Below are 115,343 nucleotides of genomic sequence, written 5' to 3' on the forward strand. Positions count from 1 at the left end.
AGCATCTACTATCACTTCCCCAGCAAGGCTGAGCTCGCAGCGGCAGTCGCGAGACGCTATTGGGAGGAATCAGCGGCCGCCCTGGAAGCGCTCTCAGCCGAGTCTATTGATCCGCTCGTCAGCCTGCGGCGGTATCCCGAGACGTTTCGCAAGTCGCTCGAGAGTGAGAACCGCATGTGCCTCAGCAGCTTCATGGCCGCTGAGTTTGACGATCTACCGGACGTGGTGAAGAAAGAGGTCCAGGCTTTTGCGGATGTGAACGTCGCGTGGCTCAAAGACGTTCTGGCCGCAGTGAAGGTGGTGCCTGCCAAGCAGAGGCATGGACGGGCCTGCGCGATCTACGCAGCGGTCGCCGGTGCGCAGCTTATGGCACGCGGTCGAGCAGACATTGCGCTGTTTGACGCATTGATCGACAGTTACCGGGAGGTGGGACTGTTGCCTCGCTGAATTCTGCCGAGCACCTTGACGGCGGGACGACACGCCAGGGGCGGCCGGCTGTAAGCTGTTTGCACCTTTTTCAGTCGACAGTGGCAACTGCTTCGAAGCCGCCCCTGTGCCCGGCGCAATGTTGCGCAACTGGCAACTTCCGCGGATTTGTACCAAAAACAGGGCGGCTCTTCGTCGGATTTATGTTGTGCATGACTGTGCGCCCGAGGCAATGCTCGGGCCCGGTGGTGGGGCGCTGCCTGGCGAACCGGCGGCCGGCGCGCATTTTTAGAGCGTAGTTTCCAGCTGAGCTAACCACCCGGGCTACTCCCATTGATTCAACTCGCAATCGCCAAGTCGCCGGCCAACGTTAGCCAATATCGATCGTGCGGCTCGTGGATCGCTGCGGCTCCTGTTTCGGCACCGTCAACGTCAGGACGCCCTTGTCAAACTTTGCGAGAGCGTGGTCGGGATCGGCATTTTCCGGCATCGGGATTGTGCGCGTGAAGGCTCCATATGCACGCTCAAGCCGGTAACAGCCGTCCTCCTCACTGTGCACATCCTGCTTCTTTTCGCCACGCAATACCAACGCTCCGTCCTCGACGCTAACGGTCAAGTCCTCCCGCTCCATGCCTGGCAGTTCGACGGTCACGCGCAGTATCTTTCCCTCGTCGACCACGTCGATGCGCGGCTGGAAACGCGATGAACTGAAGTCGCCAAACCATCGTTCGAGCGCGCCGCGCGCCGCGCGCCGCGAACGGATCATGAAAGAAATCCTCCATCGCACGCCACGAATCACGGGGGAAAAGTCGCGAAATGTCGGGCCACGGAACACGTGACGGTTCGCTGTCGGGCGGGCTTTGCGCACTGTCCGCCTCGGGCTTGCGTCCTGAACCGCGGAGAAATTTGAAAGGGTTCCACTTTTTCAGGTCGGTGTTCATCGTATGCTCCTCGATGGTCTGACAGGAGAACCGGATGTGCATCATTGCGTTCAACTGACGGGGTGCGGCGGGACGTCGCGCTGCGTCTGCCGCCCGGGTGTGACGCGGCAGATGCCAGTCGGCAAGCAGACGGGCATCGCGCCCGCTCGTGACCAAGCCGATATATCCACCATCAGCGAGGGCCGGGCCGCTTGCGAACTGACGCACCGGCACGGCCCATATGCTGATCGTTTATCCGCATCACCCCTCCTCCATGACGTTCTGTATCCACACCTCCACGAACGGGCGATGGCGACCTCGCGGCCGCCACCGGTTTTTCTCCTGTCGTCGTTGCGGCTCTGCCGGGCTCAGTTCGTCTGCACCTCGATCCGGCGTGGGCGTGCTTCGTCTCGACGCGGAATCGTCAGTTTCAGCACGCCGTCCTGCAGGTTTGCATCGATCTTCGATGTGTCGAAGTCCGGGCTCAGCGAGAACGCGCGCGCGAAATGCGGTTCCCGGATCTCGGCGTGCTGCAACCGCAGACCGGCGGGCGTCGGCACAACTGCTTCGGCCTCGATATAAAGATTGCCGTCGTGCACCTTCACGTCGAGTTTGTCCTTTGTGACGCCTGGCAGGTCCGCCCACAGCGTGATGCCCTGGCTGTCCTCGAACACGTCGACTGCCGGTGCGAGCGTCATCCGCCGTGCCGGCTGGTCACCCTCGCGTCGTGCTACCGCTTTCTGGTCGCGCTCAGCGACCTGTGTCCTCTCGTTCATGGCATGCTCCTTGAATGGCTGGCATTACTGGACGGTAATGGCTCGCGGCTTCGACGCTTCACGCTTGCCCACGCTGATCGACAGGCAACCGTTGGTGTAGCGCGCCTGCACCTTGTCGGGGTCCGCATTCTGTGGCAGCTCGATCACGCGCCGGAAACTGCCGCTGAACCGCTCCTGTGCATAGGTGCGGGTGTCGTCCCGGGTTTTGTCATCGCTGCCGGTCTGGGCGGGCTTGCGCTCACCGCTGATTGTCAGCAGGCCCTTGTCGATCGACACGTCGAGTTCGGCCAGCTTCAGACCGGGCGCGAACGCGACGATTTCGATTGAGTCGTCGGTCGTACCGATGTTCACCTGCGGAAAGGCCCCGAAGCGGCCCGAGCGGATGCTGGACGGAAAACCGCCGAACAGGCTGTCCATCTGCCGCTGCAGACGGTCAAACTCACTGAACAGGTCGGTTCCGGAAAAGAGATCACTCATCGTATCCTCCTTCGATGCAGCGAGGAGGCGAACGGGCCTACGCGCTCCAGTTCGCCTGCCAGGCCGCTGGCAAACAAATCGAAACACGCAGCGCACCGGATATGACCGGCGCATCTGCCTGAGCGAAATCAAAGATAGAACCTACGGTGAAAATTTCAAGGGGCGGTGGTGAAATTCCGGTCTTGAAAATCGCCTGCCAAATCCTATTATCGCGGTGCGTTGCAACGGAACCGGAGGACACCATGGAATTCGATTCGGACTGGCTCACGCTTGGCAGACACCGCGTCCGGCTGCGCTCGACCAGAGGCTTTCCGACGGAATTGATGCGTAGCGTGGCGGAGGTCGTGCAACTCGCGATCGACAACAACATGAGCGCCCGCGCGCGGCTGGTCGAGATCGTCTTCCAGCACGAACAAACCTACGATATCGCTGTCGGCACGACACTTACCGAAGACCGCGTTTGTGCGCCGCAACTGGAAGCGGCGATTGCGGTGGTGCTCGGCCTGGTGCCGGATCAGGTGAACATCATCGTGAAGACAGTAAGTCAGGAGGAAGTCGACCTGCACTTCGGCGTGTATGAGCGCATGCTGGCCGAGAAACTGGGCGTGGTGCCGCCAATCCAGTGATCTTCGGGCGATTGCACTTTGCCGCAGGAGCGGCCTCCACGAAACAGGTCAGAGGCTACACCCTGAATCATCAGGAAACAGGAGACCAAAATGAAGATCCTGTTCATGACGAGCGTAGCGCTTACCACGCCAAAGCCCGCAAAGCGACGCATAAGAACGGGAAGGCTGGCTGACGGGTGTGCTGTGAACCGCCTCCGACCCAAAGCAGCCAGCCTGTGGCAAACCAGGCGGTTCACAAGCCGGATGGGAGCGGCATCATGAAAGAACGCTCGCAGGCAGTACCCGCGTCGGCCGCCCTGGCCGCCGGTTTAGTGGCTACGGTGGTGGCCGCCGAGCCGCCCCTGAAAACACTGCTGTCACAACAGGACATTTGGATCACTGGCACGATCCAGCGGGGCAACGGACAGTACGCGCCGGGCGACTATACGTCGCTCCGGCTGGACCGTGCATCAACCTCGCCCTGCAACGACGAGGCCGTGACCGATATCGTGCTCTGGAAGGCCGGCGTACCGGATCCTTTGCTTCTGCTGTCTTATTTGGGGCAGCGGGTCGCGGTCAGGGGACGCGTCATCTGTCCGGATTCCGGTATCCGGTTTACGCCGACGCCGGACTTCGTGTTTCCGACGGCAGTCGCGGGACCTCCCGGACCATAACAAGGTCCGGGACGCGACACCCGTTTTCCTCCGTGCAGCCGGCGACGACCTGACGTAATGCCGGCGGTCTTGCTGTCTGGGCGAGCCCGTCTTGATTCCGAATGGCTGCTTTGCAGAAAGCTCGGCGGCCGCTCCGGGTCGAAATGCGTCTGCCGAGCGAGCAAGGCGTGCGCGGCAAACTTTGGCGACGCCAGGAAGAAACGCTGACATCAATGGGCAAATGCGGACACCCTGATTACCCTGCCAGCTTTCCCCAGCATCGTGAGGTTATTTAGTCGCGCCGAGAATCGTCGGCTCATTGCAACGCCTACCGATTCGCTCGACCATCGACCTCATTTTGGGGAGCGCACGCGAGCACGCGACCACCATGAGAGGTCGTGCCTCCCTCACGAATGAACGCGAATCCCATAATGCATAACCTCTCATCGGTTAGTCAGACGAATGTAGCGCGTGGCATTTTCGGATGCCAAAGCGCCGGGGCCATGGCATGGCAGCAGCACGCTGGATAAAAATTATGCGGAAGGCGCGACCGTGAGGTTATTTGGTCGCGCTTGCATGGTGCAACAGGCGAAATCAACCCTTTCGAGGGTCCGGGCAGCCGACGTCGCCCGTACGCTGAACGCATGGCACTGCGGGCGTGACGCCAGCCTCGTCACGCCGCTCGACGAATCGGGCCGCCGTGGCCTGTCCGTCAGTGTCCAGAAGGACCACATCCACGCCCCTATGGGCCAGATGCACGGACAGATTCGTGGCAATTGTCGATTTGCCCACCCCACCTTTTTCTGCCGCGATCAGCAGGATCATTGCCCCTCCCCCTTGCATGAGTTGAGTGACTCACCTCACCTTTGCGCGATATCGCTCCGGGATGAATCACGCGTCTCTGAGTTGAGTTACGTTGAGCAAATCCTATGTTCCGGCGCGTAGCGCCGTACATGGCGCATAAGGTGGGGTTTTGATTCCAGTCCGAGCGCGCCAATTAGCGCAGAACTGTTAGCCCAACTTTTTCGCTAGATCTGTGGCGCGCGGGTGGTAGTACCGCTTCAGCATTTGGACGGTCTTGTGCCCCGTGACGGACGACAACTCCAAGATATTGTCGAGCCGCTCCGAGATGCGGGACGTCGCCTCGTGGCGGAGATCGTGTCGGGGCAGATTCTTGAGGATTTCGACTGCACGGGTCGAAAGCGGCACATCTCGCGTTTCGCCATTTTTGGTGTCGTGAAGACGTACGAAACGCTCGTTAAGAAAGACGTCAGTCCAGCAAAGCGAGAGCGAGGCATCTTGGCGTGGGTAAATCGCTCATGCACGAGTGGATAAACGGGGCAGCGAGTATCAGCCTTCATCGCCTAGCGTTGATTGCATATTGCTGCAATTGTGCAATCGCGGACGTCCTTCTGGGCAACAAGGTCATGCTGTCGTTACGGGCACGCCCGTCTGATGAGCCGGCCCATTTGTTGAATCGTCGAAGTTGCGTCGGCCGAAAATCCGACGTGGAGATGAAGGAGGCGATGCGGCGCGCTCTGCGCAGCGGGCAAGCGCTTACCGGGTATCAGATGGCGGATGAGCTGCTCACCTCGCCGAAGTACCTGCGTGTGAATTTCCCGGAGGAGTACGCCGCAGTTGTTGCGGCCGGTCGGGAGGAGAGGAAGAGCGCGGTCCTTGAGCGGACGCGTCGGTTCACCGAGGAGTATTGTCGCGCTCACAGTGCGGTTGCCGGCACCGGCGAATACCCGAGCAGGCGGCGAGTCATGGCGAATATGCGAAGACGCTTATGCAAGCGCGGGTCGTGGTGGGATTATCACGCGGCACAGCGGGAAGCCCACGCTCGGCACGGCACCGCGGTCCGGAGAAAACACGGACGAAGCAGGACGAGTTCATCCGCGGCTGAAGGAGTTACGGGAATTCGTCCAGATTTGGACTTTTTGTAACATCTGGCGACCTACAGGTGTCGTAAACGACATCTGTAGGGTAACGGCACAGGTTTCATCCACCTAGCATCATTTCGAATCTTGGCGCGCCCGGCTGGGATCGAACCAGCAACCCCTGCCTTCGGAGGGCAGTACTCTATCCATTGAGCTACGGGCGCATTTCACAAAAGCGCCGCAAAATCAACGGAAGCGGCACCAAAGCGAGACCGAGAGCATACCCGGTTTCGGGTGACCCGTCCACCGCGCCGCCCGCGAAAGCCCGTCCGGCGGCCTTCGACACATCACGACGACATTCCGGCGCGGCGCGAACGATTCGCGTAAACGCCTACTGAAGAGTGTCCTCCCTGCTCGCCGCCGCTGAAACGTTACGTCTATAATCGTCCTCGTAAATGCGACACGCATGCTCGTGTCCGTCAGCCCACGTTACGGGCATCGACTGTAGTAGATGTACTTAGGCCCCTTCACTGGGGCAATTTTATGTAGTTGAGAGCGTGGCCTTTCGAGGCTGCGCCCCATAAATTGTGAAGCGTGACGCCGGTGCGGTTTGACCGGTCCCAACGCATTGTATTGGCCTGACTACCATCAGGTCCCGCCCAGTCAGCGGCTTCATCTCCGCCGACAGGGTGGGGTGTCGTATGCAATTCCTGCGCCTCAACGGCTACGGATTCGCAAAGCTGATACGAGCGAAAGCTCGGCGTGTCATTGTTCGGCCCCGTCGGAAGTACGACGGGATAGTAGAACCTGCTGTACGACCAGCAGTAGCCTAGGAAGACATGCGTCACTGGTAACGGTGGGGTGTGAAGCTCTTCCGACAATGTAGCCCCCGGAAGTTCGGGCAGATCGGCGTCGTGAGACGTCGATCTGGAGACTCCTAGCAGCGAGGGGGTCGAGGAGCTAGGCTGGCTGATAAGGTTAATGTAAGTGAACTGCTGATAAACCTCGTAACGATTGTGGTGCCCAAGCTGCTGATAGGCATCGACCAAAAGGTGCGCGGTCGGTTAACCCGTTTTACGTTCGGGTTACGTCGTCATCGGACCGCCGGGGGAAAGGCAGAACCTAAGTCAGTCGTGTGACATGCCGGGAACGTGGTAAGCCCGTATGGTTGCCAGTGCTGGATGACTGGCAGGCGGACCGCAAGGGACGCTGTTGATTGTGCGGGTATGGGAGGACGGAAAAAGCGAACGCCGGGCTGTAATGGACCGGACAGGGGTTGAGACATTACCTCACGCGAAAGCGGGCAGACTTCCGTCTGGTCTACCGTCGCAAGATGGCTGACTAGCCCTTTAGCTGGAAAGTGATTACTGATGGCTTCTTAGCCCTCAGCGTATGTTTTAACGCCCCGGTGGGAGCAGATCGCTCCCGCAAGGGGCGATGTGGTCTCCGCTCGGGATTCACTTTTTCGAGTAGGAGAGCAGCATGAAAGTATCTGGTCGAAAGACTGGATCTGCGCTTTCCCACGCACCAGACAACTGGTACGCCGTCGATTGGCGTCGGGTTGAACGGAACGTGAGAGGGATGCAGATTCGAATTGCGAAGGCGACGCGGGAAGGCAACTGGCGCAGGGTGAAAGCCCTACAAAGGATGTTGACCCACACGTTGTCCGCAAAGCTGTATGCGGTACGACGTGTTACACAAAACCAGGGTGCGCGAACGGCTGGAGTCGATCGCGAACTATGGGATTCGCCTGAACGCCGATGGGAAGCCATCGGCAGGTTGAAGCGGCGCGGATACAAGCCTCTGCCCTTACGAAGAGTCTTTATCCCCAAGGCCAATGGAAAGGAGCGCCCTCTGGGCATCCCGACCATGCGGGACAGGGCGATGCAAGCCCTGTATCTGCTGGCTCTGGAGCCAGTGGCGGAGTCGACGAGCGACCCGAACTCGTATGGGTTCAGGCTAAACCGTTCGACGGCAGATGCCATGTCTCAGATATTTGTTCTCCTGTCCCGTCGCATTTCTGCTCGATGGGTCCTCGAGGCAGATATCAAAGGATGCTTTGACCATATCAACCATGACTGGCTGGAGATGCACGTCCCTATGGACAAGCGGATCCTTCGGAAATGGCTGAAGGCTGGCCTGATCTACAAAGGACAGCTTCAGGCGACTGAGGCCGGTACGCCTCAGGGAGGAATCATCTCCCCCACGCTGGCGAATGTGACGCTGAACGGTCTGGAACGTGATCTGGATGCGCACCTAGGTGCGAAATTCGGGATCGTGAGGGCGAAAAAGCTGAAGGTTAATGTAGTGCGGTACGCGGATGATTTCGTGATTACCAGTGACTCGAGAGAGGTGCTGGAGCAGGAGGTCAGGCCTTGGTTAGAAGCATTCCTAGCGGTTAGAGGTCTGCAACTCTCAGAGCAGAAAACCCGTATCACCCATATTGACCACGGCTTCGATTTCCTAGGGTGGAACTTCCGGAAGTACTCGGGAAAACTACTCATCAAACCGAGCAGAAAGAACGCACAATCGTTCTTCCGCAAGGTGGCGGAAACGATCAGCGGCAACAAGACGGTGAAGCAGGAAAATTTGATTCGCCTGTTGAACCCGATGCTACGAGGCTGGGCGCAATATCACAGCCCTGTAGTTGCCAAGTTGGCGTACAGCCGCATGGGGCATCTCGTCTTTCAGAGACTCATGTGGTGGTCGAAGCGGCGACATCCGCAAAAGAGCGCGGACTGGATACGGCAGAAGTATTTCCATCCGGTTGGTGATCGGAGTTGGGTGTTTGCTGCGCCTGTAGTTTCGAAAGACGGTAGCAAGCGGTTGCTTGAGCTGTACGAGGTCGGTAGTACCGTCATCAAGCGACACAAGAAGATCAAAGGGGATTTCCATCCATTTGATCCAACGTGGGAGCAGTATGGTGAACAGTTGCGACAGGAACGCATGTGGGAATCGATGCGGTACCGAAAGCAATGGGCCACACTGTACATGTCACAAAGCGGGCTCTGCGCGCATTGTGGCTGCGCCCTGACGGACGAAACTGGTTGGCATGACCACCATCTGGAATATCGGATGCATGGCGGCTCAGACAGTTTGTCCAACAGAGTGTTGCTACACCCCCACTGCCACCAGCAGGTGCACGCTGGTAAAGTTGTTGTAACGAAGCCGGCCCTGTCCTAGGAGGGGCTTTGCATGTAGGCTTGAGCCGTATGCTGGGAAACTCGCACGTACGGTTCTTAGGGGGCCCCTCTTCCGGAAGGAAGAGGGGCTACCCTACTAAAAGAACAGGTCGTTGCCGTCACGCTGTACCGCTCACAATATCCCCGGAGACGAGACAAGCATGAGCGAAGCACCCCACGGAAATCCGATCAAAACACCTGCACAGCTCTTCGCTGCGGTCGTCGCCGGGTTTGCAGTCCCGATCGTCATCATCGTTATGCTGGCGTATTACGTCGACAACGCCACACGCGTCGGCGCCGGCACCGACAGCCTCACCGATGCCGCCGTCGACCAGCGGATCACGCCGCTGGCCCAGGTCGACATCCGCGATGCCAACGCGCCGCGCGTCTACAAAACCGGCGAAGAAGTCTACAAGGCTGTTTGCTCCACCTGTCACGCCGCCGGCACCGCAGGCGCGCCAAAATTCACCAACGCTGGCGACTGGGCTCCGCGCATCGCGCAGGGCTTCGACACGTTGTGGCACACCGCGCTGACCGGCAAGGGCGCGATGCCCGCGCGCGGCGGCACAAGCCCCGACGACTACAGCGATTACGAAATCGGCCGCGCCGTCGCCTACATGGCGAACAACGCGGGCGCGAATTTCGCCGATCCGCCAGCGCCTGCCGCAGGTGCGGCAGCCGGCGCGTCGGGTGCAGCGGCGGCTTCGGGCGCGGCAGCGGCCGGTGCCTCCGATGCCGGCGCCGCGCAGGCAGCCGCGGCGATGGCAGCAATGGCGAGCATCCCGCAGGCCGCGCCCGCTTCCGGCGCGGCGCAAAGCGCGGACGCATCGCAGGCCGGCAAGGCGCTGTACACGCAGGTGTGTCAGGCCTGTCACGCAGCTGGCGTGCTCAACGCGCCGAAATACGGCGACAAGGAGGCGTGGGCGCCGCGTCTGAAGGAGCCGATGGACACCGTCTATAACTACGCGCTGCACGGTAAGGGCGCGATGCCGCCGAAGGGTGGCTCCTCAACCGCATCCGACGCGGACGTGAAAGCCGCCGTCGACTACATGGTCAGCGCGGTGAAGTAACCTCCGGCCCCATCCAGCTAAAACCCGTCAAGCAAAAAAATCCCGGCGCACGCCTTAAGCGTCGCAGGGATTTTTTACGTCTGCCTTCACCGCGTCACTCACAACCCGCGCAGTCGAAGATCAAGGCTTCTGCAGCAGCGCCTTCAAACTCGCGAGCCGGTCTTTCGGCGACATTGGCGCTTCTTCGGGCGTCGGTGGCGGGCCTTCGTCAAGCGCCATCTCCGGAATGAACCGTGACGGCTCGCACACCACCGTTTCGCGCGCGCGCTTGCGTTTCTTGCACCAGTTCAGATGCAGGCTGCGCTGCGCCCGCGTGATCGCGACGTACATCAGCCGGCGCTCTTCCTCGATGCGGCCTTCGTCGACCGGACCGTCGTCCGAGCCGCCGCGGTGCGGCATGATGCCTTCCTCGACGCCCACCAGAAACACGTGCGGATATTCGAGCCCCTTCGACGCATGCACGGTCGATAGCCGCACTGCATCCGGATCTTCGTCCTTGCCTTCGAGCATCGACATCAGCGCGACCGTCTGGATCAGACCGAGCAGGTTCTTGCCGGTATCGGCCAGGCCGTCGGCGTTGTCGAAACCGGTCGCCTCGCTGCCGGCCGCAGGCTCAGGCTTCGTACCCTTGCGCTTCAGCCATTCGAGAAACTCCAGCACGTTCTGCCACTTCGACTGCGCCTGACGCTCGTCGAACGCGTCATAGAGATACGCCTCGTAGTGGATCGCGTCCATCAGGTCGTCGAGCACGGTGGTCGCGGCGTCGCTGTCGGCGCGATCGGTGAGGCGCTGCATGAAATCGCAAAAGGTGCGCAGCGGCTCGACCTGACGCGCCGACAGCCGCGCCTCGATGCCGCCCATATACACCGCCTCGAACAGCGACACCTTCGCCTGTCCCGCGAACGAGCCGAGCGCCTCCAGCGTCGTATTGCCGACGCCCCGACGCGGCGTCGTGATCGCGCGGATGAACGCGGGATCGTCGTCGGCGTTGGCGATCAGGCGCAGGTACGCGCAGATGTCCTTGATCTCAGCCTTGTCGAAGAACGACTGGCCGCCCGACAGCACATACGGAATCCGCTCGCGACGCAGCACCTGTTCGAAGATGCGCGCCTGAAAATTTCCGCGATACAGAATCGCATAGTCGCGAAACTGCGCGCGCCGCTCGAACTTGTGCGCCGACAGGCGGAACACGACCGATTCGGCCTCGTGCTCTTCGTCATTGCACGGCGTGACGGTGATCGTGTCGCCCATGCCGTGCTCGGACCACAGCTTCTTCTCGAAGAGCTTCGGATTGTTCGCGATCACGTTGTTCGCGGCGGTCAGGATGCGCACCGTCGAACGATAGTTCTGCTCGAGCTTGATCACGTGCAGCTTCGGGAAATCCTTGCCGAGCTGCGCGAGATTTTCGAGCGTAGCGCCGCGCCAGCCGTAGATCGCCTGGTCGTCGTCGCCCACCGCGGTGAACGCCGCGCGCGGGCCGGCCAGCTGCTTCAGCAGTTCGTACTGGCAGGCATTCGTGTCCTGATACTCATCGATCAGCAGATAGCGCAGCTTGTTCTGCCAGCGGTCGCGCACCGGTTCGTTCCGCGCGAAAAGCTCGGCGGGAAGACGGATCAGGTCGTCGAAATCGACGGCCTGATACGCGTGCAGCGTCGCGACGTAATTGCGGTAGACGATCGCTGCCTGATGTTCGTCTTCGTTCGAAGCGAGCGTCATGGCCTCGTCTGGCATGATCAGGCCGTTCTTCCACAGCGAAATGATCGACTGGATCTTGCGGATAAAACCTTTGTCCGTCGAGCCGACCTGCTCCTGGATCATGCCGAAGCAGTCGTCGGAATCCATGATCGAAAACTGCGGCTTCAGTCCGACGTGCTCCGCTTCCTGCCGCAGAATCTGCACGCCGAGCGAGTGGAACGTGCACACCGTCAGCTGGTTGACGGGCACCTTGCGGCCTTCCTTGCCGGGCGTCGTCAGCGTCTTGCCTTCGAGCAGCTTGCCGACGCGCTCGCGCATTTCCGCTGCAGCCTTGTTCGTGAACGTGACGGCGGCGATATGGCGCGGCTCGAAACCCTTGGCTTCGATCAGATGCGCGATTTTCTGCGTGATGACGCGCGTCTTTCCGCTGCCGGCGCCGGCGAGCACGAGACACGGACCATCGAGATAGCGCACCGCTTCGTTCTGGGCGGAGTTCAGGCCTGCGGACATCGTTGACTGGAAGGTAGTGCGGTTGAGGGCGCGTCTGGAAAGACCCGCCCGGAGGCATGCGGCATGGCGGTCCGCCGGCGCGTGCAACCTGCTGGTATGGCACGCTTTTCGGGCTCGGGCCGCCAGCACGAGACCCGCGATGTTAACACGGATGAAAGCGTCGATGACGCAGCGCAGAAGACCGCCATCCGTGGGGCCGTGTCACAATTGCAGCGTTGCGCGCCGCCCCCGCCGCGCGCCGCTTTTTGCAGGAAGCTCGCATGTCTTCATCGCTGAAAACAGGGTTGATGGGCTACGGTTTTGCCGGCGCCACCTTCCACGCGCCCGTGATCGACAACTGCGGCCGCGCGAGCGTCGCCGCAATCGCGACCGGCCAGCCGGCCAAGGCCCTCGCCGACTATCCGCACGCCTCGATCGTCCCGGATCTCGACGCGCTGCTCGCGCTGGCTGAAATCGAGTGCGTTGTCGTCGCGACGCCGAACGACACGCACTTCGATCTCGCGAAACGCGTGCTCGAAGCGGGCAAGCACGTGGTCGTCGACAAACCGGTCACGCTGACCGCGGCCGAAGCCCGTACGCTCGCCGATCTCGCGCGTCAGAAGAAGCTCGTGTTCGCGCCCTTTCACAACCGTCGCTGGGATGGCGATTTCCTGACGGTGAAGGATCTGGTCGCAAGCGGCGAACTGGGCCGCATCACGCATTACGAATCGCACTTCGACCGCTTCCGGCCGCACGTCAAGCAGCGCTGGCGTGAAGAAGCGGCGCGCGGCGGCGGTCTGCTGTTCGATCTCGGGCCGCATCTGATCGACCAGGCGCTGGTGCTCTTCGGTCTGCCCGATACCGTGATGGCCACGGTCGGGATTCATCGCGACGAAGGCACCGCACCAGACTACGTGCATCTGCAACTCGGCTATCCGGACAAGGAAGTCGTGCTGCATGCCACTGCACTCGCGGCCATCGCGCCGCCGCGCTTCACGATTCACGGTACCCGCGGCAGCTATGTGAAATTCGGTCTCGACACCCAGGAAGACCAGCTGAAAGCCGGCTTGAATCCGGGCGACGTCGAATTCGGCGGCGGCAATGAACCGGGCCTGCTGCGCGAACTGGATGGCGAGCTGGAAGTGGAGCGCCCACTGCCGACGCGCGACGGCGAATACGCCAATTTCTACCGCTCGTTGACGGCGGCGATCCACGACGGCGCGGCGTTCCCGGTCTGTCCGGAAGAAGCCGTCGACGTCATGACGGTCATCGAACTGGCGAACCAGAGCGCACAGGAAGGCCGGCGGCTGCCGTTCAAGCGCATCGGCGGAGGCGCTGCCTGACAACGTCGAAAGGGAACAAACCGTTACAAACAAGCGGGGCCGGGTCGTGATCATCCCGCTTCCATATAGATGAAGAAAGCGCGGCGAGCACTCGTCGCGCTTTTTTACGTCTTCCGCTGCACGTATTTTTGACGCGGGCCCCCACGCGCACAGCCCGGCGCGGGCCACCCGTCTCAATTTGACAAGGTTCGGGGGCTCGCGTACATTCGCCGCACGCGTCGGGAGAGCGTGCTGGCCGCCGAACATCGCAGGCCGCGCCGCCGAAGGGGCACACCCGCAAACTCTCAGGCAAAAGGACCGACTGCGTCGAAAAACCGGTTTGCAGACTCATCGCAATCCCCGTTTTTCGCACTCTGGAGAGCGGCAGTAGCTGTCGTTTCGATCTCATCGAGCGACCGGCAGGCTGCCCACCGAAGGGGCGCGCGTTCACCGTGACAGATTCACTGGCCACGGTAGCGCAATCTCTCAGGTATCGAGGACAGAGGGGTCATGTATCGAAGCACTCGCTGGCACACGCCGCGAGTTTCGTCGCATGGCCTTTTCTGATTCGCGAGACGCCTGAGGCCCCATGACCGAACTCAAACACACCCCGCTCCACGCGACGCATCGCGCGCTCAACGCCCGCATGGTCGACTTTGGCGGCTGGGATATGCCTGTCAACTACGGCTCGCAGATCGACGAGCATCACGCCGTGCGCACCGACGCCGGCATGTTCGACGTGTCGCACATGTGCGTCGTCGATTTCACGGGCGCCAAAGTCCGCGACTTCTTCGGATTCGCGCTCGCGAACAACGTCGCCAAACTGCAGACGCCCGGCCGCGCGCTCTACTCCTGCCTGCTGAACCCGGAAGGCGGCGTGATCGACGACCTGATTGTGTACTACTTCAGCGAAGACCATTTCCGCGTCGTCGTGAACGCCGGTACCGCCGACAAGGACATCGCCTGGTTCAACAGGCTCAACGCCGAACACGGCTTCGGGTTGAAAATCGAGGCACGTCGCGATTACGCGATCGTCGCCGTACAAGGCCCGAACGCACGCGAAAAAGTCTGGCAAACCGTGCCGGCCACCCGCGCCGCCACCGAATCCCTGAAACCGTTCAATGCCGCGCGCGTCGCGGATACGCCGTTTGGCGAGCTGACCGTCGCGCGCACCGGCTATACCGGCGAAGACGGCTTCGAAATCATCGTCCCGGCCACCCACGTCGACGCGCTGTGGAAGGCGTTGCAGGAACAGGGCGTGCGTCCGTGCGGTCTGGGCGCGCGCGACACGCTGCGCCTCGAAGCGGGCATGAACCTCTATGGTCAGGATATGGACGACGCCGTCTCGCCGCTCGACGCCGGCCTCGCGTGGACGGTCGACCTCGTGAATGCGCGCGATTTCGTCGGACGCGCGAAACTGGAGGCGGACGGCTCGCGCTCGGCGTTCGTCGGCCTGATCCTGCAGAAGGAGAACGGCAAGGCGGGCGGCGTGCTGCGCGCGCATCAGAAGGTGGTCACGCCCCACGGCGACGGCGAAATCACGAGCGGCACGTTTTCGCCGACGATGCAGGAATCGATCGCCTTCGCGCGCGTGCCAAGGGGCGTGCAGCCCGGCGATGTCGTCCATGTGCAGATCCGCGACAAAGCTTTACCCGCAAGCGTGGTAAAACTGCCGTTCGTGCGCAATGGCAAGGTGCTCGCCGTCTGAGCCACGCCGGCGCACGCGTCCATCCTTCAAAGCCCAATCAATACGCAACAGGAGCATCCGATGAGCATCCCGGCCGATCTGAAATACACCGAATCGCACGAATGGGTCCGCACCGAAGCCGACGGCACGCTGACGGTCGGCATCACCGACCACGCGCAGGAAGCGCTCGGCGACATCGTCTTTCTCGAACTGCCGGAAGCCGGCCGCGCTGTGACGGCCGGTGACGCCGTCGCGGTGATCGAATCCGTGAAGGCGGCTTCAGACATCTACGCGCCGGTCTCGGGCGAGATCGTCGAATCGAACACCGCGCTGGCCGACACGCCGGATTCCGTCAACGGCGCGCCGTACGACAGCTGGCTCTTCAAGATCAAGCCGGCGGCCGGCGCCGCGACCGATCGTCTGATCGACGCCGGTTCGTACTCGAAGTCCATCGGCGAGTAATTTCTCAACACGTCAGGTGCGGCGCCCGGTTTTGAAACGCCGGATGGCCGCACCACCAGGAACACCTCATGAAGCTCGAACACCCGGATCGTCTGATGAACCGCACTCCTCTCTCGCTCGCGGCGCTCGAAGTGCACGACGCCTTCGCCGAACGGCACATCGGCCCGGATTCCGCCGATCAGCACGCGATGCTCGAAGCCCTCGGCTTCGCGTCCCGCGCTGCGCTGATGGACGCCGTGATTCCGAAGACGATCCGCCGCAGCGAAGCACTGCCGCTCGGCCCCTTCGCCCAGCCGAAGAGCGAAGCCGAAGCGCTGGCCGCGCTGCGCGAACTCGCGGACAAGAACCAGGTGTTCCGCTCGTACATCGGACAGGGTTACTACAACGCGCACACGCCGGCGGTGATCCTGCGTAATGTGCTCGAAAATCCGGCGTGGTACACGGCGTACACGCCGTATCAGCCGGAAATCTCGCAAGGCCGTCTCGAAGCGCTGCTGAACTTCCAGCAGATGATCATCGACCTGACGGGCCTGTCGATCTCGAACGCATCGCTGCTCGACGAAGCCACCGCCGCCGCCGAAGCGATGACGCTGCTGCAACGCATCGGCAAGCCGAAGTCGAACGTGTTCTACATCGCCGACGACGTGCTGCCGCAAACCATCGAAGTCGTGCAGACGCGCGCAAAGCCGGTCGGCATCGAAGTGAAGGTCGGCCCGGCTGCGGATGCCGCGAACGCGAACGCGTTCGGCGTGCTGCTGCAATATCCGGGCGTGAACGGCGACGTGCGCGATTACCACGCGCTGGCTGATGCAATCCACGCTGCAGGTGGTCATGTGGTCGTCGCCGCCGATCTGCTCGCGCTGACCGTGCTGACGCCGCCGGGCGAATGGGGCGCGGACGTGGCCGTCGGCAACACGCAGCGGTTTGGCGTGCCGGTCGGTTTCGGCGGCCCGCACGCGGCGTATCTCGCCGTGCGCGATGAATTCAAGCGCCAGATGCCGGGGCGGCTGGTCGGCGTGACCGTCGATGCGCAGGGCAATCCGGCGCTGCGTCTCGCGCTGCAAACGCGCGAACAGCACATCCGCCGCGAAAAGGCGACGTCGAATGTGTGTACCGCGCAGGCGCTGCTCGCGATCATGGCGAGCATGTACGCGGTCTATCACGGCCCGCACGGCCTGAAGACGATCGCGTTGCGCGTGAACCGCATCGCTGCATTGCTCGCACAAGGCGCGAAGCAACTCGGCTACAAGCTCGTCAACGAAACCTTCTTCGACACGCTCACGTTCGAAACCGGCGCGCGTACGCAGGCGCTGCACGACGCGGCGACGGCGAAGGGCATCAATCTGCGGCGCGTGAGCGATACACGCGTCGGCATTTCGATCGACGAAACCACGAAACGCAGCGATCTCGCCGATCTGCTGGCGGCGTTCGCACAGGCTGCGTTTGTCAACGACATACCGCAGGTCGACGCGCTGGATGCGGCGTTGAGCGCAGCGGATTCGTTCCCGGCCTCGCTGGAACGCACGAGCGCGTACCTCACGCACCACGTGTTCAACCGTCACCATTCGGAGACGGAAATGCTGCGCTATCTGCGCAGCCTGTCGGACAAGGATCTCGCACTCGACCGCTCGATGATCCCGCTCGGCTCGTGCACGATGAAGCTGAACGCGACGTCGGAAATGCTGCCGGTCACGTGGCCCGAATTCGGGCAGATCCATCCGTTCGCGCCGGCCGAGCAAACCGTCGGCTACCGCGAAATGATCGATCAGCTCGAACAGATGCTGGTCGCGGCGACGGGTTACGCGGCTGTTTCGCTGCAGCCGAACGCGGGCTCGCAGGGCGAATACGCCGGCTTGCTGATCATCCACGCGTACCACGCGTCGCGCGGCGAAGGTCATCGCAACGTCTGTCTGATTCCCGCTTCGGCGCACGGCACAAACCCCGCTTCGGCGCAGATGGCCGGCATGCAGGTCGTCGTGGTCGCGTGCGACGCGCAGGGTAACGTCGATATCGAAGACCTGAAGGTGAAAGCCGCGCAGCACGCTGACAAGCTGGCCGCGATCATGATCACGTACCCGTCGACTCACGGCGTGTTCGAAGCGAACGTGCGCGAAATCTGCGAGATCGTGCATGCGCGCGGCGGCCAGGTTTATGTCGATGGCGCGAACATGAACGCGATGGTCGGCCTCACGGCGCCAGGCCAGTTCGGCGGCGACGTCTCGCACCTGAACCTGCACAAGACGTTCTGCATTCCGCACGGCGGCGGCGGACCGGGCGTCGGTCCGGTCGCAGTCGGCGCGCATCTGGCGAAATTCCTGCCGAACCAGACGTCGTCGGGCTACGAGCGCGACGCGAACGGCATCGGTGCTGTCTCGGCTGCGCCGTACGGCTCGGCCTCGATCCTGCCGATCTCGTGGATGTACATCGCGATGATGGGCGCGAAAAACCTCACCGCCGCCACCGAAGCAGCAATCCTCAACGCGAACTACGTCGCGAACAAGCTCGCGCCGCACTACCCGGTGCTGTACTCGGGCCCGGGCGGACTGGTTGCGCACGAATGCATTCTCGATCTGCGTCCGATCAAGGAAGCGAGCGGTATCTCCGTGGATGACGTCGCGAAGCGTTTGATGGACTACGGCTTCCATGCGCCGACGATGAGCTTCCCGGTGCCGGGCACGCTGATGGTCGAGCCGACCGAATCGGAATCGAAGGAAGAACTCGATCGTTTCATCGAGGCGATGATCGCGATCCGCGACGAAATCCGCGCCGTCGAGGAAGGCCGCGCCGACCGCGAAGACAATCCGCTGAAGCATGCGCCGCACACCGCGCAGGTTGTCGTCGCGGATGACTGGAAGCACGAGTATGCGCGTGAGACCGCGGCGTACCCGCTTAAGTCGTTGATCGCGAAGAAGTACTGGCCGCCGGTCGGCCGCGCGGACAACGTCTATGGCGACCGCAACCTGTTCTGCTCGTGCGTGCCGATGGTGGATTACGAGTAACGCCGGCCGCGTCACGCCGGACCGCGTGCTGCCGTATCACGGCGCGCGGTCCTGTCGTTCGCGCCCGGGAACGGCTAACATCACACACCGAATCAGCCAGACTAAGGAGTTTCGCATGGCGCGAAAGGTGCGATTGATGCAACGCCGGATAAAACCAAAGAAGGCACTGTCACGGCAGTTCACAGGCACGCCGCTGGCTGCACTGTTGCTCACCTGGGGCGCGCTAGCACTGCCATCACAGCAAGCCCACGCAGCGATGAACTTCTGCGCCGCGCCCGGGCTGCAAACCAGTGAACGCACGAATGCCGATCCCGGCGTGAAGGCCCTGGTCAGCAACGTGCAGGCGCATCTGAACGAAACGCCGCACGCGCTCGCCAGACTGCATACCGAAGGCACGCTCCCGCATGAAGGCATCTACGACCAGAGCGTGGAAGCCGAAAAGGATCTCGACCTCCTGCGCGACGCCGCGCTCGCCTGGCGCGCCACCAGCGACGACCGCTACCTGAAACTCGTCGACCGCCTGCTGTATGCGTGGGTCACGACCTACCAGCCGAGCTTCAATCCGATCGACGAAACGCACTTCGAAGGCCTGATCCTCGCCTATGACATGACCGCCAGCGCGCTGCCCGTGAAAACGCGCAACGCCGCCATGGCATTCCTGACGAAGTTCGCAAACGGCTACATCGGGCAGATCGACGCACAACCGCGTCCGCTCACAGGCTCTTTCAAGAACAACTGGCAGAGTCATCGGGTCAAACTGGTATCGATGGCCGCGTTCACGCTCGATAACCGGAAGATGATCAACGCGGCGCAGCGCCTGTACGTCGAGCACATCGGCGACAACATCGCGCCGGATGGCACAACCGTTGATTTTGCGGAACGTGATGCACTGCACTATGTGACGTACGACCTGCAGCCGCTCGTCACGGCCGCGCTCGCCGCGCGCCGCCACAACCGTAACTGGTTGCCGGAGAAAGCGGCGAACGGCGCGTCGCTGGCTGCCGCGCTCGACTGGCTCACGCCGTACGCGACCGGCGCGAAGACACACGAAGAATTCGTGCATTCGGACGTGCCGTTCGATGTAAAACGTCGCGAAGCTGGCTTGCCCGGCTACTCGGGTCAATGGGATCCGAAGAACGCGACGGAGCTGTTCCACCTCGCCGCGCGACTCGATGGCCGCTTCACGCCTGTCGCGCTGCAACTGGCACCGTCGCCGCCCGCGTGGCTCGCCGTGTGCCTGCCGCTCGCGGCGCGCTAAACCGATATCTACTTGCAGGAGCAGTAATGGCAGTCAGTGTGTTCGACCTCTTCAAGATCGGCATCGGTCCTTCCAGTTCACATACGGTCGGGCCGATGCGCGCGGCGCTGATGTTTGCCCAGGGTCTCGAGCGCGACGGGCTGCTCGACGCCACGGCGTCCGTTAAAGTCGATCTGTACGGCTCGCTCGGCGCAACCGGCAAAGGCCACGGCACCGACCGCGGCGTGATGCTCGGCCTGCTCGGCGACGCGCCCGACACCGTCAATCCCGACACCATCGTCGAACGTCTCGAAGCAATCCGACAATCGCGCACGCTTTCGCTGCTCGGCAAGCGCGACATTCCGTTCGTTCTGAAAGATCACATCTCGTTCTACCGGCAGGCGCTCGCCGAGCACCCGAACGGCATGAAACTCTTCGCGTTCGACGCAGAAGGCGCGACGCTGCGCGAAGCGACGTATCTGTCGGTCGGCGGCGGGTTTGTCGTGACCGCTGGCGCGCCGAATACGAAGGTGCTGAGCGCAGTCCAGCAGCTGCCGCATCCGTTTCGCACCGGCGACGAATTGCTCGCGATGTGTGCGTCGACAGGAAAATCAGTCGCGCAGTTGATGTGGGAAAACGAGCGCGTGTGGCACACCGAAGAAGAAACACGCACCGGCCTGCTGAAAATCTGGACCGTGATGCAATCGTGCGTCGCGCGTGGTTGCGGCATCGGCAACCCCGATGCGGACGGCACGCTGCCGGGTCCGTTCAAGGTGAAACGCCGCGCGCCGCAGCTGTATCGCGCGCTGTCGGGCAATCCGGAAATGGCGCTGCGCGATCCTTTGTCGATGATCGACTGGATCAATCTGTACGCGATCGCCGTCAACGAGGAAAACGCCGCGGGCGGGCGCGTCGTCACCGCGCCGACCAATGGCGCGGCGGGCATTATCCCGGCCGTGCTGCATTACTACACGCGTTTCATGCCAGGCTCGAACGAACAGGGCGTGATCGACTTCCTGATGACGGCCGCCGCTATCGGCATTCTGTACAAACTGAACGCGTCGCTGTCCGGCGCCGAAGTGGGCTGTCAGGGCGAAGTGGGCGTCGCCTGCTCGATGGCGGCCGGCGCGCTCGCGGCCGTGATGGGCGGCACGCCGCTTCAGGTCGAGAACGCCGCTGAGATCGGCATGGAACACAACCTCGGCCTCACCTGCGATCCGGTTGGCGGGATGGTGCAGATTCCGTGCATCGAACGCAATGCGATGGCGTCGGTGAAGGCGGTCAATGCCGCGCGCATGGCGTTGCGCGGCGACGGCAGCCACTATGTTTCCCTCGACTCCGTCATCAAGACGATGCGCGAGACCGGCGCCGATATGAAGACCAAATACAAGGAAACGTCGCGCGGCGGCCTGGCGGTGAATATCGTCGAGTGCTGACCTGACGTACGTCGTTCCACTAAAGGCGGCGCGCGTATCGTCCTGATGCAGCGCGCAGGCCGTGACACTGATCGGGCTACCGGCTCATGCCGCCGGAAGCTGCTGGCCCGGTCGAACTGAATGGAGGTTTTCTCGCAATGTCGTTGCCAATCGTTTCCGCTTCTACTGATTCCGCTGGTTCCGCCACCACCACCGGCGCGCGTCTTGTTGTCGATGCCTTGCTGACGCATGGCGTCGAGCGCGTGTTCTGCGTACCGGGCGAGAGCTTTCTCGCCGTGCTCGATTCGCTGCACGACGAAACGGACAGTATCCAGACAATCGTCTGCCGCCACGAAGCGGCCGCCGCGAACATGGCCGAAGCCGTCGGCAAGCTGACCGGACGGCCTGGCATCGCACTCGTCACGCGTGGTCCGGGCGCGACGCACGCGTCGATCGGCGTCCACACGGCGTTCCAGGATTCGACGCCGATGATCCTGCTGATCGGCCAGTGCGCGCGCGAGCATCTCGACCGTGAGGCTTTCCAGGAGATCGACTACCGGCGCATGTTCGGCCAGATGACCAAATGGGTCGCGCAGATCGACGACGCGCGCCGCATTCCCGAATATCTGAGCCACGCGTTTCATATCGCGACGTCGGGACGTCCGGGGCCGGTCGTGCTGTCGCTGCCGGAAGACGTGCTGAGCGACGCGTGCCCAGTCGTACCGGGCGCGCCGAAGTATCACCGCGTGGCGGCGTCGCCATCGAAGGCGCAGATCGAGCAGTTGCGCACCTTGCTCGAAGGCGCAAGGCGGCCGATGGTGATCGCAGGCGGCAGCGGCTGGACGCCGGACGCATGTGCGGATTTCCGCCGCTTCATCGAGAACTGGCAGTTGCCGGTCGGCCTCGCGTTCCGCTATCAGGACACACTGGATAACGAACACCCGAACTACGCCGGCGACGTCGGCCTCGGCGTCAATCCGGCGCTGGCCGCACGCATCGGCGATGCGGATTTGCTGCTCGCGATCGGTCCGCGCCTCGGCGAAGCGACGACGAACGGCTACACGCTGCTCGACATTCCGAAGACGAGGCAGACGCTTGTCCACATCCACCAGGGTGCCGAAGAACTTGGCCGCGTGTACGCCGCTGATCTGCCGATCGTGTCGGGCATGCCGGAACTCGCCACGTTGCTCGCCCAACTGAAACCGACGGCGACGCCAGCGTGGGCCGGCTCAGCCGAAGCAGCGCACCAGGCATATCTCGACTGGCGCAAGCCGCGCGCGATTCCTGGCGACGTGCAGATGGGCGAAGTCATCCAGCAACTTCGCGCACATCTGCCCGAGGACGCGATTCTCACGAACGGCGCGGGCAACTACGCGACCTGGCTGCATCGGCATTTCTCGTACCGGCATTTCCGCTCGCAGCTCGCACCGACGAACGGCGCGATGGGCTATGGCGTGCCGGCGGCCATCGCGGCGAAATCGATGTATCCGGACCGCGCGGTCGTCGCGCTCGCTGGCGACGGCTGCTTCATGATGGCCGCGCCGGAACTCGCGACGGCGATGCAGTACGACCTGCATGTGATTTTCATCGTCGTGAATAACAGCCACTTCGGCACGATCCGTATGCATCAGGAAAAGAACTATCCGAACCGCGTGCACGGCACCGGTCTGACGAATCCGGATTTCGTGGCGTTCGCGCGGTCGTTTGGCGCGCATGGTGAACTCGTCGAGCGGACGGAAGATTTTCTGCCCGCGCTCGGACGTGCGCAGGCGGCGAAGCGCGCTGCACTGATCGAGATTCGTCTGCCGCAGGAAGCAAGCACGCCGGGTGCAACGCTCGAGCAGATCCGCGAGCAGGGGCGGAAACTGCGCGGCGAAGCCTAGCCTGCGCGGCTGCATGAATTTGTACCGCGCCGCATCGCGTTATACCAAGCGATGCGGCCGGTGCCCGCCGCACGACACACCGCAAGATCTGCTTTCGAATTCCATTCCTCACATTACAATTTAATTGCAAATGGTTCTCATCCACAGTAGAGTGATGACCTCGTTAATCACGAAGTGTGGAGTTAGGGATGCTTAAGATCGTTGCGTTGATGTGTACCCTTGGTTTTTCCGGCGCCGTGCTGGCGGACGCAAAATGCGCCGCCCATCCGAAGGAAGAGTGGATCAAGGAGTCTGACGCCCGCGCGAAACTCGAGGCGGACGGCTACAAGATCAAGAAGTTCAAGGTCGACGGCAACTGCTATGAGATTTACGGCCACAACAAGGAAGGCAAGAAGGTCGAGATCTACTACGACACCAAAACGCTCGACGTCGTGAAGTCCGAGATCGACTGACGTCTCGCCTGTGGAACCTGTTTGGCGAGACCGGCAACGATGTGCATCGCGTGGCAGGTTACGTCGCGGTCGGGCTTGTTGCGTCGCGCATCGTGTGGGGCGTGATCGGCACGCCAAACGCCCGGTTTTCAACATGGTGGCCCGGGCGCGCGGAACTTGTCGCCTATCTGCGCGCGCTGCCTGCGGGCAAGCCCATTCATCCTGTATCGCACAATCCGCTCGGCGCACTGATGATCGTCGCGCTGTGGTCGCTCGTGCTCGCGCTGGGTCTGACTGGATGGATGATGCGGCTCGACGCCTTCTGGGGCGAAGACTGGCTCGAAAGTACTCACAGCGCGCTCGCCACGGCGCTCGAAGTCTGCGTGTGCGTGCACGTCGCTGCCGCTGTCGCGATGTGCCTCTATCTTCGTGAGAACCTGATCGGCGCGATGGTGACGGGCATCAAACGCCCGTGGCGTCGCGACCGGTGACCGCACGCCAGATCATCGAGCGCGTGAATGAAAAAGCCCCGCAATCGCGGGGCTCTTCCCTTACTACAACAAGCGTTGAGCTTACTTCCCGCCCACGCTTTGCAGCGTCGTCCACTTGCCGTCGACAACCTTGTACAGCGTGATGCCGCCGTTCTTCAGGTCACCCTTGCTGTCGTATGCGAGGTCTTTCGACGTCACAGCCGGCATCGACGTCTGCGCGAGCAGCGGCAGGTACTTTGCCGGATCCGTCGAGTTTGCCTTCTTCATTGCGTTGAACAGTGCCATCGCGCCGTCGTAAGCGTACGGCGAGTACGTCTGCACGTCCTCGTTGAAGCGCTTCTTGTACTTCGCGGTGTAGTCCTTGCCGCCCGGCATTTCTTCCAGCGGCAAGCCAGCCAGCGATGCCACCGTGCCGTTCGCCGAGTCACCCGCGATCTTCAGGAACGTGTCCGTCTTGACCATCTCGCCAGCCATCAGCGGCGACTTCATGCCAAGCGTCTTCATCTGCTTGACCATCGGGCCAGCTTGCGAATCCGCGCCGCCGTAGTAGATCAGATCCGGATTCGCGGCCTTCAGCTTCGTCAGAATTGCCTTGAAGTCGACAGCCTTGTCGTTCGTGAATTCACGCGTGACGATCGTTGCGCCCGATGCCTTCGCGGCCTTCTCGAACTGGTCAGCCAGACCCTGGCCGTATGCGGTGCGGTCGTCGACGATCGCGATCTTCTTCACGCCGAGCGACTTCACTGCGAACGTGCCGGCCACCGAACCTTGCTGCGTGTCGGAGGTCATCATGCGGAACGTCGTCTTGAAGCCTTGTTGCGTGTACTCAGGCGCGGTCGCCATTGCGATTTCCGGGATGCCTGCGTTCGCGTAGATGCGCGAGGCCGGAATCGTCGTGCCCGAGTTGAAGTGGCCGAGCATGCCCTTGATGCCGTCGTCGACGAGCTTCTGTGCAACCGTCGTGCCGGTGCGCGGGTCAGCCTGGTCGTCCGCCGAGTCGAGGACGAAATGAACCGGCTTGCCACCGATCACCGGCTTCGTCGCGTTCATATCTTCGACAGCCAGCGTGATGCCGTTCTGGAAGTCCTTACCGTAGTGGGCCTGAGCGCCCGTCATCGGACCGGCGAAGCCGATCTTCACATCTTCTGCCGTTTGTGCCTGTGCGGTCCCCGCCAGCGACATGACCGCGACGAGCGTCGCGCCTGCCAGCCCTTTCATCGTGTGCTGCATAGCTTCTCCTTGGTACCAGGTGTGAGTGGAGCGGCATCGGGGTCGCCGTGCCGCTTCCATTTTTTTGAATTGATCGTCGAGGTTCGCTCAGCCAATCGTCATCAAATTCGCATTGCCGCCTGCTGCTGCCGTATTTACGCTGACCGAACGTTCCGTCAACAGACGTTCAAGTGCGTAATCCTCATCGCCGCTTTCCAGCGCGCGTGCCGCCACGCCCTGCACCGATACGATCGGCCCCGGTCGTTTCGCGACTTCCTTCACCAGCGCGAGCAGTTCGTCGCTGTCGCCTTCGAAAAGCACTGCATCGAAAGTGGCCTCGGCGTTCTTCTTCACGCTCGCGTATTGCTTCAATCCTGCGGGCAACGCAGCAACCAGCTGCTCGCCTGCCGCGCCTTCGAAGAGCGCGCGGTTACCCGTCGCCAGCACCGCCGCGAACTGCGCGCGGGCGCCGCTTTGCGTCGACGGCACGCACAGCACCGTGCCGCGTGCACCGAGCGTGTACGTATTGCGCTCGCCGGTCGGTCCGGGCAGCACGGCTGTCGCGCCGGCCAGCACGTGTGACAGATAACCGTCGCAGCGCGCCGCGAGCGTAGCCTGACCTTCACCGATCAGCCAGTCGCGCAGTGCCGTCAACGCGGCAGCCGGATTGTCGCCGATTCCATCCACGTTTTGGGATGACTGCGGCGCATCCACCACAAGCGCCGCCGCCAGCGACTTCGGCAATCCCGCCGGACGCTTCGCCAGCAGGCGCTGCAGGTACAGCGCGCCGCCCGCCTTCGGACCCGTGCCCGACAGACCTTCACCACCGAACGGCTGCACACCTACCACCGCGCCGATCACGTTGCGGTTCACATAAATATTGCCGACATGCGCGCGGCCGATCACATGCGCGATCGTCTCGTCGATCCGCGTATGGACGCCGAGCGTGAGCCCGTAGCCCGTCGTGCGGATCTGATCGAGCAGTTTGTCCAGCGCGCTGCGGCGATAACGCACCACGTGCAGCACCGGGCCGAACACTTCGCGCTTCAGTTCGTCGATGCTGTCGAGTTCGATCAGCGTCGGCGGCACGAAGGTGCCCGCTGCGCAGCCTTCCGGCATCGGCAGCTGGACGACCTTGCGGCCCTTCTCGCGCATCGCGGCGATGTGCGCATCGATGCCGCGCTTCGCTTCGATGTCGATCACCGGGCCGACGTCGATCGACAGACGATCCGGATTGCCCATCGCGAGTTCGCCCATCGCGCCCGTCAACATTTCGAGCGTGCGATCAGCGACGTCGTCCTGCAGACAGAGAACGCGCAGCGCCGAACACCGTTGACCGGCCGAATCGAAAGACGACTGCAGCACATCGGCGACGACCTGCTCGGCAAGCGCCGACGAATCGACGATCATCGCGTTCTGGCCGCCGGTTTCGGCGATTAGCGGAATCGGCTTGCCGTCGGCGTCGAGGCGCGACGACAGCGTCTTGTTGATCAGACGCGCGACTTCGGTCGAGCCCGTGAACATGACTGCGCGCGTGCGGGCGTCTGCAACCAGCGCCGCGCCGACCGTTTCGCCATCGCCCGGCAGCAGTTGCACCGCGCCCGCCGGCACGCCGGCTTCGCGCAGGATGCGCACGGCTTGCGCGGCGATCAGCGGCGTCTGTTCGGCCGGCTTCGCGAGCACCGTGTTGCCGGCAGCCAGCGCCGCCGCAACCTGACCCATGAAAATCGCCAGCGGGAAATTCCACGGGCTGATACACACCACCGGACCGAGCGGGCGATGCGTGTCGTTCGAGAACTCGGTGCGGATCTGCGTCGAGTAATAGCGCAGGAAGTCGATCGCTTCGCGGATTTCCGCGACGGCGTTCGGCAGCGACTTGCCCGCTTCACGCACAACGAGACCCATCAACGTATGCATCTGCGCTTCGAGCAGATCGGCGGCGCGCGCGAGGCAATCGGCGCGCGCTTCGACGGGCGTCGCCTGCCAGATCGGCGCGGCGGCCACCGCGTGCGTGAGCGCGGCGCTCACGTGCTCCGAACTCGCTTCGACCACCGTGCCGACGAGGTCGCGCTGGTCAGCCGGATTGCGCACGTCGCGTGCGGCGCCATCGGTGATGTCGTTGTCGGCGAGCATCGGCGCGGCGCGCCACGGATGATGCGCACTCGCCAGCAACGCCGACGACAGCGACGCCAGACGATGTTCGTTCGACAGATCGAGGCCCATCGAATTGAGACGCTCGGCGCCGAACAGCTGACGCGGCAGCGGGATCTTCGCGTGCGGCGCGCCGAGCGGCGTGATCTTCGAGGCCTCATCGACCGGATCGGCGACGAGGTCCGCGATCGCGACGGTTTCATCGGCGATGCGGTTCACGAACGACGTATTCGCGCCGTTCTCCAGCAGACGGCGCACGAGATACGCGAGCAGCGTTTCGTGCGTACCGACCGGTGCGTACACGCGGCACGGACGGTTCAGCTTGTCGCGGCCGGTGACTTCTTCGTACAGCGGTTCGCCCATGCCATGCAGACACTGGAACTCATACTGACCCGGATAGTAGTTCTGACCGGCCAGGTGATAGATCGCCGACAGCGTGTGCGCGTTGTGCGTCGCGAACTGCGGATAGACGGCATCCGGCGCGCCAAGCAGCTTCTTCGCGCAGGCGAGATACGAGACGTCGGTGTAGATCTTGCGCGTGTACACCGGATAGCCTTCGAGGCCGTCCACCTGCGCACGCTTGATTTCGGTATCCCAGTACGCGCCCTTCACGAGGCGAACCATGATGCGGTGACGGCTGCGACGCGCCAGATCGACGACGTAGTCGATCACGAACGGGCAGCGCTTCTGGTACGCCTGAATTACAAAGCCGATGCCGTTCCAGCCGGCCAGCTCCGGATCGAAGCACAGCGCTTCGAGCAGATCGAGCGAGATTTCGAGGCGGTCGGCTTCTTCGGCGTCGATGTTCAGGCCGATGTCGTAGCGGCGCGCGAGGATCGCGAGCGAACGCACACGCGGCAGCAATTCGTTCATCGCGCGTTCCTGCTGCGAGCGCGAGTAGCGCGCGTGCAGCGCCGACAGCTTGATCGAAATGCCCGGGCCTTCGTAGATGCCACGGCCGCCCGCAGCCTTGCCGATCGCGTGGATCGCCTGCTCATAGGATGCGTAGTAGCGCTGCGCGTCGGCTTCGGTCGTCGCGGCTTCGCCGAGCATGTCGTACGAATAGCGGAAGCCGCGTGCTTCGAACTTGCGACTGTTGGCCAGCGCTTCGGAGATGTTCTCGCCGGTGACGAACTGCTCGCCCATCAGGCGCATCGCCATATCGACGCCCTTCCGGATCAGCGGCTCGCCGCCCTTGCCGATCAGACGCGTCAACGCCGACGACAAACCGGTTTCGCTATTGGTCGTCACGAGCTTGCCCGTGATCATCAAGCCCCAGGTTGCGGCATTCACGAACAGCGACGGCGCCTGCCCGACGTGCGATTTCCAGTCGCCCTTGCTGATCTTGTCGCGAATCAGCGCGTCGCGCGTGGCGCGATCGGGAATGCGTAGCAGCGCTTCGGCGAGGCACATCAGCGCGACGCCTTCCTGGCTCGACAGCGAGAATTCGTGGATCAGCCCTTCGACGCCGCCGCCACGGCTCTTGGAGCGCAGCGTTTCGACGAGCTTGCCGGCCATCGCCTGCACGTCGGCGGCGAGGTTTGCGGGCAGACGCGCCTGGCCCAGCAGGAACGGCACGCACTCCGGCTCCGGCCGACGATACGCCGCCGTGATCGCCGCACGCAGCACCGATTGCGGCTGCACGCTTTGCGCGAATTCGAGGAACGGATGCGAGGCGCCTTCTTCGTCCGATTCGACAGACGCGCCTTCGGCCAGATCGGCAGCGCCGTTCAGGCCCGACAGCTCGGCGGGCAACTGACCGTGCTCGATCTTCTCCAGATACGCGAAGATCGCCTGCTTGATCAGCCAGTGTGGCGTGCGCTCAAGGCGCGTGGCGGCATCTTTCAGCCGGGAACGGAGGAGATCGTCAACTTTGACGCCAAGGGTAGTGCTCGCCATGTTTCCTTCGAATGCCGATTGACTATCGGCGAAAGACTAGAAAGTTGGCGAATCGTACGCCTCCAATTAAAAAGGTGCAACCTTCTTCAGGCAAAGGTTGCACCCTCCGCAAACCCTTACAGAACGGGGGTTTTCGGCGGATCGAGGCGCGCCGGGTGCGTCCGGTTGCGATCGGTGTTTTCCCTGGCGCGATTCTTTTCGTCGATACCCTTATCGAATCGCGCGCCGCGCCGATATACAGATACACGCCGCAAAAAACAGGCGTAACGCTTACGGGGAAGGTGGCTGAAATGGAAAAGTGGATGGTGGTGGCCGGAATCTGGACGATGTGCGCGCTGTGTGCGGTGTTTTTTATCCGCGGCGCGTCATGCCCGGCGGCAAAACGGATGGAAGCGGCGCGTGTGAACGCGCGTAACGATCGGTCGGCCAAAAGCACGTCGTGAACGACATGCACGCCGGTGACGCGGGTTAGCGCCGGGTCATTGCGTCGGGGTGAAGTGGCTGCAGGAGTCGCCCGGCGAGACAAGCTGGTCGTGCAGACGACACAGCCGGCTCGCCGCGACGCTCGCGCCGAAACCCGAACTGAATACAGTGAGGCCTGGAATGCTCTGCTCGAGTGAATGCCGGTCGTCGGCACGGTGCCGGCATCCGGCGCAACACCGGCTCGCGTCGAGAAGCGCGGCGGTGTCTTCCGCGCCGCGCCCGACCGTCGAGGTGCCCTTCGAGTTCACGATCACTGCCCCAGGCTATTCCAGTACGATGCGAACACGTGCGCGGACAGCACGTAGCCGATGGCGATATTGACCGCAACGCCCGCCGTGAACGCGAGGAACGGTTTCATGCCGGTCGCGGTAAGCGAGCGCAGACGCGTCGTCAATCCGATGCTGAAGAAGCAGAAGATGAACGCCCACGTGCGCAGCGCGGTAATTGGCGCGACGAATTCCGGCGTGACGACCTTCCGGTAGTCCGCGAGCGAATAGTGGCTGGCGATCCACGTCACCAGCGCCGACGCAATCACAAAGCCGATCACGAACTTCGGAAAGCGCGCCCAGATTTCACCCGCGTCGGCCTTCGCCTTCACGCCGCTGTCTTCGGTTTCCCAGCGGGTTGTCGCGACGATCGCGAGCGCGAACGCCCAGATGCCGATCCAGATATCCCGGCCGACCACCTTCATCAGCGTGAATGCCTGCAGCGACGCTTCCGGCGCGCCGGCAATCGCGCCGCCCGCGCTCTTCGCCAGGTCGCCGTAAGCCTGCGCGGCCGCGATGCCCGCTGCGTCGGCGAATTCCGATGTGCCGATCCACGCGCCCGCGATGCCCGTCGAAAGCCCAAGTGAGCGCGACGCGAACGGCAGCACGAAGATCATCGCGATGGCCCACAGGATCACGAGCGTGATCGCCACCGAGGCATGCTCGCGCTTCGCGCGCACCGCGCCGGCGATCGCAATCGCCGCCGACACGCCGCACACCGCGCCGCCGACGCCAAGCACGGCGGCGAAACGCTTGTCGAGACCGAACGCCTTCGCCGCGAAGAAGATCACGAAGAACGTGACCAGCGAGACGATCGTCGCCTGGCCGACCGCAACCGGGCCGGCCCAGACGAGCAACGTGAACGGCAGCGTCGCGCCGAGCAGCACGATGCCGACCTTGATATAAAACTCGACGCGCAACCCGGCCGAGAACCATTCCGGCAGCCGGAACACGTTCGAGACAAGCAGACCGAGCGCGAGTGCAACCAGTGGCGGTTCGAGGTTGTACTTCGACGCGTTGATCCACGCGCCCAGCTCGAAGATCAGCACCGAGACGACGAACAGGATGAGAAACGACGGCAGGAAGTGCGCGACCTTCTGCTTCAACGCGGCGAGGCTGACGCTGAACAGCACGGCGAACACGGCGAACAGCGCGACGTAGTTCGGCAGATGCTTGACGAGATCCGCGCCGGCTGCGCTGACGCTCGACCATTTGGCCGGCGCGACGGCCAGCCACTTGATGCTGCCGCCGGACGCGAACAGCACCCACGCGATCACGATGACAAACAGGCCGATCCAGACGGCCCACCAGTCTTCGGTGGAAAAGAGACCGCCGCCACCGCGTGCGGTACGTTCGGAACGGTTCGCTGGTGCGGGCTGGGTGCCCGCCGGCAGGCTGTGGTTGGTATCGCTCATCGCAAAGCCCCGGAAGTTGAGGTGCTTCGGCGCGAAGGTTGGTCGGATTGATTATTGTGAATATTGCGCCGATCCGGCGAAATATAGTCGAGCAACCTCGAAAGCCGAAACGACCTTTCGCTCTATGGATATAACCGGAAGGGATTTGCCGCACGCCGTTGCGGTTCGCGGCTCGCGGCGCGGCGTCAGATGTCGAGCGGGTCGACTTCGAGGCTCCAGCGCAGCACGCCTTTCAGCGTGCGCAACATAGGTTGCCACGCGTGCAGCGTCGCCTGCAGCGCGCCGCGCGACGCGCTTTCGATCAGCAACTGCGCGCGATGCACGTGCATCACCTTGACGACGGTGAGCGGCACGGCGTCGTAGACGGTGACGCGCTCAGCCGCCGGAATCTGCGACAGCTGCGCTGCGGCTTGTTGCAGGAACGCCATCGCCGCTTCGAGCGTACGGCCTTCGGCGCGCAGCAACGCCTGATAGACGAATGGCGGCAGATGCGCATCGCGCCGCTCGCCAAGCTGCGACTTGGCGAAGCCGACGTAATCGTGGCGCGCCAGCGCGTGATACAGCGCGTGACGCGGGTAGCGCGTCTGCACCAACACTTCGCCCGGTAGACCCGCGCGCCCGGCACGCCCGCTGACCTGCATCAGCTGCGCGAAAAGCCGCTCGCTTGCGCGAAAATCGTGGGAAAAGAGCGCGGTATCCGCGTTGATCACCCCGACCAGCGACACACGCTGAAAATCGTGCCCCTTCGCGATCATCTGCGTGCCAACGAGGATATCGACTTCGCCCGCATGAACATCCGAGAACAGCGCCTGCGCGCTGCCCTTGCGGCGCGTGCTGTCGGCGTCGATGCGCAGCACGCGTGCGCCCGGCACCGCTTCAGCCAGCGTTTCTTCGACGCGCTGCGTGCCGCGTCCGAGCGGCGCGATATCAACGTTGCCGCAATCCGGACACGAACGCGGAATGCGCGATTCCCAGCCGCAGTGGTGGCAGCGCATCGCGCGCTCCGGCTTGTGCAGCACGACATACGCGCTGCAACGCGGACAGCCGGCGACCCAACCGCAGGCATCGCACGAAAGGACCGGTGCGTAGCCACGCCGGTTGAGAAACACGAGGCTCTGCTCGCCGCGTTCCAGACGCATCTTCAGCGCGGCGATCAGCGGGCCCGACAAGCCGTCGATCGACGCACGGCCACGGCGGTGTTCTTCTTCGAGATCGATCAGTTTGACCGTCGGCAGCACGGCGTCGGCAACCGCCCGGCGCGACAGCGTGAGCCGCGCGTAACGCCCCTGATCGGCCTGCCACCAGCTTTCGAGCGAAGGCGTCGCCGAACCGAGCACGACCGGAATGCCAAGCTGCTTCGCACGATAAATCGCGAGATCGCGCGCCGAATAGCGCAGCCCTTCCTGCTGCTTGTACGCAGGATCGTGCTCTTCATCGACGACGATCATCGCCAGCTTCGGCAGCGAAGCCAGCACGGCGAGCCGCGTGCCGAGCACGATGCGCGCGCGGCCGGCGTGAGCCGCGAACCAGTGTCGCGCGCGTTCGCCTTCGGCGAGGCCGCTGTGTAATGTGACGATCGCGCCGGCGTCGAGCGCCGCGAAGCGCGCGCGGAACGCCGCTTCGAACTGCGGCGTGAGATTGATTTCGGGGACGAGGACCAGCGCCTGCGCTTCCGGATCAGCCGCCAGGAGTTCAGCGAGCGCGCGTAGGTAAACTTCGGTCTTGCCGCTGCCGGTCACGCCGTGCAGCAGGAACGGCGCGAAGCCGTCGGCGTCACGGATGGATTCGACGGCGGCGGTCTGTTCGTCGGTGAGCTTCGGCAAGGCGGTCGCGGTTGCGTGGCGCGGCGTCGCCGCGCGCACGTCGGCGGCTTCGATCACCTCCAGCGCAACCCAGCCTTCCGCCTGCCACGCATCGAGCGTCGCGATTGCCTTCGGGTGCAGCGCGCGCGCATCGGCGGCGAGGAGCGAACCGGCTTCCACGAGCGCATCGGCGAGACGCCGCAGCGCGATTGCGCGCACCGGCAGCGCGTCAGGCAGTGCTTCGCGGCCGGTCGGCAACAGACGATAGCGCTCCTCCGGCGCGAGCAGCCGCGCCCAGCGCGACGCATCGCGAAGCGCCTGCGGCAGACCGGGCAGCGCCACTTCGCCGATTCCACGCTGGTAGTAGTCGGCGGCGAACGCCGCCAGCCTGAGCCACGCTTCGGATAGCGGCGGGCACGCCGTACAGATCGCGTTGACCGTGCGCAACCGGTCGGCGGGCACGTCGCTGCGATCGCTGACTTCGCACACCAGCCCGACCGTAACGCGTTTGCCGAACGGTACGCTCACGAGCGTGCCGGGCACCGGCGACGGCTCGACGTCGCACCGGTAGTCGAAGAGCGTCGGGAGCGGGTGATCAAGCGCGACGCGGACAAAAACTGCGCTCACGCCGCATCCGCCGCGTAAAACGGGCCAAATCGCGAACCCCTGTGAGTCGCCATCGACGCGCCGAAGTTAAAGTAAAACCTCACTTTCGACGCCAAGCTTTGGATTCTGCTGAAGAATTGCAATCCGTCCGCATGCCCTGTGGATAACTTTGTTGAGAACTCTGCTTTGCCGGCACGAAAATGGCGTCGCGCCGTCGTTCTGTGGGCTGCCGCACATATCTCGAATAACCGCTGAAAGCCTTGCCAGTCAAGGCACAGACCAGATGCGCACACAACTTGCAAGCACCAATCAGCGATGCAACCCTCTACCGCGCCGCAGCGAGGCAAATGTGCATAAGTCAAGTCTTGACAACTGCAGGAAGGCCGCGCGGCGGCCCCGCCCACCGCGTCCTACCCTTAGAGCGAGAGCCCACTTCATCGCACTGCAACAAAAAATTCACGCTGGCAACGTCACGCTGACACACTGCCCGCGCGAATAGCACGGCTGTGCCGATGCACTTCGTCGACCAGTTCAGCGACGTTCTCCGGCGGCGTGAACTGCGAGATACCGTGACCCAGATTGAAGACGTGGCCGGGATGATTGCCGAAGCTGTCGAGCACGGCGCGCGCTTCCATCCGGATCGCCGACGGCGACGCGAACAGCACCGACGGATCGATATTGCCCTGCAACGCCACCTTGTCGCCGACGCGCTCACGCGCCTTCGCCAGATTCACCGTCCAGTCGAGGCCGACTGCGTCGACGCCCGTCGCGGCAATTTCTTCGAGCCACAGCCCGCCGCCTTTCGTGAACGTGATGACCGGCACTTTCACCCCGTCGTGCTCGCGCTTGAGCTGCGCGACCACCTGCTGGATGTAGTGCAGCGAGAAACGCTGATAGATACCGTCGGCGAGCGCACCGCCCCATGTGTCGAAAATCATCACGGCCTGCGCGCCCGCTTCGATCTGCGCGTTCAGATACGCGGCGACCGCTTTCGCGTTCACATCGAGGATGCGGTGCATCAGATCAGGACGGGCGTACAGCATCGACTTCACCGTGCGGAAGTCGGCCGAACCGCCGCCTTCGACCATGTAGCACGCGAGCGTCCACGGGCTGCCCGAAAAGCCGATCAGCGGCACGCGCTGACGGCCCTGGGCATCGATCAGCGAGCGTCGGATCTGGCTCACGGCGTCCGTCACGTAGCGCAGCGTGGCGTCGATATCCGGCACCGCGAGACGCGCGATGTCATCTTCCGTGCGCACCGGGCGCGCGAACTTCGGACCCTCGCCGGTCTGGAACTCGAGGCCGAGACCCATGGCGTCGGGAATCGTCAGGATGTCGGAGAAGAGGATCGCGGCGTCGAGCGGATAACGGTCGAGCGGCTGCAACGTGACTTCCGTGGCGTAGTCGGGGTTCTTCGCGAGACCGAGGAAGCTGCCCGCACGGCCGCGCGTCGCGTTGTATTCCGGCAGATAGCGACCCGCCTGACGCATCAGCCAGATCGGCGTGTATTCGGTCGGCTGGCGCAGGAGCGCGCGCAGGAAAGTGTCGTTCAGAAGAGTATTGACCACGTTGCGGGCGACTGGAGGCAAAGGGGCATTTTACCGGACGATGCCCCCGGCATCGCGCTGGATGCTGTGAATAAACATGGCTGTCTGTTGCGCTCGCCCAGCGACGCGCGCAGGAATGCGCCGCGGTTCCGCTGCGCGGCTGCGATCTTATCAAGCCGGGTTTGCCGGGCTATCATCAGCGACCTTGCACGCTTTTACCTTCCAATAACAGACAAACGAAGGAGACTCGATGAAGAAAACCGCCCTCGCATGGTTTGGCACGCTGCTTTGCGCCGGCGCGATGAGCGCTGTGAGCGTTGCGACCACCGCATCCGCCCAGACAAACAGCGCTGCGCCCAGCGCCGCAGCCAGTGCACCCGCTTCACGCCTCGACGAAATCGTCGCGCGCGGCACGCTGCGTGCCTGCACGACCGGCGACTACAAACCCTATTCGTTCTACAAGCCGGACGGCCAGTTCGAAGGCATCGACATCGATATGGCCGAGTCGCTCTCGCGTTCGCTCGGCGTAAAGGCGGAATTCGTGAAGACGTCGTGGTCGAACCTGATGAACGACTTCGTCGCGAAATGCGATGTCGCGATCGGCGGCGTGTCGACGACACTCGACCGGCAAAAGCGCGCGTTTTTCACCGAGGCCTACATGATCGACGGCAAGACGCCGATCGTTCGCTGCGATGACGTCAACAAGTATCAGACCGTCGCGCAGATCGACCAGCCGTCGACACGCGTGATCGTCAATCCGGGCGGCACCAATGAGCGGTTCGCGAAGCAGTTCTTTCCGCATGCGAACGTGACCGTCTATCCGGACAACGTGACTGTGTTCAAACAGATTCTGGCCGGCAAGGCGGACGTGATGGTCACCGACGCATCCGAAACCTTGCTGCAGCAAAAGCTGAATCCAGGCCTGTGCTCGGTGCATCCGGACAAACCGTTCCAGTATGGTGAAAAAGCGTGGATGGTGCCGCGCGGCGACGTCGTATTCCAGCAGTACGTCGACCAGTGGCTGCATCTTTCGCGCGCGTCCGGTGAATACCAGGCCATTCAGGACAAGTGGTTGAAGTAGGTTTGTCGCGGCGGCATGTCGGTGGATCGCGCGTGAAGCTTTGCGCGATTCACCGTCGCCCGCCCGGAGGCATCGACGGCATCGGCGGGGCGGGCGAATCCGTGCGATGCGTCGCGCCGAGGATGCGACTGTGCGCGACTTTCAGGCATAGATCCATCGCGACGTCGAGCCCGGCCGCCTCCGCATGTTCGGCGGCGGCATAGTTGATCACGCCCATCTGCATCCACAGTGAACGGGTGTTGATCCGCACAGCCTCATCCGCGATGGGCAATACCTCTTCGGAGCGACGAAACACATTCACCATATCGATTGACACGCCTTCGGCCGCAAGCGAAGCCGCCGCATCGGTCAGCGTCGCGAAGCACCGCTCGCCGAGCACGCCTGCCGTATCGTTCGACCAGGCCGGGTTGACCGGCACGATCCTGTAACCGTGCGACTTCATATAGGCCGAGACGACATAGCTCGGCCGGTGCGCCCGATTCGACAGCCCGACGACGGCAATCACACGATCACGCTCGAGCATGCGCTGCAATCTGGCGTATTCGTTCATCTGAGTGTTCCGGTGATGAGGCGGCAACAGTAACCCCTGACGAATGGCCCGCTGCCGGGACGTTAAGTGATCGCGCGCGATTTCGGATGCCGGGAAATCCCCGGCTCCCAATGCGCGATAAAAAGGCGCAGTATGGGCAACAGATAGCGTCGCTGAAATTATCCGGGAACCAGGATTTACTACCGGTAAAAACGACGTTTAAAACCATCCCGATCGGCAAAAAGACCCGCAAAGCCTTATCTGGCGGGCGTTACAACCTGAAACACTTTGTTACCGCGCTAGCAGGCTTATTCGCCCACAATGCCCTTCAACGGTTTCAACACGGATGTGGCTGAGTGCGTAGTGTGAGCGGATACGATGCACTGTGCCGGTCGGCTTTGCCGAAGCCCTGACAAGGGGCATCCCTGCTGGGACCGTGGTCGGCGCTGAGTGCGCCGTCCCAGTAGGTTCCTTCATTGGTCTCCTCGCGCTAACCCCGTAGCGTGTGGTTTTTAGCGGGCTCCAGGCCCGCTTTTTTTTCGTCTGGCCAAACGTTTGCCTCCGCTGTAGCGCGGGTATCTGCAGACGTTTGTGCTATCAAAGAGCGGCTTCAGAAAAAGCGTCGCGCGCGATTCTGCGCGACGCTTTTTTTGCGTTCAGATCACGCGGTTTTCTGCTCCGTGATCTTCAGTTCGTTGATCATCTGTTCGCGCATCACGAACTTCTGGACCTTGCCGGTCACCGTCATCGGAAGTTCGTCGACGAAGCGGATGTGCTTCGGCACCTTGTAGTGCGCGATCTGTCCGCTGCAAAACGCCTGTATGTCTTCCGCCGTTGCCTGCTCGCCCTGACGCAGTACGATCCACGCGCAAACTTCCTCGCCGTACTTTGCATCGGGCACGCCGAACACCTGCACGCTCTGGATCTTCGGATGACGGAACAGGAATTCCTCGATTTCACGCGGATAGATGTTCTCGCCGCCGCGAATCAGCATGTCCTTCAGGCGGCCAACGATGTTGCAGTAGCCTTCGGCGTCGAGCGTCGCGAGATCGCCCGTGTGCATCCAGCCGTCGACAATGCTTTCGTGCGTTCTGGCTTCGTCGCCCCAGTAGCCTTGCATGACCGAGTAGCCCTTTGTGCACAACTCACCCGTTTCGCCGACTGGGACAACGTTGCCGAGCGCATCGACCAGCTTCACCTCGAGATGCGGCTGGATCCGGCCGACGGTTGTCGTGCGCTTGTCGAGCGGATCAGTCGTGGAACTCTGAAATGAGACGGGACTCGTTTCCGTCATGCCGTAGGCGATCGTGATTTCGGCGAGATGCATTTTCGATACGACCTTCTTCATCGTCTCGATCGGACACGGCGAGCCGGCCATGATGCCCGTGCGCAGACGGCTCAGATCGAAGCTCGCAAAATCCGGATGATCGAGTTCTGCGATGAACATCGTCGGCACGCCGTGGAGCGCCGTGCATTGCTCTTCGGCGACGGCGGCGAGCGTAGCGGCCGGATCGAATGCTTCGCCGGGGAATACCATGTTCGCGCCGACCGACACGCACGCGAGCACAGCCAGCACCATGCCGAAGCAGTGATACAGCGGCACCGGGATGCACAGGCCGTCCTGCTCGGTGAGCCGCATCGCCATGGCGATATAGCGCGCGTTGTTGACCACATTGCGGTGCGTGAGCGTCGCGCCCTTCGGGTTGCCGGTCGTGCCGCTCGTGAACTGGATGTTGATCGGCTCGTGCGCCGATAGCGTGGCGCCAATCGAGTCGAGTTTCGCTGTGTCGAGCGTCACACGGCCCTGCTCGATGACGTCGGAGAACGTCAGCATGCCGGGCGTTTCCGTGTCGCACATGCGGATCACAAAGCGCAGATCCGGCAGGCGCGCGGCGCGCAGTTCACCGGGCGCGCACGTGGCGAGTTCCGGTGCCAGCTCCTGCAGCATCTCCAGATACATCGACGTTTTGAAGCTGTGCGCCGAGATGATCGCCTTGCAACCGACCTTGTTCAGCGCGTACTCCAGCTCAGCCAGCCGATAGGCCGGATTGATATTGACGAGTACTGCGCCGATGCGGGCTGTCGCGAACTGCGTCAGCAGCCATTCGACACGATTCGGTGACCAGATCCCAACGCGGTCGCCCTTTCCGATTCCAAGCGCAAGAAGGCCGGCGGCGAGCACATCGACTTCGTCAGAGAACTCTTTCCACGTCCAGCGGATGCCCTGCTCGCGAAACACGACGGCGGAACGATCAGGGAAGCGCTGCGCAGTGTCCAGCAGAAACTGGCCGACGGTTGCCTCGCTCAGCGGTATCTCTGTCGAGCCGCGAACGTACGAGAGGCCGTCCTTCGGCTCGATGAGGCCGCCCTCGCCTCCGGTCTGGCTTGTCATGGTGTCTGTCTCCTGGGCGAAGCGTCGTCGCCCGATTGAAATATATTTGAAACCGATTGTGCCACCGGCGTGTGACCGCGCGGCATCAAGTGTTACCCGCAGCTTCGGCTTTGGCCTTTACTTTGGCGTCCCACCCGTGATTCTGCTGACCTTTCCGTAAACGTCAAGTGAAGGACAAAAAAAAGCAGCCGCGAAGGGCTGCTTTTTCTTTTCTACTCTGCCGCGTTCTGCCGCGTCGCGATCAGTGCTGACCGCGCAGCTTGCGCAGACGCTGGATCGCAGCGAGTTGAGCCGTCGCGTACGCGAGTTCCGCTTGCGCGGTGGCGTACTCGAGGTTCGAACCCGTGTTTTGCAGCGCCTCTTCAGCACGCTTGCGCGCTTCTTCGGCCTTGGCTTCGTCGAGATCCTTGCCGCGGATCGCCGTGTCGGCCAGAACCGTCACCGCGCCCGGCTGGACTTCGAGGATGCCGCCGGCGACGAACACAAACTCTTCTTCGCCGTTTTCCACTTCGATGCGCACCGCACCCGGACGAATCCGCGTGATGAGCGGCGTGTGGCCCGGCAGAATGCCCAGTTCACCCGCTTCGCCCGGCAGCGCGACGAATTTCGCCTGACCCGAGAAGATCTGCTCTTCCGCGCTGACGACGTCTACTTTGATAGTTGCCATGGTGTCGATTCCTGGTTGAGCGTGATGCGTTCGGCGCGGCTTTTACCCTGATGCCCGCAAAACCCGCGCCTCGTTGCCTGCACTCAAGCCTTACTGGATCTTCTTGGCCTTTTCGAAGGCTTCGTCGATCGTGCCGACCATGTAGAACGCCTGCTCCGGCAGATGATCGCACTCACCTTCGACGATCATCTTGAAGCCGCGGATCGTTTCCTTCAACGGCACGTACTTGCCCGGCGAACCCGTGAACACTTCCGCGACGTGGAACGGCTGCGACAGGAAACGCTGGATCTTACGAGCGCGCGCGACCGACAGCTTGTCTTCCGGCGACAGTTCGTCCATACCCAGAATCGCGATAATGTCGCGCAGCTCCTTGTAGCGCTGCAGCGTTTGCTGCACGCCGCGCGTGATCGAGTAGTGCTCTTCGCCGATCACGTTCGGGTCGATCTGACGCGAGGTCGAATCGAGCGGGTCCACTGCCGGGTAGATACCCAGCGAAGCGATGTCACGCGACAACACAACCGTTGCGTCCAGGTGGCCGAAGGTCGTAGCCGGCGACGGGTCGGTCAAGTCATCCGCAGGGACGTACACGGCCTGCACCGACGTGATCGAGCCAGTCTTGGTCGACGTAATACGCTCTTGCAGCTTGCCCATTTCTTCAGCGAGCGTAGGCTGATAGCCCACTGCCGACGGCATACGGCCAAGCAGTGCCGACACTTCCGTGCCAGCCAGCGTGAAACGGTAGATGTTGTCGACGAAGAACAGCACGTCGAGGCCTTCGTCACGGAAGTGCTCGGCCATCGTCAGCCCGGTCAGCGCGACGCGCAGACGGTTGCCCGGCGGCTCGTTCATCTGGCCGTACACCAGCGCGACCTTGTCGAGAACGTTCGAGTCCTTCATTTCGTGATAGAAGTCGTTCCCTTCGCGGGTACGCTCGCCAACACCCGCGAACACGGAATAACCGCCGTGTTCCTTCGCGATGTTGTTGATCAGTTCCATCATGTTCACGGTCTTGCCCACACCGGCGCCACCGAACAGGCCAACCTTACCGCCCTTTGCGAACGGGCAGATCAGATCGATAACCTTGATGCCGGTTTCGAGCAGTTCCGTCGACGGCGACAGTTCGTCGAACGCCGGCGCCTTCTGGTGAATACCGCGCGTCACGTCCGAGCTGATCGGACCGGCTTCGTCGATCGGACGGCCGAGCACGTCCATGATCCGGCCGAGGGTCGGCTTGCCGACCGGCACGCTGATCGGCTTGCCGGTGTTCTTCACCACCGTACCGCGGCGCAGGCCGTCCGATGCACCCAGACAGATGGTACGAACGACGCCGTCGCCCAGCTGTTGCTGGACTTCGAGGGTCAGTTCCGAACCTTCGAGAATGAGCGCGTCGTAAATCTTCGGCATATCCGTACGCGGGAATTCCACGTCGATCACGGCGCCGATGCACTGTACGATCTTGCCTTCTACCAAAGCAGTAGTACTCATCGCTTTTCCTTTAGATACTCAATTCTTCACTCGCGCAAAGGCGCAGTGGTGGGATTCGCCCGGCGACCGTTTTACGGTCAGACCGCTGCGGCGCCACCGACGATTTCCGACAGTTCTTTCGTGATCGCGGCCTGCCGGCTCTTGTTGTACACAAGCTGCAGTTCGTTGATGACCGTCTTCGCGTTGTCCGAAGCGGCCTTCATCGCGACCATCCGTGCCGACTGCTCCGATGCCATGTTTTCCGCGACGGCCTGGTAGACCAGCGCTTCGACATAACGCACCAGCAGTTCGTCCACCACTGCCTGCGCGTCCGGCTCGTAGATGTAGTCCCACGCAGTCTTCGGCGTGGCGCTTTCACCGCCCTCGTCCTTGCGCTCGAAGTCTTCTGCCGACAGCGGCAGCAGTTGCTCGATCACCGGCTCCTGCTTCATCGTGTTGATGAAGCGCGTGTACGCGAGGTACACCGCCGAAATCTTGCCTTCCGAGTACAGATCGAGCTGCACCTTCACCGCGCCGATCAGCTTTTCGAGGTGCGGCGTGTCGCCCAGATGGACAACATTCGACACCACGTTTGCACGCAGACGGTTCAGGAAACCAAGACCCTTGGTACCAATCGCCGTCGCTTCGATCGACTTGCCGGCGGCTTCGAGCTCCTTGAACTTCTGGAGCGAAGCGCGCAGCACGTTCGTGTTCATACCACCGCACAAGCCCTTATCGGTCGTGACAAGGATGATGCCTGCCGTCTTCGCGCCGTCGTTCGACACCATGAACGGGTGACGATACTCGGGGTTCGCACGGCTCATGTGCGCAGCGATGTCGCGGACCTTGTCGGCGTATGGGCGAGCAGCGCGCATGCGCTCTTGAGCGCGGCGCATCTTCGATGCGGCCACCATCTCCATCGCTTTCGTGATCTTGCGCGTGTTTTGCACGCTCTTGATCTTGCCGCGAATTTCCTTCATTCCAGCCATTGCTTGCTCCTTGTCGGCCCGAGTTAGCGCTTTAGCGCTTACTCGGGTCCCATGCAAAGCGATCGAAGCAGCGCGGGTTCAGTTGCCTGCGGCCCGCGCCGCTTCAAAGGTCCGTTTATGCCTTGCGGGTCACTCGCGGATCAGTAAGCGCCGGACTTCTTGAAGTCCTTGAGGGCCGTATGCAGCAGGCCTTCGTCGTCCTTCGAGAGTTCCTTGGTGTCTTCGACGCGCTTGATCAGGTCAGCGTGCTTCGTCTTCAGGTATTCACGCAGGCCCTTTTCGAACGGCAGCACTTGCGCGACTTCCAGATCGTCAAGGTAGCCGTTGTTCGCAGCGAACAGCGCGATTGCCAGTTCCCAGACCTGCAGCGGCTGATACTGCGGCTGCTTCAGCAGTTCCGTCACGCGGCGGCCGCGTTCCAGCTGCTTGCGGGTGGCTTCGTCGAGGTCCGATGCAAACTGCGCGAATGCTGCGAGTTCACGGTACTGTGCCAGGTCGGTACGGATACCGCCCGACAGCTTCTTCACAACCTTCGTCTGAGCCGCACCACCGACGCGCGACACCGACACGCCGGCGTTAATTGCCGGGCGGATACCTGCGTTGAAGAGGTCGGTTTCCAGGAAGATCTGGCCGTCGGTAATCGAGATCACGTTCGTCGGAACGAATGCGGTCACGTCGCCTGCCTGCGTTTCAATGACCGGCAGTGCCGTCAGCGAACCGCTCTTGCCCTTCACTTCACCGTTCGTGAACTTCTCGACGTAGTCTTCCGACACGCGAGCAGCGCGCTCCAGCAGACGCGAGTGCAGATAGAACACGTCACCCGGATAAGCTTCACGGCCCGGCGGGCGGCGCAGCAGCAGCGAGATCTGGCGGTATGCCCAGGCCTGCTTGGTCAAATCGTCATAAACGATCAGTGCATCTTGACCGCGATCGCGGAAGTATTCGCCCATCGTGCAGCCGGCGTACGGTGCGAGGTATTGCATCGCAGCCGATTCCGAAGCCGAAGCCGCGACGACGATCGTGTATTCCATCGCGCCGGTTTCTTCGAGCTTGCGCACGACGTTCATGATCGACGAAGCCTTCTGGCCGATCGCAACGTAGATACAGAAGAGGTTCTTGCCCTTCTGGTTGATGATCGCGTCGACAGCAACTGCGGTCTTGCCGCACTGACGGTCGCCGATGATCAGCTCACGCTGGCCACGGCCAACCGGCACCATCGCGTCGATCGACTTCAGACCGGTCTGGACCGGTTCCGAAACCGACTTACGCCAGATCACGCCCGGAGCAATCTTTTCGATTGCGTCGGTCTTCTTTGCGTTGATCGGACCCTTGCCGTCGATCGGGTTGCCGAGCGCATCGACCACGCGACCGAGCAGTTCCGGACCCACCGGCACTTCGAGAATGCGGCCCGTCGTCTTGACGACGTCGCCTTCCGAAATGTGTTCGTATTCACCCAGAATCACGGCGCCGACCGAGTCACGCTCGAGGTTCAGCGCGAGACCGAAGGTGTTGCCCGGGAATTCGAGCATTTCGCCCTGCATCACTTCCGACAGGCCGTGGATACGCACGATACCGTCGGTCACGGAGATCACGGTGCCCTGGTTGCGAACGTCTGCGCTCGCTTCAAGGCCCTGGATCCGGCTCTTGATCAGCTCGCTGATCTCAGAGGGATTGAGTTGCATTATTCGCTCCTGATAGTCAATTCTGTTGCGTGCCAGCCGCTTAAGCGCTCAAAGGCGCAATCAGGCGGTCAGAGCCGTCTGCATGCTGGCGAGCCGCGCGCGGACCGAGGTATCGAGCACTTCGTCGCCGACCGTCACACGTACGCCGCCGATCAGCGACGGGTCGATTTCAACCGTCGGCTTTAGCTTTCGCTTGAACTTGCGTTCGAGACTTGCGACGAGGTCGTTCAACTGTGCGCCTTCGAGCGGAAATGCGCTGACAATCAGCACATCGGCCGCCCCTTCGTGGGCGTTTTTCAGCGCTTCGAACTGCGTGGCGATTTCCGGCAACAGCGTCAGACGATGATTGTCGACCAGCATCTGCACCAGATTCTTCGCCTGCGCGTTGTCCTTCAGCGGCGACTTCACCGCGGACAGCAGCAGTTCGCTGACCTGTGCGCGGCTTACTTTCGGGCTCGTAGCGACCGACAGCACTTCGGGCAGACGCGCAACCTGTGCCAGCTCCTGCACGAGATTGGACCACGCGGCCGTGTCACCAGCTTCGGCCACGCCAAACAGCGCTTCTGCGTACGGACGGGCGATGGTTGCAAGTTCGGCCATGATCAGAGCTCGGCTTTCAGTTGATTCAGCAGGTCAGCGTGAGCTGCCTGGTCGACTTCGCGCTTCAGGATCTGCTCGGCGCCCTTCACAGCCAGTGCGGCGACTTCGCCACGCAGCGTTTCACGGGCCTTCACGACTTGCTGCTCGGCATCAGCCCTGGCCTGCGCAACGATGCGGGCGGCTTCTGCCTGGGCCTGTGCCTTGATTTCGTCTGCGACTGATACTGCGCGCTTTTCGGCGTCAGCGATACGTTGCTGACCATCGTTGCGTGCCTGTGCCAGTTCCTGATCGACGCGCTTGTGAGCGGCTTCGAGTTCCGCCTTGCCCTTTTCAGCGGCAGACAGACCTTCGGCGATCTTCTTCGAGCGCTCGTCGAGGGCGTTGACCAACGGCGGCCACACGAACTTCATCGTGAACCACGCGAGGATCAGGAACACGACCATTTGCGCAAACAGGGTTGCGTTGAGATTCACGGTGTTTCCTTAAACGTTGCTATGTCGGAAATTGAAACGGTAAGGCGCTCATCGATTCTGTCGTCGATCAGCGCCCAGGTAACCCGTTCCGCCCTGCGCCCTTATCCGTTATAGATCAGGCGCAAACTTCCGAGGAACCTCAGCCTGCCAGCTTCGACAGCAGCGGGTTCGCGAACGCAAACAGCATTGCCACACCAACGCCAATCAGGAACGCCGCATCGATCAGACCAGCCAGCAGGAACATCTTGGTTTGCAGCGGGTTCATCAGTTCCGGCTGGCGCGCACATGCTTCGATGTACTTGCCGCCCATCAGGCCGATACCGATACAGGCGCCGATTGCACCCAGGCCGATGATGATGCCGATACCGATGGCGGTCAGACCCTGGATGTTGGCGATGAAAGCTTGCATGATCACTCCTTTGTGAAAAGTCTTTTTGGAACTGGGATTTAATGAAACAAAACTAAAGCAATTCTTTTAATCGACGCACCACGTTAGTGGGTGTCGTGAGCCTGGCCGATGTACACCAGCGTCAGCATCATGAAAATGAACGCTTGCAGCAGAACGATCAGAATGTGGAAGATCGCCCACACCGTACCTGCGATCACGTGGCCGATGAAGCCGAGTACCGAGGCGTCCGCGCCGAAACCCCACATGCTGCCGAGCAGGGCAATCAGCAGGAACAGCAGTTCGCCGGCGTACATGTTGCCGAACAGCCGCATGCCGAGCGAAACCGTTTTCGCGACGAACTCGATGATGTTCAGTGCCAGGTTGGGAATCCACAGCAGCGGATGCGCACCGAACGGCGCGGACAGCAGTTCGTGCACGAAGCCGCCGGCGCCCTTGATCTTGAAGTTGTAGTAAATCATCAGCGCGAACACGCCGAGCGCGATGCCGAGCGTGCCGTTCAGGTCGGCGGTCGGCACGATGCGGTGGTGCGGGATGACTTCCGACAGGCCCAGCCAGCCGATCACGCGGCCCGGCAGGTCAACGGGGATAAAGTCGAGCGAGTTCATCAGCGCGACCCAGACGAACACGGTCAGCGCGAGCGGTGCGATGAAGGTACGCGAGCCGTGGATCATCGACTTCGATTGATCTTCGACCATTTCGACCAGCATTTCGATTGCGCACTGGAAACGGCCGGGAACACCGGGCGTCGCCTTGCGGGCGGCGAAATGCAGGATCAGGATCGTGGCCAGACCGCAGACGATCGACCAGAACAGGGTGTCCAGATTCCAGACGTGAATGTCGAAAATCGACGTCTGGTGTGCGGTTGAAAGATTCTGCAAGTGGTGCGCGATGTACTCGGACGGATCCAGAGCGCGCGTGCCTTCGCTAGCTGCCATATCGTTAATGCCACCCAAATTGTCGAAAATCTTTCCAGGCTGTTCCCGCCGCAATGCGCTATTGCGGGAACACGCCGGCGCGGATCCGTGTCGAACCCGCCTGTCTGTTGCTGACGCCGCGCGCCAGCCTTGTGTTCATTGCCTCACCGCCAGGCGAGTGCGATCCAGTACGTCTTGAGGGCGATGAGGTAGGTCACGAGCAGCGGAACCCAGCGTACGTCGTGATACCAGAACGCGATGGCTACAAACATCGCAATTGTCGCCCCCATCTTGAGCGCTTCGCCGATCATCCAGCTCATCGCGGTTTCGGCGCCGCTCAATGTTCTCAGACGTGCCGCGAACATCGCGCTCGGCACCCAGCAGATCGCTCCCCCCAGGAACGCGGACAGCGCAGCATCACCCGGCGGCTTGTAAAACAGCCACCACAGTAGCGTTGCTCCCAGGGACAAAACCATTTGCGCTGCCACGACCCGGAAGGGCGTAACGCGCGATGGACGACTCACATTCGGACCAAACAGCTTTTCAGCTTCAGTCCGCGTAAGCGGAACGACATTGTTATCTTGCTGCTCGACATCCCACGCTTCGTTTTGCGTTGCGTGCTGCCCCGTGGACTCACCGGAAACAGACTGCGCTACGCGGTGTTCGTCGTGCCCTTCGTGGGGCGCCTGATCCGACGATTGAGCCGCCATTGCAGTGTTCCGTAAAGTCTTGTTCAGCCCGCGAGCTTACGCACCGCTTACGGGGTTGCCTGGCAAATAAATCCGGGCGATTGTAAGCGATAGTTGCAGGCAATTCAAGACTTTACGTCGACCAATAACCTGCATGAAACGCGCCTTCATCATGCGGGAAACGGTTGTCTACAGCGGGAGACGCGGCAACTGTAAGGCGGTCGGGCCATGCCCGGATCATACCGGTCCAGAGCACCCAGATGCAGCCTTTTATGCCACCGTTCGCTGCTGTAGCACCCGTGTCATAAATGCAACAGAAGGGTGGCTCCAATCACTCCACCGATGATCCAGAAGGGTATCGAGAAAAGGTGAAATTGCAGCCACATGCCGCGCTCGTTTGAAAGGCGCACGGCAATCAGGTTAGCCAGCGATCCGATCGCGATGCCAAAGCCGCCGACGCTGACGCCGAACGCCAGCGCGCGCCAGTCTTTCGTGAATTCGGCGAGCATGATCGCAGCTGGAACGTTACTGATACCCTGCGACAGGATCGCGCCGGCCGCGTAGGCGCGCAATGGCGAGCCGATCCCGAGGCGGCCGGTGATCTCATGTACCCACGGCAGCGCCGCGACGCTTCGCAGCACGATGAACATGAACACGAAGATCAGCAGCAGCAGCCAGTCGATCTTCAGCACGATCTGACGACGCCACAGCAGGAAGCCCAGTCCGACGCCCGCGAGGCCGATCGCGGCGCGATGCGCATCTGCCAGCAGCACAAACGCGACGAAGAGCACCGCCGCGACGCCGACGAGTGGCCGGTCGACGGCATGTGGCTCCACGTCCTTCGAGAGATCGAGCGGTTTGCGCCGAAAAAAGATGGCAGTCACCAGATACAGCACGACCATCAGTGCAGCACAGAGCGGCGCCAGCGCCCATACGAAGCCGCCGAACGAAACGCCGCTCGTCTGCCAGAGAAACAGGTTCTGCGGATTGCCGAGCGGCGTCAGGATTGAACCCGCGTTGACCGCGAGTGCGATGAAAATCACAAGGCGCTTGAGCGGCAATGGCGTCAGTTTGTGCAGCGATAACGCGAGCGGCACGACGACAAATAGCGCGACGTCATTGGTGAGCAGCGTCGAGAGCGCCGCAGCGAGACCGACCATCAGATACGCGAGACCACGCTCCGAATGAATGCGATGCACGACACGGTGCGCCATCCACATCAGGAATCCTGATAATTCGACGGCCTTCGTCAGAATCAGAAGTCCGGCGAGCGTCAGCACGGTTTGCCAGTCGATCAGCGAAAGCAGCGACGCCCATGGCCGTGGATGCAGGTACTGCAAGGCGACCAGCGCGACAACAAGAACCGACAGCACCGGCTCTTTCGTCGCGAACGCGAATATTTCACGGACGATGCTTCGGCTTCGGGACGCCTCCGGCGCGCGTTCCTCTGCAGCGGGCACGATCGCTGGCGCCTAGTCAGCGGTCGCGTTGCCGCGCAGTCGCACGAGAATGCCTTCCAGCGCGTCGAGGTCGCCGAAGTCGACGAGCACCTGCCCTCGCCCACGCCGGCCCAACTTGATCTTTACCGTCGCGGCGAGCAGATCGGAAAGCTCCTCCTCGAGGCGTCGTGTATCGCGTCCGCCGTCCTGGCTCGCACGCGCCTTCACCGTTGGCGCTGCCCTGGTGGTCGCCGTCACGAGCTTTTCGGTCTCGCGAACCGACATGCGCTTGTTGACCACCTGATTTGCCAGCGTGATCTGCGTCGCAGCGTCGACGGCGAGCAGCGCGCGCGCGTGACCCATGTCGAGATCGCCTGCGAGCAGCATTGTCTGAACGGGCGCCGCCAGATTCAGCAGACGCAGAAGATTCGACACCGCACTACGCGAGCGACCGACCGACTCAGCGGCCTGCTCATGTGTGAAGTTGAACTCATCGAGCAGGCGCTGGATGCCCTGCGCTTCTTCGAGCGGATTCAGGTCTTCACGCTGGATGTTTTCGATCAGCGCCATGGCGGCGGCGGCCTGATCGGGCACGTCCTTCACGAGCACCGGCACGTCGTCGAGCCCGGCGAGGCGCGCCGCGCGGAAACGCCGCTCGCCCGCGATAATCTCGTACATGTCCGCCGATACCGGTCGCACGAGAATCGGCTGCATCATGCCCTGTGCGCGAATGCTGGCGGCCAGTTCCTGCAGCGCGCCCTCATCCATCCGCGTGCGCGGCTGGTACTTGCCAGCCTGCAACTTCTCGAGCGGCAACACGTGGGGCGCGCCATTGATCTTCACCGCCTCGGTGATATCGGCGCTGCCGCCGAGAAGCGCCTCGAGTCCACGGCCCAATCCTTTCTTTCTTGCTACTGCGTTCATCGTGCTTCCTCGATCCGCCTTGAGTGCTGTCTTGAGTGCCGCCTTGCTGGCCACCTTGTTCCCCACGCCGGGCTCCTTCTGCGCGCGTCAGAGCGCGCGCACCCGCTCAATCATTTCCGCCCCAAACTGAACGTAAGCCTGCGCGCCGCGCGACGCCCGGTCGAAGACCACGCCCGGCAGACCGTAGCTCGGCGCCTCGGCCAGACGCACATTGCGCGGGATCACCACGTCGAACACCTTGTCGCCAAAATGCTCTTTCAGCTGATCGGAGACCTGCTGCTGCAGCGTGATGCGCGGATCGAACATGACGCGCAGCAAGCCGATCACCTTCAGGTCGCGGTTCAGGTTCGCGTGCACCTGCTTGATCGTGTTGACGAGGTCAGAGAGGCCTTCCAGCGCGAAGTATTCGCACTGCATCGGGATCACCACGCCGTGGGCAGCGCACAGGCCGTTGAGCGTCAGCAGCGAGAGCGCCGGCGGGCAGTCGATCAGCACGAAGTCGTAGTCTTCCGCGACCAGCACGAGGGCATCCTTCAACTGGCGCTCGCGATTATTGACGCTGACCAGTTCGACTTCGGCGCCGGCCAGTTCGCGATTGGCGGGCAATACGTCATACGAAACGCCTTCCGGCTTTACACGGGCGTCCGCGACGGTCACGCCGTCGACCAGCACCTCGTAGACCGTATTTTCACAGGCCGCCTTGTTGATGCCGCTGCCCATCGTGGCATTTCCCTGCGGATCGAGATCGATGAGCAGGACTCGCTGTCCCTGCGATGCGAGGCTCGCGGCGAGATTGACTGCTGTCGTCGTCTTCCCGACGCCGCCCTTCTGGTTCGCAACGCAGAAGATTTTTGCCATCGTTGGTGTGTCCCTTTTTGCTGCTTTTGAATGACTGGAATGACTGGCGTTGGGCGGATCAGGCGTCGAGCGTGACTTCGATCAGATGCCGCTCTGCGTCGAGCGATGGCACCTTGAGCCGAATGATCTGCTTCGCACGCGCACCCTCCGGCAGACGTTCAATCTCGCTTTCCGGACGAATACCCTTCATCGCCCAGATCGCACCTCGCTCCGCGACGAGATGACGGGCCAGTGTAACGAAATCCGAGAGCTCTGCGAACGCGCGCGAGACGATAACGTCGAATTTAGCCGGCACCTCGACCCCGGGTCGCAGTGTTTCGACGCGGCCGGTCACCACCGACAGGTTGGCTAGACCCAGTTCAGCCTTGGCCTGCGCCTGAAATGCGGTTTTCTTGTGGACGATGTCGTTGAGCGTTACCGTCCAGTCGGGCAAGACAATGGCCAGCACGATACCCGGCAGGCCGCCGCCCGAACCGACATCCAGCGCCGACGACGCACCTCGCGGAGCGAGATGCGGCACGATCGAAAGCGAATCGAGGATGTGCTGGATCAGCATTTGCTTGGGATCGCGGATCGCGGTCAGGTTGTACACCGCGTTCCATTTACCAAGCAGCGCGACATAGTCGAGCAATTTGTTGTGCTGTGACTCGGTCAGGTCGAGACCAAGTTCGCCCGCGCCCTGACGCAGCAGCGCCGACAATGATTCCCGACCGTCTGCTGCTGCGAAACCCCGCTGCCCTGCCGTCATTGCGCCACCGGGGTACTGTCGGCGCCACCATCGACGGCCGCGGCCGTACGCCGTCCCAAGCCACGTTTCAGATGCACCATGAGCAGCGAGATCGCGGCGGGCGTAATACCGGAAATCCGCGATGCCTGCCCGATGGTTTCCGGGCGGAACTGCGTCAGTTTCTGCCGGGCCTCGAACGACAGGCCGCGAACTTCCGCGTAGTCCAGCGCTTCAGGAAGGCGCGTGCTTTCATGCGCTTCGTTGCGCTCGATTTCACCAGCCTGACGCTCGATATAGCCCTGATACTTCACGCCAATTTCGATCTGCTCCTTGATCTGTGCGAGCAGGACTTCGTCGTCGGCCAAGGTCTCGCTGGGGCCGCAGGTTCCTTCGAGCAAACCGCAAACACCGTCATAGCTGACACCCGGACGACGCAGCAGGTCCGCCAGACTGTATTCGTGTTCGATCGGCTTGCCGAGCAACGCGATCGCCGCATCAGCTGATAACGTCTTAGGATTCACCCAGGTCGTGCGCAGGCGTTCTGTTTCACGTGAAACAGCGTCGCGCTTGCGGCTGAACGTGTCCCAACGCGTGTCGTCCACGACACCAAGTTCGCGGCCGATTTCGGTCAGGCGCATATCTGCATTGTCTTCACGCAGACTGAGGCGATATTCCGCACGGCTCGTGAACATACGATACGGCTCAGAAACGCCGCGCGTAACCAGATCGTCGACCAGCACGCCAAGGTACGCCTGATCCCGGCGGGGGCACCATGCTTCCCTGCCCTGCACCTGCAAGCCGGCGTTGATACCGGCCAGCAGTCCCTGTGCGGCCGCTTCTTCATAGCCGGTGGTGCCGTTAATCTGGCCAGCAAAGAACAAGCCGTCGATCACCTTGGTTTCCAGCGACGCCTTCAGACCGCGTGGATCGAAATAGTCGTACTCGATCGCATAGCCCGGACGCAGGATGTGTGCATGCTCCAGTCCGCGCATAGAGCGGACCAGGTCCAGCTGCACGTCAAACGGAAGACTGGTCGAGATGCCGTTCGGATAAAACTCGTTGGTCGTCAGCCCCTCCGGTTCGAGGAAGATCTGATGCGATTCCTTCGACGCGAATCGATGAATCTTGTCCTCAATCGATGGGCAATAGCGCGGACCCACACCTTCGATCACGCCCGTGTACATCGGTGACCGGTCGAGACCGCTCCGGATGATGTTGTGTGTACGTTCGTTGGTATGCGTGACCCAGCACGGGACCTGACGTGGATGCTGTTCGACGCGTCCGAGAAACGAGAAAACAGGCACCGGATCCAGATCGCCCGGCTGCTCTTCGAGCACGGAAAAATCGATCGTCCGGCCGTCGATACGCGGTGGCGTACCCGTTTTGAGGCGCCCTTGAGGCAGCTTCAACTCTTTGAGCCGTGCCGACAGCGACACCGCAGCGGGATCACCTGCCCGGCCGCCAGTGTAATTATTCAGTCCAACGTGAATCTTGCCGTCGAGGAACGTCCCGGCCGTGAGCACAACGGCGCGTGAACGGAACCGGATCCCAACCTGCGTAACCGCACCGACGACGCGATTGCCCTCGACCATCAGATCGTCGACCGCCTGCTGGAACAGCCACAAATTCGGCTGATTCTCCAGGCGATGCCGGATGGCCTGCTTGTACAACAGGCGATCTGCCTGAGCGCGCGTCGCCCGGACAGCGGGACCTTTGGACGAATTCAGGATACGAAACTGAATCCCGCCTTCGTCCGTGGCTGCGGCCATTGCGCCACCAAGCGCGTCGACTTCCTTGACCAGGTGGCCTTTGCCAATGCCGCCAATCGACGGATTGCAGCTCATCTGGCCGAGAGTTTCGATATTGTGCGTCAGCAATAGCGTTTTCGCGCCCATGCGCGCGGACGCCAAGGCGGCTTCCGTGCCGGCATGACCGCCACCGACGACAATTACGTCAAATTCTGAGGGAAAAAGCATCGCGGATCTCACGCCGAACACGCCGCGTGAGCCTTTAAAAGGAAAATGTATGGGCGAATTATAACGGGTTCGCTTTTGGCCCGAATTTCGTCCATTCGGCTAACGATAAAAAAGGCGGTGTGTTTCACGTGAAACACACCGCCTTTCGCAACCGCAACTTCGAGCAAGAAACGACTAGGCCACCTTTTTTGTCAGCCCAAGATAGGTTTCGATAACCCGCGGGTTCTGCGCCAGATCGGATGCCGCACCTTCAAGCGCAAGCTCGCCCGTTTCCAGCACGTATCCATAGTCCGAAATCTGCAGTGCAGCGCGGGCATTCTGCTCGATCAGCAGCGTAGCGACACCCGTTTGCCGCAGCGCACTAATGATATGAAAAATCTCTTTCACGATCAGCGGCGCGAGTCCAAGGCTTGGCTCGTCCAGCATTAGCAGGTCAGGCTTACCCATCAACGCCCGACCGACCGCCAGCATCTGCCGCTCGCCACCTGACAACGTACCTGCCGCCTGCTTGCGCCGCTCCTTCAACCGCGGAAACAACGCGAATACGTGTTCAAGCTGATCAAGATAGGTACGCTCCCCGTTCCGTTTACGTCGGTACGCACCCAGCACAAGATTGTCCTCGACGGCCATCGTCGAAAACAGTTCGCGCTTTTCCGGGACGAGGCACATACCTCGCGCCACACGCTTTTCAACCGGCACGGCGCTGACATCTTCGCCCTGAAAGGAGATCGCGCCCTTCGCATGTCCGCTCACGGGCAACGCGCCCATGATCGCGTTCAGCAGTGTCGACTTGCCGGCGCCATTCGGCCCGATGACCGATACGATCTGGCCGGGCCGCACCTTGATCGCCGCTCCATGCAGCGCCTCGACCTTCCCGTAGCGGACGGACAGACCCGTGACTTCAAGAATCGGCACACCGGAATCAGTTTGCATCGTCATCATTCCACCCCGCCCAGATAAGCTTCCAGCACAGCAGGGTCTTTCTGCACATCCTGCGGCAGGCCCTCCGCGATCCGCGTGCCGAACTCCATCACCACGAGCCGATCGGTCAGGTTCATCACAAAATCCATGTCGTGTTCGACAAGCAGCACGCTCATACCCTCTTCCTTGAGCTTCCTCAGCAACACGGCCAGTTGCTGCTTTTCCTGATAGCGAAGGCCAGCGGCCGGTTCGTCGAGCAGCAGCAGCGTCGGATCGCAGCACAGCGCACGTGCGATTTCCAGAATCCGTTGCTGGCCGAGCGCCAGACTGCCCGCCTCGTCATACATATGCCGCTCGAGGCCGACCCGGCGAATCTGCCGCGCGGCTTCCGCCATCAGACGACCCTCTTCCGCTCCATTAAGCTTCGCGACGCTGCGCCAGACGCCCGCGTGGCCGCGCAGATGCGCACCGATCGCAACGTTCTCCAGCACCGTCATGCGGGGCAGTAGCTTGACGTGCTGGAACGTCCGACCGATCCCGCGCTTGACGATTTCACGTGAAGTCAGCGAATCGATCCGCTCACCGCGGAAGGAAATCTCGCCGCTAGTGGCCTGCAGTACACCGGTCACCAGATTGAACGTCGTCGACTTGCCCGCACCGTTCGGACCGATCAGCCCGATGATCTGTCCAGCCTTCACTTCGAAGCTGACGTCGTTCACCGCCACCAGTCCGCCAAACTGCTTGCGCGCCTTACCAACCGACAGCAGCGTCTCGCCCGCAGTCGGCTTGCTGCGCTGCGGCAAAGGTTCGGCATTGTCTGGAACGTGCGCACGCGGGCCACGCGGAAACAGGCGCGCGACGAACGGCCAGACGCCTTGCCGCGCGTATTGCAGCAGCAGCACCATCAAGATGCCGAAGACGATCACTTCGAAATTGCCGTTCTCGCCGAGCAGTTTGGGCAGCAGCGTCTGGAGGTAATCCTGCAGCAGCGTCAGGATCGCCGCACCGAGTACAGCGCCCCACACGTGTGATACGCCGCCCACCACCGCCATGAACAGAAACTCGATGCCGTGATTCAGGCCGAACGGCGTCGGATTCACCGCCCGCTGCAAGTGCGCGTAAAGGAAGCCCGACACCGACGCCAGCACAGCTGCGTAAACGAAGATCACCACGCGCATCCAGGCCGTGTTGACACCCATCGCTTCCGCCATCGATCCACCGCCTCGCAACGCGCGGATCGCGCGCCCAGGCCGGCTATTAAGCAGATTCTGAACAGAAACCACTGCACCCAGCACGACGACCCAGATGAGGTAGTAAATGTGTCTCCCCGATTCCAGATTGATGCCGAACACGTTGAGTACCGGGATACCGTTGATGCCGTCGTACTTGCCGAGCATCTCCAGATTGCCGAACAGAAAGAACAGCGCGAGCCCCCACGCGATCGTCCCGAGCGGCAGGAAGTGGCCCGACAGACGCATCGTCACCGCGCCGAGCACGAGCGCAATCAGCCCGGTCAGCACGACGCCCACGATCAGCGCCAGCCACGGCGACACGCCGAATTGCGTCGTCAGATAGGCGGTTGAATACGCGCCCACGCCGACGAACGCGGCCTGCCCGAAGCTCGTCATCCCGCCGATGCCCGTCAGCAGCACGAGGCCGATCGCGACGATCGAATACAGTCCGATGTAGTTGAGCAGCGTGACCCAGTACTCAGGCACGCGGACCGGCTGCGGCAGCACCGGCAGCGCAAACATCACCACGAGGAACAACCAGAAGAACCTGTTTTGCATGATCCGTTTCATCGTGTCACTCCTCGTCCTCTTCGGCATGCGGGCTCACAAGACTTCGCCATAGCAGCACCGGGATGATCAGCGTGAACACGATCACTTCCTTATAGGCACTCGCCCAGAACGACGAGTACGACTCCAGCAGGCCCACCAGGATCGATCCGGCGGCCGCCAGCGGGTAGCTGACGAGACCGCCGATGATCGCCCCGACAAACCCCTTCAGACCGATCAGGAAGCCCGAGTCGTAGTAGATGGTCGTCAACGGTGCGACGAGGATTCCGCACAGCGCGCCAAGGCCCGCCGCAAGCGTGAACGCGAGCCGGCCCGCCTGCGTCGTGCCGATGCCGACAAGGCGTGCGCCGACGCGGTTCACCGATGTCGCACGCAACGCCTTGCCCGAGATCGAGCGATCGAAGTACAGGTACAGCGCGGCGATCAGCACGATGGCTGTGCCGACCACCCACAGGCTCTGCCCCGAGATCGTCATGCTGCCGATGTTGAACGTGGCGTCGGAGAACGCCGTCGTGCGCGAGCCTTCCGCGCCGAACATCACGAGCCCGAGGCCGACCATCGCGAAGTGCACCGCGACCGCAACGATCAGCAGCAACAACGTGGTCGCTTCGGCGATCGGTTCATACGCGAGCCGGTACACGAACGGGCCCATCGGAATCACGATCAGCAGCGTTAGCGCGATCTGCACGATCATCGGCAGCGGCTGCATGAAGAGGCCACGCGTGAGCGCGTAGACGGCAATCGGGAACAGCAGGTACCTGCTCGCCAGGCTCACCAGTGTGCGTGCCGCATTCCGCCGCCGTTCCGGATGCCGCGCAAGCCCGGCTGTCTCGACGACGAAGCACGCGGCACCCATCGCGATCAGCAGCCAGCAGGTGGCGGGAAACTTCTGCGTCTGTATTGCGGCGAGCGTCAGCGCGCCATATGAGACGAACTCGCCCTGCGGGATAAAAATCACCCGCGTGACCGAGAACACCAGTACCAGCGCAAGCGCGAGCAACGCGTAGATTGCGCCCGTGGTGACCCCGTCCTGCGCGAGGATCGCCGCTATAGAAAGATCCATACTTCCTCTGGAACGTCGAAATCGAAATCGAAACTGGCGCCGAAGCGGGAAACAACCGGCCGCCTTGTCTTCGGGATGGAGTTCTTCACCCCTGCCCTGAAACGCGACCGCCGCGCCCGGATCAGGCGCGGCGGTCGTCGCCATTTTCTTCGAACAGAATGTCGGTGCGGCGTCATGGCCACACCGGAGGCGAGAAGCGCGTACTTTTTTAGTCGTTCTGGAGTTGCCACTTGCCGTCGACGATCTTGACCATCACGCGCGCGCGATTGTCGAAGCCGTTGTGATCGGTCGTCGTGATGTTCATGATGCCGTGCGCGACCGGCAGATTCTTGAGGTTTTCCAGCGATGCACGTAGCGCTTCCCGGAACGCCTCAGTGCCCGGCTGGGCTTTCTTCAGCGCTTCAGGAATCGCACGCTGCAGCATCTGGCCGGCGTCCCACGCGTGACCGCCGAACGTCGACAGCGTGCCCGCGCCATAAGCATTCTCATACGCAATCTTGTAGGCTTTCGAGGACTTCTTTACCGGGTTCGAATCCGGCAGCTGGTCGGTCACGAGGATCGGACCGGCGGGCAGCAACTCGCCTTCGCAATCCTTGCCGCACACGCGCAGGAAGTCGTTATTCGCGACGCCGTGCGTCTGGTAGATCTTGCCCTTGTAGCCGCGCTCTTTCAGCGCCTTCGCCGGCAAAGCGGCCGGTGTGCCCGAGCCGGCGATCAGGATCGCGTCCGGGTTCGAGCCCACCAGCTTCAGCACCTGGCCGGTCACGGACGCGTCCGTGCGGTTATAGCGCTCGTTCGATACCAGCTTCAGGTGGTGCGCGGTCGCGGCCGCGTTGAACACGGTGTACCAGTTCTCACCGTACGCATCCGCGAAGCCGATGAAGCCCACGGTCTTCACGCCATGCTTCTGCATGTATGCGGCGATCGCGTCGGCCATCAGGCTGTCGTTCTGCGGTGTCTTGAAGGCCCACGTGCGCTTCGCATCCATCGGCGCGATGATCGCGGCGGACGCGGCCATCGAGATCATCGGCGTCTTGCCTTGTGACACCGCGTCGAGCATCGCCAGCGAATTCGGCGTCACGGTCGAGCCAATGATTGCGTCAACGTGATCTTCGTCGATCAGCTTGCGCGTGTTTTGCACGGCACGGCTTGTATCGGATGCGTCGTCGAGCACGATGTACTCCACGCTCTTGCCACCGATCTCCTTCGGCAACAGCGCGATCGTATTCTTCTCAGGAATCCCGAGCGATGCAGCGGGCCCTGTCGCCGATAACGTCACGCCGATCTTCACCTGCGCAGTCGCGGCGCTCGCGCCGCATACGAGCGCTGCCGCGAGGCCTGCACGTACCCATTTGCCTGTTGTTTTCATTGCTGTCTCCAAACGCTGTGCGTTGCGTGTTGTTTGATCCGGCTTCTGTACCGGGTTTCTGAATCTAGTTTTCGGCTTCGAGCGTGCCTAGCATGGTTTTCCCTGTTCGCCGTGCAAAACCGCTCGCTATGCGTGACTGCGTTACGGCTCACATCTCGCGCGCATCGCTGCTTCAGCGCACGCGCAAGAAAAAAGGCACGTCTGACTGCACGTGCCTTTTTCCCAGGTTCAATTCGTTATCTCGCCTTCGCTCAGTCTGTCGCCAGCTTCCACTTGCCGCCGACAATCTCGACCATCACACGCGCCCGCTGATCGAGACCCGAGTGATCGTTCGCGCTCATGTTGAAGATGCCATGTGAAGCCGGCATGTCCTTCGTGCTTTCGATCGCCGCGCGCAACGCGTCGCGGAATGCCGGCGTGCCTGGCTGGCCCTTCTTCAGCGCAACCGGAATCGCACGTTGCAGCAACAGACCGGCGTCCCACGCGTGACCGCCGAAGGTCGACACCGAACCCGCACCGTACGCGCCTTCATACGCATGCTTGTAGGTCAGCGCGGATTTCTTCACCGGGTTCGAATCGGGCAGCTGATCCGCAACCAGCAACGGACCCGCCGGCAGATACGTGCCGTCGCAATCCTTGCCGCACACGCGCAGGAAGTCGTTATTCGCGACACCGTGTGTCTGGTAGTACTTGCCCTTGTAGCCGCGTTCCTTTAGCGTCTTTTGCGGCAAAGCGGCCGGCGTACCTGCGCCGGCGATCAGCACGGCATCCGGGTTCTGCGACATCATCTTCAGCACCTGGCCCGTCACCGAAGCGTCATTACGCGCGAAGCGTTCGTTCGCGACAACCTTGATCTTCGCGAGATCCGCGGCCTTGCCGAACTCGCGGAACCAGTTCTCGCCATAAGCGTCCGAGAAGCCGATGAAGGCGACCGTCTTCACACCGTGGTTCGACATGTGTTGCGCGATGGCCGTGGCCATCAAGATGTCGTTTTGCGGCGTCTTGTAGACCCATGCGCGCTTCGCGTCCATCGGTTCGACGATCGTGGCCGCGGCGGCCAACGAGATGATGGGCGTGGTGGTTTCAGCGGCCACGTCGATCATCGCGAGCGAGTTCGGCACGACGGTCGAGCCGATGATCGCGTCGACGTGGTCTTCGCTGGTGAGCTTGCGGGCGTTCTTGACGGCCTGCGTGGAATCCGTCGCGTCGTCGAGCACGATGTACTCGATCTTCTGGCCTGCGACTTCCTTTGGAAGCAGCGCGATCGTGTTCTTTTCCGGAATGCCCAGCGAAGCCGCCGGGCCCGTGGCCGAAACCGTCACGCCGATTTTCACCTGTGCCGATGCGGCACCGCTCCATGCCGCCATTACGCCTGCCGCGACGCATGCCGCGCTGATCCATCGCATTGCCAACTTCATTCCGCTCCTCTGCCCCGTGAATATCCGCGCGCAGTGGCGCCGATTAAAAATTCGTGGATTTTTAACGCCGACCGTATGGTCGGCGAATGGCGAGTTTAGCGGACGCGCGCGCCCTGCGGCAAGCGTTTTGCAAGCCTCAGTGCATTGATAATCCAGCGAAAAATGCGAAGGGAAAATCGGAGAGGAAATGTAGAAAGAGGCGCGCGAAGAATCAGTGCGAGATGAAACGGAAACAGCGTGGACCGATTAATGAAAGGACAAATAAAAAGCGCCGCTGGATATCAATCCAGCAGCGCTTTCGTGTGGGCACTTTGTGCCTCATGTCTCCTCGTTCTCCACCTGCAAATTTCGTGTCACCGGTGCTTCAGAACTGCGTGAAGATTAAACAACCCCCATTCACCAGACAACTAGCATTTACCCTAGTGGTGCAGTGCAGCACTAAATTGGGGCACATTTCGTGGACTTCGATCGGTGTCTTCGACGCATCACACGCCACCGTCAGGCCGCTCATCAGATTGGATGCCGAACTATCTTCATATGCCAAAGACTCACGCGCGCAACGGTCGAACCCGCGCCACGATCTCACCGACAATCCCGCGCCTGAACGCCAGCACACAGGCAATGAAGATCAACCCCGTGACGATGGTCGCCGATTCACCGAACGAGCGAAACCAGTCGATGCCAGTCGTGTTTGCGAGTGCCGTGCCGATGTCGCCCAGCCGGTCTTCGAGCGCGACGATCACCGTCGCGCCGAGTAGCGGCCCGAAGAGCGTGCCCATGCCGCCGACAAGCGTCATCAGGATCACGAGTCCGGACATCGTCCAGTACGCGTCGCCGAGGGTCTCGAATCCGAGCACGAGCACCTTCAGCGAACCGGCCAGCCCTGCCAGTCCCGCCGACAGCACAAACGCCAGCAGCTTGAAGCGATCCGTGTCATAGCCGAGCGAAACCGCGCGCGGCTCGTTCTCCTTGATCGCGATCAGCACCTGGCCGAACGGCGAATGCACAATCCGCACGATCAGCAAAAACGCCAGCACCATCACCGCGAGCACGACGTAGTACAGCGTCAGGTCAGACGACAGGCTCAGGATGCCAGACAGCTTGCCGCGCGGCACGCCTTGCAGCCCATCCTCGCCATGCGTGAACGGCGCCTGCAGGAACACGAAGTAGACCATCTGCGCGAGCGCGAGCGTCACCATCGCGAAGTAGATGCCCTGCCGCCGGATCGCAAAGAGCCCGACGATCAGACCGAGTACCGTCGCCACCGCGGTGCCTGCGATCACGCCCAGCTCCGGCGAAAACCCGAGCGACTGGATCGCGTAGCCTGTCGTGTAACCTGCCGAAGCGAGGAACATCGCGTGACCGAACGACAGCAATCCCGTATAGCCGATCAACAGGTTGAACGCGGCCGCAAAGAGCGCGAAGCACAGCACCTTCATCACGAACAGCGGATAGGCGCCGATGAACGGCGCGGCGATCAGCGCGATCAACAGCAGCCCGTAAAGCGCTTTTCTTTGCATCATTTTTCCTTGCCGAAAAGACCCGCCGGGCGCACCAGCAGCACGAGCGCCATGATCACGAAGACGACGGTCGCCGACGCTTCCGGGTAGAACACACGCGTGAGCCCTTCGATGACGCCGAGCATCAGGCCCGTGAGGATCGAACCCATGATCGACCCCATGCCGCCGATCACGACGACGGCGAACACCGTGATGATCATCGGTTGCCCCATCAGCGGCGAGACCTGGATGACCGGCGCGGCCAGCACGCCCGCGAATGCTGCGAGCGCGACGCCGAAACCGTACGTCAGCGTGATCATCAGCGGCACGTTGACGCCGAATGCTTCGACGAGCTTCGGGTTCTCGGTGCCCGCACGCAGATACGCGCCGAGACGCGTCTTCTCGATGACGAACCACGTCGCGAAGCAGACGACGAGCGAGGCCAGCACCACCCACGCGCGATAGTTCGGCAGGAACATGAAGCCGAGATTGGTCGCACCCGACAACGCGGACGGCACGTCGTACGGCTGCCCGGACGAACCGTAGACCGAGCGGAACACCCCTTCGACGACGAGCGTCAGGCCGAACGTCAGCAGCAGGCCATAGAGATGATCGAGACGGTACAGCCAGTGCAGCATCGTGCGCTCGATGACGATGCCAAAGAGCCCGACCACCAGCGGTGCGAGCACGAGCATCGCCCAGTAAGGGAGATTGAAATACGCGAGGCCCATCCACGTGAGCATCGCGCCGAGCATGAACAAGGCTCCATGCGCGAAGTTGATCACGTTGAGCAGGCCGAAGATCACGGCGAGACCCAGGCTCAGAATTGCATAGAACGAGCCGTTTACGAGCCCGAGCAGCAACTGGCTCAGCATCGCCGGTAGCGGAATGCCAAAGATATCCATTAAACCCGTCGTCCAGATGAGATCGATAGGCGCGCGAACCGCTCGGCACGCGCGGGCCGTCGGGCGTCCGCACGCGCCCGTGCATCTGCGCGGGTCACGTGCGACGGTGCCGCCTGCCGCGCCCCCGACCAGGCGGGCGTCAGCCGACGCTTACTTCCACAACGCGCAGCGCGATTCTGCCTTCGTGCCGAATGCCTGGTCGCCCGGGATCGTGGCGGTAATCTTGTAGTAGTCCCACGGCTCTTTCGATTCGGCCGGCTTCTTCACTTCCATCAGGTACATGTCGTGAATCATGCTGCCGTCCTGACGGATGTAGCCCTTCGCGTAGAAGTCGTCGATCTTGATCTTGTGAAGCTGCTCCATCACCTTGTCGCTATCGGTCGTACCGGCTGCCTGCACGGACTTCAGATACGTCGTGACGGCCGAGTAATCGGCGGCCTGCAGGCTGGTCGGCATCTTCTTCATCTTGCCGAAGTAGCGCTGCGCCCACTGACGCGTCTTCTCGTCCTTGTTCCAGTACCAGCTGTCCGTCGCCACCAGGCCTTGCGTGGTTTCGAGCCCAAGGCTGTGGATGTCGGTCAGGAAGATCAGCAGCGCGGCGATCTTCATCGTCTTCGTGACGCCGAATTCCTTCGCGGCCTTGATCGCGTTGATCGTATCGCCGCCCGCGTTCGCGAGACCGAGCACCTGCGCCTTCGAGCCCTGCGCCTGCAACAGGAACGACGAAAAGTCCGACGCCGACAGCGGATGACGCACTTCGCCGAGCACCTGGCCGCCGCTCGCCTTCACGACGTCCGACGTGTTCTTTTCGAGCGCCTTGCCGAACGCGTAGTCAGCCGTCAGGAAGTACCACGTCTTGCCGCCCTGTTTTGTCACCGCCGAGCCGGTGCCCTTCGCGAGCGCCATCGTGTCGTACGCGTAGTGAACCGTGTACGGCGTGCATTGCTCGTTCGTCAGGTTGTCCGCGCCTGCGCCGATGTTGATGTACGGAATCTTCTTTTCGCCGGCGACCTGGTTGGTCGAGAGCGCCGTCCCCGAATTCGTGCCGCCGATGATCGCGTTGACACCGTCACGGTCGATCCATTCCCGCGCGCGCGAGGCGGCGATGTCGGCCTTGTTCTGGTGGTCGGCATAGACGAGTTCAATCGGCTTGCCGTTGACCTTGCCGCCGAAGTCAGCAATCGCCATGCGGATCGCTTCGAGGCCGCCCGGGCCGTCGATGTCCGCATACAGGCCGGACAGGTCGCTGATGTAGCCGATTTTCACGGTGTCGCCTGCTGCGGCGTGTGCCGTACCCATCGTCAGCGCGGCGCTTGCGGCGGTTGCGAAACAGAATGCGCTCAACCGCGCGACAGTCTTCAATTTCATGCGTGTCTCCTTGTTTCCAAACTTGTGGTTATTCAGAGGCAATCGGGCGTTCAGACTACATCGACGCTTACACCCCGAGCAGATCGTGTAGAACCGGCATCTTGCTTTCGAGCTCCCCTGCGCCGAAATGCTCGACGATACGTCCGTGTTCCATCACGTAAAAACGGTCAGCGAGTGGCGCCGCAAACCGGAAATTCTGTTCGACCATCACAATTGTGTAGCCACGCGACTTCAGCGTCATGATCATGCGCGCGAGCGCCTGCACGATGACCGGCGCGAGCCCTTCCGAGATTTCGTCGAGAAACAACAGGTTCGCGCCAGTACGCAGGATGCGCGCAACAGCCAGCATCTGCTGCTCCCCACCCGACAGACGCGTGCCCTGACTCATGCGACGCTCCTTCAGATTCGGGAACATCGAATAGATCTCGTCGATCGACATCGCGCGCGACGCGTCGCCGACCGGCGGCGGCAGCAGCAGGTTCTCTTCACACGACAGACTGGAAAAGATACCGCGCTCTTCCGGGCAATAGCCGATGCCGCAATGGGCAATCCTGTGCGTCGGCATCGAGATGGTTTCGCGGCCAGCGACCTTGATCGAGCCCGTGCGGCGGCCGGTGAGTCCCATGATCGCGCGCAGCGTCGTCGTACGGCCGGCGCCATTGCGGCCGAGTAGCGTAACGACTTCGCCCTGATTCACCGTGAGATCGACGCCGTGCAGAATGTGGGATTCGCCGTACCATGCCTGCAGGCCGGCGATCGCCAGCGCGGGCACAGCGCCGGCCGCGCCGCTCACTTCGGCGCTTTCGCGTTCCGCAATTGTGTTCATGCGTGCGCTCCCGCAAGGGCCGCGTCCGCGCTGCCCATGTAGGCCTGCATGACAAGCGGGTTCTTCGACACGTCCGCGTAGCTGCCCTCGGCGAGCACCTCGCCGCGTTGCAGAACCGTGATCGTGTCGGAGATACCGGCGATGACGTTCATATTGTGCTCGACCATCAGGATCGTGCGCCCCGCCGACACCTTCTTGATCAGTGCCGTCACACGGTCGACGTCCTCATGGCCCATGCCTTGCGTCGGTTCGTCGAGCAGCATCAGTTCGGGTTCCATCGAAAGTGTCGTCGCGATTTCGAGCGCGCGCTTGCGGCCGTACGAGAGCTCGACGGTGAGCACATCAGCGAAATCCGTGAGACCGACCTGCGTAAGCAGATCCATCGCGCGGTCGTTCAGCTGACGCAGCGTGCGTTCGCTCTTCCAGAAATGAAAGGACGTGCCCAGCGAGCGCTGCAGGCCGACGCGCACGTTCTGCAATGCTGTCAGATGTGGAAATACCGCGGAAATCTGGAACGACCGGATGATGCCGCGTCGCGCGATCTGTGCCGGACGGTCGCGCGTGATATCGACGCCGTTGAATACGATCTGGCCCGCAGTCGGTTCGAGGAATTTGGTCAGCAGGTTGAAGCAGGTCGTTTTGCCGGCGCCGTTCGGGCCGATCAGCGCATGGATCGAACCACGGCGCACGCGCAGGTTCACACCGCTTACAGCGGTGAAGCCCTTGAATTCCCTGGTCAATCCGCGCGTTTCAAGAATCGTGTCGCCGAGAATCATGTTCCCTTCCATACGGAGTAAGGCGAACTGCTACGATCTTCCGCGCCTTCAAGCCGCGCGACGTTTTATAACGACACCCCCGTGTCGCCTGTTTTGCGTGGTGCACCAATACGGACGGTAATCCCTGCCGCACCACGCAGCACGGATGCCATTGTCTCGCCAATGATGCAGCGCATTCATTGGGATTTGCACTTAGTGTTTTATGCGCACCCCTCATGCGATTGCACGCAAGGCTTGCATGTCATGCAATAGACACAGTCTGCGGATGGTGTGTCTCCGTTTCGAGACCTGCGAGACGCGCGCGACGATCGGCGCGGATCATGTCGCTCGCGCGCTCGGCGATCATCAGCGTCGGCGAGTTCGTGTTGCCCGAGGTAATGGTCGGCATGACCGACGCATCGACGACGCGCAGGCCATCGACGCCGATCACGCGCAGCCGGTTATCGACGACGGCGGCGGGATCGTCGGCGGTGCCCATCCGGCAGGTCCCGACCGGATGGAAGATGGTTGTGCCGACATTGCCGGCGGCCTGCTGCAATTCTTCTTCGGTCTGGAACTGGATGCCCGGCAGGATTTCTTCGGGGCGATAGCGCGCGAGCGCAGGTGCGGCTGCGATACGGCGCGTGAGACGCATCGCGTTGGCGGCGACGCGGCGGTCGTAATCGGTGGAGAGATAGTTTGGCGCGATGAGCGGCGGCGCATGCGGATCATTGGATTCGATGTGGATGCTGCCACGCGACGTCGGCCGCAACTGACACACAGAAGCGGTAAACGCGTTGAACCGGTGCAGCGGCTCGCCGAAGCGATCGAGCGACAGCGGCTGCACGTGATACTCGAGATCGGGCCGCGTAATCGAGGGATCGTCGGAATTCGACTTTGCGAACGCACCGAGTTGCGACGGCGACATCGACATCGGGCCGCTTTGCAGCAGCAGATATTGCAGGCCGATCATCAGCTTGCCCCACCAGTGCGCGGACGCCGTGTTGAGCGTGCGCACGCCGCTGACCTTATAAGCCATGCGCAACTGCAAGTGATCCTGCAGGTTTTCACCGACGCCGCGCAGGTCGTGCACAACATCGATGCCGAGGTTTTGCAGACGCGCGCCGTTACCGATGCCGGAGAGTTCGAGCAATTGCGGCGAATTGACCGCGCCCGAACAGAGCACGACTTCGCAGCGTGCCTTTGCGATGAAGTCGGTGTCGCCGCCACGATATTCGACGCCGGTGCAGCGACGGCCTTCGAAGACGAGGCGTTGTGTGAGCGCACCGGTGATGATGGTGAGATTCGGGCGTTGCATTGCCGGGCGCAGGAAGGCTTTCGATGCGTTCCAGCGGATGCCGCGTTTCTGGTTGACGTCGAAGTAGCCGACGCCGGTGTTGTCACCGCGGTTGAAATCATCGGTAGCGGGGATGCCGGTTTGCTGCGCGGCCTGCGCGAAGGTTTCGAGCACTTTCCATTTTAGCCGCTGCTTTTCGACGCGCCACGGGCCGCCTGCGCCGTGTGATTCACTGGCGCCGCCGTGATAGTCCTCGCTGCGTTTGAAGACTGGCAATACGTTTTGCCATGCCCACGATGGGTCGTTCGTGACGCGTGCCCAGTCGTCATAGTCTTCGCGCTGGCCGCGCATGTAGATCATGCCGTTGATCGACGAGCTGCCTCCTAGCACGCGTCCGCGTGGGTAAGAGAGGGTGCGGCCGTTCAGGCCGGTTTCTGGTTGCGTTTTGTAGAGCCAGTCAGTGCGCGGGTTGCCAATGCAGTAGAGGTAGCCTACCGGCACGTGGATCCAGTGGTAGTCGTCCTTGCCGCCTGCCTCTAACAGTAGGACTTTTACTTCTGGGTCTTCGCTCAGGCGGTTCGCCAGAACGCAGCCCGCTGTGCCCGCGCCGATTACGATGTAGTCGAATTCGCCTTCGAGTGTGCGGGGGGTTGTTGATTCATGGTTCATGATGGTCACCCAGTGGCTCCTTGGCCGTGTCGCCGTTCACGACATAACGGTTGGGTTTTTGCTTTTTTGCTTTTTGCTTTTTTCCCTTGTCTTGCTTTGGTGTGTTTGCTTTTGCCTTCGGACTGTTTCGTTGGCCTTTCCTTGTATTCATGTCGGTCTATTGGCCTCGCCCCTGTGCGGGGCGGCACCTACTTTTCTTTGTCCTTGCCAAAGAAAAGTAGGCAAAAGAAAGGCGCCGAAAACTCGTCCGTTCCGGGGTGTGTCGCTACCGGGGAATGGCACCCCATGAAGTGTCGCCCCCACATTTCATGTGGCCTTGGTCCGCACACGAGACCATCCCCCGCACAGCACCGCCAGTGACAAAGCAATCATTCACCCGCCTCCGCGCTACGCGCGTCGCCGACCTGCATAACCTTCAAGCACGTCCGTCCTAGCCTCAACCGTTTCGTCTTCACCCCCGTCAAGCCTCCGCACTCTTACCACCTTGGACCGCCCGAGACCTTGAGACTTTGAGGTCCTGGGTCTTGGATCTTGAGCTTTTGAGCTTTTGAGCTTTTGAGCTTTTGAGCTTTTGAGCTTTTGAGCTTTTGAGCTTTTGAGCTTTTGGGGCCTTCCGTCTTTCCGCAGTTCAGTGCATGTTCCTTTTTCGACGACCGGTCCAGCGACGCTTGCGTCATGACGTCGAGGTACCGGCATCCGTATCATCCGCGCCGCGACGCACGTAGTGCGGAGTGGGATGGATGACTGCCTTGTCACATGTGTGACTCACGCGCTGGATCAGATCGTGCGCGGACCACGGTCGCGCGAAGTGCGGGGGAGACACCTCATGGGGTGCCATTCCCCGCGTGCGACGCAACCCGGAACGGACGACATTTCGGCGCCTTTCTTTTGCCTACTTTTCTTTGGCAAGGACAAAGAAAAGTAGGTGCCGCCCCGCACAGGGGCGACGCCAATAGACCAACACCAAAGCAAGGAAAGGCCAACAACAACAAACCCTTACTTAGCCACCGGCATCGTAAACTCAGCGCCCTTGGCAATACTGTCCGGCCACCGCTGCATGATGCTCTTGTATCGCGTATAGAACCTCACACCTTCTTCACCATAGGCATGGTGATCGCCGAACAACGACCGCTTCCACCCACCAAAAGAATGCCAGGCCATCGGCACAGGAATGGGCACATTAATCCCGACCATCCCGATCTGGATCTGCCGCGAAAAAGCACGGGCCACACCGCCGTCAGAGGTAAACAACGACACCCCATTAGCAAACTCATTCGAGTTGATCAACTCAACTGCAGAAGCAAAATCCGGCACCCGCACCACACACAACACCGGACCAAAAATCTCTTCCTTATAAATCGTCATGTCGGTCTTCACATCATCGAACAAGGTCCCGCCAAGGAAGAACCCCTGCTCGTGACCCTCGACCTGATGTCCACGTCCATCGACGACCAGCTTCGCGCCAGCAGCAACACCCGCATCAATATATCCCGCCACCTTCGCGCGATGCGCGCCCGTCACGAGCGGCCCCATCTCGGCCTCTGAATCCATCCCGTTGCGAATCTTCAGCGTCTCCACCCGTGGCGTAAGACGCTCGATCAACTCGTCAGCGATGTGACCCACTGCAACCGCCACCGAAATCGCCATGCAACGCTCGCCCGCCGATCCGTACGCGGCGCCGATCAATGCATCGACGGCCTGATCAAGATCCGCATCGGGCATCACGACCAGATGATTCTTCGCACCGCCCAGCGCCTGCACCCGCTTGCCGCGCTTCGTGCCTTCCGTATAGATGTATTCGGCAATCGGCGTCGAACCCACAAACGAAAGCGCGCTCACGTCCGGATGTTGAAGCAGCGCGTCGACAGCCACCTTGTCGCCATGTACGACGTTGAACACGCCATCCGGCAAGCCCGCTTCCTTCATCAGTTCGGCCAGCCGGATCGACGCCGACGGATCGCGCTCCGATGGCTTCAGCACAAACGTATTCCCGCACGCGATCGCAACCGGGAACATCCAGCACGGCACCATCATCGGAAAATTGAACGGCGTCACGCCCGCAACCACACCCAGCGATTGACGCAGGTTCCAGTTGTCGATACCGCCGCCGATCTGGTCAGTGAAATCGGTCTTCAGCAGATTCGGAATACCACACGCGAATTCAACGATCTCGATGCCGCGCATCACCTCGCCCTTCGCGTCCGAAAATACCTTGCCGTGTTCACGCGTGATGAGTTCAGCCAGCTCATCGTGGTGACGGTCGAGCAGTTCCTTGAACTTGAACAGAACACGCGCACGCTTGATCGGCGCCGTCTCGCTCCACGCCGGATACGCCGCCTTCGCCGCAGCCACAGCCGCATCGACTTCCGCGACGCTCGCGAGCGGCACGCGCGCGCTCACCGTGCCCAGTGCCGGGTTGAATACGTCGGCGAAGCGGTCGCTTTTGCCTTCAGTGGCGCGGCCGTTGATAACGTGCGTCAGCGCGCGCACGCGTGCGCCTTGATCTGTCTCGCTCATGTCATTCCTCTTCGGTGAATATCGGTACTCGCGGTTTGCATACGCGGCTGATCGAAGCGTAAACGTCCTTCGTCTCGAAAATCCAATGAGTAATGCTCAATTGCGGTATAAGGCGCGCTAATATCAGGATATGGACCTGACTCTGCTCCGGGCATTCGTCACCGTCGCGCGCGAGGGCAATCTCACGCGCGCGGCCGTGCAGCTGCACCTGACCCAACCCGCCGTCAGCCTGCAGATCAAGCATCTGCAGGAGACGCTCGGCGTGTCGCTTTTCACGCGGACGTCGCACGGACTCACGCTCACCCGCGATGGTCAGGCGTTGCTGCCGCACGCCGAACGGGCGCTCACCGCCGCCAGCGACGTGCAGCGCGCAGCCGCCACGCTGCGCCACGAAGTGCGCGGCCGGCTGCGTATCGGGACGATCCTCGATCCGCAGTTCCTGCGGCTTGGCGGCTTTCTGAAACAGCTCGTGGAAACCTGGCCGCAAATCGAAACCGCGCTGCGGCACGGCATGTCGGGCTGGGTGCGCGACCAGATCCTCGCGCGCGAACTGGACGTCGGTTACTACATCGGCCAGCCGTCGGAAGACGATAGCCGCAGCGAAGCGGCGTTTCACGTTGTCACGCTCACGCACTTCCAGTACCGCGTGCTTGCGCCGCCGGGCTGGAAAGACCGCGTCAAGGGCGCGCGCGACTGGCGTGCTCTCGCCGCGCTGCCGTGGATCTGGACGCCGCCCGCGTCCGCGCACAACCGGCTGCTGTCGCATCTGTTCGACGAGGCTGGCGTGAAACCGGTCAAGGTGGCCGAGGTCGACCAGGAGCCGTCGATGCTCGACCTCGTCAAATCGGGCGTTGGCCTGTCGCTCGCCCGCGACGCCACCGCCATCGCCGAAGCGCACGCCCACGCGCTGACGATCGTCGACGGCATCACGGTGCCCACCGAGCTCACGTTCATCAGCCTCGCCAGCCGCAAGGACGAACCGGCCATCGCCGCCGCCATGAAACTGATCGAGCAGCAATGGACGATATGAGCGCAGCTCATGACAGCCGTCGCTGCGAACGTTGACGTAACGACACCGTCACGTGCTTTTTGCTAGATTCGAGTCTTGCGCACCGCGCAACGCCCGCCTTCTGACTTTCCGCTGGTCCATCTCGACGCGCTTCGATGCACGACCTGAAGCCGTCGCCCGCCCTATCTTTCGACAGGAGTCTCACATGGCACGCAACATCGAGATCAAAGCCCGCGCCCGGCAATTCGACGAACTGCGCGAACGCGCCGCGCAGCTTTCGCCGGACGCGCCGCTGATCTTCCGCCAGCAGGACTTCTTCTACGACGTGCCGCGCGGCCGTCTGAAACTGCGTCAGTTCGACGATGGCACGCCCGCCGAACTGATCTTCTATCAACGCGACGACCGCGACGGCCCGAAGGCGTCGTACTACACACGCAGCCCGGTCACGAACGCCGAAGCGATGCACTCGCTGCTGGCCACGGCCCTGACCACGCGTGGTATCGTCACGAAGGAACGCCACGTGTATCTGATCGGGCGCACGCGGATTCATCTGGATCGCGTCGACGGTCTGGGCGACTTCATCGAACTCGAAGTTGTGCTCGCGCAGGATGACGATGAGGAGGGCGGCGAAGCCGAGGCGCACGCGATGTTCGCGAAGCTCGGGGTGCCGGAATCGGATCTGGTGGCGGTCGCCTACGTGGATCTGCTCAACCCGGAGAGCGAACCGCTGAAGGTGGGCTGAGCTGGCCTGCGCAGCAGCGAAACGCCCGCGCTCAGGCGGCGGGCGCGCCCGGCGACAGATGGCCGAGCGGTAATGGCCCGTTGCGCTTGAAGGTCGTGAGTACGATGTTGGAGCGCACGCTGTCGACGCCGGGCACACGCATCAGCTTCTTCATCACGAACGACGAAAGCGCGTTCAGATCGGGCGCCACGATCCGCAGCAGATAATCCGCATCACCGACGACGGCGTGGCACTCCAGCACCTCCGGCAGCACGTCGAGCTGCTGCTGGAACTGTTCGATGATCGAATCGCCGTGGTGCTTCAGTTTCAGGCTGGTAAAGGCGGTGACGCCGAGCCCGAGCTTCTCGGGCCGCAACACGACGCGATAGCCGTCGATCACACCCGTCGATTCGAGCCGCTGCAACCGCCGGCCGATCTGCGACGGCGACAGCGGAATCTGCTCGCCAAGCTGCTGGTGCGTGGCGCGCCCGAAGCGCTGCAGCACTTCTAGAAGCGCCAGATCGAAGTGATCCAGTTCGAGCATGATCATTCTCCGCATTGAATTGCTGTTTGATGCACGATTATTGCATATCTACGACCGGTAACGCCATCATTGCGCCCTTTCCGCGTGTTCGCCGCTCTACACTTGCAGACATCCTCACTCTGCAGCAACGCGCATCTTCATGTCGACGGCCAGCACCGCAAAACTCAAGGAACAGTTCGACGCCGGTCTTGAAACCCGCGCCGATTTCACCATCGATCAGCCGATGCATCGCTACGGCGCCGTCGATCACGCGGTGTGGAAGCAGCTTTATAAACGTCAGACAGCGCTGCTTAAGGGCCGCGTCTGCGATGAATTCCTGGCAGGCGTGGCGCAGCTGAACCTGCCGGCGGAACGGGTGCCGTCGTTTGATGCCATCAACGCGCAACTGACGCCCGCCACCGGCTGGCAGATCGTCGCCGTGCCGGGTCTCGTGCCAGATCGCGTTTTCTTCGAGCATCTGGCGAACCGGCGGTTTCCGGTCACCTGGTGGATGCGTCGACCCGACCAGCTCGACTATCTGCAGGAACCGGACTGCTTTCACGACCTGTTCGGCCACGTGCCGCTGCTGATCAATCCTGTCTTCGCCGACTACATGCACGCCTACGGCCGCGCGGCGCTCGCCGCCAGCGACGCCGGCGCGCTGCCGCTACTCGCGCGTCTCTACTGGTACACGGTCGAATTCGGCCTGATCCGCGATGCGGCGAGCCCCAACGGCGTGAAAATCTACGGCGCGGGCATCGTGTCGAGCAAGGGCGAGACGCTATACAGCCAGCTAAGCGACGCGCCGAACCGCATCGGCTTCGATCTGGAACGCGTGATGCAGACGCGCTACCGGATCGACACGTTCCAGAAAACGTACTTTGTCATTGATGACTTCGCCCAGCTGTTCGACGTCGCGCGTACCGACTTTGCGCCGCTGCTCGCGAAACTCGTCGATCAACCCGCGCTCGCTGCCGGCGGGATATGCGACGTGCGAGACGCCGGCCGCATCATCACGCGCGGCACGCAGGAAGGCTGGGAGGCCGAAGGCGACGTCTGACCGGTGCTGCCGCACGGCAGCCGGCGCCGCGATCAGCAGCGCATCCGCATCCGTGAAAAAATAGTCCGATACACGCGTGCCGTGCCGCAGCGGGGACGCGCGTACAACCCGGCTAACGAGGTATTCCGATGATCCAGAAACTGACTTCCGAAGCACGCGCAACGCAGCTCAGCCATCTGGACGGCTGGCAGGTCGCGAGCGGTCGCGACGCGATCCAGCGTCAGTTCCAGTTCGCCGACTTCAACGAGGCGTTCGGCTTCATGACTCGCGTCGCGATCAAGGCGCAGGAGATGGACCACCATCCCGAGTGGTTCAACGTCTACAACAAGGTGGACATCACGCTGTCGACGCACGAGGTGAACGGCGTCACGGAGCGCGACATCGCCATGGCCCGTTTCATCGACGGAATCGCGAAACCGGCACAGCACGAATGATGCAGGGAAAATGGCAACGAGACAGGGAAAACCCGCCCGAACACGTCTGATGAAAGGGTTTTGCAGGTATTCAGGCTACCAAACCTTCACTTCTACAGGCCGTTCTTAAGGCGCACGTAAGAATCCCACGCTTCGCGGGCAATCGCGTCCAATCGTTCCGGTTCGAGCCAGGTCGCTCGCTGTACAATCATCTGCGCATACGGCCTGGAGAGCGCGCTTGCCTCCTTGCACAGGCTGAGTTCGTCGCCGCTCGAAGGTGAGCGGCTGCGCCAGAAGTTGATCGCAGCTTCGAGTTCGTTGATCGTAATGACGGACATGACTTTCGTGATCATTCGATGGCCGCATCGCACGGCAACGCCGCACAAGCTGTGCAGCAGGCGCTCCGGCGAACGCATGCACGAAACGCCTAAACCCATTGTACTTGAGCGAAATCCATGCGACTCCTTCTGATCGAAGATGACCGCCCCATCGCACGCGGCATCCAAAGTAGCCTCGAACAAGCCGGCTTCACGGTCGACATGGTCCACGACGGTATCTTCGCCGAACAGGCTCTCACGCAAAACCGTCACGAACTCGTGATCCTCGATCTGGGCCTGCCCGGCATCGACGGCATGACGCTGCTCTCGCGCTTCCGCCAGAGCAACCGCCACACGCCGGTGATCGTGCTGACCGCGCGCGACGAGTTGAACGACCGCGTTCAGGGCCTCAATTCCGGCGCCGACGACTACATGCTGAAGCCATTCGAACCCGCCGAACTCGAAGCGCGTATCCGCGCGGTGATGCGCCGCAGCGGCCCGCACGGCGACATGCCGCGTCCGGAAGTTTCGCTGGGCGGCGTGCGTCTGTCGGGCGTCGACCGCCGCATCTTCAACGACGACAAGCCGCTCGAACTGTCGCCGCGCGAATTCGCGGTGCTCGAAATGCTGCTGCTGCGCCATGGCCGCGTGGTGAGCAAGGCGCAACTGCAGGATCACCTGACGCACTTCGGCGGCGATCTCGGCGATACGGCGATCGAAGTCTATGTGCACCGGGTGCGCAAAAAGCTCGAAGCCTGCCGCGTGGAAATCGTCACGGTGCGTGGCTTTGGGTATCTGCTGCAGGAAATCCGTCAGGCCGCGTAACCGCGTGTTTCACCCGGTGGCCTGATACGGCCGGGCCTTCGCCGTCGGGCACCTTTTTGTCGAGATGCCCATCGGCGCCCGGCTTTTTTCGCGGACGAGGAGTAATCTGATCCGCGTTGATCCTTTTTGCGCGTTCGACCATGCCCCATCCGGTCGCGAACAGCCTGCGGCGCTCGCTGCTGCGCCGCCTCGCTGCTCCCCTTTCGCTGCTCGCGCTGATGAGCGGCCTCATCGCTTACTGGCTTGCATGGCAGTACACGCAGCACGTCGTCGACCGTTCCCTCGCTGACCTCGCCACCGCCATCTCGCGGCAGGTGCAGATCGCCGGACCCGACGCGCCCATTACCGTGCCGCCGCTCGCGCAGGCGATGTTCTCCGATCCGGTCGAACAGCTCGTCTACCGCATCAGCAACGGCGAAACCGAAATTGCCGGCGATCCCAAGCTGCCGCTGCAAGGTACCAGTGTGCGACGCATGCACTACGCGTATGTGTTCGAGACGCAGCACGAAGGCACGAGCGTGCGCGTCGCGCAGGTCCGCGTGAACCAGCCACAGGGCAATCCGATCGTCGTCGAGGTCGGCCAGCCGGTCCATCATCGCTTCCGCATTGCCGCCGAGTTTCTCGTCGCGATCATGATGCCCCTGCTGTTGCTGCTGCTTGCCGGCTGGGTGATCGTGTGGCGCGTCGTGAACCAGCAGCTCAATCCGCTCACCGATCTCGCCGATTCGCTGAACCGGCAGACGCACACGTCACTTGAACCGGTCGACGAAACGTTTGTGCCGATCGAAATCCGGCCGCTCACGAGCGCACTGAATGGTCTTCTCGACCGCCTGAAAACCGCGCTCGATGGGCAGCGCAAATTCATCGCCGACGCCGCGCATCAGCTTCGCACGCCGCTAACCGCAGTGAAACTGCACGCCGAGCAGGCCGCCATTGCGCGTGAACCGAAGCAGGTGCTGGTCGCCGTGCGCGAACTGCGCGCGGCCGCAGATCGTGCAGTGCGCCTGTCGAACCAGTTGTTGTCGCTCGCGCGTGCGGAGCCAGGCGAACAGGCCGCGCGTTTCATGAACGTCGATATGGCCGCGCTCGCGTTCGAAACCGGTGCGGAATGGGTACCGCGAGCGCTTGCGGTCCACGTCGATCTGGGCTTCCAGCGCCTGGACGACCCGGCTAACGACCGTCCGCTGATCGCGCGCGGCAATCCGGTGCTGCTGCACGAAGTGTTCGCCAACCTGCTCGACAATGCGCTCAAATATGTGCCGCCCACGCGCTACGACGGCGGCCGCATCACGGTCAGCGTGTCACAGGTTATCGACGACGGCCGCGCGATGGCGGAAATCATCGTCGAAGATAACGGCGCGGGCGTGCCGCCCAGGCAGCAGGCGGAACTGTTCAAACGGTTTTTCCGCGGCGATGGACAAAGCGACACGGGCGTCGACGGGGGCGCCGGTCTGGGTCTCGCGATTGTTCACGACATCATGGTGCTGCACGGCGGCGACGTGCACTACGAAGATGCTGCCGACGGTGGCGCGCGTTTCATCGTGCGCATTCCAGTCGTCGCGGGCAGCGTGCAAGATGCACCCGGCCGCGCGACAAAAAAATCGGCGCACCAGGCGCCGATCGATATGTGATGTCTGGCGGGCGCGCGTCACGCGCGGCCCGTCGCTCACTTTTTCTTCTTCGCTTTCCTCTCAGGCTTGTCCGGAACGGCCAGCATCGTGCCGCGGCATTTGCGTGCGCCGCAGCGGCATTCGTATTCCTTCTTCAGCTTCTTCGTCTGACGCGCGTCGATCACGAGGCCGTAGTCGTAGAACAGTTCTTCGCCAGCTTCGATGTCACGCAGCGCGTGGACGTACACGTGGCCGTCGATTTCTTCAGCTTCGCAGTTCGGCGCGCATGAGTGGTTGATCCAGCGCGCGCTGTTGCCATCGACCTTGCCGTCGATCACGTGGCCGCTATCGAGCGCGAAATAGAACGTGTGATTCGGTTCGTCCGGATTGTGCGGGTGACGACGCAGTGCTTCCTTCCACGTGATCCGCTCACCCTTGTATTCGATCAGTCGTTCGCCGGCAGCAATCGCTTCCACGGCAAATACGCCTTTGCCGTGCACACCCGAGCGGCGCACAGCGATCCTGCGTGAACTCATTGAATGAATCCTTGTGAAGAACTGGAGGTGAACATGCGGTTGCTCCCGTGGGTCATGCCAGGAACCTGCCGGTTTTTCTGACGCGGATAGCAAACGCGGCGCCATACCGGCGCCGCGTAGTCCTGCGACGCCCATGCGCCACAACCGGCATCGTACACGTTAGAGACGACTTCGTTCAACCGTCAAAAACCATCCGATGTTCTTCTTCTTCGTTGTGATCAGCGCTGCCCGAGCGTTGTCTCTCCAAATAGCGCCTTCTCGTCGCGCGGTTGCGAGCGCCAGTATTGCGGCGGCGCCTCGACGGTCGCACCGAGCTGCGCGGCCGCGTGCCACGGCCAGCGCGGATCGTAGAGCATCGCGCGGGCCATCGCGATGAGATCGGCATCGCCCGCTTCGATCAGTCCGTTGGCATGCTGCGGATCGGTAATCAGACCGACCGCGATCGTCGTGAGGCCCGTCGCCTCCTTCACGGCCTGTGCAAACGGCACCTGATAACCGGGCTCGAGCGGAATCTTCTGCAACGGCGACACACCGCCCGACGATACGTCAATCCAGTCGCAGCCGCGCTTCTTCAGTTCATGCGCGAAGGCGATGGTGTCTTCAAGCAGGATGCCGCCATCGACCCAATCGGTCGCCGACACGCGCACACCGACTGGTTTGTCGGCGGGAAATGCAGCGCGCACGATATCGATGATTTCCAGCGGAAAACGCCAGCGGTTTTCGCGCGAGCCGCCGTAGTCGTCGGTGCGTTGATTCGCGATCGGCGACAAAAACTGATGCAACAGATAGCCGTGCGCCGCGTGGATTTCGAGCGCATCGATGCCGAGCCGCGCCGCGCGACGCGCCGATGCAGCAAACGCTTCGCGGATCCGGTTGAGTCCTGCATTGTCGAGCGCCAGCGGCGGCTCTTCGCCGGCCTTGTGCGGCAACGCCGACGGTGCGTGAGGTAACCAGCCACCTTCAGACACCGGAATCAGCTGGCCACCCTCCCATGGCACATGACTCGACGCCTTGCGGCCGGCATGCGAAAGCTGCATCGCGACGGGCACATGTGAATGCTTGCGGATCGCTGCGAGCACCGGCTTGAGCGCGGCTTCGGTGACGTCGTCCCACAAACCGAGATCACCGGGCGTGATGCGCCCATCCGGTTCGACAGCGGTCGCTTCGATGCAAAGCAGACCTGCGCCGGAAAGCGCGAGGTGGCCCAGATGGATCATGTGCCATTCGTTGGCCTCGCCGCGCCAGGCGGAATACTGGCACATCGGGGACACGACGATACGGTTACGGAGCGTCACGCTACGCAGCGTGAGCGGAGAAAATAGCGCGCTCATAGGTTCTCGCGAGGGAGGACAAAGAGCGATCGAGCATAGCACCGCGTTTCTTCTGCTGCTGGCAGGCGGCCGCCCAGAAAGCCGACTGAAACCTGAACGCCGGGTAAGACTTCAGGTGTCCTGCTTCTGGCTTACCGGCGTATCGAGACGGCTCGACCAGGATTCGACCTTGCCGCTCGCGAGCCGCTTCGATGCGGTCGCGCGCCACGAAGGCGTCAGGGTGTCGAGATTCGCCATGCCCTCGAGCGCGCCCCGATCGTCACGATCGACGTACAGCACGCGCAACAGACGCTCGACGGTCCAGCCCGGATGCGGCCGCGCCAGCCGTTCGATCGTATCGCCTGCGCCGATCTCGCCGGCTTCGAGCACGCGGTAATACCAGCCCGTGCGACGCGTATCCTGCACACGACGCGACATGTCATCGCGCCCAAAACGCAGGTTCAGTTTCCAGCAGGGTTGTCGCGGCTGCGAGACCTGCACGAGTGCGCCACCCATCCGGTACACGTCACCGACGCACACCGTCGCTTCAGTCATGCCCAGTGTGCTGATGTTTTCACCGAACGCGCCACGAGTGTCGAGCCGTGTCAGGCCATCGCGCGCCACCGACCATTCATCGCGCCAGACGGCATAGTGATCGAACGCGTAGTGAAGGAGCGCCTTTTCCGGGCCGCCGTGATGTTTGCGCTCGGCCTGCTCGTCACCGTCGAGGCCCGTTTCGCCGAGCCACACGCGACGGTCGACCTGTACCTTGCCGATCGCGCTCTGCTTGCCGTTGTCACCGAGCGGCGCAACGACGCCCGTCAGCACGGCATCGACACGAAACACCGTATCGCTCATGGTCTGGCCTCGACCTGATCCAGCCATTCGCCGAACATTTTGCGCGACGCCTCTTCGAGACGCGGACCCAGGCGGGCCGTATCCGCTCGCAACTGCAATACGTCGACGCCAACCGTTCCGCCGATTTCCGACGCGTTACCGATCAGCCACGGCTCGAAGCGGTCGGCACGAATTTCCGGATGACATTGCAGACCGAGCACATGCCTGCCCCACGCAAATGCCTGATTTTCACAAATCGGCGTGGAGGCAAGACGCGTCGCGCCTTCGGGAAGATCGAAGGTATCGCCGTGCCAGTGCAGCATCGACGTGTGTGCGCCGTCCAGATGACGAACGGGCGATGCATGACCCGCCCCGGTAAGCGTCAGCGGACTCCAGCCAATCTCTGGCTGCGGGCCTGCGTAGACCCGCGCACCCAGCACCCGCGCGATCAGTTGCGCGCCGAGGCAGATGCCGAGCGTCGGCAAACCGGCGGCAATGCGCCGTTCGATCATCGACACGAGCGGCACCAGTGTCGGATACCGTGCGTCGTCGCACGCGTTGATCGGACCGCCAAGGATGACCATTAGCGAAGGTGCAACCGGGTCGGGCGCCTCGATGCGTCCAACGCCAACGTCGAGATAACGCACCGGACGCCCGCGCTCGCCGAGCACAAGCTCGAAGCTGCCCAGATCTTCGAAGTGCACATGGCGGATGGCCAGAACTTCGTGATTCATCGGCAGGTCCTGTTCTCGAGGTTGACTCGAAGTTGACTTTAAGAGCGCCGGGGCATGCCTTGACGTACCCGCTGCAGCACAGACCGGATCGCCCGGTAAGAAGCAGAAGCTTCCGGACGGACGATCCCTGCCCTGCGGCCCGGCGAACTGACGCTTACTGCGCGAAGATCTTCCAGATCTTCTTCTGCGTCGCGACGTCGGCGGTTTCGTGCACTGCGCAATCCAGACGCACGTCCGTGTCCGCCATCTTCAACTCGAGCAGCATGCAGTAGTGCGGCGTCTTCTTCGGATTCCTGCTCGGTTCGAAGTGCGTGCACGACAGGCACATGCGGTGCGGAGGAATGGTTTCCTGCGCTTCCAGCTGATGGATTGTCTTCAGCAGCGTGCGATAGAACACGGCCTGCTCGTCTACCTTCAGCGTACCAACGGCCTTCGCCAGAAAATCCGGCCATTGCGCTGCGCGCTTCGCCGCAGTACGGCCGCGCGCAGTGAGACGCACGGCCAGTGCGCGACCGTCGTCCAGCGCGCGACGTTTTTCGACAAGACCCTTGCCTTCGAGCGTGCTGACTGCGTCGCTCGTTGTGGCTGCGGTCAAAGCCGTTTCACGTGCAATTTCGCCGAGACGCATCGGACCCTTGCGTTGCATCAGCAAAACGAGAATTTCACCCTGGGTCGGGGTGAGACCCGCACCTTCCGCCCATTCCCATGCCTGGCTCCGCATGGCCGTGCTCAGTCGCAGCAGGGTGTGGGTCACCCGCCCGGTTGCCTGCTCTCCGTAGACGCCTTCGCTCATAATCTTTCGTTCGTTGTTGACAGCAAGCTGCCACGTGGTCGGCCGTCGGCGATATACACGCCGGCAGCCTGTGTGGGGACCGTCCCGTCCGGGAAAGGCGGGGCCGATTCTAACTATCTCAAAAATATTCTGCATTGCGAGCCTGTTCCGGCGCGTCGTGCAGCGATGCTCTCTTTTATCCACTGGGCATCGTCGACCATGGTTTCTTTCGGAAACAATGCCTGACGCGGCCACGCCACAGCGTTAAAACCGACATTCTATGCGAGTGCGGCCAATCGTACAGCTAAGTTATCCAGCGCGCGTTGTGGATAACCCCGGGATATCCCATGAAATGGATGTGCACCGATTCTTGATAACCCGCGCATCGGCATCCTGGTGACATGAAGTTATCCGCCGTTCCGGGCGAAGACACCGGTAAGATCCGCATGGTTGTCGTTTACGCAATACATTGACTTTGCAGGGAAATCCTTCGTTGTCCACAGATGAAGCCCATGCTTGTTAACTATTACTACGTATGTATACGTAAACATTGGACAAACTAGAGGAAGCCCGAGCTGGAAATCAAAAGGCGAAAAAAACCCGCTAAAAGCGGGTTCTGTCGGATAACAACGACAACCTGACGGCGGGAATCACGCCCGCCATTGCAGGCATTGCTGCCGCACGGCTTCATGCAGCGACTTTTCTTCGGCGAATACGCCACGCAGCCACGTGGCATCGTTGACCTGACTGCGCGCGATCGCGCCGACTTCTTCCAGCGCCTTGCCCGATCCCAGCGCGTCGGCATGCGGCGCGATACGGTCGAGCGTGGCGAGGATATCTTCGGAAATCGTACGCCGCTCGCCTGTCTGCGGATCGATACAGGTGCCCGCAAGGCCGAAGCGGCATGCTTCGAAGCGGTTGAACGTGTAGACGAGGTAATCGTCTTCCTTCGGCATCAGCGGTTTGTCGAGCAGCAGATGGCGTGCGAGCGTCTGGATGTAGCAGGCGATCGCCGCGGCGCGGTCGACGGACATCGGCGTATCCATCACCCGCACTTCGATCGTGCCGAAACCGGGCTTCGGACGGATGTCCCAGTAAAAATCCTTCATGCTGTTCACGACGCCCGTGTGAACCATCTTCGAAAAATACTCTTCGAAGCTGTCCCACGTGAGCACGAACGGCGCGCGACCCGACAAAGGGAACGCGAAAACCGAGTTCAGTCGCGCCGAATGAAACCCGGTATCGACGCCCTGCACAAAGGGCGACGAAGCAGACAACGCGATGAAATGCGGAATGAAACGCGACATGGAATGCAGCAGGAACAGCGCGCTATCCGGATCCGGGCAACCGATGTGCACGTGCTGGCCGAACACGGTGAACTGCTTGGCAAGATAGCCGTAGAGCTCGGAGATGTACTGGAAGCGCGGCGTATCGACGATCTGCCGGTCGCTCCACTGCTGGAACGGGTGCGTGCCGCCACCACAGAGCCCGACGTTCAGACGGTCGGCCGCGGTGACCAGCGTGTCGCGGATCGTGCGCAGATCGGCCAGTGCCTGCTCGTGCGTCGTGCAGATGCCTGTTTGCAGCTCGATCATGCTTTCGGTGATTTCCGGCGTGATGTTGCCAGGAATCGGTTCGTCCTTGATGAGGCGCAGAAGATCGGTGCCGGCTTTGGTCAGATCATAGTCATGGGTGTTGACGATCTGCATTTCGAGCTCGATCCCGAAAGTGAACGGTTTCGAGTCGACAAAGGGTTCGAGTGACATGACGTCCCTTAGGTTTGCTGGTTGGGCCGGCCTTTCGCGTGCGCGCTGGCCGGCCGCAATCGTTGTGAAATGAGGGCTGTTCCGCGCGAACGCCTACTCGCGACGTTCTCCCACCAGTGCAAGGCTGCGATAAACGAGCCACGGCCCGACGAGCTGCAGCACGACAATGGAGCACATCACCACTGCACGCAGCAGCGGATCGAAATTCGGATACAGGTCATACGTATCGTCGACGAGCAGGTACGCAAGCGCGGACATCGGTGAAAGCGACAATCCGAGTGCCATGCCCTGCTTCCAGTTCAGTCCGCTCGGCTTCGCGAACGCGAGCACGCCGACGAGCTTGCCGATCAGACGCGCAACGATCAGACCCAGTGCGGCGACGCCGCCGAGCGCGATGTCTTTCCATTCGAACGACGTCAGCGTCAGCACGAACAGAATCACGGTCAACAGCCAGCCCGCGGTGCCGAAATGCTGCGGCCACAACTGCGGCCGCGCTTCCAGATTTTTCACGATGATGCCGGCGGCAAGCAGGCTCAGGATCGTCGACAGCCTGAACAGATGCGCGAGCGCGATCGCCAGCAGCACAAGACCGAACAGCGCGACAAACGAATGCTCGTCCTGCATGTTCATGCGTCGATAAAAGAAATTGCACGCACGCGCGAGCGCAAATGCCAGCACGAACGATCCGATCAGCAGATAAAGCGGCTGCAGGATCGTAGCGAACACGTTGCCGTACACCTCCTGATGCAGCCAGCTCGATGCGAGCTTTTCGATCACCACCGCGTACATGCTGTTGAGCGCGGTCAATGTCATCAGACGCTGCGTAACCTGTCCTTCTGCACGCAGTTCGGTCTTGAGCTGGATCACCATCGCGGGCGATGTGGCCATTGCGATCGCGGCGAGCACCATCGCGACCATCGTCGGCACCTTCAGGAACAGCAGGACGGCAAGAACGAGTACGAACGTGAGCGTCGCTTCGGCGATGCTCGACAGGATCAGCCATGGGTTACGACGGATCCAGCGCAGGTCGAGACGGCTGCCCAGTTCGAACAGCAACAGGCCAAGTGCGACGTCCAGCAGCGGACGCGCGGCGCCAGAACTGCTGGCGTCGATCACGCCGAAACCGGCCGAACCAGCGATCAGACCAATCACCGCATAGCCGGAAATACGCGGCAGACGCCATGCGCGATAGCAGAGTTCTCCGCAGAGACCCGCCGCAAGCAGCGCGAGGCCGGCCCAGAAGATCGCGTCGGGCGTGAGCGGCCAGGCCGGGAAAAATGAAAACGCCGACTTCATCGTGGTGGCTTCTCCTTTTGCAGCAACGGCCATGCGGCGCGAACCGGCGGACGGGCCGGTGACGGAGTGAACGCGGCTCGCGTTCGTCGTCGCTATCGCGCTGCGCCGACGGGCGTTGCAGATTGTCGATCGGGTGAAAACTGAGACGGTTGCGCGAAAACCGATTGACTGCGGACGGCGAAGTCTGCACGTGCCCGCGTGTATCAGCGTGTGCCCTGCGGCAGCTTGGCAGACACATGTGTACGAACGCCGTCGACCTGTGAATCAGATTGTTGTTGACCGGCAACCGTTCCGTTGGTGCGCACGTTGAATGGAGCGAAGCGTGCGCGCGAAGAACGGCGATTGTGCCACAGGTTTTTCAACGTGGACCGAAAAGGCCCTAACGTGAGGGTAAAGCGGTAAAAACGGACGTTATCTTCAGCGAAACAGGAAAAAACGACCGTTTTATGGGGTGCATTGGGGTAGCGCCGCCGGGCTTTTTTCGGATTGAACCGGGTTTTGGAGGGGCCGGTGCGAACGGTGGTTTTTGCGGGTCGAGGGGTTTGGCCCTTCGGGTTTGATCTGAAGCGACCGCCCAGACCCCTTTGTTTATATGTTTACCTGTATGTATACGTAGTAACAGTTAACAAGGGCATCGCTTTTCTGTGGATAACCTTCGTTTACCGAATCAAATCATCGCATTGGGGAGCGCATAACAGCACGCACAGCATGTGCGGCTCTCGCGGGCTTCCAGGAACAACTTTTCCGGAAAAGACGCGACGCAAAAGTTGTCCCGTTTACGTCCACATCGGTTCCACATGAGTTGAACCGGTTTTTCTCACGGTTATCCACAGGCACGGGTGGATAACTTTTCGGTCTCTATTGAACCGTGCCTTGACGCAACGCACGCAGGAGGAAGCGTGCGGGATCGATTGTTTCGGCAAGATCGCGTTCGATCGGCCAGGGCTCACCTTCGATCTGCGAGGCGATGAGTTCCGCACCGAGCGCGGCCCATACCAGCCCGCGTGAACCGTAAGCGAATGCGCCATGCATACCTGTTGTGCGCGGCAGATCGAGCGGCCATGCGCCGCGAAGACGCCCGGCTTCACGCGCAGCTTCGGCTTCATCGGCGAGTGTGCCGATCATCGGCATCCGGTCATGGGCGACGCATCGGAATGCGACGCGGCCTTCCAGCGTCGCTGTCGTTAGAGGATCGATTGTGTTACGCAGCGCCGGCAGCATTTGTGCAATGCGCGCCAGATTTTCGACATGGTCGTCTGCGCGCAAGCTGGGATCGAGATCATCGATGTTGTATGTCGCGCCCGTCAGCGTGAGGTCATTGGCGAACGGAACCACGTAGCCTTCGCCGATTACCGGCACCTGCAGACCGGAGACCGCGCCCGAGGGCAGCACGGTCAGCTGACCGCGCACGCTGCGCGTCGCTGCGTAGCGCAGGCCAGCAATGCGCGCGGCATCGTGCGCGCTCGCGACGATGACAACAGGTGCGCGGCCAACCACTTGCCCGCTCACGTCGAACACATTCCACTGGTCGCCTGCGCGTTCGATGCGCGCGACGTTCACGCCGAAGCGTCGATCGAGCAGCGTACCCGCGGCCGCGCATTGCGCGGCGCAAAGTGTGGCCGGGTCGATCCAGCCGCCACGCGGAAAAAACCATCCGCCGTTCGCGACATCGACATTCGCGATACGTCGCGCTTCATCGCGCGACATCGGTATGACGTAATCCGATGGCCACGCAAACGATGCCAGCGATTCAGTCATCTCCCGCGCTTCTTCTTCGTTCGCGGCAAGCTGAAGCAGACCCGACGGACCACGCGTGATTGAATGTCCGGCGTCTTCGAGCGCAGCCCATCGCTGCAACGCGTAGAGAAAACCTGCACGCGTGATGCGTGACGCGACGCTGTCATCGCGAGAGAGCATCGGATGAAATACCCCTGCTGGATTGCCGGACGCTTCGCGCGCGATCGCGTCGTGTCGTTCAAGCGATGTGACGTGCCAGCCGCGCGCGGTGAGCCGTTCGATCACGGCACAGCCGGCCAGCCCGGCGCCGATCACAATGGCGTGTCGCTCATCGACGGCAAGCGGCAACGGCGGTTCGTGCCGGCGCACGCGCCAGCGTGGCGCAAAACGCCCGACCAGCATCGCGCGCTTCCAGCCAAAACCCTCGACCTTGCGATACTCGAAACCGGCCTGCAACAGCGCGCGTTTCACGTCGCCGGAGCTCGTGTAGGTGGCGAACGTTGCGTCATCGCCCGCCAGGCGCGCGAGTTGTTTGAAAAGTTGCGGCGTCCACAGGTCAGGATTTTTCGCGGGCGCAAAGCCGTCGAGATAGAACGCGTCAGCACGTAACCAGAGCGACGGAAGCGTATCGGTCGCGTCGCCGAAGACGAGCGTGAGTATCACGCGGCCGCCTTCGAATTCGAGCCGGTGTGTGCCTGGAACCAGGGTTGGCCACGCATCGGCAAGCGTCTGCGCGAGCGACGAGATCGATGCGTCCGCAACGGTCGCGTCGTATGCGCGACGCAGATCGTCCTGTGTAAACGGGTGTTTTTCCGTCGAGACGAAATGCAGTCGTTCGCAGCGAGTGGGGTCGGCGCGCCATGCGGCCCATGTCATCAGGAAGTTGATGCCCATGCCGAAGCCGGTTTCCGTCACCGTGAAAATGCGCCGATCCTGCCAGCGGGCGGGCAGATTGTTGCCCTGCAAAAACACGTACTCAGCCTGCGCAAGACCGCCGACTGCGCTGTGATAGATGTCGTCGTACTGGCGTGAGAAGGGTGCGCCGTTGTCGCGAAAAGCGAGAGTGGCAGGGATCAGCGGCTCGTTCATGAGTAGAAAGAGGACGTCGTTAATGACGTAAAAAGCGCGCTGTGAAGCGAAGTGTAAAGCGCTGGAAAGCCCTTGTTACAAGGGTTACACGGCGATACACGTGCGCCTGAACGTTGGCAAAAACCAACGCCAGCGTGGCATCGAGCGCCATGACGCGTGTTGTTTGATGCGTTCCTGATCGAAATCGGCCCAATCCGAACTGGATCAGACAAAGAACCGTGTAAATCTTCGAAACCCTTGTCCTGATTGGGTTTGCGCTGCGCTATCATAGCAGGCGCCGCACAGGGAAGCGGCAGCACGGCCGTCGCATACAACGCTTTGCGACGCGTTTGTCCGGAGTGCTCCGGCATCGTCGCTGCTCGACGGCGCGGCACGCGCACGTATAATCGGCGCGTTCGCGCTGTTCGTGTCAACCTAAACCAGAAAGGAACCTTAATGAACAAACAGGAACTGATCGACGCCGTCGCAGGGCAGACGGGCGCCAGCAAAGCTCAAACCGGCGAAACGCTGGACACGCTGCTTGAGGTGATCAAGAAAGCCGTGTCGAAGGGTGACGCTGTCCAGTTGATCGGCTTTGGCAGCTTTGGTTCGGGCAAGCGCGCAGCGCGTACAGGCCGCAACCCGAAGACCGGCGAAACCATCAAGATTCCGGCCGCCAAGACCGTCAAGTTTACGGCTGGTAAAGCGTTCAAGGACGCAGTCAACAAGCGCTAAGCGTTTAAGAGCCTTGTGTTGACGCCCGCCATTGGCGGGTTTTTTTTCGTCTGCGTTCCCTGTGGTTCCCGGTCATTCCTGGTGATGGTGATGTCCGTGACCATGATGGCGGTGCCTATGATCGTGGTCATCGTCATCGTGTTCATGATCGTCGTGTTCATCCTCATCGAAGTCCCACGCGGGGAACGGATCGTTGAATGCTTTCCACGCATCGACACCGGATGCGTATTCCCCGTCGGTCAGAAGACACGCATCGAGCTTCGCGCGCCACGCGTCGCGATCGATATCGACACCGATCATCACCAGTTCCTGGCGACGATCGCCGATCGTGAATTCGTTCGCATCGCCGTACCAGTCGGCGGTAATTTCCGCCATCAGTTCATCATCGCCTTCGGGCCATTCGCTGCGGTCCTGCGCGGCCCACCATGTGCCAGCCGGCGCTGGCCGGCATGCGCCGCCCGCCTGCGAAAGCGAGCCGCCGATGTCGTTGCGCGTCGCGAGCCAGAAGAAACCTTTGCTGCGCAGCACGCCTGTCCATTCTTCATGCAGCAGTGCCCATAAGCGCTCCGGATGAAACGGCCGGCGCGCGCGGTAGACGAAGGTGCCGATGCCGGATGCGTCGGCTTCGCCATGCGGTTCCCGATTGCGGTCTTCCGTGAGCGTGACGAGCCAGCCTGCGGAACCTGAAGTGGCCTCGAAATCGAAACGCTGCGTATCGAGTACGTCGGCGGGCGACACATCGGCGAAGCGGCTCACGATCTGCACGGCACCCGGATTGATGCGCGCGAGAATGCGTTGCAGACGGGCAAGCGCGTCGTCGCTGACAAGATCCGCCTTGTTCACCACCAGGACGTCGCAGAACTCGACCTGATCCACAAGCAGTTCGACGATCGTGCGATCGTCGTCTTCGGTCGTCGCGATGCCGGCTTCGGCAAGCGTATCGGTGCGAGCAAAGTCGAGCAGGAAACGCGACGCGTCGATGATCGTCACGGTCGTGTCGAGCCGCGCGATGTCGGCGAGTGTCGCGCCGTCTTCGTCTTCATCGCCGAAGGCCAGGTTTTCGGCAATCGACATCGCTGTGGCGGCGCCCGTCGATTCAACGAGGATCGCGTCGAACTGTTGTGCGTTGGCAAGGCGACGAATGTCTTCGAACAGGTTGTCGCCCGCCGCAATTAGAACGCTTCCGTTGGCCAGTTCGATCTGGTTTTCCGCAGCGGTGTGCGATCCGCCTGACGCGCGCACAAGCGTCGAATCGGGATCAACCCCGGCGAGACCGGCCGGATCGGCGACGATCGCGGCGACCCGCAGGCCGCCGGCGTTCGTAAGAATATTTTTGATGAGCGTGGTCTTGCCCGCGCCCAGAAAACCGGAGAGCACGGTGACGGGCAGTGGCGACTGGTTCATTGCGGTACGGAAACGAGAGGAGAAGAAAGGCGTGCCGGGCGCAAAACCGGAGTGCAGGCGAGCGGCAGGACGAAGCCGCATTGTGCATCAAACGTCGCGATGTCGCGCGAATCTGCCGCCCGAAAGCGTGAGCAGTGGTGTCAAACTTGACGTAGCAAAAAGATCAGCAGGAGGTCAGCGAGATGTCCGCGCACAGTAACCCTCAGCGCAGGAGATTCCACTTCTGAAGAATGCCCGCGATCTGCTTCGCGTACTGATCGCGTAGCGATGGCGTTTCCGAGTGATAGGCGCCGACCGCGTTCCACGTATTGCCATACTTGTTCATCTGACGTCGCAGATGCCAGGCGGCAATGTAGACATTCTTGCAGGGTTCCATCAGCGTACCGGTAGAAATGCCGTACTGCGACAGCGTCGCCAGATGGATGGAGTTGATCTGCATCACGCCGTAGTCGGTCGAACCGTTCGCGTTCTTGTGCTTCGCGTCCGGCCGGTTGTGCGACTCCTGCCATGCGATCGCGCGCAGAATGAGCGGATTGACTTTCTGGTAACTGGCCGCCTCATCGAAACAGTCGGCGCGTGCGGGCGCGGCGGCGAACCACGCGCAGAGCCCGACGGCAACAGTGACGAGAGCCAGTTTCATCGGTCAAGATGACTAAGCAAATAGAAGTGAAGGACAATGCGATGTCTGACACCCTCACGGAAAACTGGGGAAAACCCGCGTCCGTCTGGATGCATTCATCTTATGTAACGCCCGTATCATACCGGCAGCCGGCGACCGGCTAAAGTTGGCTAACCGACATAAGGCCGCACATTTCGAAGTGATGATGGCCGTTAGAGGGCCGCGGTGACCTTTCATGAAGTTAACAACCGCAATCCGCGATTAGAGGAAACTTACTGCCGGGGGCTTTTTTGTGAGAATTTCGTCATGAAAAGCTGTTACTGTTTATTTTTTTCGGGCCTCAGTTTCGTGTGCATCCGGGAGACGGGCAGGCGTCGGGGCGAAGGGGTTGAGCCCGGCCAGCATGTCCACTGCGCATGACCGCTGGCGGCAGTTGCCGTCGGCATCGACATCACATTCCATGAGAAGAAATCGTATGGCATTGCGTCGCGTCGCAACGGCGCTGCTGGTTGCTGGATTGATCACCTCGCAGATCGCACACGCACAGGTGACCCTCAACTTCGTCAACGCGGACATCGACCAGGTGGCCAAGGCGATCGGCGCGGCAACCGGCAAAACGATCATCGTTGATCCGCGAGTCAAGGGTCAGCTCAACCTCGTTTCAGAAAATGCCGTCCCCGAAGACCAGGCGCTCAAAACATTGCAGTCCGCATTGCGGATGCAGGGCTTTGCGCTGGTGCAGGACAATGGCGTGCTCAAGGTCGTGCCGGAAGCCGATGCCAAGCTGCAGGGCGTGCCGACCTACGTGGGCAACGCGCCGGCCGCGCGCGGCGACCAGGTCGTCACGCAGGTCTTCCAGCTGAAGAATGAATCGGCCAATAACCTGCTGCCGGTGCTGCGCCCGCTGATCTCGCCGAACAACACGATCGCGGCCTACCCGGCCAACAACACGCTGGTCGTCACCGACTACGCCGACAACGTGCGCCGTATCGCCCAGATCATCGCGGGCGTCGATACGGCCGCGGGCCAGCGGGTCCAGGTCGTGCCGCTGAAGAACGCCAACGCGCTGGATATCGCGACGCAGCTCTCGAAGATGCTTGATCCAGGCGTGATCGGCAGCACCGACGCGACGCTGAAGGTATCCGTCACCGCGGACCCGCGCACCAATTCGCTGCTGCTTCGCGCATCGAATGTGCAGCGGCTCGCGGCGGCGAAGTCGCTCGCCCAGCAGCTCGATGCGCCCACCACCATGCCCGGCAACATGCACGTCGTGGCGCTGCGCAACGCGGACGCGACGAAGCTCGCGAAGACCTTGCGCGGGATGCTCGGCAAAGGCGGCGAGACCGGCTCGTCGGCCGGCGCGAACGAAGCAAGTTCGTTCAACCAGAACACCGGCGGCTCATTGGGCGGTGGCTCGACGGGCACGTCGGGTACGCCGCCGCTGCCGTCGGGCGGACTCGGCAGCAGCTCGCTGTCGTCGTCGATGGGCGGCGGCGGGGGAGCATACGGCGCGGGCGGTGGTTCCAGTTCCGGCGGCCTGCTCGGCGGCGACAAGGAAAAGAGCGAGGAGAATCAGCCGGGCGGCATGATCCAGGCGGACGCCGCAACCAATTCGCTCATCATCACGGCGGCCGACCCCGTGTACCGCAACCTGCGGGCGGTGATCGACCAGCTCGACGCGCGGCGCGCGCAGGTCTATATCGAGGCGCTGCTCGTCGAGCTGAATTCGAACACGAACGCCAATCTCGGCATTCAGTGGCAGGTTGGGAACAATTCGATCTTTGCCGGCACCAACCTGGCGACCGGCAACAGCAACAGCATCATCAATCTGACGGCGGCGGCCGCAGCGGCCGCGAGCACCGGCGGTCTCGCGACAGCGCTCGGAACCCAGAGTGTCCAGCAGGGGCTCAACGTCGGCTGGGTGCACAACATTTTCGGTGTGCAGGGACTCGGCGCGTTGCTGCAGGCGCTGTCGCAGACCGCCGACGCGAACGTGCTGTCGACGCCTAACCTCATCACGCTCGACAACGAGGAAGCCAAGATCGTCGTCGGCACGAACGTGCCGATCCAGACGGGTTCGTATTCGAACCTCACGAGCGGCGCCACAAGCTCGGCGTTCAACACCTTCGACCGCATCGACGTCGGTCTGACGCTGCACATCAAGCCGCAGATCACCGACGGAGGGATTCTCAAGCTGCAGCTCTACACGGAAGACTCGGCGATCGTGAACGGCACGACCAACGCGACGACCAACCCGGCCGGCCCTGAGTTCACCAAGCGTTCGATCCAGTCGACGGTGCTCGCCGATAACGGCGAGATCATCGTGCTGGGCGGCCTGATGCAGGACAACTACCAGGTCAGCAACAGCAAGGTGCCGCTGCTGGGTGATATCCCGTGGATCGGCCAGTTGTTCCGCTCGGAACAGAAGAACCGCAACAAGACTAACCTGATGGTGTTCCTGCGCCCCGTGATCATCAACGATCGCGATACCGCGCAGGCCGTGACGTCGAACCGCTACGACTACATCCAGGGCGTGCAGGGCGCGTACAGGTCGGATAACAACCTGATCAAGGACAAGGACGATCCGGTGGTTCCGCCGATGCCGATCGGCCCGAGCCAGGGCGGCTCGCCCGCGATGAACCTGTTCGACCTCGAGCAGATGCGTCGTCAGCAGATGGCGCCGCCGCCGGCCGCCGCTCCGGCGGGCAGCACGGGGCCGAACACCCAGTCACCGGGAGCGCGTCCGTGACGCAGACGCCCGCGCAAGCCGCGCATCGTGCTCAGGGCGGCGACCCGGCCAGCGAGCGGGGCAACCACCCGGTCACCGGTGAGCGCGAGGCGCCCTCGCCGCTCGCCGCGCGGCTCGTGCCGTACGGCTTCGCGAAGAGCGGCCAGATTCTCGTCGCGCATCAGCATGCGGACGGTCTCGAAGTCTGGATCAGCGAACGCACGAGCGACGCGGCGCTCGCTGAAGTCGCGCGCAATTTCGGCGCGTTGTCGGTGGTGCGGCTCTCCGCCGATGAACTCGCGCAGGCAATCAACCAGGCGTACGCGCGCCAGGACGGTAGCGCGGCGCAGGTGGTCGGTGAAGTCGAAGGCGAAGTCGATCTGTCGCGACTGATGCAGGAGATTCCGGAAGTCGAGGATCTGCTGGAATCGGAAGACGACGCGCCGATCATCCGCATGATCAACGCGCTTTTGACGCAGGCCGCGCGCGAGCAGGCGTCCGATATTCACATCGAGCCGTTCGAGACATCGTCGGTGGTGCGGTTTCGCGTAGACGGCACGTTGCGCGATGTCGTGCGTCCGAAGAAGGCGCTGCACGGCGCGCTGATCTCGCGGATCAAGATCATGGCGCAGCTCGATATCGCCGAGAAACGTCTGCCGCAGGATGGCCGCATTACGTTGCGCGTCGGCGGTCGTCCGGTCGACGTGCGCGTTTCGACGCTGCCAACCGGTCACGGTGAACGCGCGGTGCTGCGTCTGCTCGAAAAGGACGCGGCGCGGCTGAACCTCGAAGCGCTTGGCATGGCCGCCGATACGCTCGTGAAATTCGACAGGCTGATCGGGCGTCCGCACGGCATCGTGCTCGTCACGGGCCCGACCGGTTCGGGCAAGACGACGACGCTGTACGCATCGATGTCGCGGCTTGAGACGGCGACGACCAACATCATGACCGTCGAAGATCCGATCGAATACGACCTGTCGGGCATCGGCCAGACGCAGGTGAACGAGCGGATCGGCATGACCTTCGCGCGCGCGTTGCGCTCGATTCTGCGGCAGGATCCGGACGTCATCATGATCGGTGAAATCCGCGATCTCGAAACCGCGCAGATTGCCGTGCAGGCGTCGCTCACCGGTCACCTGGTTTTGGCGACGCTGCACACGAACGATGCCGCTTCCGCGGTGACGCGTTTGACCGACATGGGCGTCGAGCCGTATCTGCTGGCTTCTTCGCTGCTGGGTGTGCTCGCGCAGCGGCTCGTGCGACGGCTGTGTCCGGTGTGCAAGGAAGAGCGCGTCGAAGAAGACGGCAGCGTGCGCTGGCACCCGGTCGGTTGCGACAAGTGCGGCCATTCGGGTTATGCAGGCCGACGCGGCGTGTACGAACTGCTGCTCGTCGACGACGCGATCCGCTCGCAGATCCATCGCAACGCCGCCGATTCAGAAATTCTCGAAGCAGGTCGCGCACAGGGCATGCGCACGCTGCGCGAGGATGGCAACCGCTGGCTCGAATCCGGGTTGACGTCACTTGAAGAAGTGATCCGCGTGACGGGCGGAGTGTAAGCGCATGCCAGCGTTCCGCTTTGAAGCGATCGATGCGGCTGGCAAGGCGCAAAAAGGCGTGCTCGACGCGGACAGCGCACGCGGCGCGCGCACGCAGTTGCGCACGCAGGGACTGACGCCGCTCGTCGTCGAACCGGCCGCGACGCGCACGCGCGGCGAGCGCAATCAGCGTCTGTCGCTCGGGCGTCGTCTGTCGCAACGCGAGCAGGCGATTCTCACGCGACAGCTCGCGAGTCTCCTGATCGCCGGATTGCCGCTCGACGAAGCGCTCTCCGTGCTGACCGAGCAATCCGAGCGCGACTACATTCGCGAGCTGATGGCGTCGATCCGGGCCGAAGTACTTGGCGGCCATTCGCTGGCGAATGCGCTGTCGCAGCATCCGCGCGATTTTCCCGAAATCTATCGCGCGCTGGTTTCAGCGGGCGAACATACCGGCAAGCTCGGCCTCGTGCTGTCGCGTCTCGCCGACTACATCGAGCAGCGCAACGCGCTCAAGCAGAAGATCGTTCTCGCGTTCACGTATCCGACGGTCGTCACTTTCATCGCATTCGCAATCGTCACGTTCCTGCTGAGCTACGTCGTGCCGCAGGTGGTGAACGTGTTCGCGAGCACGAAGCAGCAGCTGCCGATTCTCACCATCATGATGATGGCGCTGTCCAGTTTCGTGCGGAACTGGTGGTGGGCGGTGCTGATCGCGCTCGTCGTCGTGGTCTACGTCGTGCGCTCGATTCTCGCGCAGCCTGGACCACGGCTCGCGTTCGACCGCTGGCTGCTCACGGCGCCGCTCTTCGGCAAACTCGTGCGCGGCTACAACACGGTGCGCTTTGCGAGCACGCTCGGCATTCTGACGGCAGCGGGCGTGCCGATCCTGCGCGCGTTGCAGGCTGCCGGCGAAACGCTCAGCAACAAGGCGATGCGCCTGAATATCGACGATGCGATCGTGCGCGTTCGCGAAGGCACATCGTTATCGCGCGCGTTGGGCAATACGAAGACGTTTCCGCCGGTGCTGGTTCACCTGATCCGCTCGGGCGAAGCGACCGGCGACGTCACCACGATGCTTGACCGCGCCGCCGAAGGCGAATCGCGCGAACTCGAACGAAGGACCATGTTCCTGACGAGCCTGCTTGAACCGCTGCTGATTCTCGCGATGGGCGGCGTGGTGCTCGTGATCGTGCTGGCGGTGATGCTGCCGATCATCGAACTGAATAACCTGGTGCAGTGAGCGGCAGTCGTTGACGAAGCGGCGCGGCCAGAGAAGCCGCGCTGGGATCTAGCGCACGTAGATGGTAGGACCGGGTGCGTTGGCGGGCAGGAACACTTCGGAGTGTGCGCCGTTGCGGTCGATGATGATCGAACGCGCGCGGACTTCGGAGAGCTTCGCACCCTGCATGATTGTGCTGCCGAGCGAGACCGCATGCGGCGGTTCACCGCCGGTGCTGACGATCGCCGCGGCGCCTTCACGCAGCGCGAGAATGCCGAAGAGGCGAACGTCCTGATTGGTGTTGCGTGTGAGCTGTCCGCCGAACAGCGTCGCGGCCTGTTCGACCGAGACCGGTGGTTGTGCAGCGGCCGCCGCCGGACCGGGCTGATGCGCGGTGAGCGTGACGACCCAATAAGTCAGTGTCGCGCAGAAAACGGCGAAAAGCGCGAGCGACAGAAGGCGTACCTGGAGTGCGTTCATGCGCGTCATTGTACGGACTATTGTGAAATTTGCGTGGAGTTGAAACCCTTCAACTCCATGACATTAAAATGACTCGCCGGATGTGAATCCGGCCTGAGGATCGCAGGATATTCACCGCATCGGGCATCGTCCGATGCATCGATACTTTTCTGGAACGAGGTAGCAAGCTATGCAGATGTGGACCACTCGCCGCGCTGAAGTTACGGGGCCGCGCGCCCGCCGTCAACGCGGGTTCACGTTGATCGAAATCATGGTGGTAATCGCGATCCTCGGCATTCTTGCCGCGTTGATCGTGCCCAAGATCATGAGCCGCCCGGACGAAGCGCGCCGTGTCGCGGCGAAGCAGGACATCGGCACCGTGATGCAGGCGTTGAAACTCTATCGTCTCGACAATGGCCGTTATCCGACGCAGGAGCAGGGTCTGCACTCGCTGACCGAAAAGCCGACGACGGATCCGGTGCCGAACAACTGGAAGGACGGCGGCTATCTGGAGCGTCTGCCGAACGATCCGTGGGGCAATGCGTATCAGTATCTGAACCCGGGCGTGCATGGTGAGATCGATGTGTTCAGCTACGGCGCCGATGGCAAGGCCGGCGGCGAAGGCAACGATTCCGACGTCGGTTCGTGGCAGTGAACGGTTGATTGTATGAAGGCGATCCGTCCGATGCCGCGCACGCATGTTCGGGCTCGCGGTTTCACGTTGCTGGAGATGCTGGTGGTGCTGGTGATTGCCGGCCTGCTGGTGTCGCTGGCATCGCTGACGCTGACGCGCAATCCGCGTACGGATCTGAATGAAGAAGCGCAGCGTCTCGCGTTGCTGTTCGAATCGGCCGGCGACGAAGCGCAGGTGCGCGCGCGGCCGATCGCGTGGCTGCCGGTCGACGATGGCTATCGTTTCGACATGCGCACTGACGACGGCTGGCGTCCACTGCGTGATGACCTGCTCGGACCGCGTCACTGGGAGGGTGGTGTGACAAGTGTCGCGATCAGCTATCCGGGCTCGGACCAGCAGTCGAATCGTGTTGTCTTCGGCACCGAGAGCATCGACGCACCGGTGCAGGTGACGCTGTTTTCGTCGGCGGGACAGGCGACGATCGTCGGCACCGGTAACGGCCGGTATGAGGTGCATTGAGATGCGGCCTCTTGCGTTTGGCTTTAAGCGGTCGCGTGGTTTTACGATGATCGAGGTGCTGGTCGCGCTGGCGATTATTGCTGTTGCGCTGGCGGCGTCGTTGCGCGCGGTGGGGAGTCTCGCGACCGGCGAGGCCGATCTGCACAAGCGGTTGCTGGCTGGCTGGAGCGCGGACAACACGCTGGCGCAGTTGCGGCTCGCGCATGCGTGGCCGGAAGTTGGCGCGCAGAGTTTCGACTGCTCGCAGGGCAATCTTCAGCTGATCTGCACAGAGAATGTGACCGCGACGCCGAATCCGGTTTTCCGGCGCGTCGAAGTCACGGTGACGATGCCGGGACGTTCCGGCAATCTGGCCCAGATGGTAACGGTGATCGCGAATGAAACGAACCGATCGCTGTAAGGGCGGCGTGCGTCGCGGCGCGCGTGCGCGCGTGCGGGGTTTTACGCTGATTGAACTGCTGGTTGCGATCGCGATTCTGGCGGTGATTGCGGTGTTGTCGTGGCGCGGGCTGGACCAGATCATTCGCGGCCGTCAGACGATCACCAATGCGATGGAAGACGAGCGTGTGTTTGCGCAGCTGTTCGACCAGATGCGGATCGACGCGCGGCAGGCCGCAACCGATGATGAAGCTGGCGAGGCTGCGGTGAGTATTGGTGGCAGCGTGCTGCAGATCGTGCGGGAGCGCGATGTGGCGGGTGCTGCGCCGCGGTTGCAGGTCGTGCGGTATCGGATCGTCGATGGACGCGTGATCCGGTATGCGTCGCCGCCGCTGGCGAATGTCGGTGAGTTGCGGCGTGCGTTGCGTGGTGGGGAAGAAAGCGACTGGAACGCGGTGCCGTTGATGGGCGGTGTCGGGGCCATTTCCGCGCGGGTTTATGTGCAGAGGCTTGGATGGACTGCGCAGATGAAGGATGTGCAGTCGGCTATTACCCAGTATGACAATAATCTCAAGATACCCCAGTTGGGGAACGCGCCGTTGCCGCGCTCGGTGACCGGGATTGAAGTTAGCATTGGCGCGAAGTCGCTCGCGCGGCCGGTTGTGCGGGTGTTTCTGGTGGGGGAATGATGAGGTTTTCTTCTGCGTTACACGCGCTTGGGTTTTTGTTCTTTTGGCTTTCGCTGGGTGTTGGCCTTTCCCCTGTGCGGGGCGGCTCCTATTTGCTGTTCTTGCGCAAAGATGGCGTCGCCCGATTCTCGGTGATCTTGCGGTGGTGCCTTTCCTTGTGTTCATGTCGGTCTATTTGCGTCGCCCCTGTGCGGGGCGGCACCTACTTTTCTTTGTCCTTGCCAAAGAAAAGTAGGCAAAAGAAAGGCGCCGAAAACTCGTCCGTTCTGGAGTGTGTCGCTACCGGGGAATGGCACCCCATGAAGTGTCTCCCTCGCGCTTCAAGCGGCATGGGTCCGCGCACGAGCACGTCTCCCACATATCCGGCGCAAGTGGCAAAGGGCTCATTCATCCGACTCCACGCTTCGCGTATCGCCGACCAGTTCACTGGCCTCAGGGCTCTCACGGCTCTCACGGCGCTTACTGCGCTCACGAGGCGCGGGGGGCGCGATCTGGCTGCGGCAACGCCTACGTCTGGTGCTTCGCGCTTGTACGCCCGCGCTGGGCATTTCGGCGGACGTGACACTTCGAGCGACGGCGCGCAGTGCCTGACGGACAGGCATGTCGGATCGAAGCGCGCTGCAAACCTGGGCGCCACCACGAACGCTAACGCCACCACGGACGTGAACATAGCCGCCGGGCGGACCCGTCCGCGACGCACGCAGTGCGAAGTGGGATGGATGACTGCCTTGTCACTACCGGGACAACGGCGAGGGACGGTCTCGTGCGCGGACCGATGTGGTGTCGATGCGAGGGCGACGCTTCATGGGGTGCCGTTCCCCGCGTGCGACACAACCCGGAGCTATCGAGTTTTCGGCGCCTTTCTTTTGCCTACTTTTCTTTGGCAAGGACAAAGAAAAGTAGGTGCTGCCCCGCACAGGGGCGACGCAAATAGACCGACGCGAACACAAGGAAAGGCATCACCGCAAGATCACCGAGAATCGGGCGACGCCATCTCCGCACAGGAAAGAAAAGCAGATGCCGCCCCGCACAGGGGCAACACAACCAGACCGACGCGAACACAAGGAAACGCCAAAAGACAAGACCAAGGCGCGGCAATAATCACCGCGCTGCTAGTCGTGGCGTTATCAGCAATCCTCGTCTCAGGCATGCTCTGGCGCCAGCAGGTACAAATCAGAAGAATCGAAAACCAGCGATTACTGGCACAAGCCCAATGGGTCTCAAGAGGCGCGCTGGACTGGACGCGCCTGATCCTCCGTTCGGAAGGCGACACGTCCGCAGGAATAACGTACCTGGGCGGCATCTGGGGCGTCCCCATCGCCAGGACACGTCTGTCGGATTTCCTCGGCCAGATAGGCGAAGTGCGCGCCGACCAGGGCGCCGAGACGTACCTCTCAGGCTCCATCGAAGACGCCCAGGCAAAGTTCAACCTGCGAAACCTCGTCTCGAGCCCGGCGCCCGGCGCGCTGCTGCTGAACATCGATCAGATCCAGTCGTTCCAGCGCCTGCTCGCCATCCTGGGTATCAACAGCCAGCTCGCCAAAAACACCGCCGTCCAGCTGCGCGCCGGCCTCGGTCAATCCGCCACGCGCTTCCAGACGCAAACGACCAGCGGCACCGCCACGTCGCAAACCACACCGCAGCAAGGCGGCGCCACCGGTGGCGAGAATTTCACCGACAAACCCGGCCTCGCCGATAGTGACGACAATTCCGCCGTCGCGCCGCTTCAGATGACAGGCGTCGATTCGCTTCTCGACGTGCCCGGCTTCACGCCCGAAATGGTCGAGCGGCTGCGTCCATTCGTGACCGTGCTGCCGACCACCACCGCCGTCAACATGAACACCGCGTCCGCCGAAGTGATCGCGGCCATCGTGCCGGGGATGAACCTGTCGAGTGCGCAGGCGTTCGTCGCGCGCCGGCAGACGGTGTTTTTTCATAACATCGGTGACGTACAGCTCGCGCTGCGCGGCGCGGGCGTGCAGCTTGCCGTCTACGACCCAAACCAGCTCGACGTCAATACGAACTACTTCGTGATTCACGGACGCGTGCAGCACGAACGCGCCGAAGTGGACCGCACGACGCTCGTCTATCGCGATGCAATGACTCACACTACGCGTATCGTGCGTGTTCGCGATCAGCCTTGAACAACCCGGAGACACTGACCTTTGAGCACCCTGATCGTCCTGTTGCCGCCGCGTGACCCGGCGGTCCCTTCGCAGGAATGGCAACTGCCGGACATGCCGTTCCTGCTGCTCGACAAGGCAGGTCGCACGCAGCGGGCCGGCCGCTCGGCGCTCGCGCTGCTGCCGCGCGCTTCGTCGACCGTGCTGATGGTCGCCGCCCGCGACCTCCTGATGATCGCCGCCACGGTGCCGCCGCTCAAAGGGCCGCGGCTGCGTCAGGCATTGCCGAACGTCGTCGAGGATCAGCTGATCCAGGATCCGCAAACCTGCCACATCGCGCTCGATCCCCAGCCGCTCGCGGGTGGCCGTCAGGTGCTCGCGATCATCGATCGCGGCTGGTTCCGGTTCATCGTCGAAGGCTTCGGCGCGGCCGGACATCGCAACCTGCGCGCGGTGCCCGTCACACGTTGCCTGCCGCAGCCGGTTGCTGTCGAGTCGGCAAACGCGCTCGAAGAAGCCGTCGCGCTGGCCGGTGTGGATACGGCGCCAGCAAAGGCGACCGCCGGCGCGGCCCTCCATTCGCCGACATCGCCTGCGCCAGCCGTGCCCGTTGTCGCGGCCGTGCTGGGCCGCGTCGTATCGACCGCGCCCGCGTTGCTGATCGACGCTGCGCTCGACAACGGCGTACCGCGCGTCGAACTCGCGATCGTGCGCGGCGCACAGGGCGAAGGACTGGCCGTCCCCGCGACCGCTGTCCCCGCGACGCTCGCCGCGCTCGCCGGTGCCGCGCCCGTCACGCTGTACACGCTTACCGATCTGCCTGGCAACGAACCGCGTCTCGCGTCGGATCCCGCGCTGGTAAGCGGCGCGCAACCGCTGACATTCGAGACGCTGGCGCGTCGCGCGCCCGAATGCCGCTTCGATCTGTGCCAGTTCGAGTTCGCGTCGCAGCCGTGGCGCCTCGATCGCGCGACGCTGCGTCATTTGCGCGTGCCGCTGCTGCTTGCGGTGGCGTCGCTGGTGATCGCGATCGTCGGCGCCAATGTGCAGTGGATGATGCTGGCTCGCCAGCGCGACGCGATCAACGCGCAGATGACCGAGCTGCTGCTCAACGCGTTCCCGAAGACGACCGTGGTCCTCGATGCGCCCGATCAGATGTCGCGTCAGTTGCAGCAGCTGCGCGTCGCGGCGGGCGAGCTGTCACCGGATGATTTCCTGTCGCTGGCGGATCGCCTCGCGCGCTCGCTCGGCAGCATTCCCGTGAACGGCATCGCCGCGCTCGATTATCACGATCGTCGTCTGGATGTGACGTTCAAGCCCGAAGTGAAGGTCGATAGCGACCTCGGCAAGCGCCTCGCTCGCAACGGCCTGAATGGCGCGATCGACAGCAATACCGGCAAGTGGACTATCAGGAACGGACAATGAACACAGCACTGGCGGATACCTGGGCCGGATTCTGGGACGCGCGCACGACGCGCGAAAAAACGCTGCTGACGTGGGGCGGCGCGGCAGTCGCCGTCGTAGTTGCGTGGTCGGTGCTGTGGGCGCCGGCGCAGGAAGGCCGCGCGCGTCTGCGCGACACGCTGCCGACGATGCAGCGCCGGCTCGCGCAGATGACGGCGCAGGCAAACGAAGCGCGCGCGCTGTCGGCGGCGACGCAAGGCGTCGCGCCGACGGGCGGCGCGCTGAAAGATGCGCTGAGCGCGTCGCTCACCGATCACGGGCTCGCCGCGACGCAGGTGCAGGTGCTCGGCAACGCGGTGCAGATCCAGCTAAAGAACGCGTCGTTTCCGGCCTGGACGGCGTGGCTCGACGATGCGCGCCGGCAGTTCAAGGTGCAGGTCGCCGAGGCGCATGTGAGCGCGCTGAAGGAGGATGGACAAGTCGATCTGACGGCTTCGCTGCAGCCCTCGACGGTCAAATGAACGTTCACCGACAGGATTGCCGATGAACTTCTGGATGCGCCGTCTGCGCGCGGTGGTGCCGTGGGTGCTGGTTGCCGTGCTGTCGAACGTCGCTGTGCTGCTCGTGCTGCTGCCTGCCGCGTGGATCACGCCGCAATTCGCCAAAGCGACGCACGGCCACGTGAATCTTGTCGACCCGGCGGGTTCGTTGTGGAGCGGCTCGGCGACGCTGGTGCTCGCCGCCGGCGACGACCCGTCCGGCGCGACGTTGCTGCCGGGCCGCATCGAGTGGCACACCGCATTCTGGCCGCTGTTTGCGGGCCGGGTGCGCATGCAGATGCGCCAGACGGAGGCCATGCCCGATCCCATCACGCTCGACGCCGCCCCGCGCGGCGCGACGGTGACGGGCGGCGCTATCACCGTGCCAGCGTCGCTGCTTGCGGGCCTCGGCGCGCCGTTCAACACCCTCGGTCTGCAGGGCGACGTGCGGCTCGCGTGGACCGACTGGCGCACGCTGGGCAACGAGGCGTTCGGTCAGCTCAACGTCACACTGAGCGAGATGAGTTCGCGCGTGTCGCTCGTCAAGCCGCTCGGGTCGTATCGGGTGGTGGTGCAGGCGGCAGGCGCGAGTTCGACCGTCGATCTGTCGACGCTGAAAGGGCCGCTGATGCTGGAAGGTCATGGCACCGTGCAGCAGACCCACTCATCATTTCAGGGCACGGCCAGCGCTGCGCCGGAGCAGCGCGACAACCTCGCTGGCCTCTTGAACCTGCTCGGCCGCAGGACCGGGCCGGACACGGTGGTGTTGACCTTCGCTCATTGAGCGGCACGGCGAGCGCCGCCTTCCTTACTTCTGCGCGACGACCGGTTTCTGCGCGGCAGTCTGCGCCGCGGGTGCGGAAGCCGGCGCGGGCGCGGCCACATCGCCTGTTTCGCGATCCATCTGCGACACATCCCAGCCGCCGCCGAGCGCCTTGACGAGCCCGACCGACGACACCATCCGCTGACCAGCGATGTTCGCCAGCTTCTGTTCGGCGGTGAACGCGGTGGTCTGCGCGGTCAGCACATTAACGTAGCCGACGGTGCCGGCCTTGTACTCGTTCTCGACGATATCCCGAGCCTGACGCGCTGATTCGACGGCCTGCTGCTGCACGACGATTTCCTGCTCGAGAATGCGCAGCGACGCGAGATTGTCCTCGACGTCCTGGAACGCGGCCAGCACGGTCTGCCGGTAGAGGGCCACGTTCTGGTCGTAGGTTGCGCGCGCGGCGTCGGTCTGCGCGCGACGCAGACCGGCATCGAAGATCGTCGCAGCGAGTTGCGGACCCAGCGTCCAGAACCGCGAAGGCGCCATCAGCAATTGCGACCACACCGAGCTTTCGAAGCCACCGGTCGCTGTCAACGTCAACGTAGGAAAGAACGCGGCAATGGCCACGCCGATCTGCTCGTTCGCAGCGGCTGCCTTGCGCTCGGCCGATGCGATATCCGGGCGGCGTTCGAGCAACGCGGAAGGCATCTGCGCGGGCACGGTGGGTGGCGTCGCATCGAGCGGCGATGGCGGAATCGAGAACGTCGAGGCCGGCTCGCCGACCAGCACCGCGATCGCGTGCTCGTGCTGTGCGCGCGCGACGCCGTTGTCGATTGCCGCTGCCTGTGCCGATTGCAGCTGCGTCTGCGCCTGGATCACGTCCGAGCGTGCGACGACGCCCTGACGATACTGGTTTTGCGTGAGTTGCAGCGAGCGCCCGTAGGCGGCGACAGTGTCGTCGAGCAGCCGCTGCGTGGCGTCGAGCGAGCGGAGTGCGAAGTACGTCTGCGCAAGCGTGGCCTGCGCGGACAGACGCGCGTTGGCGAGATCCGCTGCAGCGCCCTGCTGCCCTGCTTCCTGCGAATTCACCGAGCGGCTCACCTTGCCCCAGAGATCAGGTTCCCAGGACGCATTGAGCTGAAGGTTGTAGCTGTTGCTGATCGAGCCGGAACTGCTGAGACCCGCGCTCGTGCCGTTCGACCCGGTGATGGAGCCCGACGTGCTGCGCGACGGCGAGCGCTGCCGCGTTTCAGCCGCCGATGCGCCGACCACAGGGAAGTACGCCGCCTTCGCCTCGCCGACGAGCGCGCGTGACTGCCGGTAAACGGCTGCGAACTGCGCGACCGTCTGGTTCGACTGGTTAAGCCTGTCTTCCAGCGCATTCAGCTGCGGATCGTTGTAGATCGTCCACCACGTGCCGCGGTCGCCCTGGTCGGCGGGTTGTGCGACTTTCCAGCCTTCGGCGGCTTCCTTGTACGACGCAGGCACCGACACCGCAGGCTGCTTGTAGTCCGGGCCGACCGCGCAACCAGCGAGTGCGAGCGCAAGCGCAAGCGCGACCATCCCGGCGACGGTGGGCGTCAGGACGCGAGGCAGAGCCGCTTTCGGGCGCGTGGTCTGTTCAAACTGCATGCAATGAATTCCTTTCGATCCGGCCGCCGCGCAACGGAGCGCGCCGCGCGACCGCCACGACTGGCCGAAGCGCGACGGCGCGGCGCACCGAGATGGTAGCGCACGCGTTGCGTGAGACGTGGAAAACTGAAAGGGTAATGCGGCAGCCGCGGAAGGTGTGTTACTGACGGTTTCGGCACGGTTACGCCGCGTTACCGTCCGGTGCGCTGCGCGTGGCCGGATGAGGTGTTTAGCAGCGCGAGTCGCTGGTCTGGCGAGCCTGTTTGCCGGCCGCTGCGCGGCACGGCGGCGCGTCGCAGCGCGTCTGGCAGACCGTTGCGCTGGACTGTGCCGTGACGGCGGGCTTTGCGGCCTTGCTCGCGGTCGCCGGATTCGAAGTCAGCAGGGCGGTGGGAACGACCACCGCGCGATCGCGGATAGCACGCCGATGATCGACCCATGCAAAGAGCATCACCGCAATCGATCCACCCGGCAGCACGAACATGACTGTATAGAGCGCCAGCTTCCACCAGCGATTGGGCCCCTGCAAAGTCTGGAGCGCGGAACCGGTCAGGGAGCGGCTCAGGCCGCCAAGGGTGTTTTTCAGGTACAGCATTGCGGAAATCCTCAGTGCAGCGGCGGATGCCGGTGCAGATCAATCGGTCAAAACATGGTCTCGTGACGGCGCAGGTCGCGCTTAACTCATTGCCTGTCATAATATTGACTATGCAATTAAATTTCAACATACTTTGCGCCAGCTCCGATTGACTGTTGTTTTTTTGTTGCAGCGCGCAAACGTAGATTTCACTTTGAGCTGCCTGCCCAGGCAGATAAAATCCGGCTCCAGTTGATTGACGTTTCCGGCGACCTGCGATGAGTGATGGACCTGATGACAGCAAAGAGATCCACCTGGAGGCGAGCCTCGGCTACTACCTGTCGAAAGCGCGCAACGTGCTGGCCCAGCGGATGGACCGGGCGGTCGGGCCGCTCGGACTGACGTCGTCGCAGATTGGGGTGATCCTGTTGCTGTCGTGCGGCCGGGCGCATACGCCGTACGAGCTTTCGCGGGCGATGTCGTACGACAGCGGCTCGATGACGCGCATGCTGGACCGGCTGGAAAAGAAGGGGTTCATCGCACGTAACCGCAGTGATGCCGATCGCCGGATGGTCGAGCTGGAGTTGACGCCCGAAGGCAAGGAAGCGGCCAGGGTGTTGCCGGGCATCGGGTCGGCCGTGTTGAACGAGCAGTTGCGGGGATTTTCGGAGAGCGATGTGGCGACGCTGGTCAACCTGCTGGATCGCTTTATCCAGAACGGCGAAAGCGGCACTCCATCGGACGAATAAAGAGAAGGCGCCATCAGGCGCCAGTTTTTTGGGCAATTAGCTGTCTGGGCAGAGAATGTCAAAGCATGCAAGAAGGCGCCTGAGCCCGCTTCACAGGCTCACATAAGCATGCCGCGACAAGCTTTTCCCGCAGACAAAGAGGGATTGGATCATGTCTGTTTCGGTTTCCGATGGCGCCGCCGGGACGGCTCGGCCTGCGCAGCCCGTGCCGCTGGGCGGGGGCGCGCTCGCATTGCTCACGCTCGGGCTTGCGCTCGGTACTTTCATGGAAGTACTCGACACGTCGATTGCGAACGTCGCGGTGCCGACCATCTCTGGCAGCCTCGGTGTGGCGACCAGCGAGGGCACATGGGTGATCTCGTCGTATTCGGTGGCGTCGGCGATTGCGGTGCCGCTGACAGGCTGGCTCGCGCGGCGGGTTGGCGAGGTGCGTCTCTTCACGCTGTCGGTGTTGCTGTTCACGCTCGCTTCCGCGATGTGCGGCTTTGCACAGAATTTCGAATCGCTGATCGCGTTCCGGTTGATCCAGGGGCTCGTCTCCGGCCCGATGGTGCCGCTTTCGCAGACCATCCTGATGCGTTCCTATCCCGCCGAGAAGCGCGGGCTCGCGCTCGGCTTATGGGCGATGACGGTGATCGTCGCGCCGATCTTCGGCCCCGTGATGGGCGGCTGGATCACCGACAACTACACGTGGCCGTGGATCTTCTACATCAACGTGCCGATCGGTCTTTTCTCGGCCGTGTGCGCATTTTTCCTGCTGCGCGGCCGCGAAACGAAGACGACGAAGCAGCGCATCGATGCCGTCGGGCTGACGCTGCTCGTGATCGGTGTGTCGTGTCTGCAGATGGTGCTCGACCTCGGCAAGGATCGCGACTGGTTCAACTCGAACTTCATCGTCGCGCTGGGGATCATCGCGGTGATATCGATCGCGTTCATGCTCGCGTGGGAGACGACGGAGAAGGAGCCGGTCATCGATCTCTCGCTCTTCAAGGACCGCAATTTCGCGCTCGGCGTGCTGATCATCTCCTTCGGCTTCATGGCGTTTTTCGGCTCGGTCGTGATCTTCCCGCTATGGCTGCAGACCGTAATGGGCTACACCGCGGGCCTTGCCGGCCTCGCGACGGCGCCCGTCGGGCTGCTTGCCCTCGTGCTGTCGCCGCTGATCGGCCGCAACATGCACCGGCTCGATCTGCGGATGGTCGCGAGCTTTGCGTTCTTCGTCTTCGCGTTCGTGTCGTTCTGGAACTCGACCTTCACGCTCGACCTCCCGTTCAATCACGTGATCTGGCCGCGGCTTGTGCAGGGCATCGGCGTCGCGTGCTTCTTCGTGCCGATGACGACAATCACGCTTTCAAGCGTGCCAGACGAGCGTCTGGCGAGCGCGTCCGGGCTATCGAACTTCTTCCGGACGTTGTCGGGCGCGATCGGTACCGCGATCAGCACGACGTACTGGGAAAACGATGCGATCTATCACCACGCGGTGCTGTCTGAATCGGTGAGCGCGTATTCGGCGAACACCACCGCGTACAGCGATGCGCTGTCGAACCTCGGCATTGCCGGCCAGGGCATCACGGCGCAGCTTAATCAGATCGTCACGCAGCAGGGCTACATGATGGCGACCAACGATTTCTTCAGGATCTCGTGCCTGGGCTTTCTGGTGCTTGCGGGGCTGGTGTGGATTACGAAGCCGAGGAAGGGTGCGTCGGCATCAATGGGACATTGATGCCGACGCGGGGCGCGAGTGCCTGCTTTGCGGTTGCGGATTCAAAGCAGGCGTTGTGGAACCCGGTTGATATCGCCGCGCCGCGGGGAATGCAAAACGCGCATTCGGCCGCCTTACTGCGTCATGGGTCTCACTGCGTCACGGGTTCGCCCGTCGGCGTGTGAGTCGATTGTGCGGGCGCCGACTCCAGCTGCATCGTCGTTGCGGGCGCCGAAGCAGGATGTTGCGAAGACACACCCGCGGCGCTGCCTCTCACGAACCGCTTGAAATCGGCGCCTGCTTCCCAGGGGTTCGGCGTACAGCCCAGTGAACTGTCGCAATGCGCGGCGAAGCCAATCGTCGCGGTGCCGTCCTTGTTTTCCGTTTTCGTGATCTGGTAGGCGAGCGCCCGTTTGCCGCCGTCGGGCCCGGCGGTCTGGATCAGCGTGTCGCTCTCCGATTGCAGTCCGTAGGTCGACACCTGTGTGACCCATGCCTGCGCGCGCTTCCACCACAGATCGCATTCGGCCTTGTTCACGCAGGTGAGCGGCGCGGTCGCGATCTGCATCGTGTCGGGATCGACCTGGCCGCTGGTCGCGCAACCTGCGGCGAGCACGCAAAGGAGAGCCAGCAGAGCTTTCTTCATCGCGTTCAATCCTCCATCGGTTGGGCCGCGCGATCTCGCAATCGCGAAGGATCGCGCGTCCCCTCATGAAACTTTGACCCTGCGCGGGCGATGTCGTTTCATGCGCGATTCCAGTGTGGCTCGCCAGATGGAGAAATTGCCGGTCGTGGGATCTCGACATGGAGCCAGGCGGGTATTCATTACCTGCGCCGATGGGATTGATTTGCACTCGCCGAAACGACGAAGGGCAGCATGTCGCTGCCCTTCTCCTGTCGTACATCGACTACCTGCGTCGACTACCTGCGCGCGGGAATCACACGCTAAACCGGTTCAACGTATAGGCGCGATACGCTGCGACAAAGGCATCGAACGAACCCACTTCTTCACGTTCGAGCTTCGCCTGTTCTTCCAGCGACTTTGCGGCGAGCGCAGCAAACGCCTGCGCGTCTGCAACGGGCAATGGACGCGCGCGAAAAGCGGCAGCGTGCGCTTCGCTTTGCGCGAGGCCGAATTGCAGGAAGCTCTGTTTCTGGTCGCGCATCGTCTGCAGGACACGTGCTGATGGCGTGAGCGACACGTCGGCGAGCTTCGCGCGTTGCGTCGCGACGGCGCGCGCGTGGGTATCGTCACCGCGTATCGAATCCAGCGCCGCGGCGGTCGCATCGATTCTCTCGAACAGTTCATGCGCCCAGTCGAGCATCGAAATGGTTTTGCCATCGCGCGTCAGTTCGAGCCCGGGCTTGCGCCCTTCCATCGTCACGCTGCCGAAATTCCGGTTCGCTTCCGCATACGCATCGGGCGGCAGCATGGCGCTGTCGTCGAGCGCGCAGACCAGCAGATAGGCATCGAGAAAACGCGCCGTTTCCAGCGAAATGCCGACCGGCTCGAACGGATCGATATCCATGCAGCGCACTTCGACGTATTGCACGCCGCGTGCGGCCAGCGCGTGCAAGGGACGCTCGCCCGGATACGTGATGCGCTTCGGACGGATCGTCGAGTAAAACTCGTTTTCGATCTGGAGCACGTTGGTGTTGATCTGCACCCACTCGCCGTCGCGCTGCGTGCCGATCGCCTCGTACGGCGGATACGGCTGGCTGACCGCCTTCGCGAGCGCGTCGAGATAGCCGGCCAGCGTGTCGTAATCGGCGTGCAGCGCAGCCTGCGCCGTCGTGTTCGAGTAACCGAGATCGCTCATCCGCAGGCTCGTGGCGTATGGGCGATACAGCGTGTCGGCGTCGAACGTGTCGAGGGTGTGCGCGCGGTCGCGCAGGAAGCGCCGATCCAGCGCCGGCGACGCGCCGAACAGATACATCAGCAGCCAGTTCGTACGGCGGAAATTGCGGATCAGCGCGAGATAACGTTCCGACTGGAAGTCGACCGCGTTCGCCGTCGACTGCTGATCGGCATGCAGCAGACGCCACACTTCTTCGTTCAGCGAATAATTGTAGTGAATGCCCGCGATGCACTGCATCGTGCGGCCATAGCGCAACGCGAGGCCCACGCGATACACGTACTTCAGCTTGCCGATGTTCGACGTGCCGTACCGCGCGATCGGGATTTCATCGTCGGCGGGCAGGAGGGCCGGCATCGAGTTGTTCCACAGGATCTCGTCGCCAAGTTCGGCATAGACGAAACGATGCAGTTCATCGAGCTTTTCGAGCGTGATCGTGGCGTCTTTCTCGGCGGGCGTGATCAATTCGATCAGCGCTTCTGAATAATCGGTGGTCAGCGAAGGATGCGTGAGCGCCGAGCCGAGCGCGCGCGGGTGCGGCGTCATCGCGAGATGGTCGTCGTGCGTCACGCGCAGGCTTTCTTTTTCGATGCCGCGCAGACCGGTCGTCAGCGCATCGCGCTGTGGGCCGGAGGTCAGCACGGACAGGCGGTGCGAAAGAGCGTCGGTCGTGCGGATGGGGGTCGTGTTGGGCATTGATGCAGGTCGTGCGCTGTCGGCGCGTTGTGCGGCCGACAACGATCGGCAGAATTTTCAGTAGCGGGCACTTTAACATCTCGCCACGACGCCTGCTTGAGGCCGCTCTGGCGGCCGTCTGAGCCCCCTCTGCGACCCTCCGGGACTCCCCTGGCGACGCGTTTTTCGCCATCCCGCAGTATTACCAGAGCCCTGTCGCCATGCCGCCGCCCTGTTCAACCGCCGCGCGCGCCCTGTGCACGGTCCGCGACTTCGTTCCATAGATGCATGGCCGCGTAAGCCCGCCACGGACGCCACCCGTCGCTGCGGGCGCGCTGCTGCGCCGGGCGCACGAGTGCCGGGTCGCGCGCTGCGATCGACTGCATCAATACGAGGTCGAGCGCCGGCCACGCGTCGGCGTCGCGCCACGCACGCATGGCGACGTATTCCACGGTCCACGGTCCGATGCCCGGCATGGCTAGCAGCGCGGCGCGCAATGCGTTGAGGTCGTCGATTCCGGCGCCATCGACCGGTACGGCCCCCGAAGCCACGGCCTGCGCGAAGCCCTGCAATGCGGCGATACGCTTGCCCGGCATGCCGATCTGCGCGAGATCGACGGCAGCGAGCGCCGCGGGTGTCGGAAAACGCCAGGCGGTGCGCTCATGCGCGTGACCTTCAATGCGCTGGCCGGCGCGCTGCACGAGTCGCCCGATGAGGGTGGTCGCGGCCTTCACGCTGACCTGCTGGCCGACGATCGCGCGCACGACCAGCTCAAAGCCGGACCACGCGCCCGGCACCCGCAGGCCGGGGGCGGCGTCGATCAGCGGCGCGAGCCACGGATCGTCGGCGAAATGCGCGCGTATTGCAGCCGGATCGGCGTGCAGGTCGAACATGCGGGCGATGGGCGCGGCAAGCGTGTCCGCGTGCCGGCCGATCTCGCCTTCGAGACTCGCGACGATGCAGCGTTTCTTCGGATGAAGACGCACGGTGAGCGTGCCGCTGTCGCCCGCCCATTCGATCGCGCGCCGATACGCGCCGTCTTCGACCGCCTCGACGCCTGGCGTCGCGCGTCCCGCGAAAAAGCGCAGGATGCGCGGCCAGTCGAAGGGCGGCTTGAACGGCAGTTCGAGCGTGACAGCGGTAAGCGAGGCAGGTGTGCTCAAGCGACGTGATCCAGATCGTTGGTTTCGAAGGATGCGGGCGCGCCGTCCTCCGTATTTCCGCCCGCATGACGCGCTTCGGCGTCGAGCAGCGCGGCCTTGCGCGGCAAGCCCCAGCGATAGCCGGCGAGTGCTCCGCCCTTCTGCACCACCCGATGGCAGGGAATCGCGAGCGCCACCGGATTGGTCGCGCAGGCGCTGGCCACGGCGCGCACTGCGCGTGGCGAGCCGACCGCTTCGGCGATGTCCGAATAGCTGCGCGTCTCGCCATAGGGAATGCGGCGCAACGCGTCCCAGACACGCAGTTTGAAGGCCGTCGCCGCGATATCGAGCGGCAGATCGACCTGCTGACGCGTGCCACGCAGATACGCGTCGATCTGCGCGACGAACGGACGGAGCGGCTCCGCGTCCTCCTTCACCTCGGCGTTGGCAAATTCGGCGCGCAGTTCGTCGACGAGCGGGCTGACGTCGTCGCCGAACGCGATCTTGCAGATGCCTTTTTCGGTGGCGGCCACCAGCACGAAACCGAGCGACGTCGGCGCGCTGGCGTAGCGCACGACCAGCCCCGCTCCCTTGCGACGGTACGCCGACGGCGCCATGCCCAGGTCGGCGGGCGCGTTGTCGTACATGCGCGACGGTGAGCCGAAGCCGGCGTCGACGGTCGCCCGGGTCACGTCCTCGCCCCGCCGCAGCGCGTCGCGCAGCGCGGCGCCGCGTCGTGCAGCCTGATATTCGCGCGGCGACACGCCCACTACGCGCTTGAAAAGCCGCTGCAGATGGAACGGGCTGACATGCACCGCGTCGCTCAACTGGGCGAGCGTGAGGCGCTGCTGCGGATCGGCGTCGAGTGCGGCGCAGGCTCGATTGACGATCTCGAGGTCGCGCGGCAGCCGGGCAGGCTGGCAGCGCTTGCAATCGCGATAGCCGGCGGCGCGCGCGTCGTCCGGTGTGTTGAAGAATTCGACGTTCTCACGCCGCGGCGGGCGCGACGCGCACGACGGACGGCAGAAGACACCCGTCGTGCGGACGGCGAAGAAGAAGGCGCCATCGGCTTCGGCGTTGCGTTCGGTGACGGCGGCCCAGCGTTGGGCGTCGGTGGACCAGGCGGTGTGGGTGGTGTTCGAGGTGTTCATGACGTTCCCGACAGGACAGTTTCGATGTTCACCAATGTAGTCGGCATCCCCTTACCCTACGCTCCGGTTCTTGCTCTGTCATTTCGCCCGTGCGGCCTGTAGACGGGCGTTTTTTGGGGCGAGACCCAGGTAATATGCGGCAAATTGTCATTTCCTCGGGTTTTCCCTTAAAAAGTTATTGCGTCGCACCAACCCGTTGTGTATAGTTGTCTCTGTCTCCTCCATGTCTCCTCCTGATATGGATTCAGCCCGCTCCCTGTGAGCGGGCTTTTTTTTGCCTGTCGTCTGGCCGGTTTTTGCCCCGCTTTTTGCCCGCCAGGCGCGTGCAGGCGGCGATCCAGTCGTCCTGGCGCTCTTCACTTCCTGCTTCACTCTCCTACACTCGTAGCTTCCAGTGGCATCCGGCACAGCCCGGAGGAGAGATTCCCATGAAGTTTCATATTCGCGAGATCGACCACATCGTCATCCGGGTTCTCGATCCCAAGGCGATGACGCGTTTCTACTGCGATGTGCTCGGCTGCAACGTCGAGAAAGAACAGCCGGATATCGGCCTGACGCAGCTTCGGGCCGGGCGCTCGCTGATTGATCTGCTGAAAGTGGGCGGCCCGATCGACCGTCCGGACAGCGGTGCGCCCGGCGCCGGGCGGAACATGGATCACGTCTGTCTGCGCATCGATCCGTTCGATGCCGACGCGCTCAGGGCGCATCTCGTCACGCATGGTGCGCGGCTCGGCGAGCAGGCGCTGCGATACGGCGCCGACGGGTACGGCCAGTCGCAGTATCTGTTCGATCCAGAGGGCAATATGGTCGAGCTGAAAGGGCCTCCGGAAGCGGCGCGCTCGAACTCGCTGTAGGCGCCCGACACGCCGCCGCAGGCTTTGTGGGCAGGCGGTGCGTTGCCAGCCCCCTCAGGCGCCGGCGGGCGCCTTCAACACTGCCCACTCGACCGGAACCGGATCGGCGGCCGTGCTGCCGAGCCATGCCGCCCCGTCCTGCACCGTGCATTGCAGGCGCATCGTCCGTTCGGCCAGGCTTCCGAGCGACGCCGCCACACCTTCTCCGAGCGACCACACCGTCACGTTCCGCAGCCGGTCCACCTTGTTACGCACACCCTGCCACCAGATGTCAGACGTGCGCCCACCGTACGCGATCACGATCACGTCATTTGCGCGGCCGCTCGCCTTCGCGATGCGCCGTTCGTCCGGCTGGCCGACGTCGATCCATGTTTCGATGGCGCCGGTCAGGTCTTTTTGCCAGAGATCGGGTTCGTCGATATCCGACAGGCCCTTGCAGAATTCGAGGCGCTCCTGCGCGAACAGCGCAAAAGCGGCGACGCGGACCATCATCCGCTCGTCGGTTTCGGACGGATGGCGTGCGATCGTCAACTGATGGTCGGCGTAATAGTGCCGGTCCATGTTGGCAATCTGGAGTTCTGCCTTGTAAATCGTCGATTTGATAGCCATGCAGCGTTTGTAGCCCGTTTGCACGGACGTTTCAGAATCAGGGTTAAACCGCGGTTTTTCAGCGAGCCGCCGCCATATCGAACGGTGTGCCGTAGACCTCGACGGCAGCCGCGCGCAGCGCGGCCAGCACGATCGAAGCCGCCGGCGAAAGCAGATGCGACTGGCGCGTGATGATACCGAAAGCGTCCATCCGGTACGGCAGTTCGATCGGCAGACGCTTCAGCACGCCATACTGCTGATACTGCCGCGTCACCTCGTCGGGCAGCACGGCGAGCATGTCGCTCTGCAAAAGCAGGCTCGAAATCGCCAGAAAATTGTTCGTGTTGACCACGTTCTGCGGCGGATTCAGGCCGATCTGCGAAAACATCATGTCGAAGCGGTGACGCAGCACGCTGCCGGGCGGATGCAGTACCCAACCCGCATTGACGATGCCGCGCAACGTCAGCCCCGTTTCGCCTTCGAGCGGATGGCCGGGCCGCGCGACCACGCACAGCGGCTCGTCGGCGAGCGGCTCATAGTGCACTTCCGTTTTCAGCTGGTCCTGCCGTTCCAGCACGCGGCCGATCATGATATCGAGTTCGCCTTCGGCCACGCGCGGCAGCATCACATCCGAGGTTTCAACCTGCACCCAGATCTGCAGTTGCGGATAGTGGGCCTTCACATTCGCGATCGCGCGGGGCACCATCGTCGCGGCCGCCGCGGCGATCACGCCGATGCGCACCTGCCCCGCGAGTCCTTCGCGCAATGCCGATATTTCATCATGCGCGTGACTGAGGTTTGACAGCACCATCCGCGCGTGGCGAATCATCACTTCGCCATAGAGCGTGGCGTGCATGCCGTGCGGCGTCCGGTCGAAGAGGCTCACGCCGAGCATGTCCTCCAGTTCCTTCAACAGACGCGATGCGGCGGGCTGCGTCATGCCGAGCACGTCGGCGGCGCGGCGGACGTTGCCTTCCTCTTCCATCGCGGCGAGCAGCAGCAACTGACGTGTTTTCAGCCGCGCGCGCACAAACCAGTTCGAATAGCTGCGGGTCATCGCGTGTCTCGCTCCGTTGTCTCGTCTTGCCGGAAAACACCTCGGCATGGCGAGGCGTGTTCGAACGACGTCATACCAGAAACGATATCACGAAGGCCCAAAAAGGGATTGGAAAGTTATTGCGACGACTCATACCATTCGTGGACTTTCAGCGAACCGGCAACGTGCATCAATGAATCGCGACTTCCTCGTTCCCCTCGTTTCGGGTCCATTCCGGCACTACATCAACGGTGCGTGGGAATCGGGCGCGACGACCGGGCTTTCGCTGAATCCGTCGGACCTCGACGAGCCGGTCGGCGAATACGCCCGGGCCGACGCGCGTCAGACCGACGCAGCGATCGAGGCTGCAAGCGCCGCATTTCGCGAGTGGTCACTCGCTTCGGTGCAGCGCCGCGCGGATGCGCTCGACGCAATCGGCAGCGAAATCCTGGCGCGCAAGGACGAGCTCGGGCGGCTGCTGGCGCGCGAAGAAGGCAAGACGCTGCCCGAAGCGATCGCCGAAGCGGCGCGCGCCGGGCAGATCTTCAAGTTCTTCGCCGGCGAAGCGCTGCGCATTCCAGGCGAGCATCTCGCCTCGGTGCGGGCCGGCGTCGATATCGACGTGACGCGCGAACCGGTCGGCGTGATCGGCATCATCGCGCCGTGGAATTTTCCGCTGGCGATTCCGGCGTGGAAGATCGCGCCTGCCCTCGCCTACGGCAACTGTGTCGTCTTCAAGCCGGCCGAAACGGTGCCGGCGTGCGCGGTGGCGCTGGCGGGCATCATCAATCGCGCGGGACTGCCGGCGGGCGTGTTCAACCTCGTAATGGGCAGCGGACGCCAGGTGGGCGAACGGATCGTCTCGCATCCGCTCGTTCACGCGATCAGCTTCACGGGTTCGGTCGGGACGGGCACACGTGTACTGCAGTCGGCCGCGGCGCGCCAGGCGCGCGTGCAGCTGGAGATGGGCGGCAAGAACCCGCTCGTCGTACTGAACGACGCCAGTCTCGACACCGCCGTCGATGCCGCGCTGAACGGCGCGTTCTTCTCGACTGGACAACGCTGCACGGCGTCGTCGCGGCTGATCGTCGAACGCGGCGTGTTCGAGCCGTTCGTCGACGCGCTGAAGGGAAAGCTCGCCGCGCTCACCGTCGATCACGCGCTCAAACGTGGCACCGATATCGGCCCGGTCGCGAACGAGCAGCAGCTTGCCGTGACGCTCGACTACCTGCGCGCCGGCCGTGACGAAGGTGCGGAACTGATCGCCGGCGGCCGCCAGCTGGAACGCGCGACGCGTGGCTACTTTCTGGAACCGGCGCTCTTCACCGGCGAACCGGGACACCGCATCGCGCGTGAAGAGATTTTCGGGCCGGTCGCCGTCGTGCTGCCCGCC

Annotated in this window: 100 protein-coding genes, 1 tRNA gene, 3 pseudogenes and 2 riboswitches (1 of these 106 running past the window's edge); of the genes and pseudogenes, 39 read left to right on the forward strand and 65 right to left on the reverse strand. The window is 62.5% G+C overall.

Going from position 1 to position 115,343, the window contains the following annotated elements:
• Positions 1-447 (forward strand): TetR/AcrR family transcriptional regulator (locus P3T21_RS27945; RefSeq protein ID WP_429259197.1); only part of this gene is annotated, 447 nt, incomplete at its 5' end.
• A 349-nt stretch (positions 448-796) separates the two neighbouring features.
• Here P3T21_RS27945 and P3T21_RS27950 read toward each other — a convergent pair.
• The 4 genes and pseudogenes from P3T21_RS27950 to P3T21_RS27965 form a co-directional block, all read right to left on the reverse strand.
• Positions 797-1,367, reverse strand: a pseudogene (locus P3T21_RS27950) (Hsp20/alpha crystallin family protein).
• A 347-nt stretch (positions 1,368-1,714) separates the two neighbouring features.
• A complete protein-coding gene (locus tag P3T21_RS27955; RefSeq protein ID WP_429259198.1) occupies positions 1,715-2,122 on the reverse strand; it encodes an Hsp20/alpha crystallin family protein in 408 nt (135 codons plus the stop codon).
• A 24-nt stretch (positions 2,123-2,146) separates the two neighbouring features.
• Positions 2,147-2,599: an Hsp20/alpha crystallin family protein gene (locus P3T21_RS27960; RefSeq protein ID WP_429259199.1), complete on the reverse strand. Its 453-nt coding sequence runs from the start codon at positions 2,597-2,599 to the stop codon at positions 2,147-2,149.
• Between the two features lie 37 nt (positions 2,600-2,636).
• On the reverse strand, positions 2,637-2,843 hold the full coding sequence (locus tag P3T21_RS27965; protein WP_429259200.1) for a hypothetical protein: 207 nt from the start codon (positions 2,841-2,843) through the stop codon (positions 2,637-2,639).
• Here P3T21_RS27965 and P3T21_RS27970 point away from each other — a divergent pair.
• Both P3T21_RS27970 and P3T21_RS27975 read left to right on the forward strand, forming a co-directional pair.
• On the forward strand, positions 2,842-3,225 hold the full coding sequence (locus P3T21_RS27970; protein ID WP_429259201.1) for a hypothetical protein: 384 nt from the start codon (positions 2,842-2,844) through the stop codon (positions 3,223-3,225). The genes P3T21_RS27965 and P3T21_RS27970 overlap by 2 nt on opposite strands.
• A 257-nt stretch (positions 3,226-3,482) precedes the next feature.
• Positions 3,483-3,878 carry a hypothetical protein gene (locus P3T21_RS27975; RefSeq protein WP_429259202.1) on the forward strand — a complete coding sequence of 132 codons (396 nt, stop codon included), beginning with the start codon at positions 3,483-3,485 and terminating at the stop codon, positions 3,876-3,878.
• 322 nt (positions 3,879-4,200) lie between these two features.
• Here P3T21_RS27975 and P3T21_RS27980 read toward each other — a convergent pair.
• The 4 genes and pseudogenes from P3T21_RS27980 to P3T21_RS27995 all read right to left on the reverse strand — a co-directional run.
• Positions 4,201-4,287 (reverse strand): annotated as a pseudogene (locus P3T21_RS27980) (PAAR domain-containing protein); the annotation flags it as partial.
• 164 nt (positions 4,288-4,451) lie between these two features.
• A complete protein-coding gene (locus P3T21_RS27985) occupies positions 4,452-4,682 on the reverse strand; it encodes a ParA family protein (protein ID WP_429259203.1) in 231 nt (76 codons plus the stop codon).
• Positions 4,683-4,868: 186 nt separating this feature from the next.
• Positions 4,869-5,162: pseudogene (locus tag P3T21_RS27990) on the reverse strand (site-specific integrase); the annotation flags it as partial.
• A gap of 723 nt (positions 5,163-5,885) precedes the next feature.
• Positions 5,886-5,961, reverse strand: a tRNA-Arg gene (locus tag P3T21_RS27995).
• A gap of 1,258 nt (positions 5,962-7,219) precedes the next feature.
• Between P3T21_RS27995 and ltrA the strand changes: the two genes are divergently transcribed.
• Together ltrA and P3T21_RS28005 are read left to right on the forward strand one after the other, a co-directional pair.
• Complete coding sequence (gene ltrA / locus P3T21_RS28000; protein ID WP_429259204.1) at positions 7,220-8,920, forward strand: group II intron reverse transcriptase/maturase; 1,701 nt, start codon at positions 7,220-7,222, stop codon at positions 8,918-8,920.
• A gap of 160 nt (positions 8,921-9,080) precedes the next feature.
• A complete protein-coding gene (locus P3T21_RS28005; RefSeq protein ID WP_429259205.1) occupies positions 9,081-9,989 on the forward strand; it encodes a c-type cytochrome in 909 nt (302 codons plus the stop codon).
• A 120-nt stretch (positions 9,990-10,109) separates the two neighbouring features.
• Here the strand turns inward: P3T21_RS28005 and P3T21_RS28010 are convergent, their stop codons facing one another.
• A complete protein-coding gene (locus P3T21_RS28010; RefSeq protein WP_429259206.1) occupies positions 10,110-12,194 on the reverse strand; it encodes a UvrD-helicase domain-containing protein in 2,085 nt (694 codons plus the stop codon).
• A gap of 260 nt (positions 12,195-12,454) precedes the next feature.
• Here P3T21_RS28010 and P3T21_RS28015 point away from each other — a divergent pair, with 260 nt between their 5' ends.
• The 9 genes from P3T21_RS28015 to P3T21_RS28055 all read left to right on the forward strand — a co-directional run bounded on the left by P3T21_RS28015 (position 12,455) and on the right by P3T21_RS28055 (position 24,100).
• Positions 12,455-13,516 carry an oxidoreductase gene (locus tag P3T21_RS28015; protein ID WP_429259207.1) on the forward strand — a complete coding sequence of 354 codons (1,062 nt, stop codon included), beginning with the start codon at positions 12,455-12,457 and terminating at the stop codon, positions 13,514-13,516.
• Between the two features lie 209 nt (positions 13,517-13,725).
• A riboswitch (glycine riboswitch) is annotated at positions 13,726-13,826 on the forward strand.
• A 33-nt stretch (positions 13,827-13,859) separates the two neighbouring features.
• Positions 13,860-14,008: riboswitch (glycine riboswitch) on the forward strand.
• Positions 14,009-14,084: 76 nt separating this feature from the next.
• Entirely contained in the window at positions 14,085-15,203 is a 1,119-nt protein-coding gene (gcvT, locus tag P3T21_RS28020) for a glycine cleavage system aminomethyltransferase GcvT (protein ID WP_429259208.1), read from the forward strand.
• 60 nt (positions 15,204-15,263) lie between these two features.
• Positions 15,264-15,644 (forward strand): glycine cleavage system protein GcvH, encoded by a 381-nt coding sequence (gcvH, locus tag P3T21_RS28025; protein ID WP_429259209.1) that lies wholly within the window; start codon positions 15,264-15,266, stop codon positions 15,642-15,644.
• A 68-nt stretch (positions 15,645-15,712) separates the two neighbouring features.
• Positions 15,713-18,643 carry an aminomethyl-transferring glycine dehydrogenase gene (gene gcvP / locus P3T21_RS28030; RefSeq protein ID WP_429259210.1) on the forward strand — a complete coding sequence of 977 codons (2,931 nt, stop codon included), beginning with the start codon at positions 15,713-15,715 and terminating at the stop codon, positions 18,641-18,643.
• A gap of 115 nt (positions 18,644-18,758) precedes the next feature.
• Positions 18,759-19,901, forward strand: coding sequence for an alginate lyase family protein (locus P3T21_RS28035; protein ID WP_429259211.1), 1,143 nt, complete (start codon positions 18,759-18,761; stop codon positions 19,899-19,901).
• A 26-nt stretch (positions 19,902-19,927) separates the two neighbouring features.
• A complete protein-coding gene (locus P3T21_RS28040; protein ID WP_429259212.1) occupies positions 19,928-21,316 on the forward strand; it encodes an L-serine ammonia-lyase in 1,389 nt (462 codons plus the stop codon).
• 137 nt (positions 21,317-21,453) lie between these two features.
• On the forward strand, positions 21,454-23,178 hold the full coding sequence (locus P3T21_RS28045) for a thiamine pyrophosphate-binding protein (protein WP_429259213.1): 1,725 nt from the start codon (positions 21,454-21,456) through the stop codon (positions 23,176-23,178).
• 188 nt (positions 23,179-23,366) lie between these two features.
• Positions 23,367-23,630, forward strand: coding sequence for a PepSY domain-containing protein (locus P3T21_RS28050; protein ID WP_429259214.1), 264 nt, complete (start codon positions 23,367-23,369; stop codon positions 23,628-23,630).
• Positions 23,631-23,671: 41 nt separating this feature from the next.
• A complete protein-coding gene (locus P3T21_RS28055) occupies positions 23,672-24,100 on the forward strand; it encodes a cytochrome b/b6 domain-containing protein (RefSeq protein ID WP_429259215.1) in 429 nt (142 codons plus the stop codon).
• A gap of 81 nt (positions 24,101-24,181) precedes the next feature.
• Here the strand turns inward: P3T21_RS28055 and P3T21_RS28060 are convergent, their stop codons facing one another.
• Positions 24,182-25,330 carry a branched-chain amino acid ABC transporter substrate-binding protein gene (locus tag P3T21_RS28060; protein WP_429259216.1) on the reverse strand — a complete coding sequence of 383 codons (1,149 nt, stop codon included), beginning with the start codon at positions 25,328-25,330 and terminating at the stop codon, positions 24,182-24,184.
• Between the two features lie 87 nt (positions 25,331-25,417).
• Positions 25,418-29,359, reverse strand: coding sequence for a trifunctional transcriptional regulator/proline dehydrogenase/L-glutamate gamma-semialdehyde dehydrogenase (putA, locus tag P3T21_RS28065; RefSeq protein ID WP_429259217.1), 3,942 nt, complete (start codon positions 29,357-29,359; stop codon positions 25,418-25,420).
• 44 nt (positions 29,360-29,403) lie between these two features.
• On the opposite strand from putA, the gene P3T21_RS28070 reads away from it, so the two are divergent.
• Positions 29,404-29,802 (forward strand): hypothetical protein, encoded by a 399-nt coding sequence (locus tag P3T21_RS28070; RefSeq protein WP_429259218.1) that lies wholly within the window; start codon positions 29,404-29,406, stop codon positions 29,800-29,802.
• A 36-nt stretch (positions 29,803-29,838) separates the two neighbouring features.
• Here the strand turns inward: P3T21_RS28070 and P3T21_RS28075 are convergent, their stop codons facing one another.
• The 4 genes from P3T21_RS28075 to hemE all read right to left on the reverse strand — a co-directional run bounded on the left by P3T21_RS28075 (position 29,839) and on the right by hemE (position 35,499).
• A complete protein-coding gene (locus P3T21_RS28075) occupies positions 29,839-30,090 on the reverse strand; it encodes a hypothetical protein (protein ID WP_429259219.1) in 252 nt (83 codons plus the stop codon).
• A gap of 2 nt (positions 30,091-30,092) precedes the next feature.
• Positions 30,093-31,523 (reverse strand): YeiH family protein, encoded by a 1,431-nt coding sequence (locus P3T21_RS28080; protein ID WP_429259220.1) that lies wholly within the window; start codon positions 31,521-31,523, stop codon positions 30,093-30,095.
• Between the two features lie 185 nt (positions 31,524-31,708).
• Positions 31,709-33,952: a primosomal protein N' gene (locus P3T21_RS28085; RefSeq protein ID WP_429259221.1), complete on the reverse strand. Its 2,244-nt coding sequence runs from the start codon at positions 33,950-33,952 to the stop codon at positions 31,709-31,711.
• 449 nt (positions 33,953-34,401) lie between these two features.
• On the reverse strand, positions 34,402-35,499 hold the full coding sequence (gene hemE, locus P3T21_RS28090; protein WP_429259222.1) for a uroporphyrinogen decarboxylase: 1,098 nt from the start codon (positions 35,497-35,499) through the stop codon (positions 34,402-34,404).
• A gap of 229 nt (positions 35,500-35,728) precedes the next feature.
• Between hemE and P3T21_RS28095 the strand changes: the two genes are divergently transcribed.
• On the forward strand, positions 35,729-36,559 hold the full coding sequence (locus P3T21_RS28095) for a transporter substrate-binding domain-containing protein (protein ID WP_429259223.1): 831 nt from the start codon (positions 35,729-35,731) through the stop codon (positions 36,557-36,559).
• Between the two features lie 49 nt (positions 36,560-36,608).
• On the opposite strand, the gene P3T21_RS28100 is transcribed toward P3T21_RS28095, so the two are convergent.
• Positions 36,609-37,109, reverse strand: a complete 501-nt coding sequence (locus P3T21_RS28100) for a CoA-binding protein (RefSeq protein ID WP_429259224.1) — start codon at positions 37,107-37,109, stop codon at positions 36,609-36,611.
• A gap of 110 nt (positions 37,110-37,219) precedes the next feature.
• Here P3T21_RS28100 and P3T21_RS28105 point away from each other — a divergent pair, with 110 nt between their 5' ends.
• A complete protein-coding gene (locus P3T21_RS28105; RefSeq protein ID WP_429259225.1) occupies positions 37,220-37,444 on the forward strand; it encodes a hypothetical protein in 225 nt (74 codons plus the stop codon).
• A 305-nt stretch (positions 37,445-37,749) separates the two neighbouring features.
• On the opposite strand, the gene P3T21_RS28110 is transcribed toward P3T21_RS28105, so the two are convergent.
• From P3T21_RS28110 to P3T21_RS28245, 28 genes are all read right to left on the reverse strand, one after another.
• Complete coding sequence (locus P3T21_RS28110) at positions 37,750-39,480, reverse strand: AMP-binding protein (RefSeq protein ID WP_429259226.1); 1,731 nt, start codon at positions 39,478-39,480, stop codon at positions 37,750-37,752.
• 241 nt (positions 39,481-39,721) lie between these two features.
• Complete coding sequence (locus P3T21_RS28115; RefSeq protein WP_429259227.1) at positions 39,722-40,147, reverse strand: F0F1 ATP synthase subunit epsilon; 426 nt, start codon at positions 40,145-40,147, stop codon at positions 39,722-39,724.
• 90 nt (positions 40,148-40,237) lie between these two features.
• Positions 40,238-41,632 (reverse strand): F0F1 ATP synthase subunit beta, encoded by a 1,395-nt coding sequence (atpD, locus tag P3T21_RS28120; protein ID WP_429259228.1) that lies wholly within the window; start codon positions 41,630-41,632, stop codon positions 40,238-40,240.
• Positions 41,633-41,709: 77 nt separating this feature from the next.
• On the reverse strand, positions 41,710-42,600 hold the full coding sequence (gene atpG / locus P3T21_RS28125; RefSeq protein ID WP_429259229.1) for a F0F1 ATP synthase subunit gamma: 891 nt from the start codon (positions 42,598-42,600) through the stop codon (positions 41,710-41,712).
• A gap of 140 nt (positions 42,601-42,740) precedes the next feature.
• Entirely contained in the window at positions 42,741-44,282 is a 1,542-nt protein-coding gene (gene atpA, locus P3T21_RS28130) for a F0F1 ATP synthase subunit alpha (protein WP_429259230.1), read from the reverse strand.
• A gap of 60 nt (positions 44,283-44,342) precedes the next feature.
• Positions 44,343-44,882: a F0F1 ATP synthase subunit delta gene (locus P3T21_RS28135; protein ID WP_429259231.1), complete on the reverse strand. Its 540-nt coding sequence runs from the start codon at positions 44,880-44,882 to the stop codon at positions 44,343-44,345.
• 2 nt (positions 44,883-44,884) lie between these two features.
• Entirely contained in the window at positions 44,885-45,355 is a 471-nt protein-coding gene (locus tag P3T21_RS28140) for a F0F1 ATP synthase subunit B (RefSeq protein WP_429259232.1), read from the reverse strand.
• A gap of 139 nt (positions 45,356-45,494) precedes the next feature.
• The gene (gene atpE / locus P3T21_RS28145; protein WP_007180033.1) at positions 45,495-45,764 is read right to left on the reverse strand and encodes a F0F1 ATP synthase subunit C; all 270 of its coding nucleotides are present in this window, start codon (positions 45,762-45,764) and stop codon (positions 45,495-45,497) included.
• A gap of 83 nt (positions 45,765-45,847) precedes the next feature.
• A complete protein-coding gene (atpB, locus tag P3T21_RS28150; RefSeq protein WP_429259233.1) occupies positions 45,848-46,699 on the reverse strand; it encodes a F0F1 ATP synthase subunit A in 852 nt (283 codons plus the stop codon).
• 143 nt (positions 46,700-46,842) lie between these two features.
• Positions 46,843-47,388: an ATP synthase subunit I gene (locus tag P3T21_RS28155; RefSeq protein ID WP_429259234.1), complete on the reverse strand. Its 546-nt coding sequence runs from the start codon at positions 47,386-47,388 to the stop codon at positions 46,843-46,845.
• A gap of 281 nt (positions 47,389-47,669) precedes the next feature.
• Entirely contained in the window at positions 47,670-48,827 is a 1,158-nt protein-coding gene (locus P3T21_RS28160; protein WP_429259235.1) for an SLC13 family permease, read from the reverse strand.
• Between the two features lie 12 nt (positions 48,828-48,839).
• On the reverse strand, positions 48,840-49,730 hold the full coding sequence (locus P3T21_RS28165) for a ParB/RepB/Spo0J family partition protein (protein WP_429259305.1): 891 nt from the start codon (positions 49,728-49,730) through the stop codon (positions 48,840-48,842).
• An 87-nt stretch (positions 49,731-49,817) separates the two neighbouring features.
• Positions 49,818-50,588, reverse strand: a complete 771-nt coding sequence (locus tag P3T21_RS28170; RefSeq protein WP_429259236.1) for a ParA family protein — start codon at positions 50,586-50,588, stop codon at positions 49,818-49,820.
• 58 nt (positions 50,589-50,646) lie between these two features.
• Positions 50,647-51,336: a 16S rRNA (guanine(527)-N(7))-methyltransferase RsmG gene (gene rsmG, locus P3T21_RS28175; protein ID WP_429259237.1), complete on the reverse strand. Its 690-nt coding sequence runs from the start codon at positions 51,334-51,336 to the stop codon at positions 50,647-50,649.
• A complete protein-coding gene (mnmG, locus tag P3T21_RS28180) occupies positions 51,333-53,291 on the reverse strand; it encodes a tRNA uridine-5-carboxymethylaminomethyl(34) synthesis enzyme MnmG (RefSeq protein WP_429259238.1) in 1,959 nt (652 codons plus the stop codon). Before mnmG ends, rsmG begins: the two co-directional genes overlap by 4 nt.
• A gap of 174 nt (positions 53,292-53,465) precedes the next feature.
• Positions 53,466-54,224, reverse strand: a complete 759-nt coding sequence (locus P3T21_RS28185) for an ABC transporter ATP-binding protein (protein ID WP_429259239.1) — start codon at positions 54,222-54,224, stop codon at positions 53,466-53,468.
• Between the two features lie 5 nt (positions 54,225-54,229).
• A complete protein-coding gene (locus P3T21_RS28190) occupies positions 54,230-56,014 on the reverse strand; it encodes an ABC transporter permease subunit (RefSeq protein ID WP_429259240.1) in 1,785 nt (594 codons plus the stop codon).
• Between the two features lie 4 nt (positions 56,015-56,018).
• Positions 56,019-57,074, reverse strand: coding sequence for a branched-chain amino acid ABC transporter permease (locus P3T21_RS28195; RefSeq protein ID WP_429259241.1), 1,056 nt, complete (start codon positions 57,072-57,074; stop codon positions 56,019-56,021).
• A gap of 208 nt (positions 57,075-57,282) precedes the next feature.
• A complete protein-coding gene (locus P3T21_RS28200) occupies positions 57,283-58,443 on the reverse strand; it encodes an ABC transporter substrate-binding protein (protein ID WP_429259242.1) in 1,161 nt (386 codons plus the stop codon).
• Between the two features lie 251 nt (positions 58,444-58,694).
• Entirely contained in the window at positions 58,695-59,861 is a 1,167-nt protein-coding gene (locus P3T21_RS28205) for an ABC transporter substrate-binding protein (protein ID WP_429259243.1), read from the reverse strand.
• A 548-nt stretch (positions 59,862-60,409) separates the two neighbouring features.
• Positions 60,410-61,381, reverse strand: a complete 972-nt coding sequence (locus P3T21_RS28210) for a branched-chain amino acid ABC transporter permease (RefSeq protein ID WP_429259244.1) — start codon at positions 61,379-61,381, stop codon at positions 60,410-60,412.
• A complete protein-coding gene (locus P3T21_RS28215; protein WP_429259245.1) occupies positions 61,381-62,265 on the reverse strand; it encodes a branched-chain amino acid ABC transporter permease in 885 nt (294 codons plus the stop codon). The genes P3T21_RS28210 and P3T21_RS28215 overlap by 1 nt, the downstream gene beginning before the upstream one ends.
• A gap of 150 nt (positions 62,266-62,415) precedes the next feature.
• The gene (locus P3T21_RS28220) at positions 62,416-63,633 is read right to left on the reverse strand and encodes an ABC transporter substrate-binding protein (RefSeq protein ID WP_429259246.1); all 1,218 of its coding nucleotides are present in this window, start codon (positions 63,631-63,633) and stop codon (positions 62,416-62,418) included.
• Positions 63,634-63,700: 67 nt separating this feature from the next.
• Complete coding sequence (locus tag P3T21_RS28225) at positions 63,701-64,459, reverse strand: ABC transporter ATP-binding protein (protein WP_429259247.1); 759 nt, start codon at positions 64,457-64,459, stop codon at positions 63,701-63,703.
• Positions 64,456-65,235: an ABC transporter ATP-binding protein gene (locus P3T21_RS28230; RefSeq protein ID WP_429259248.1), complete on the reverse strand. Its 780-nt coding sequence runs from the start codon at positions 65,233-65,235 to the stop codon at positions 64,456-64,458. The genes P3T21_RS28225 and P3T21_RS28230 overlap by 4 nt, the downstream gene beginning before the upstream one ends.
• Positions 65,236-65,476: 241 nt before the next feature.
• A complete protein-coding gene (locus P3T21_RS28235; RefSeq protein WP_429259249.1) occupies positions 65,477-67,180 on the reverse strand; it encodes a GMC family oxidoreductase in 1,704 nt (567 codons plus the stop codon).
• Entirely contained in the window at positions 67,170-67,331 is a 162-nt protein-coding gene (locus P3T21_RS28240) for a hypothetical protein (RefSeq protein ID WP_429259250.1), read from the reverse strand. The genes P3T21_RS28235 and P3T21_RS28240 overlap by 11 nt, the downstream gene beginning before the upstream one ends.
• 845 nt (positions 67,332-68,176) lie before the next feature.
• Positions 68,177-69,697 (reverse strand): CoA-acylating methylmalonate-semialdehyde dehydrogenase, encoded by a 1,521-nt coding sequence (locus P3T21_RS28245; RefSeq protein WP_429259251.1) that lies wholly within the window; start codon positions 69,695-69,697, stop codon positions 68,177-68,179.
• 130 nt (positions 69,698-69,827) lie between these two features.
• On the opposite strand from P3T21_RS28245, the gene P3T21_RS28250 reads away from it, so the two are divergent.
• A complete protein-coding gene (locus P3T21_RS28250; protein WP_429259252.1) occupies positions 69,828-70,727 on the forward strand; it encodes a LysR family transcriptional regulator in 900 nt (299 codons plus the stop codon).
• Positions 70,728-70,911: 184 nt separating this feature from the next.
• Positions 70,912-71,448, forward strand: coding sequence for a class IV adenylate cyclase (locus tag P3T21_RS28255; RefSeq protein ID WP_429259253.1), 537 nt, complete (start codon positions 70,912-70,914; stop codon positions 71,446-71,448).
• Between the two features lie 31 nt (positions 71,449-71,479).
• Here P3T21_RS28255 and P3T21_RS28260 read toward each other — a convergent pair whose 3' ends face one another.
• The gene (locus tag P3T21_RS28260; protein ID WP_429259254.1) at positions 71,480-71,971 is read right to left on the reverse strand and encodes an Lrp/AsnC family transcriptional regulator; all 492 of its coding nucleotides are present in this window, start codon (positions 71,969-71,971) and stop codon (positions 71,480-71,482) included.
• Between the two features lie 139 nt (positions 71,972-72,110).
• Between P3T21_RS28260 and phhA the strand changes: the two genes are divergently transcribed.
• Together phhA and P3T21_RS28270 are read left to right on the forward strand one after the other, a co-directional pair.
• Positions 72,111-73,010 (forward strand): phenylalanine 4-monooxygenase, encoded by a 900-nt coding sequence (gene phhA / locus P3T21_RS28265; RefSeq protein ID WP_429259255.1) that lies wholly within the window; start codon positions 72,111-72,113, stop codon positions 73,008-73,010.
• A gap of 128 nt (positions 73,011-73,138) precedes the next feature.
• Positions 73,139-73,444: a 4a-hydroxytetrahydrobiopterin dehydratase gene (locus tag P3T21_RS28270; RefSeq protein WP_429259256.1), complete on the forward strand. Its 306-nt coding sequence runs from the start codon at positions 73,139-73,141 to the stop codon at positions 73,442-73,444.
• Positions 73,445-73,536: 92 nt separating this feature from the next.
• Here P3T21_RS28270 and P3T21_RS28275 read toward each other — a convergent pair whose 3' ends face one another.
• Positions 73,537-73,761 (reverse strand): DUF3717 domain-containing protein, encoded by a 225-nt coding sequence (locus P3T21_RS28275; protein WP_429259257.1) that lies wholly within the window; start codon positions 73,759-73,761, stop codon positions 73,537-73,539.
• 117 nt (positions 73,762-73,878) lie between these two features.
• Between P3T21_RS28275 and P3T21_RS28280 the strand changes: the two genes are divergently transcribed.
• Complete coding sequence (locus tag P3T21_RS28280) at positions 73,879-74,565, forward strand: response regulator transcription factor (protein ID WP_133661401.1); 687 nt, start codon at positions 73,879-73,881, stop codon at positions 74,563-74,565.
• Positions 74,566-74,705: 140 nt separating this feature from the next.
• Entirely contained in the window at positions 74,706-76,196 is a 1,491-nt protein-coding gene (locus tag P3T21_RS28285; RefSeq protein WP_429259258.1) for a sensor histidine kinase N-terminal domain-containing protein, read from the forward strand.
• Between the two features lie 35 nt (positions 76,197-76,231).
• Here P3T21_RS28285 and P3T21_RS28290 read toward each other — a convergent pair whose 3' ends face one another.
• The 8 genes from P3T21_RS28290 to mnmC all read right to left on the reverse strand — a co-directional run bounded on the left by P3T21_RS28290 (position 76,232) and on the right by mnmC (position 86,252).
• Positions 76,232-76,711 carry an SET domain-containing protein gene (locus P3T21_RS28290; RefSeq protein WP_429259259.1) on the reverse strand — a complete coding sequence of 160 codons (480 nt, stop codon included), beginning with the start codon at positions 76,709-76,711 and terminating at the stop codon, positions 76,232-76,234.
• Between the two features lie 218 nt (positions 76,712-76,929).
• Positions 76,930-78,042, reverse strand: coding sequence for an NADH:flavin oxidoreductase/NADH oxidase (locus tag P3T21_RS28295; protein WP_429259260.1), 1,113 nt, complete (start codon positions 78,040-78,042; stop codon positions 76,930-76,932).
• Positions 78,043-78,153: 111 nt separating this feature from the next.
• A complete protein-coding gene (locus P3T21_RS28300) occupies positions 78,154-78,879 on the reverse strand; it encodes an MOSC domain-containing protein (protein WP_429259261.1) in 726 nt (241 codons plus the stop codon).
• A complete protein-coding gene (locus tag P3T21_RS28305; RefSeq protein WP_429259262.1) occupies positions 78,876-79,592 on the reverse strand; it encodes a glutamine amidotransferase in 717 nt (238 codons plus the stop codon). Before P3T21_RS28305 ends, P3T21_RS28300 begins: the two co-directional genes overlap by 4 nt.
• A gap of 154 nt (positions 79,593-79,746) precedes the next feature.
• Positions 79,747-80,385, reverse strand: a complete 639-nt coding sequence (locus P3T21_RS28310; RefSeq protein WP_429259263.1) for a MarR family winged helix-turn-helix transcriptional regulator — start codon at positions 80,383-80,385, stop codon at positions 79,747-79,749.
• Between the two features lie 629 nt (positions 80,386-81,014).
• The gene (locus P3T21_RS28315) at positions 81,015-82,130 is read right to left on the reverse strand and encodes a YbdK family carboxylate-amine ligase (RefSeq protein WP_429259264.1); all 1,116 of its coding nucleotides are present in this window, start codon (positions 82,128-82,130) and stop codon (positions 81,015-81,017) included.
• Positions 82,131-82,223: 93 nt separating this feature from the next.
• Positions 82,224-83,426 (reverse strand): cation:proton antiporter, encoded by a 1,203-nt coding sequence (locus P3T21_RS28320; RefSeq protein ID WP_429259265.1) that lies wholly within the window; start codon positions 83,424-83,426, stop codon positions 82,224-82,226.
• Positions 83,427-84,284: 858 nt separating this feature from the next.
• Positions 84,285-86,252 (reverse strand): bifunctional tRNA (5-methylaminomethyl-2-thiouridine)(34)-methyltransferase MnmD/FAD-dependent 5-carboxymethylaminomethyl-2-thiouridine(34) oxidoreductase MnmC, encoded by a 1,968-nt coding sequence (gene mnmC / locus P3T21_RS28325; RefSeq protein WP_429259266.1) that lies wholly within the window; start codon positions 86,250-86,252, stop codon positions 84,285-84,287.
• 435 nt (positions 86,253-86,687) lie between these two features.
• On the opposite strand from mnmC, the gene P3T21_RS28330 reads away from it, so the two are divergent.
• Positions 86,688-86,966, forward strand: coding sequence for an HU family DNA-binding protein (locus tag P3T21_RS28330; protein ID WP_074262967.1), 279 nt, complete (start codon positions 86,688-86,690; stop codon positions 86,964-86,966).
• A gap of 72 nt (positions 86,967-87,038) precedes the next feature.
• Here the strand turns inward: P3T21_RS28330 and P3T21_RS28335 are convergent, their stop codons facing one another.
• Together P3T21_RS28335 and P3T21_RS28340 are read right to left on the reverse strand one after the other, a co-directional pair.
• Entirely contained in the window at positions 87,039-88,370 is a 1,332-nt protein-coding gene (locus P3T21_RS28335) for a GTP-binding protein (RefSeq protein ID WP_429259267.1), read from the reverse strand.
• A 202-nt stretch (positions 88,371-88,572) separates the two neighbouring features.
• On the reverse strand, positions 88,573-89,010 hold the full coding sequence (locus P3T21_RS28340) for a lytic transglycosylase domain-containing protein (RefSeq protein WP_429259268.1): 438 nt from the start codon (positions 89,008-89,010) through the stop codon (positions 88,573-88,575).
• A gap of 454 nt (positions 89,011-89,464) precedes the next feature.
• Between P3T21_RS28340 and gspD the strand changes: the two genes are divergently transcribed.
• Genes gspD through gspF form a run of 3 tightly spaced genes read left to right on the forward strand, consistent with a single transcriptional unit; the run spans position 89,465 to position 94,498 of the window.
• Positions 89,465-91,738 carry a type II secretion system secretin GspD gene (gene gspD, locus P3T21_RS28345; RefSeq protein WP_429259269.1) on the forward strand — a complete coding sequence of 758 codons (2,274 nt, stop codon included), beginning with the start codon at positions 89,465-89,467 and terminating at the stop codon, positions 91,736-91,738.
• Positions 91,735-93,276 (forward strand): type II secretion system ATPase GspE, encoded by a 1,542-nt coding sequence (gspE, locus tag P3T21_RS28350; RefSeq protein ID WP_429259270.1) that lies wholly within the window; start codon positions 91,735-91,737, stop codon positions 93,274-93,276. The genes gspD and gspE overlap by 4 nt, the downstream gene beginning before the upstream one ends.
• A 4-nt stretch (positions 93,277-93,280) precedes the next feature.
• Positions 93,281-94,498 carry a type II secretion system inner membrane protein GspF gene (gene gspF, locus P3T21_RS28355; protein ID WP_429259271.1) on the forward strand — a complete coding sequence of 406 codons (1,218 nt, stop codon included), beginning with the start codon at positions 93,281-93,283 and terminating at the stop codon, positions 94,496-94,498.
• 48 nt (positions 94,499-94,546) lie between these two features.
• On the opposite strand, the gene P3T21_RS28360 is transcribed toward gspF, so the two are convergent.
• Positions 94,547-94,957: a type II secretion system protein N gene (locus P3T21_RS28360; RefSeq protein WP_429259272.1), complete on the reverse strand. Its 411-nt coding sequence runs from the start codon at positions 94,955-94,957 to the stop codon at positions 94,547-94,549.
• A 169-nt stretch (positions 94,958-95,126) separates the two neighbouring features.
• Here P3T21_RS28360 and gspG point away from each other — a divergent pair, with 169 nt between their 5' ends.
• The 8 genes from gspG to P3T21_RS28400 all read left to right on the forward strand — a co-directional run bounded on the left by gspG (position 95,127) and on the right by P3T21_RS28400 (position 102,006).
• Positions 95,127-95,591: a type II secretion system major pseudopilin GspG gene (gspG, locus tag P3T21_RS28365; protein ID WP_429259273.1), complete on the forward strand. Its 465-nt coding sequence runs from the start codon at positions 95,127-95,129 to the stop codon at positions 95,589-95,591.
• Positions 95,592-95,603: 12 nt separating this feature from the next.
• A complete protein-coding gene (locus P3T21_RS28370) occupies positions 95,604-96,089 on the forward strand; it encodes a GspH/FimT family pseudopilin (RefSeq protein ID WP_429259274.1) in 486 nt (161 codons plus the stop codon).
• A 1-nt stretch (position 96,090) separates the two neighbouring features.
• Positions 96,091-96,489, forward strand: a complete 399-nt coding sequence (gene gspI / locus P3T21_RS28375; protein WP_429259275.1) for a type II secretion system minor pseudopilin GspI — start codon at positions 96,091-96,093, stop codon at positions 96,487-96,489.
• A complete protein-coding gene (locus P3T21_RS28380; RefSeq protein ID WP_429259276.1) occupies positions 96,467-97,156 on the forward strand; it encodes a PulJ/GspJ family protein in 690 nt (229 codons plus the stop codon). The genes gspI and P3T21_RS28380 overlap by 23 nt, the downstream gene beginning before the upstream one ends.
• A gap of 1,097 nt (positions 97,157-98,253) precedes the next feature.
• Positions 98,254-99,300: a type II secretion system minor pseudopilin GspK gene (gene gspK / locus P3T21_RS28385; RefSeq protein ID WP_429259306.1), complete on the forward strand. Its 1,047-nt coding sequence runs from the start codon at positions 98,254-98,256 to the stop codon at positions 99,298-99,300.
• A gap of 21 nt (positions 99,301-99,321) precedes the next feature.
• Positions 99,322-100,704 carry a type II secretion system protein GspL gene (gene gspL, locus P3T21_RS28390; protein WP_429259277.1) on the forward strand — a complete coding sequence of 461 codons (1,383 nt, stop codon included), beginning with the start codon at positions 99,322-99,324 and terminating at the stop codon, positions 100,702-100,704.
• Complete coding sequence (locus tag P3T21_RS28395; protein ID WP_429259278.1) at positions 100,701-101,204, forward strand: type II secretion system protein M; 504 nt, start codon at positions 100,701-100,703, stop codon at positions 101,202-101,204. The genes gspL and P3T21_RS28395 overlap by 4 nt, the downstream gene beginning before the upstream one ends.
• A 22-nt stretch (positions 101,205-101,226) precedes the next feature.
• Positions 101,227-102,006, forward strand: coding sequence for a type II secretion system protein N (locus P3T21_RS28400; RefSeq protein WP_429259279.1), 780 nt, complete (start codon positions 101,227-101,229; stop codon positions 102,004-102,006).
• Between the two features lie 24 nt (positions 102,007-102,030).
• Here the strand turns inward: P3T21_RS28400 and P3T21_RS28405 are convergent, their stop codons facing one another.
• A complete protein-coding gene (locus P3T21_RS28405; RefSeq protein ID WP_429259280.1) occupies positions 102,031-103,623 on the reverse strand; it encodes an efflux transporter outer membrane subunit in 1,593 nt (530 codons plus the stop codon).
• 229 nt (positions 103,624-103,852) lie between these two features.
• The gene (locus P3T21_RS28410) at positions 103,853-104,218 is read right to left on the reverse strand and encodes a hypothetical protein (protein WP_429259281.1); all 366 of its coding nucleotides are present in this window, start codon (positions 104,216-104,218) and stop codon (positions 103,853-103,855) included.
• A gap of 257 nt (positions 104,219-104,475) precedes the next feature.
• On the opposite strand from P3T21_RS28410, the gene P3T21_RS28415 reads away from it, so the two are divergent.
• Together P3T21_RS28415 and P3T21_RS28420 are read left to right on the forward strand one after the other, a co-directional pair.
• Positions 104,476-104,946, forward strand: coding sequence for a MarR family winged helix-turn-helix transcriptional regulator (locus P3T21_RS28415; RefSeq protein WP_429259282.1), 471 nt, complete (start codon positions 104,476-104,478; stop codon positions 104,944-104,946).
• A 151-nt stretch (positions 104,947-105,097) separates the two neighbouring features.
• A complete protein-coding gene (locus P3T21_RS28420) occupies positions 105,098-106,669 on the forward strand; it encodes a DHA2 family efflux MFS transporter permease subunit (RefSeq protein WP_429259283.1) in 1,572 nt (523 codons plus the stop codon).
• Between the two features lie 130 nt (positions 106,670-106,799).
• Here the strand turns inward: P3T21_RS28420 and P3T21_RS28425 are convergent, their stop codons facing one another.
• The 4 genes from P3T21_RS28425 to ada all read right to left on the reverse strand — a co-directional run bounded on the left by P3T21_RS28425 (position 106,800) and on the right by ada (position 111,472).
• Complete coding sequence (locus tag P3T21_RS28425; protein ID WP_429259284.1) at positions 106,800-107,294, reverse strand: hypothetical protein; 495 nt, start codon at positions 107,292-107,294, stop codon at positions 106,800-106,802.
• 292 nt (positions 107,295-107,586) lie between these two features.
• A complete protein-coding gene (gshA, locus tag P3T21_RS28430; protein WP_429259285.1) occupies positions 107,587-109,200 on the reverse strand; it encodes a glutamate--cysteine ligase in 1,614 nt (537 codons plus the stop codon).
• 215 nt (positions 109,201-109,415) lie between these two features.
• Positions 109,416-110,342 carry a DNA-3-methyladenine glycosylase family protein gene (locus P3T21_RS28435; protein WP_429259286.1) on the reverse strand — a complete coding sequence of 309 codons (927 nt, stop codon included), beginning with the start codon at positions 110,340-110,342 and terminating at the stop codon, positions 109,416-109,418.
• Complete coding sequence (ada, locus tag P3T21_RS28440; RefSeq protein WP_429259287.1) at positions 110,339-111,472, reverse strand: bifunctional DNA-binding transcriptional regulator/O6-methylguanine-DNA methyltransferase Ada; 1,134 nt, start codon at positions 111,470-111,472, stop codon at positions 110,339-110,341. Before ada ends, P3T21_RS28435 begins: the two co-directional genes overlap by 4 nt.
• 428 nt (positions 111,473-111,900) lie before the next feature.
• Here ada and P3T21_RS28445 point away from each other — a divergent pair, with 428 nt between their 5' ends.
• Positions 111,901-112,326 (forward strand): VOC family protein, encoded by a 426-nt coding sequence (locus tag P3T21_RS28445; RefSeq protein ID WP_429259288.1) that lies wholly within the window; start codon positions 111,901-111,903, stop codon positions 112,324-112,326.
• 54 nt (positions 112,327-112,380) lie between these two features.
• On the opposite strand, the gene P3T21_RS28450 is transcribed toward P3T21_RS28445, so the two are convergent.
• Together P3T21_RS28450 and P3T21_RS28455 are read right to left on the reverse strand one after the other, a co-directional pair.
• Positions 112,381-112,935 carry a YaeQ family protein gene (locus tag P3T21_RS28450; RefSeq protein ID WP_429259289.1) on the reverse strand — a complete coding sequence of 185 codons (555 nt, stop codon included), beginning with the start codon at positions 112,933-112,935 and terminating at the stop codon, positions 112,381-112,383.
• Positions 112,936-112,993: 58 nt separating this feature from the next.
• The gene (locus P3T21_RS28455; protein ID WP_429259290.1) at positions 112,994-113,971 is read right to left on the reverse strand and encodes a LysR family transcriptional regulator; all 978 of its coding nucleotides are present in this window, start codon (positions 113,969-113,971) and stop codon (positions 112,994-112,996) included.
• A 172-nt stretch (positions 113,972-114,143) separates the two neighbouring features.
• On the opposite strand from P3T21_RS28455, the gene P3T21_RS28460 reads away from it, so the two are divergent.
• Positions 114,144-115,343: the 5' portion of an aldehyde dehydrogenase family protein gene (locus P3T21_RS28460; protein ID WP_429259291.1), read on the forward strand. It continues 264 nt past the right edge of the window; only the first 1,200 of its 1,464 coding nucleotides appear in the window; its start codon is at positions 114,144-114,146; its stop codon lies off the right edge, out of view.

The organism is Paraburkholderia sp. GAS334, from assembly GCF_050436625.1.
Classification (GTDB): Bacteria; Pseudomonadota; Gammaproteobacteria; order Burkholderiales; family Burkholderiaceae; genus Paraburkholderia.

Bases quoted from the DNA above. Each gene is read 5' to 3' on its own strand.
- P3T21_RS27955 (WP_429259198.1), bottom strand. From the start codon at position 2,122: ATGAACGAGAGGACACAGGTCGCTGAGCGCGACCAGAAAGCGGTAGCA.
- P3T21_RS27960 (WP_429259199.1), bottom strand. From the start codon at position 2,599: ATGAGTGATCTCTTTTCCGGAACCGACCTGTTCAGTGAGTTTGACCGT.
- P3T21_RS27970 (WP_429259201.1), top strand. From the start codon at position 2,842: ATGGAATTCGATTCGGACTGGCTCACGCTTGGCAGACACCGCGTCCGG.
- P3T21_RS27965 (WP_429259200.1), bottom strand. From the start codon at position 2,843: ATGGTGTCCTCCGGTTCCGTTGCAACGCACCGCGATAATAGGATTTGG.
- P3T21_RS27975 (WP_429259202.1), top strand. From the start codon at position 3,483: ATGAAAGAACGCTCGCAGGCAGTACCCGCGTCGGCCGCCCTGGCCGCC.
- P3T21_RS27985 (WP_429259203.1), bottom strand. From the start codon at position 4,682: ATGATCCTGCTGATCGCGGCAGAAAAAGGTGGGGTGGGCAAATCGACA.
- ltrA (WP_429259204.1), top strand. From the start codon at position 7,220: ATGAAAGTATCTGGTCGAAAGACTGGATCTGCGCTTTCCCACGCACCA.
- P3T21_RS28005 (WP_429259205.1), top strand. From the start codon at position 9,081: ATGAGCGAAGCACCCCACGGAAATCCGATCAAAACACCTGCACAGCTC.
- P3T21_RS28010 (WP_429259206.1), bottom strand. From the start codon at position 12,194: ATGTCCGCAGGCCTGAACTCCGCCCAGAACGAAGCGGTGCGCTATCTC.
- P3T21_RS28015 (WP_429259207.1), top strand. From the start codon at position 12,455: ATGTCTTCATCGCTGAAAACAGGGTTGATGGGCTACGGTTTTGCCGGC.
- gcvT (WP_429259208.1), top strand. From the start codon at position 14,085: ATGACCGAACTCAAACACACCCCGCTCCACGCGACGCATCGCGCGCTC.
- gcvH (WP_429259209.1), top strand. From the start codon at position 15,264: ATGAGCATCCCGGCCGATCTGAAATACACCGAATCGCACGAATGGGTC.
- gcvP (WP_429259210.1), top strand. From the start codon at position 15,713: ATGAAGCTCGAACACCCGGATCGTCTGATGAACCGCACTCCTCTCTCG.
- P3T21_RS28035 (WP_429259211.1), top strand. From the start codon at position 18,759: ATGGCGCGAAAGGTGCGATTGATGCAACGCCGGATAAAACCAAAGAAG.
- P3T21_RS28040 (WP_429259212.1), top strand. From the start codon at position 19,928: ATGGCAGTCAGTGTGTTCGACCTCTTCAAGATCGGCATCGGTCCTTCC.
- P3T21_RS28045 (WP_429259213.1), top strand. From the start codon at position 21,454: ATGTCGTTGCCAATCGTTTCCGCTTCTACTGATTCCGCTGGTTCCGCC.
- P3T21_RS28050 (WP_429259214.1), top strand. From the start codon at position 23,367: ATGCTTAAGATCGTTGCGTTGATGTGTACCCTTGGTTTTTCCGGCGCC.
- P3T21_RS28060 (WP_429259216.1), bottom strand. From the start codon at position 25,330: ATGCAGCACACGATGAAAGGGCTGGCAGGCGCGACGCTCGTCGCGGTC.
- putA (WP_429259217.1), bottom strand. From the start codon at position 29,359: ATGGCGAGCACTACCCTTGGCGTCAAAGTTGACGATCTCCTCCGTTCC.
- P3T21_RS28080 (WP_429259220.1), bottom strand. From the start codon at position 31,523: ATGAGCGATACCAACCACAGCCTGCCGGCGGGCACCCAGCCCGCACCA.
- P3T21_RS28095 (WP_429259223.1), top strand. From the start codon at position 35,729: ATGAAGAAAACCGCCCTCGCATGGTTTGGCACGCTGCTTTGCGCCGGC.
- P3T21_RS28100 (WP_429259224.1), bottom strand. From the start codon at position 37,109: ATGAACGAATACGCCAGATTGCAGCGCATGCTCGAGCGTGATCGTGTG.
- P3T21_RS28105 (WP_429259225.1), top strand. From the start codon at position 37,220: ATGCGCGATAAAAAGGCGCAGTATGGGCAACAGATAGCGTCGCTGAAA.
- P3T21_RS28110 (WP_429259226.1), bottom strand. From the start codon at position 39,480: ATGACAAGCCAGACCGGAGGCGAGGGCGGCCTCATCGAGCCGAAGGAC.
- P3T21_RS28115 (WP_429259227.1), bottom strand. From the start codon at position 40,147: ATGGCAACTATCAAAGTAGACGTCGTCAGCGCGGAAGAGCAGATCTTC.
- atpD (WP_429259228.1), bottom strand. From the start codon at position 41,632: ATGAGTACTACTGCTTTGGTAGAAGGCAAGATCGTACAGTGCATCGGC.
- atpG (WP_429259229.1), bottom strand. From the start codon at position 42,600: ATGGCTGGAATGAAGGAAATTCGCGGCAAGATCAAGAGCGTGCAAAAC.
- atpA (WP_429259230.1), bottom strand. From the start codon at position 44,282: ATGCAACTCAATCCCTCTGAGATCAGCGAGCTGATCAAGAGCCGGATC.
- P3T21_RS28135 (WP_429259231.1), bottom strand. From the start codon at position 44,882: ATGGCCGAACTTGCAACCATCGCCCGTCCGTACGCAGAAGCGCTGTTT.
- atpE (WP_007180033.1), bottom strand. From the start codon at position 45,764: ATGCAAGCTTTCATCGCCAACATCCAGGGTCTGACCGCCATCGGTATC.
- atpB (WP_429259233.1), bottom strand. From the start codon at position 46,699: ATGGCAGCTAGCGAAGGCACGCGCGCTCTGGATCCGTCCGAGTACATC.
- P3T21_RS28155 (WP_429259234.1), bottom strand. From the start codon at position 47,388: ATGGCGGCTCAATCGTCGGATCAGGCGCCCCACGAAGGGCACGACGAA.
- P3T21_RS28165 (WP_429259305.1), bottom strand. From the start codon at position 49,730: ATGAACGCAGTAGCAAGAAAGAAAGGATTGGGCCGTGGACTCGAGGCG.
- P3T21_RS28170 (WP_429259236.1), bottom strand. From the start codon at position 50,588: ATGGCAAAAATCTTCTGCGTTGCGAACCAGAAGGGCGGCGTCGGGAAG.
- rsmG (WP_429259237.1), bottom strand. From the start codon at position 51,336: ATGACGGCAGGGCAGCGGGGTTTCGCAGCAGCAGACGGTCGGGAATCA.
- mnmG (WP_429259238.1), bottom strand. From the start codon at position 53,291: ATGCTTTTTCCCTCAGAATTTGACGTAATTGTCGTCGGTGGCGGTCAT.
- P3T21_RS28185 (WP_429259239.1), bottom strand. From the start codon at position 54,224: ATGCAAACTGATTCCGGTGTGCCGATTCTTGAAGTCACGGGTCTGTCC.
- P3T21_RS28190 (WP_429259240.1), bottom strand. From the start codon at position 56,014: ATGAAACGGATCATGCAAAACAGGTTCTTCTGGTTGTTCCTCGTGGTG.
- P3T21_RS28195 (WP_429259241.1), bottom strand. From the start codon at position 57,074: ATGGATCTTTCTATAGCGGCGATCCTCGCGCAGGACGGGGTCACCACG.
- P3T21_RS28200 (WP_429259242.1), bottom strand. From the start codon at position 58,443: ATGAAAACAACAGGCAAATGGGTACGTGCAGGCCTCGCGGCAGCGCTC.
- P3T21_RS28205 (WP_429259243.1), bottom strand. From the start codon at position 59,861: ATGAAGTTGGCAATGCGATGGATCAGCGCGGCATGCGTCGCGGCAGGC.
- P3T21_RS28210 (WP_429259244.1), bottom strand. From the start codon at position 61,381: ATGCAAAGAAAAGCGCTTTACGGGCTGCTGTTGATCGCGCTGATCGCC.
- P3T21_RS28215 (WP_429259245.1), bottom strand. From the start codon at position 62,265: ATGGATATCTTTGGCATTCCGCTACCGGCGATGCTGAGCCAGTTGCTG.
- P3T21_RS28220 (WP_429259246.1), bottom strand. From the start codon at position 63,633: ATGAAATTGAAGACTGTCGCGCGGTTGAGCGCATTCTGTTTCGCAACC.
- P3T21_RS28225 (WP_429259247.1), bottom strand. From the start codon at position 64,459: ATGAACACAATTGCGGAACGCGAAAGCGCCGAAGTGAGCGGCGCGGCC.
- P3T21_RS28230 (WP_429259248.1), bottom strand. From the start codon at position 65,235: ATGATTCTCGGCGACACGATTCTTGAAACGCGCGGATTGACCAGGGAA.
- P3T21_RS28235 (WP_429259249.1), bottom strand. From the start codon at position 67,180: ATGAACCATGAATCAACAACCCCCCGCACACTCGAAGGCGAATTCGAC.
- P3T21_RS28240 (WP_429259250.1), bottom strand. From the start codon at position 67,331: ATGAATACAAGGAAAGGCCAACGAAACAGTCCGAAGGCAAAAGCAAAC.
- P3T21_RS28245 (WP_429259251.1), bottom strand. From the start codon at position 69,697: ATGAGCGAGACAGATCAAGGCGCACGCGTGCGCGCGCTGACGCACGTT.
- P3T21_RS28250 (WP_429259252.1), top strand. From the start codon at position 69,828: ATGGACCTGACTCTGCTCCGGGCATTCGTCACCGTCGCGCGCGAGGGC.
- P3T21_RS28255 (WP_429259253.1), top strand. From the start codon at position 70,912: ATGGCACGCAACATCGAGATCAAAGCCCGCGCCCGGCAATTCGACGAA.
- P3T21_RS28260 (WP_429259254.1), bottom strand. From the start codon at position 71,971: ATGCTCGAACTGGATCACTTCGATCTGGCGCTTCTAGAAGTGCTGCAG.
- phhA (WP_429259255.1), top strand. From the start codon at position 72,111: ATGTCGACGGCCAGCACCGCAAAACTCAAGGAACAGTTCGACGCCGGT.
- P3T21_RS28270 (WP_429259256.1), top strand. From the start codon at position 73,139: ATGATCCAGAAACTGACTTCCGAAGCACGCGCAACGCAGCTCAGCCAT.
- P3T21_RS28275 (WP_429259257.1), bottom strand. From the start codon at position 73,761: ATGTCCGTCATTACGATCAACGAACTCGAAGCTGCGATCAACTTCTGG.
- P3T21_RS28280 (WP_133661401.1), top strand. From the start codon at position 73,879: ATGCGACTCCTTCTGATCGAAGATGACCGCCCCATCGCACGCGGCATC.
- P3T21_RS28285 (WP_429259258.1), top strand. From the start codon at position 74,706: ATGCCCCATCCGGTCGCGAACAGCCTGCGGCGCTCGCTGCTGCGCCGC.
- P3T21_RS28290 (WP_429259259.1), bottom strand. From the start codon at position 76,711: ATGAGTTCACGCAGGATCGCTGTGCGCCGCTCGGGTGTGCACGGCAAA.
- P3T21_RS28295 (WP_429259260.1), bottom strand. From the start codon at position 78,042: ATGAGCGCGCTATTTTCTCCGCTCACGCTGCGTAGCGTGACGCTCCGT.
- P3T21_RS28300 (WP_429259261.1), bottom strand. From the start codon at position 78,879: ATGAGCGATACGGTGTTTCGTGTCGATGCCGTGCTGACGGGCGTCGTT.
- P3T21_RS28305 (WP_429259262.1), bottom strand. From the start codon at position 79,592: ATGAATCACGAAGTTCTGGCCATCCGCCATGTGCACTTCGAAGATCTG.
- P3T21_RS28310 (WP_429259263.1), bottom strand. From the start codon at position 80,385: ATGAGCGAAGGCGTCTACGGAGAGCAGGCAACCGGGCGGGTGACCCAC.
- P3T21_RS28315 (WP_429259264.1), bottom strand. From the start codon at position 82,130: ATGTCACTCGAACCCTTTGTCGACTCGAAACCGTTCACTTTCGGGATC.
- P3T21_RS28320 (WP_429259265.1), bottom strand. From the start codon at position 83,426: ATGAAGTCGGCGTTTTCATTTTTCCCGGCCTGGCCGCTCACGCCCGAC.
- mnmC (WP_429259266.1), bottom strand. From the start codon at position 86,252: ATGAACGAGCCGCTGATCCCTGCCACTCTCGCTTTTCGCGACAACGGC.
- P3T21_RS28330 (WP_074262967.1), top strand. From the start codon at position 86,688: ATGAACAAACAGGAACTGATCGACGCCGTCGCAGGGCAGACGGGCGCC.
- P3T21_RS28335 (WP_429259267.1), bottom strand. From the start codon at position 88,370: ATGAACCAGTCGCCACTGCCCGTCACCGTGCTCTCCGGTTTTCTGGGC.
- P3T21_RS28340 (WP_429259268.1), bottom strand. From the start codon at position 89,010: ATGAAACTGGCTCTCGTCACTGTTGCCGTCGGGCTCTGCGCGTGGTTC.
- gspD (WP_429259269.1), top strand. From the start codon at position 89,465: ATGGCATTGCGTCGCGTCGCAACGGCGCTGCTGGTTGCTGGATTGATC.
- gspF (WP_429259271.1), top strand. From the start codon at position 93,281: ATGCCAGCGTTCCGCTTTGAAGCGATCGATGCGGCTGGCAAGGCGCAA.
- P3T21_RS28360 (WP_429259272.1), bottom strand. From the start codon at position 94,957: ATGAACGCACTCCAGGTACGCCTTCTGTCGCTCGCGCTTTTCGCCGTT.
- gspG (WP_429259273.1), top strand. From the start codon at position 95,127: ATGCAGATGTGGACCACTCGCCGCGCTGAAGTTACGGGGCCGCGCGCC.
- P3T21_RS28370 (WP_429259274.1), top strand. From the start codon at position 95,604: ATGAAGGCGATCCGTCCGATGCCGCGCACGCATGTTCGGGCTCGCGGT.
- gspI (WP_429259275.1), top strand. From the start codon at position 96,091: ATGCGGCCTCTTGCGTTTGGCTTTAAGCGGTCGCGTGGTTTTACGATG.
- P3T21_RS28380 (WP_429259276.1), top strand. From the start codon at position 96,467: ATGAAACGAACCGATCGCTGTAAGGGCGGCGTGCGTCGCGGCGCGCGT.
- P3T21_RS28395 (WP_429259278.1), top strand. From the start codon at position 100,701: ATGAACACAGCACTGGCGGATACCTGGGCCGGATTCTGGGACGCGCGC.
- P3T21_RS28400 (WP_429259279.1), top strand. From the start codon at position 101,227: ATGAACTTCTGGATGCGCCGTCTGCGCGCGGTGGTGCCGTGGGTGCTG.
- P3T21_RS28405 (WP_429259280.1), bottom strand. From the start codon at position 103,623: ATGCAGTTTGAACAGACCACGCGCCCGAAAGCGGCTCTGCCTCGCGTC.
- P3T21_RS28410 (WP_429259281.1), bottom strand. From the start codon at position 104,218: ATGCTGTACCTGAAAAACACCCTTGGCGGCCTGAGCCGCTCCCTGACC.
- P3T21_RS28415 (WP_429259282.1), top strand. From the start codon at position 104,476: ATGAGTGATGGACCTGATGACAGCAAAGAGATCCACCTGGAGGCGAGC.
- P3T21_RS28420 (WP_429259283.1), top strand. From the start codon at position 105,098: ATGTCTGTTTCGGTTTCCGATGGCGCCGCCGGGACGGCTCGGCCTGCG.
- P3T21_RS28425 (WP_429259284.1), bottom strand. From the start codon at position 107,294: ATGAAGAAAGCTCTGCTGGCTCTCCTTTGCGTGCTCGCCGCAGGTTGC.
- gshA (WP_429259285.1), bottom strand. From the start codon at position 109,200: ATGCCCAACACGACCCCCATCCGCACGACCGACGCTCTTTCGCACCGC.
- ada (WP_429259287.1), bottom strand. From the start codon at position 111,472: ATGAACACCTCGAACACCACCCACACCGCCTGGTCCACCGACGCCCAA.
- P3T21_RS28445 (WP_429259288.1), top strand. From the start codon at position 111,901: ATGAAGTTTCATATTCGCGAGATCGACCACATCGTCATCCGGGTTCTC.
- P3T21_RS28450 (WP_429259289.1), bottom strand. From the start codon at position 112,935: ATGGCTATCAAATCGACGATTTACAAGGCAGAACTCCAGATTGCCAAC.
- P3T21_RS28455 (WP_429259290.1), bottom strand. From the start codon at position 113,971: ATGACCCGCAGCTATTCGAACTGGTTTGTGCGCGCGCGGCTGAAAACA.